The sequence below is a fragment of the Kitasatospora sp. NPDC005748 genome (assembly GCF_040630735.1).
Taxonomy (GTDB): domain Bacteria; phylum Actinomycetota; class Actinomycetes; order Streptomycetales; family Streptomycetaceae; genus Kitasatospora.
This window is the reverse complement of sequence record NZ_JBEXYD010000007.1, coordinates 1-113175: the sequence shown is the minus strand read 5'-3', so window position 1 is coordinate 113175 and position 113175 is coordinate 1. Positions and strand designations below refer to the sequence as shown.

The 113175-nt window shown below is 74.2% G+C and carries 104 protein-coding genes and 1 tRNA gene; 51 read left to right on the top strand and 54 right to left on the bottom strand.

Features of this window, described 5'->3' with window-relative positions:
* Positions 1-77: 77 nt before the first annotated feature.
* From ABZ495_RS08385 to ABZ495_RS08360, 6 genes are all read right to left on the bottom strand, one after another.
* Positions 78-1379 (bottom strand): HD domain-containing protein, encoded by a 1302-nt coding sequence (locus tag ABZ495_RS08385; RefSeq protein WP_352293086.1) that lies wholly within the window; start codon positions 1377-1379, stop codon positions 78-80.
* Positions 1376-2809 (bottom strand): HD-GYP domain-containing protein, encoded by a 1434-nt coding sequence (locus tag ABZ495_RS08380; protein ID WP_329489530.1) that lies wholly within the window; start codon positions 2807-2809, stop codon positions 1376-1378. Before ABZ495_RS08380 ends, ABZ495_RS08385 begins: the two co-directional genes overlap by 4 nt.
* A gap of 306 nt (positions 2810-3115) precedes the next feature.
* Complete coding sequence (rsrA, locus tag ABZ495_RS08375; protein WP_359834986.1) at positions 3116-3520, bottom strand: mycothiol system anti-sigma-R factor; 405 nt, start codon at positions 3518-3520, stop codon at positions 3116-3118.
* Complete coding sequence (locus tag ABZ495_RS08370; protein WP_329489528.1) at positions 3517-4416, bottom strand: sigma-70 family RNA polymerase sigma factor; 900 nt, start codon at positions 4414-4416, stop codon at positions 3517-3519. The genes rsrA and ABZ495_RS08370 overlap by 4 nt, the downstream gene beginning before the upstream one ends.
* Before the next feature lie 131 nt (positions 4417-4547).
* The gene (locus ABZ495_RS08365; protein ID WP_359803236.1) at positions 4548-5183 is read right to left on the bottom strand and encodes an alpha/beta family hydrolase; all 636 of its coding nucleotides are present in this window, start codon (positions 5181-5183) and stop codon (positions 4548-4550) included.
* Positions 5184-5250: 67 nt separating this feature from the next.
* A complete protein-coding gene (locus ABZ495_RS08360; protein ID WP_359834984.1) occupies positions 5251-6003 on the bottom strand; it encodes an SOS response-associated peptidase in 753 nt (250 codons plus the stop codon).
* 154 nt (positions 6004-6157) lie between these two features.
* On the opposite strand from ABZ495_RS08360, the gene ABZ495_RS08355 reads away from it, so the two are divergent.
* From ABZ495_RS08355 to hisN, 5 genes are all read left to right on the top strand, one after another.
* On the top strand, positions 6158-6874 hold the full coding sequence (locus ABZ495_RS08355) for a M50 family metallopeptidase (protein WP_352293079.1): 717 nt from the start codon (positions 6158-6160) through the stop codon (positions 6872-6874).
* Positions 6875-6964: 90 nt separating this feature from the next.
* The gene (aroA, locus tag ABZ495_RS08350) at positions 6965-8296 is read left to right on the top strand and encodes a 3-phosphoshikimate 1-carboxyvinyltransferase (RefSeq protein ID WP_352293076.1); all 1332 of its coding nucleotides are present in this window, start codon (positions 6965-6967) and stop codon (positions 8294-8296) included.
* A gap of 16 nt (positions 8297-8312) precedes the next feature.
* Entirely contained in the window at positions 8313-9368 is a 1056-nt protein-coding gene (gene rsgA / locus ABZ495_RS08345) for a ribosome small subunit-dependent GTPase A (protein ID WP_329489523.1), read from the top strand.
* Between the two features lie 118 nt (positions 9369-9486).
* Complete coding sequence (locus tag ABZ495_RS08340; RefSeq protein WP_329489522.1) at positions 9487-9810, top strand: multidrug efflux SMR transporter; 324 nt, start codon at positions 9487-9489, stop codon at positions 9808-9810.
* Positions 9811-10288: 478 nt separating this feature from the next.
* Entirely contained in the window at positions 10289-11086 is a 798-nt protein-coding gene (hisN, locus tag ABZ495_RS08335) for a histidinol-phosphatase (protein WP_329489521.1), read from the top strand.
* Between the two features lie 73 nt (positions 11087-11159).
* Here hisN and ABZ495_RS08330 read toward each other — a convergent pair whose 3' ends face one another.
* Positions 11160-12638 carry a catalase gene (locus ABZ495_RS08330; RefSeq protein ID WP_352293074.1) on the bottom strand — a complete coding sequence of 493 codons (1479 nt, stop codon included), beginning with the start codon at positions 12636-12638 and terminating at the stop codon, positions 11160-11162.
* Positions 12639-12745: 107 nt separating this feature from the next.
* Between ABZ495_RS08330 and ABZ495_RS08325 the strand changes: the two genes are divergently transcribed.
* The gene (locus ABZ495_RS08325; RefSeq protein ID WP_359834982.1) at positions 12746-13165 is read left to right on the top strand and encodes a Fur family transcriptional regulator; all 420 of its coding nucleotides are present in this window, start codon (positions 12746-12748) and stop codon (positions 13163-13165) included.
* A gap of 7 nt (positions 13166-13172) precedes the next feature.
* Here the strand turns inward: ABZ495_RS08325 and ABZ495_RS08320 are convergent, their stop codons facing one another.
* The 3 genes from ABZ495_RS08320 to ABZ495_RS08310 all read right to left on the bottom strand — a co-directional run bounded on the left by ABZ495_RS08320 (position 13173) and on the right by ABZ495_RS08310 (position 18659).
* Positions 13173-15155, bottom strand: a complete 1983-nt coding sequence (locus tag ABZ495_RS08320) for a tetratricopeptide repeat protein (RefSeq protein ID WP_359834980.1) — start codon at positions 15153-15155, stop codon at positions 13173-13175.
* A gap of 383 nt (positions 15156-15538) precedes the next feature.
* Positions 15539-15612, bottom strand: a tRNA-Met gene (locus ABZ495_RS08315).
* Between the two features lie 56 nt (positions 15613-15668).
* Positions 15669-18659, bottom strand: a complete 2991-nt coding sequence (locus tag ABZ495_RS08310) for a UPF0182 family protein (RefSeq protein ID WP_359803242.1) — start codon at positions 18657-18659, stop codon at positions 15669-15671.
* Positions 18660-18936: 277 nt separating this feature from the next.
* On the opposite strand from ABZ495_RS08310, the gene ABZ495_RS08305 reads away from it, so the two are divergent.
* The gene (locus tag ABZ495_RS08305; protein WP_329489516.1) at positions 18937-19500 is read left to right on the top strand and encodes a PPA1309 family protein; all 564 of its coding nucleotides are present in this window, start codon (positions 18937-18939) and stop codon (positions 19498-19500) included.
* Positions 19501-19562: 62 nt separating this feature from the next.
* Here ABZ495_RS08305 and ABZ495_RS08300 read toward each other — a convergent pair whose 3' ends face one another.
* The 4 genes from ABZ495_RS08300 to ABZ495_RS08285 form a co-directional block, all read right to left on the bottom strand.
* On the bottom strand, positions 19563-20648 hold the full coding sequence (locus ABZ495_RS08300; RefSeq protein WP_329489515.1) for a PDZ domain-containing protein: 1086 nt from the start codon (positions 20646-20648) through the stop codon (positions 19563-19565).
* A gap of 42 nt (positions 20649-20690) precedes the next feature.
* Positions 20691-20879 carry a hypothetical protein gene (locus ABZ495_RS08295; RefSeq protein ID WP_329489514.1) on the bottom strand — a complete coding sequence of 63 codons (189 nt, stop codon included), beginning with the start codon at positions 20877-20879 and terminating at the stop codon, positions 20691-20693.
* 182 nt (positions 20880-21061) lie between these two features.
* The gene (locus ABZ495_RS08290) at positions 21062-21502 is read right to left on the bottom strand and encodes a molybdenum cofactor biosynthesis protein MoaE (RefSeq protein WP_329489513.1); all 441 of its coding nucleotides are present in this window, start codon (positions 21500-21502) and stop codon (positions 21062-21064) included.
* Positions 21503-21646: 144 nt separating this feature from the next.
* Complete coding sequence (locus ABZ495_RS08285) at positions 21647-22735, bottom strand: NAD-dependent epimerase/dehydratase family protein (protein WP_329492240.1); 1089 nt, start codon at positions 22733-22735, stop codon at positions 21647-21649.
* A gap of 269 nt (positions 22736-23004) precedes the next feature.
* Between ABZ495_RS08285 and ABZ495_RS08280 the strand changes: the two genes are divergently transcribed.
* Together ABZ495_RS08280 and ABZ495_RS08275 are read left to right on the top strand one after the other, a co-directional pair.
* Positions 23005-24594: a zinc-dependent metalloprotease gene (locus ABZ495_RS08280; protein ID WP_359834978.1), complete on the top strand. Its 1590-nt coding sequence runs from the start codon at positions 23005-23007 to the stop codon at positions 24592-24594.
* Positions 24591-25178, top strand: a complete 588-nt coding sequence (locus ABZ495_RS08275; protein WP_359834976.1) for an NUDIX hydrolase — start codon at positions 24591-24593, stop codon at positions 25176-25178. Before ABZ495_RS08280 ends, ABZ495_RS08275 begins: the two co-directional genes overlap by 4 nt.
* Positions 25179-25312: 134 nt before the next feature.
* Here the strand turns inward: ABZ495_RS08275 and ABZ495_RS08270 are convergent, their stop codons facing one another.
* Positions 25313-25882 carry a M48 family metallopeptidase gene (locus ABZ495_RS08270; protein ID WP_329492238.1) on the bottom strand — a complete coding sequence of 190 codons (570 nt, stop codon included), beginning with the start codon at positions 25880-25882 and terminating at the stop codon, positions 25313-25315.
* A gap of 414 nt (positions 25883-26296) precedes the next feature.
* Here ABZ495_RS08270 and ABZ495_RS08265 point away from each other — a divergent pair, with 414 nt between their 5' ends.
* Positions 26297-27382 (top strand): ThiF family adenylyltransferase, encoded by a 1086-nt coding sequence (locus ABZ495_RS08265; protein WP_359803248.1) that lies wholly within the window; start codon positions 26297-26299, stop codon positions 27380-27382.
* A 140-nt stretch (positions 27383-27522) separates the two neighbouring features.
* Positions 27523-28914 (top strand): AarF/ABC1/UbiB kinase family protein, encoded by a 1392-nt coding sequence (locus tag ABZ495_RS08260; RefSeq protein WP_359803250.1) that lies wholly within the window; start codon positions 27523-27525, stop codon positions 28912-28914.
* Positions 28915-29004: 90 nt separating this feature from the next.
* On the opposite strand, the gene ABZ495_RS08255 is transcribed toward ABZ495_RS08260, so the two are convergent.
* The 4 genes from ABZ495_RS08255 to ABZ495_RS08240 all read right to left on the bottom strand — a co-directional run bounded on the left by ABZ495_RS08255 (position 29005) and on the right by ABZ495_RS08240 (position 32947).
* Positions 29005-29403 (bottom strand): hypothetical protein, encoded by a 399-nt coding sequence (locus ABZ495_RS08255; protein ID WP_359834974.1) that lies wholly within the window; start codon positions 29401-29403, stop codon positions 29005-29007.
* Positions 29400-29717 carry a WhiB family transcriptional regulator gene (locus ABZ495_RS08250; RefSeq protein ID WP_329492237.1) on the bottom strand — a complete coding sequence of 106 codons (318 nt, stop codon included), beginning with the start codon at positions 29715-29717 and terminating at the stop codon, positions 29400-29402. Before ABZ495_RS08250 ends, ABZ495_RS08255 begins: the two co-directional genes overlap by 4 nt.
* Before the next feature lie 219 nt (positions 29718-29936).
* On the bottom strand, positions 29937-30419 hold the full coding sequence (locus ABZ495_RS08245) for a hypothetical protein (RefSeq protein ID WP_359803252.1): 483 nt from the start codon (positions 30417-30419) through the stop codon (positions 29937-29939).
* Positions 30420-30715: 296 nt separating this feature from the next.
* Complete coding sequence (locus ABZ495_RS08240; RefSeq protein WP_329489506.1) at positions 30716-32947, bottom strand: ATP-dependent DNA helicase UvrD2; 2232 nt, start codon at positions 32945-32947, stop codon at positions 30716-30718.
* Positions 32948-33137: 190 nt separating this feature from the next.
* On the opposite strand from ABZ495_RS08240, the gene ABZ495_RS08235 reads away from it, so the two are divergent.
* On the top strand, positions 33138-33395 hold the full coding sequence (locus ABZ495_RS08235; protein WP_329489505.1) for a mycoredoxin: 258 nt from the start codon (positions 33138-33140) through the stop codon (positions 33393-33395).
* A 35-nt stretch (positions 33396-33430) separates the two neighbouring features.
* On the opposite strand, the gene ABZ495_RS08230 is transcribed toward ABZ495_RS08235, so the two are convergent.
* The 6 genes from ABZ495_RS08230 to ABZ495_RS08205 all read right to left on the bottom strand — a co-directional run bounded on the left by ABZ495_RS08230 (position 33431) and on the right by ABZ495_RS08205 (position 41516).
* Entirely contained in the window at positions 33431-34294 is an 864-nt protein-coding gene (locus tag ABZ495_RS08230; RefSeq protein ID WP_359803254.1) for a GntR family transcriptional regulator, read from the bottom strand.
* A gap of 277 nt (positions 34295-34571) precedes the next feature.
* Entirely contained in the window at positions 34572-35513 is a 942-nt protein-coding gene (gene nudC, locus ABZ495_RS08225; protein WP_329489503.1) for an NAD(+) diphosphatase, read from the bottom strand.
* An 81-nt stretch (positions 35514-35594) separates the two neighbouring features.
* Positions 35595-37007: a dipeptidase gene (locus tag ABZ495_RS08220; protein WP_329489502.1), complete on the bottom strand. Its 1413-nt coding sequence runs from the start codon at positions 37005-37007 to the stop codon at positions 35595-35597.
* A gap of 139 nt (positions 37008-37146) precedes the next feature.
* A complete protein-coding gene (locus ABZ495_RS08215; RefSeq protein WP_359834972.1) occupies positions 37147-40035 on the bottom strand; it encodes an ABC transporter permease in 2889 nt (962 codons plus the stop codon).
* Complete coding sequence (locus ABZ495_RS08210) at positions 40032-40805, bottom strand: ABC transporter ATP-binding protein (RefSeq protein ID WP_329489500.1); 774 nt, start codon at positions 40803-40805, stop codon at positions 40032-40034. The genes ABZ495_RS08215 and ABZ495_RS08210 overlap by 4 nt, the downstream gene beginning before the upstream one ends.
* A gap of 72 nt (positions 40806-40877) precedes the next feature.
* The gene (locus tag ABZ495_RS08205) at positions 40878-41516 is read right to left on the bottom strand and encodes a PadR family transcriptional regulator (protein WP_329489499.1); all 639 of its coding nucleotides are present in this window, start codon (positions 41514-41516) and stop codon (positions 40878-40880) included.
* A gap of 76 nt (positions 41517-41592) precedes the next feature.
* Between ABZ495_RS08205 and ABZ495_RS08200 the strand changes: the two genes are divergently transcribed.
* Positions 41593-42564 (top strand): endonuclease/exonuclease/phosphatase family protein, encoded by a 972-nt coding sequence (locus ABZ495_RS08200; protein ID WP_359803258.1) that lies wholly within the window; start codon positions 41593-41595, stop codon positions 42562-42564.
* 32 nt (positions 42565-42596) lie between these two features.
* On the opposite strand, the gene ABZ495_RS08195 is transcribed toward ABZ495_RS08200, so the two are convergent.
* From ABZ495_RS08195 to ABZ495_RS08180, 4 genes are all read right to left on the bottom strand, one after another.
* Positions 42597-43787: a PP2C family protein-serine/threonine phosphatase gene (locus ABZ495_RS08195; RefSeq protein WP_329489497.1), complete on the bottom strand. Its 1191-nt coding sequence runs from the start codon at positions 43785-43787 to the stop codon at positions 42597-42599.
* A 192-nt stretch (positions 43788-43979) separates the two neighbouring features.
* Positions 43980-47207: an ATP-dependent DNA helicase gene (locus tag ABZ495_RS08190; RefSeq protein WP_359834971.1), complete on the bottom strand. Its 3228-nt coding sequence runs from the start codon at positions 47205-47207 to the stop codon at positions 43980-43982.
* Positions 47208-47284: 77 nt separating this feature from the next.
* Entirely contained in the window at positions 47285-50581 is a 3297-nt protein-coding gene (locus tag ABZ495_RS08185) for an ATP-dependent DNA helicase (RefSeq protein ID WP_359834969.1), read from the bottom strand.
* Positions 50582-50715: 134 nt separating this feature from the next.
* The gene (locus ABZ495_RS08180) at positions 50716-51060 is read right to left on the bottom strand and encodes an MGMT family protein (protein ID WP_359803263.1); all 345 of its coding nucleotides are present in this window, start codon (positions 51058-51060) and stop codon (positions 50716-50718) included.
* A gap of 134 nt (positions 51061-51194) precedes the next feature.
* Here ABZ495_RS08180 and ABZ495_RS08175 point away from each other — a divergent pair, with 134 nt between their 5' ends.
* The gene (locus tag ABZ495_RS08175) at positions 51195-54026 is read left to right on the top strand and encodes a lysylphosphatidylglycerol synthase transmembrane domain-containing protein (protein WP_359834967.1); all 2832 of its coding nucleotides are present in this window, start codon (positions 51195-51197) and stop codon (positions 54024-54026) included.
* 59 nt (positions 54027-54085) lie between these two features.
* Here the strand turns inward: ABZ495_RS08175 and moeZ are convergent, their stop codons facing one another.
* The 5 genes from moeZ to ABZ495_RS08150 all read right to left on the bottom strand — a co-directional run bounded on the left by moeZ (position 54086) and on the right by ABZ495_RS08150 (position 60730).
* Positions 54086-55264 carry an adenylyltransferase/sulfurtransferase MoeZ gene (gene moeZ / locus ABZ495_RS08170; RefSeq protein WP_329489492.1) on the bottom strand — a complete coding sequence of 393 codons (1179 nt, stop codon included), beginning with the start codon at positions 55262-55264 and terminating at the stop codon, positions 54086-54088.
* Positions 55265-55528: 264 nt separating this feature from the next.
* A complete protein-coding gene (locus ABZ495_RS08165) occupies positions 55529-56542 on the bottom strand; it encodes an NAD-dependent epimerase/dehydratase family protein (RefSeq protein WP_359803266.1) in 1014 nt (337 codons plus the stop codon).
* 89 nt (positions 56543-56631) lie between these two features.
* On the bottom strand, positions 56632-57780 hold the full coding sequence (locus ABZ495_RS08160) for a hypothetical protein (protein ID WP_359834966.1): 1149 nt from the start codon (positions 57778-57780) through the stop codon (positions 56632-56634).
* Positions 57780-59408, bottom strand: a complete 1629-nt coding sequence (locus tag ABZ495_RS08155) for a DUF3492 domain-containing protein (protein ID WP_359834964.1) — start codon at positions 59406-59408, stop codon at positions 57780-57782. The genes ABZ495_RS08160 and ABZ495_RS08155 overlap by 1 nt, the downstream gene beginning before the upstream one ends.
* Before the next feature lie 398 nt (positions 59409-59806).
* Complete coding sequence (locus ABZ495_RS08150) at positions 59807-60730, bottom strand: alpha/beta hydrolase (RefSeq protein WP_359803271.1); 924 nt, start codon at positions 60728-60730, stop codon at positions 59807-59809.
* 207 nt (positions 60731-60937) lie between these two features.
* On the opposite strand from ABZ495_RS08150, the gene ABZ495_RS08145 reads away from it, so the two are divergent.
* The 3 genes from ABZ495_RS08145 (at position 60938) to ABZ495_RS08135 (ending at position 62402) form a co-directional block, all read left to right on the top strand.
* Entirely contained in the window at positions 60938-61600 is a 663-nt protein-coding gene (locus ABZ495_RS08145) for a TetR/AcrR family transcriptional regulator (RefSeq protein WP_329489487.1), read from the top strand.
* Between the two features lie 131 nt (positions 61601-61731).
* Positions 61732-61959 (top strand): DUF3107 domain-containing protein, encoded by a 228-nt coding sequence (locus ABZ495_RS08140; RefSeq protein WP_329489486.1) that lies wholly within the window; start codon positions 61732-61734, stop codon positions 61957-61959.
* Positions 61960-62084: 125 nt separating this feature from the next.
* A complete protein-coding gene (locus ABZ495_RS08135) occupies positions 62085-62402 on the top strand; it encodes a hypothetical protein (RefSeq protein ID WP_329489485.1) in 318 nt (105 codons plus the stop codon).
* Positions 62403-62425: 23 nt separating this feature from the next.
* Here ABZ495_RS08135 and ABZ495_RS08130 read toward each other — a convergent pair whose 3' ends face one another.
* Positions 62426-63154, bottom strand: coding sequence for a ferritin-like fold-containing protein (locus tag ABZ495_RS08130; protein ID WP_329489484.1), 729 nt, complete (start codon positions 63152-63154; stop codon positions 62426-62428).
* A 715-nt stretch (positions 63155-63869) separates the two neighbouring features.
* Here ABZ495_RS08130 and ABZ495_RS08125 point away from each other — a divergent pair.
* The 5 genes from ABZ495_RS08125 to ABZ495_RS08105 all read left to right on the top strand — a co-directional run bounded on the left by ABZ495_RS08125 (position 63870) and on the right by ABZ495_RS08105 (position 69019).
* Positions 63870-65627: a DEAD/DEAH box helicase gene (locus ABZ495_RS08125; RefSeq protein ID WP_359835037.1), complete on the top strand. Its 1758-nt coding sequence runs from the start codon at positions 63870-63872 to the stop codon at positions 65625-65627.
* Positions 65628-65771: 144 nt separating this feature from the next.
* A complete protein-coding gene (locus ABZ495_RS08120) occupies positions 65772-66659 on the top strand; it encodes an alpha/beta fold hydrolase (protein WP_359834962.1) in 888 nt (295 codons plus the stop codon).
* Between the two features lie 334 nt (positions 66660-66993).
* Positions 66994-67140, top strand: coding sequence for a hypothetical protein (locus ABZ495_RS08115; RefSeq protein ID WP_329489482.1), 147 nt, complete (start codon positions 66994-66996; stop codon positions 67138-67140).
* A gap of 316 nt (positions 67141-67456) precedes the next feature.
* Positions 67457-68095 (top strand): DUF6758 family protein, encoded by a 639-nt coding sequence (locus ABZ495_RS08110; protein ID WP_359803276.1) that lies wholly within the window; start codon positions 67457-67459, stop codon positions 68093-68095.
* A gap of 63 nt (positions 68096-68158) precedes the next feature.
* Positions 68159-69019 carry a PHP domain-containing protein gene (locus ABZ495_RS08105; RefSeq protein WP_359834960.1) on the top strand — a complete coding sequence of 287 codons (861 nt, stop codon included), beginning with the start codon at positions 68159-68161 and terminating at the stop codon, positions 69017-69019.
* A gap of 104 nt (positions 69020-69123) precedes the next feature.
* Here ABZ495_RS08105 and ABZ495_RS08100 read toward each other — a convergent pair whose 3' ends face one another.
* Entirely contained in the window at positions 69124-69771 is a 648-nt protein-coding gene (locus ABZ495_RS08100; protein WP_329489479.1) for a suppressor of fused domain protein, read from the bottom strand.
* Positions 69772-70225: 454 nt separating this feature from the next.
* Here ABZ495_RS08100 and corA point away from each other — a divergent pair, with 454 nt between their 5' ends.
* The gene (gene corA / locus ABZ495_RS08095; protein ID WP_329489478.1) at positions 70226-71350 is read left to right on the top strand and encodes a magnesium/cobalt transporter CorA; all 1125 of its coding nucleotides are present in this window, start codon (positions 70226-70228) and stop codon (positions 71348-71350) included.
* A 7-nt stretch (positions 71351-71357) separates the two neighbouring features.
* Here the strand turns inward: corA and ABZ495_RS08090 are convergent, their stop codons facing one another.
* The gene (locus ABZ495_RS08090; RefSeq protein ID WP_329492235.1) at positions 71358-72251 is read right to left on the bottom strand and encodes a DMT family transporter; all 894 of its coding nucleotides are present in this window, start codon (positions 72249-72251) and stop codon (positions 71358-71360) included.
* Positions 72252-72411: 160 nt separating this feature from the next.
* Between ABZ495_RS08090 and ABZ495_RS08085 the strand changes: the two genes are divergently transcribed.
* From ABZ495_RS08085 to ABZ495_RS08065, 5 genes are all read left to right on the top strand, one after another.
* Entirely contained in the window at positions 72412-72972 is a 561-nt protein-coding gene (locus ABZ495_RS08085; protein WP_359803281.1) for a hypothetical protein, read from the top strand.
* A 158-nt stretch (positions 72973-73130) separates the two neighbouring features.
* A complete protein-coding gene (locus tag ABZ495_RS08080) occupies positions 73131-74417 on the top strand; it encodes a CBS domain-containing protein (RefSeq protein WP_352295863.1) in 1287 nt (428 codons plus the stop codon).
* A gap of 76 nt (positions 74418-74493) precedes the next feature.
* Entirely contained in the window at positions 74494-75060 is a 567-nt protein-coding gene (locus ABZ495_RS08075) for a DUF1003 domain-containing protein (RefSeq protein ID WP_359803322.1), read from the top strand.
* A 56-nt stretch (positions 75061-75116) separates the two neighbouring features.
* Complete coding sequence (locus tag ABZ495_RS08070) at positions 75117-76277, top strand: Mrp/NBP35 family ATP-binding protein (RefSeq protein ID WP_329489475.1); 1161 nt, start codon at positions 75117-75119, stop codon at positions 76275-76277.
* Positions 76278-76526: 249 nt separating this feature from the next.
* Positions 76527-77546, top strand: a complete 1020-nt coding sequence (locus ABZ495_RS08065) for a ParA family protein (protein ID WP_359834959.1) — start codon at positions 76527-76529, stop codon at positions 77544-77546.
* Between the two features lie 505 nt (positions 77547-78051).
* Here ABZ495_RS08065 and ABZ495_RS08060 read toward each other — a convergent pair.
* A complete protein-coding gene (locus ABZ495_RS08060; RefSeq protein ID WP_359835035.1) occupies positions 78052-78531 on the bottom strand; it encodes an NUDIX domain-containing protein in 480 nt (159 codons plus the stop codon).
* 17 nt (positions 78532-78548) lie between these two features.
* On the opposite strand from ABZ495_RS08060, the gene ABZ495_RS08055 reads away from it, so the two are divergent.
* The 12 genes from ABZ495_RS08055 to ABZ495_RS08000 all read left to right on the top strand — a co-directional run bounded on the left by ABZ495_RS08055 (position 78549) and on the right by ABZ495_RS08000 (position 86707).
* The gene (locus ABZ495_RS08055; protein ID WP_359834957.1) at positions 78549-79328 is read left to right on the top strand and encodes a GntR family transcriptional regulator; all 780 of its coding nucleotides are present in this window, start codon (positions 78549-78551) and stop codon (positions 79326-79328) included.
* Positions 79329-79466: 138 nt separating this feature from the next.
* Complete coding sequence (locus ABZ495_RS08050) at positions 79467-79808, top strand: hypothetical protein (RefSeq protein WP_359834956.1); 342 nt, start codon at positions 79467-79469, stop codon at positions 79806-79808.
* Positions 79809-79813: 5 nt separating this feature from the next.
* Entirely contained in the window at positions 79814-81205 is a 1392-nt protein-coding gene (locus tag ABZ495_RS08045; protein WP_359834955.1) for an FtsK/SpoIIIE domain-containing protein, read from the top strand.
* A gap of 82 nt (positions 81206-81287) precedes the next feature.
* Positions 81288-81986 (top strand): DUF2637 domain-containing protein, encoded by a 699-nt coding sequence (locus ABZ495_RS08040; RefSeq protein ID WP_359834953.1) that lies wholly within the window; start codon positions 81288-81290, stop codon positions 81984-81986.
* A gap of 17 nt (positions 81987-82003) precedes the next feature.
* On the top strand, positions 82004-82195 hold the full coding sequence (locus ABZ495_RS08035) for a mobile element transfer protein (protein ID WP_359834951.1): 192 nt from the start codon (positions 82004-82006) through the stop codon (positions 82193-82195).
* 13 nt (positions 82196-82208) lie between these two features.
* Positions 82209-82412 carry a hypothetical protein gene (locus tag ABZ495_RS08030; protein ID WP_359834950.1) on the top strand — a complete coding sequence of 68 codons (204 nt, stop codon included), beginning with the start codon at positions 82209-82211 and terminating at the stop codon, positions 82410-82412.
* Positions 82409-82945 carry a hypothetical protein gene (locus tag ABZ495_RS08025; RefSeq protein ID WP_359834948.1) on the top strand — a complete coding sequence of 179 codons (537 nt, stop codon included), beginning with the start codon at positions 82409-82411 and terminating at the stop codon, positions 82943-82945. Before ABZ495_RS08030 ends, ABZ495_RS08025 begins: the two co-directional genes overlap by 4 nt.
* 77 nt (positions 82946-83022) lie before the next feature.
* Positions 83023-83565 carry a GGDEF domain-containing protein gene (locus tag ABZ495_RS08020; protein WP_359834946.1) on the top strand — a complete coding sequence of 181 codons (543 nt, stop codon included), beginning with the start codon at positions 83023-83025 and terminating at the stop codon, positions 83563-83565.
* 91 nt (positions 83566-83656) lie between these two features.
* Positions 83657-83848 (top strand): hypothetical protein, encoded by a 192-nt coding sequence (locus ABZ495_RS08015; RefSeq protein ID WP_359834944.1) that lies wholly within the window; start codon positions 83657-83659, stop codon positions 83846-83848.
* A 50-nt stretch (positions 83849-83898) separates the two neighbouring features.
* Entirely contained in the window at positions 83899-85278 is a 1380-nt protein-coding gene (gene repSA, locus ABZ495_RS08010) for a replication initiator protein RepSA (protein WP_359835033.1), read from the top strand.
* Positions 85269-85469, top strand: coding sequence for a helix-turn-helix domain-containing protein (locus ABZ495_RS08005; RefSeq protein WP_359834943.1), 201 nt, complete (start codon positions 85269-85271; stop codon positions 85467-85469). The genes repSA and ABZ495_RS08005 overlap by 10 nt, the downstream gene beginning before the upstream one ends.
* Positions 85469-86707, top strand: coding sequence for a site-specific integrase (locus tag ABZ495_RS08000; RefSeq protein ID WP_359834941.1), 1239 nt, complete (start codon positions 85469-85471; stop codon positions 86705-86707). The genes ABZ495_RS08005 and ABZ495_RS08000 overlap by 1 nt, the downstream gene beginning before the upstream one ends.
* Positions 86708-86819: 112 nt before the next feature.
* On the opposite strand, the gene ABZ495_RS07995 is transcribed toward ABZ495_RS08000, so the two are convergent.
* The 4 genes from ABZ495_RS07995 to sigE all read right to left on the bottom strand — a co-directional run bounded on the left by ABZ495_RS07995 (position 86820) and on the right by sigE (position 90165).
* On the bottom strand, positions 86820-87494 hold the full coding sequence (locus ABZ495_RS07995; protein ID WP_329489474.1) for a hypothetical protein: 675 nt from the start codon (positions 87492-87494) through the stop codon (positions 86820-86822).
* 208 nt (positions 87495-87702) lie between these two features.
* Positions 87703-88146 carry a sec-independent translocase gene (locus ABZ495_RS07990; RefSeq protein ID WP_359803284.1) on the bottom strand — a complete coding sequence of 148 codons (444 nt, stop codon included), beginning with the start codon at positions 88144-88146 and terminating at the stop codon, positions 87703-87705.
* 130 nt (positions 88147-88276) lie between these two features.
* Positions 88277-89314 (bottom strand): zf-HC2 domain-containing protein, encoded by a 1038-nt coding sequence (locus tag ABZ495_RS07985; protein ID WP_329489472.1) that lies wholly within the window; start codon positions 89312-89314, stop codon positions 88277-88279.
* Positions 89311-90165, bottom strand: coding sequence for an RNA polymerase sigma factor SigE (gene sigE, locus ABZ495_RS07980; RefSeq protein WP_359834940.1), 855 nt, complete (start codon positions 90163-90165; stop codon positions 89311-89313). Before sigE ends, ABZ495_RS07985 begins: the two co-directional genes overlap by 4 nt.
* Positions 90166-90377: 212 nt before the next feature.
* Between sigE and ABZ495_RS07975 the strand changes: the two genes are divergently transcribed.
* A complete protein-coding gene (locus tag ABZ495_RS07975) occupies positions 90378-90986 on the top strand; it encodes an O-methyltransferase (protein ID WP_329489471.1) in 609 nt (202 codons plus the stop codon).
* Positions 90987-91125: 139 nt separating this feature from the next.
* Here the strand turns inward: ABZ495_RS07975 and ABZ495_RS07970 are convergent, their stop codons facing one another.
* A complete protein-coding gene (locus tag ABZ495_RS07970) occupies positions 91126-91293 on the bottom strand; it encodes a DUF3117 domain-containing protein (protein WP_014137929.1) in 168 nt (55 codons plus the stop codon).
* 297 nt (positions 91294-91590) lie between these two features.
* Between ABZ495_RS07970 and ABZ495_RS07965 the strand changes: the two genes are divergently transcribed.
* Positions 91591-92391, top strand: coding sequence for an enoyl-CoA hydratase-related protein (locus tag ABZ495_RS07965; RefSeq protein WP_329489470.1), 801 nt, complete (start codon positions 91591-91593; stop codon positions 92389-92391).
* Positions 92392-92466: 75 nt separating this feature from the next.
* Here ABZ495_RS07965 and ABZ495_RS07960 read toward each other — a convergent pair whose 3' ends face one another.
* Positions 92467-93057 carry a DNA-3-methyladenine glycosylase I gene (locus ABZ495_RS07960; protein WP_359834938.1) on the bottom strand — a complete coding sequence of 197 codons (591 nt, stop codon included), beginning with the start codon at positions 93055-93057 and terminating at the stop codon, positions 92467-92469.
* Positions 93054-93473: a DivIVA domain-containing protein gene (locus tag ABZ495_RS07955; protein WP_352295877.1), complete on the bottom strand. Its 420-nt coding sequence runs from the start codon at positions 93471-93473 to the stop codon at positions 93054-93056. The genes ABZ495_RS07960 and ABZ495_RS07955 overlap by 4 nt, the downstream gene beginning before the upstream one ends.
* A 174-nt stretch (positions 93474-93647) precedes the next feature.
* On the opposite strand from ABZ495_RS07955, the gene folP reads away from it, so the two are divergent.
* Positions 93648-94460, top strand: a complete 813-nt coding sequence (folP, locus tag ABZ495_RS07950) for a dihydropteroate synthase (protein WP_329492232.1) — start codon at positions 93648-93650, stop codon at positions 94458-94460.
* 29 nt (positions 94461-94489) lie between these two features.
* Here folP and ABZ495_RS07945 read toward each other — a convergent pair whose 3' ends face one another.
* On the bottom strand, positions 94490-95299 hold the full coding sequence (locus ABZ495_RS07945; protein WP_329489467.1) for a TIGR00730 family Rossman fold protein: 810 nt from the start codon (positions 95297-95299) through the stop codon (positions 94490-94492).
* Positions 95300-95444: 145 nt separating this feature from the next.
* A complete protein-coding gene (gene dapE, locus ABZ495_RS07940; RefSeq protein WP_352295883.1) occupies positions 95445-96518 on the bottom strand; it encodes a succinyl-diaminopimelate desuccinylase in 1074 nt (357 codons plus the stop codon).
* 121 nt (positions 96519-96639) lie between these two features.
* Between dapE and ABZ495_RS07935 the strand changes: the two genes are divergently transcribed.
* Both ABZ495_RS07935 and ABZ495_RS07930 read left to right on the top strand, forming a co-directional pair.
* Complete coding sequence (locus tag ABZ495_RS07935) at positions 96640-97662, top strand: hypothetical protein (RefSeq protein WP_359834936.1); 1023 nt, start codon at positions 96640-96642, stop codon at positions 97660-97662.
* Between the two features lie 328 nt (positions 97663-97990).
* Positions 97991-98755, top strand: coding sequence for a hypothetical protein (locus tag ABZ495_RS07930; RefSeq protein WP_359803290.1), 765 nt, complete (start codon positions 97991-97993; stop codon positions 98753-98755).
* Positions 98756-98849: 94 nt separating this feature from the next.
* Here ABZ495_RS07930 and dapC read toward each other — a convergent pair whose 3' ends face one another.
* Together dapC and fdxA are read right to left on the bottom strand one after the other, a co-directional pair.
* Complete coding sequence (dapC, locus tag ABZ495_RS07925) at positions 98850-100010, bottom strand: succinyldiaminopimelate transaminase (protein WP_329489463.1); 1161 nt, start codon at positions 100008-100010, stop codon at positions 98850-98852.
* Positions 100011-100031: 21 nt separating this feature from the next.
* The gene (fdxA, locus tag ABZ495_RS07920; RefSeq protein WP_329489462.1) at positions 100032-100361 is read right to left on the bottom strand and encodes a ferredoxin; all 330 of its coding nucleotides are present in this window, start codon (positions 100359-100361) and stop codon (positions 100032-100034) included.
* Between the two features lie 262 nt (positions 100362-100623).
* On the opposite strand from fdxA, the gene ABZ495_RS07915 reads away from it, so the two are divergent.
* Together ABZ495_RS07915 and ABZ495_RS07910 are read left to right on the top strand one after the other, a co-directional pair.
* Positions 100624-101505: a GNAT family N-acetyltransferase gene (locus tag ABZ495_RS07915; protein ID WP_359803292.1), complete on the top strand. Its 882-nt coding sequence runs from the start codon at positions 100624-100626 to the stop codon at positions 101503-101505.
* Positions 101506-101600: 95 nt separating this feature from the next.
* Positions 101601-102494, top strand: a complete 894-nt coding sequence (locus tag ABZ495_RS07910; protein WP_352295895.1) for a transglutaminase-like domain-containing protein — start codon at positions 101601-101603, stop codon at positions 102492-102494.
* 42 nt (positions 102495-102536) lie between these two features.
* Here the strand turns inward: ABZ495_RS07910 and ABZ495_RS07905 are convergent, their stop codons facing one another.
* From ABZ495_RS07905 to ABZ495_RS07885, 5 genes are all read right to left on the bottom strand, one after another.
* Positions 102537-103172: a response regulator transcription factor gene (locus tag ABZ495_RS07905; RefSeq protein ID WP_329489459.1), complete on the bottom strand. Its 636-nt coding sequence runs from the start codon at positions 103170-103172 to the stop codon at positions 102537-102539.
* A gap of 24 nt (positions 103173-103196) precedes the next feature.
* Positions 103197-104423, bottom strand: coding sequence for a histidine kinase (locus tag ABZ495_RS07900; protein WP_359803294.1), 1227 nt, complete (start codon positions 104421-104423; stop codon positions 103197-103199).
* Between the two features lie 8 nt (positions 104424-104431).
* Entirely contained in the window at positions 104432-105154 is a 723-nt protein-coding gene (locus tag ABZ495_RS07895; RefSeq protein ID WP_359803296.1) for an ABC transporter permease, read from the bottom strand.
* Positions 105151-106107, bottom strand: coding sequence for an ABC transporter ATP-binding protein (locus ABZ495_RS07890; protein WP_359803298.1), 957 nt, complete (start codon positions 106105-106107; stop codon positions 105151-105153). The genes ABZ495_RS07895 and ABZ495_RS07890 overlap by 4 nt, the downstream gene beginning before the upstream one ends.
* A 324-nt stretch (positions 106108-106431) precedes the next feature.
* Positions 106432-108621: a prolyl oligopeptidase family serine peptidase gene (locus tag ABZ495_RS07885; protein ID WP_359834934.1), complete on the bottom strand. Its 2190-nt coding sequence runs from the start codon at positions 108619-108621 to the stop codon at positions 106432-106434.
* A gap of 316 nt (positions 108622-108937) precedes the next feature.
* On the opposite strand from ABZ495_RS07885, the gene ABZ495_RS07880 reads away from it, so the two are divergent.
* From ABZ495_RS07880 to ABZ495_RS07865, 4 genes are all read left to right on the top strand, one after another.
* The gene (locus tag ABZ495_RS07880) at positions 108938-109132 is read left to right on the top strand and encodes a DUF2304 family protein (protein WP_045939028.1); all 195 of its coding nucleotides are present in this window, start codon (positions 108938-108940) and stop codon (positions 109130-109132) included.
* Between the two features lie 31 nt (positions 109133-109163).
* The gene (gene mshB, locus ABZ495_RS07875; protein WP_359834932.1) at positions 109164-110063 is read left to right on the top strand and encodes an N-acetyl-1-D-myo-inositol-2-amino-2-deoxy-alpha-D-glucopyranoside deacetylase; all 900 of its coding nucleotides are present in this window, start codon (positions 109164-109166) and stop codon (positions 110061-110063) included.
* Positions 110060-110521 (top strand): DUF6113 family protein, encoded by a 462-nt coding sequence (locus tag ABZ495_RS07870; RefSeq protein ID WP_329489453.1) that lies wholly within the window; start codon positions 110060-110062, stop codon positions 110519-110521. Before mshB ends, ABZ495_RS07870 begins: the two co-directional genes overlap by 4 nt.
* A gap of 238 nt (positions 110522-110759) precedes the next feature.
* Positions 110760-113039 (top strand): peptidoglycan binding domain-containing protein, encoded by a 2280-nt coding sequence (locus ABZ495_RS07865; RefSeq protein WP_359834930.1) that lies wholly within the window; start codon positions 110760-110762, stop codon positions 113037-113039.
* The last annotated feature ends 136 nt before the right edge of the window (positions 113040-113175 follow it).

Here is a 113175-nt window from a genome sequence, read left to right as displayed (position 1 = left end):
CTGCCCGCCCCGACGCCCCGCCTCAACCCCAACCCCTGAACAGCGCCCGCCGCCCCCACCCGCCGCGCGCCCCTCCCCTACCCCCGCACCCTCACCAGCGCGTCCACGACCCGTCCGTCGTAGATCCGGCCCCGCCCCAGCCGCAGCACCTCCAGCACCTCCAGCCGCCCCACCACCTCCTCCACCCCGCGCCCGCGCGCCGCCGTCAGCAGGTCGTCGTGCGCGTTCGCCACCCGGATGATCCGGGCCGCCAGCGGCACCGCCCGCTCGTCCGGGTCGGGCCGCCCGGGCCAGGGATCGGCCAGCCGGGCGACCTGCTCGGCGACCTGCCGCGGCACCCCCGTCCGCCGGATCACCTCGCTGCCCAGCCGGGCGATCCGCTGCTGCTCCTCCTCCGGGAGCAGCGCCGTCGCCCCGTCCGGCACCGGCTCGACCAGCGACAGCTGCCCGATGTCGTGCATCAGCGCCGCGTACTCCAGCAGGGCGAGCTCGCGGGTGCTCAGCCCCAGCTCGCGGCCGACCGCGCACGCCGTGTCGGCGACCCGGCGGGCGTGGCCGTACGGGGTGTAGCCGGCCACCTCGGTGGCCTTGGCCAGGCTGGCGATGGTCTGCCCGGTGGTGGCCCGGACGGCGGCGGCCCGCCGGAACGACACCTGCGCCAGCAGCAGGGGCGCGCAGAACAGCGGGAGCGCCCAGAGCCCGACCTCGCCCGCCGCCAGGCTGACCAGCATCCCGGTGGCGGCGATCGCCGAGCCGATCCCGAACAGCGACCGCAGCTCGTCCTCCAGCGCCGCCGGGAACCGCAGCCCGCTCCGGGCCCGCCGCAGCACCGCCGCCAGGGTGGCGTCGCAGAGCGCGGCCAGCGCCGCCACCACCGTGAGGAACACCCCGTAGGCGGGGCCGTCCGCCGAGAACCGGTCGACCACTCCGCTGTTGTAGAGCGGCTGGAAGATCGCGGCCGCGAACCCGGCCCCGAGCAGCCGCCGGGCGGCGCCGTCGAGCCGGGCCCGGTCCCGCCACGGCGCTCGCCGCGGCCGCCGGGCCCCGCGGGGCAGCGCCACCGCAGGGAGCAGCGCCAGCAGCAGCCCCGCGCCGGTCACCGCGACCGCCTGGAGCACGCCGTGCGCGGTGGGCAGCCCGCGCAGCGGCCCCAGCAGGGCGTACGCCAGCGCACCGGCGGCACCGATCGGTGCCTGCTCGCGATCGCCCGGAAGAGTGATCCGGACGCACTCGCCGAGCGCGATCAGCACGGTGAACGCCAGCGCCACCCCGGGCTCGGCCATCCCGCGCACCGCCACCGCGCCGAACGAGAACGCCAGCAGCACGACGGCCGCGGCGTGCACCGCGGCCACCCCGCCGGCCGGCGGGCGGGCGCTCACGACGGTCCGGCCGTCGGCACGGTGCCGCCCTGGGCGGGCACCCGGCCCGGGCCCGGCCGCACCGGTTCGGGCACGCCCAGCGGGATGTCGGGCACCGCCCGGATGCAGTCGTCGTCGGGGGGCAGCACCGGCTGCCAGTCGTGCACGGCGAGCGCGTCGACCAGCGCCCGCACCATCACCGGGTCGAACTGGCTGCCCGAGCAACGCTCCAGCTCGGCCACCGCCTCGGTGACCGGCCGGCCGCGCCGGTAGGACCGGGTGGAGGTCATCGAGTCGAAGGCGTCGGCGACCGAGATGATCCGGGCGAACTCGGGGATCTGCTCGCCCGCCAGCCCGCTCGGGTAGCCCCGGCCGTCCATCCGCTCGTGGTGGTGCAGGATCCCGGCGTGCGCCTCGCCGAGGAAGACGATGCCGCGCACCAGCTCGTAGCCGTGCACCGGGTGCACCTCGACGGCCCGCCGCTCGGCCTCGTCGAGGGGACCGTTCCTGCGCAGCAGCTCGGTGGCCACGCCGAGCTTGCCGACGTCGTGCAGGATGCCCGCGAACCGGAGGGTACGCAGCCGCTCGGCCTCCATGCCCAGCTGACCGGCGATCAGCACCGCGGCCTTGCCGACGCGTTCGCTGTGCCCCCGGGTGTAGGAGTCCTTGATCTCCACGGCCTGCACCAGCGCCTGGACGGTGGCCTGGTGGGCGTCCCGCTCGCGGTGGCCCTGGGCGAACACCCAGGCCGAGATGGAGAGCGGCAGCAGGGCCAGCAGCGCCGCGAAGGCCCCGTACGGGCCCTGCCAGAGCACCGCGACCATCAGCCCGCCGGCCGCGTGCACCAGCACCGGCAGCCCGAACGCGGCGACCGGGCCGAGCAGCAGAACACTCGCCCGCCGGCCCTCGGCCAGCACCAGCATGCCGCCCACCAGCACCCCGTTGGCCAGGCAGAACGCGGCCAGCGCGGCGGCCCCGGGGAGCAGCGCGGCCGGGAAGCGGGAGCCGAGCAGTAGCTGCGGTCCGGCGAGCAGGTGGAAGACCGCCGAGGCGGCGAAGGCGGAGAGGGCGAGCTGGGCGCCGTTCCACACCTGGCGCCGACGGCAGTCCGGCTCGGTGTCGCCGAACAGTGCGATAGGCACCGCGACCAGGGCGGCGGCGGCCGGGGCGAGCATCAGCACCCCGGCGAACAGCACCGGGAAGAAGGCGTTGGCCAGGGGCCGGGCCGGTGGCCGGGAGGGCAGCGGCGGCCGGCCCAGCAGGGCCCGGAGCAGCCGTCGGCAGGGGGTGGGCTGGCCCTGCGCCAGCGATTCCCAGCAGCCGTGCAGAAAGGCCAGCAGGCCGACCTTGGGCCAGTCCACCGGAGCGCCGAGCCAGCGTGGCACGGCGGCCGGGACGGGCCCCGGCAGCAGGGGCAGCAGGCAGCAGAGCGCCGCCACCGGGACGGCCACGAGGTAGCACACCGCGCCCGTCGGCAGGTCCGTTCCTCCACTGTCGGTAGCGATCTCGACCTCCCCGCCGTCCTGGCCCGCTCCGCGCTCGGCGCACCGGGCTACCGGCGGTGAGCGTCCGTCAGGAGGATAGGCCGCCGTTCCGGCGTCGGGGCGCATGATCGCGGAATGCCGCAGTTGGCGCACCACCAACTCACTCGAACGAGTGAGGGCGCCCGCAAGCAGAGACGGAGCGACCCCCGGAGCGCACGCTCCGGGGGTCACCTGGTCCTCGGGTGGACGGCCCGCCGTGGGACGGCGGCGCACTCACTCCGCCGGAGCGCCCGCCTCGACCGGCGTACCGGGCCTGGCCGCCGCCTCGGCGGAGGCCTTCGCGGGCGGCCGGCCCTGCTCGTTGTCGCCGTGCGCCTCGGCCGCGGCGTCCACGGCGACCACCACCGCCTCGCCGGAGCGCTGCCCGGCCCGGATCGAGTCGATCCTGGCCAGCACCTTGCCCCGCAGGTCGGCCGGGGTGTCGTCGCAGCCGCAGCACCGCTTGATCAGCGCCTTGATGGCCTGCTCCAGGCCGTACTTCTCCAGGCAGGGCGAGCACTCCTCGAAGTGCACCCGCAACTTGTCGTAGTCGCCCTCGGCCATCTCGTTGTCGAGGAATTCGTAGAGGTGGTCGAGGACCTCGCCACACTCGGTGTCGTGCGGATCGCCGCAGCTCATGAGCCCGAGCCCTTCGCTTCCTGCCCTGCCCCGCTGCCGGCCGGGACCAGCCCGCGCTCACGGGCGTAGTCCTCCAGCATGCCGCGCAGCTGACGGCGGCCGCGGTGCAGCCGGGACATCACCGTACCGATGGGAGTACCCATGATGTCCGCGATCTCCTTGTACGCAAAGCCCTCGACGTCCGCGAGATAGACGGCGATGCGGAACTCCTCCGGGATGGCCTGGAGGGCGTCCTTCACATCGCTGTCCGGGAGGTGGTCGAGCGCCTGGGTCTCGGCCGAGCGCAGACCCGTCGACATGTGCGACTCGGCCCGGGCCAGCTGCCAGTCCTCGATCTCCTCGGCGGCGGTCCGCTGGGGCTCCCGCTGCTTCTTGCGGTACGAGTTGATGAACGTGTTGGTGAGGATGCGGTACAGCCAGGCCTTGAGGTTGGTGCCCTCGCGGAACTGGTGGAACGACGCGTACGCCTTCGCGAACGCCTCCTGGAGGAGGTCCTCCGCATCGGCCGGATTGCGGGTCATCCGCAGCGCGGCGGAGTACATCGGATCCAGGTAGCCCAGGGCGTCGCGCTCGAAGCGCTCCCGCCGGGCCGCCTCGCTCTCCGCCGCGGACACCCGGAAGGTGTCCTCACCGATCGCCTCGGCCAGCTCCTCACCGGTGAGCGCCTCGCCCGCGGGCAGGCTCTCCTCCGGGCCCCGGCCCGGCTCGGCCTCGTGCTCGGTCCCGACGACCGGACCCACCTCCTCGGCATGGCCGCCCACAGCGGGCCGCCCCGAAATGGAGGATATCGGGCTGACGGGCTTCTCGCCCGCGGCAATCCACTCCGACCAGGAAGGGGTGAAGGCCGCGGAGGCCTCGCGCTCCTCCGGCCGCTCGGGGCACGCGATCGAACCCATCTGTGCTGCCTTCCGTCCGGGACTCAAGCTGACGAGGGTGTCAACCATGCCGAGGGCGCCCGCATTCCCGGCCCCCGGCAGGTTTTCACCCGCACGGGTGAGCGGTTCGCGACCGTGCGTTCCCGGGCGGCTCAGAGCAGCCCGAGCACCCAGTCGCCGACCGCCCCGGTGATCAGCTCCAGCACCTCGTCCTGCCCGGTGGGCGCCCGCTTCGGCACCTCGAAGCCGTGGCTGCCGTAGGGCACCGGCACCATCCGGTGCCCGGCCGGCAGCGCCGGGAACTCGGCCGGCCCGCCGAACGGATCCGCCACGCTCTGCACCACCAGCGTCGGCAGCCCCGACTCCAGCAGCTCCGCGGCCCGGCTCTTCTCCGGCTTGCCCGGCGGGTGCAGCGGGAACGCCAGCGCCACCACCCCGGCCGCGCCGGTGGCGGCGCCCGTCCGGCAGGCCACCCGGGCCCCGGCGCTGCGCCCGCCGACGACCAGCGGCACCCCCTGCCCGGCGAGGCGCTCGGCGACCGGCGTCCACCCGGTGTCCAGCGTCCTGGGCGCCGGCCCCAGCCGCTTCCCGGCCACCCGCCAGGGCTGCTCGACCAGTGCCACCGTGATCCCGCGCGGCGGCAGCGCCGCGGCCAGCGCCACCAGGTCGCGCGCGCCGATCCCGCCGCCGGCGCCGTGGCCGAGCGCGAGCAGCGCCTTCGGCGCGGCCGCCGGGTGGTAACTGATCCGGGCGTCCCCGGCGGGGGTGGGGACGAGTTCCTGCGTCACGGCGTGGACTCCAGTGCTCGGAGAGCGGTGCCGACGAGGCGCGCCGGCGGGAAGCGGTGCTCAGAATTCAGAAGAGGGTGGTCTCGTGCTCGGCCTCGACCCACGGCCGGGTCAGCTCGGGACCGTTGTTGCGGATGCTGCCGACCGCCGGCGAGACCGGCGTGGCCAGCAGCGCGCCGGGCGACGGCGGGACCAGCAGCGGGCGTATCGCGTCCGGGTCCACCAGGCCCGGGTCCAGCCAGTCGTCGTAGGACTCCCGGTCCAGGAAGAGCGGCATCCGCTCGTGGATCGGGGCCAGCAGCTCCTCCGCCTCGGTGGTGACGACGGTGAAGGTCACCAGCCAGGCCTCCGGGTGGTCCGCGGGCACCGCCCGGTTGCGCCAGAACTCGTACAGCCCGGCCAGCGCCAGCGGGCCGCCGTCGGCCCGGGAGACGAAGAACGGCTTCTTCCGGGGCTTGCCGCGCTCGCCCGGCAGGGTCTGCCACTCGTAGTAGCCGTCGACCGGCAGGATGCACCGCCGGGAGGCGAGGGCCTGCCGGTACGAGGGCTTCTCGTGCACCGTGTCCGAGCGGGCGTTGATCATCTTCACCGCGGTCTCGGGCGACTTCGCCCACTGCGGCACCAGGCCCCAGCGCAGCACCCGCAACTGCCGGACCGGGGCCGGCTCACCCCTGCGCTGCCGTTCCAGCACCACGAAGGCGCGCTCGGTCGGCGCGACGTTCCAACTGGGTGCCAGCGTCTCGACCGGGTCCCACTGCTGGACGCCGAAGAGCTCGACGAGGTCCTCGGGCCGGAGGCTGGAGGCGAAGCGACCGCACATGCCGTCAGCTTGCCACGACCGCCGCTCTCAGCACTTCCTCATCCCGAAGTGCGAACCGCGGCCTCCCGCCCGGCCGTCCCCGCATGGGAGGCTGCCACCCGGGCCGGCCGACCGCGGCCGCCCCGGACCGGGCCGGACGAGAACGGGAGCGGGCATGGACGCACAGAGCATCGGCGAGGTGTGGGACCGCGTCACCGGCACCCAGCCCGCCCCGCCGGGCTGGCTCACCCTGGCCACCGGCGCCGCCGCCCTGCTCCTGGTGGCGGCCCGCCCGCTCTGGCGGTTCGCCCGCAACGCGATCACCATCGCCCACGAGGGCGGACACGGCCTGGCCGCCCTGGCCACCCGCCGCAAGCTCGCGGGCATCCGGCTGCACTCGGACACCTCCGGCCTCACCCTCTCCTACGGCCGCCCCACCGGGCCGGGCATGGTGCTCACCGCCGCCGCCGGCTACTGCGCCCCCGCCCTGCTCGGCCTCGGCTGCGCCGCACTGCTCGCGGCCGACCGGATCACCCTGCTGCTCTGGCTCGCGATAGCCCTGCTGCTGGCCCTGCTGGTCCGGATCCGCAACGCCTTCGGCTTCCTCACCGTGCTGCTCGCCGGCGCCGCCTTCTTCCTGGTCTCCTGGTTCGGCAGCACCGACGTCCAGGCCGGCTTCGCCTGCCTCGGCAGCTGGTTCCTGCTGCTCGGCGCCGTCCGCCCGGTCCTGGAGCTGCAGCACCAGCGCCGGCGCGGCCAGGGCGGGGACTCCGACGCCGACCAGCTCGCCCGGCTCACCGGCGTTCCCGGGCTCGCCTGGGTGTTCCTCTTCCTGGTCACCGCGCTGGCCTGCCTGGGTCTCGGCGCGAGCTGGCTGCTGTCCCCGCTGTGAGCCGCGGGGCCGACGGTGCCCCGCCGGCCGGCCCGTCCCGCCATCCGGCCGCGGAGCGGACAGTTCCCGTACGGCCCCTAAACTTGCCCCATGACCGAGACCCTGTGGCCCGCCCCCGTCGCGACCACCCCCGTTGACGCCACCGTCACCATCCCCGGCTCCAAGTCGGTCACCAACCGGGCTCTGGTGCTGGCCGCCCTCTCCACCGAACCCGGCTGGGTGCGGCGCCCGCTGCGCAGCCGCGACTCCCAGCTGATGGCCGACGGCCTGCGGGCGCTCGGGGTCGGCATCGAGGAGCAGGTCAACAACGACTCCGGCGGCCTCGGCGGCGGGGAGGCCTGGCGGGTCATCCCGGCCCCCGCACTGCGCGGCCCGGCCTCCGTGGACGTCGGCAACGCGGGCACGGTCATGCGCTTCCTCCCCCCGCTCGCCGTCCTCGCGGACGGCCCGGTGCACTTCGACGGCGACCCGCGCAGCTACGAGCGCCCCCAGCACGGCGTGATCAACGCCCTGCGCGCGCTCGGCGCCCGGATCGACGACGGCGGCCGCGGCGCCTTCCCGCTCACCGTGCACGGCACCGGCGCGCTGGACGGCGGCGTGGTGGAGCTGGACGCCTCCTCCTCCTCGCAGTTCGTCTCCGCCCTGCTGCTCTCCGGCGCCCGTTACAACCAGGGCGTCGAGGTCCGCCACGTCGGCGGGCCGGTCCCCTCGCTGCCGCACATCCGGATGACGGTCGAGATGCTGCGGCTGGCCGGCGCCCAGGTGGACGCCCCGGAGGACGGCGGCGAGAAGGACGTCTGGCGGGTCACCCCCGGCGCCCTGCTCGGCCGCGACATGGTGGTCGAGCCGGACCTCTCCAACGCGGCGCCGTTCTTCGCCGCCGCCCTGGTCACCGGCGGTCGGGTGACCGTCCGCGACTGGCCGAAGCACACCACCCAGCCCGGCGACCAGCTGCGCGACATCTACACCCGGATGGGCGGCGTCTGCGAGTTCACCGACGAGGGCCTGCAGTTCACCGGCACCGGCCGGATCCACGGCATCGAGGCGGACCTGCACGACGTCGGCGAGCTCACCCCGGTGATCGCCGCCGTCGCCGCGCTCGCCGACTCCGAGTCCCACCTGTACGGCATCGCGCACCTGCGGATGCACGAGACGGACCGGCTGGCCGCGCTGGCCAAGGAGATCAACGACCTCGGCGGCGACGTCACCGAGACCGAGGACGGCCTGCGGATCCGCCCGCGCGCGCTGCGCGGCGGCGTGTTCCACACCTACGAGGACCACCGCCTGGCCACCGCGGCCGCGGTGATCGGGCTGGCCGTCGAGGGGGTCCAGGTGGAGAACGTGGCCACCACCGCCAAGACCTTGCCGGACTTCCCGAGGATGTGGGACGAGTTGCTCGGCGGAGCAGTGGTGGGCGGCTGAGCGGGAGACTGGGCACATGCGCCGCTACGGCAAGGACGCCGACGAGGACGACATCCGCAACCGCCCCGCCCGCCGGGGCTCCCGGCCGCGGACCCGGATCCGGCCCAAGCACGACGACGCGGCCGAGGCGATGGTGCTCACCGTCGACCGCGGCCGGCTGACCTGCCTGCTGGACGTCGGAACGAAGCAGGAGCGCGAGATCGTCGCCATGAAGGCCCGTGAGCTGGGCCGCAAGGGCGTCGTCGTCGGCGACATCGTCAACATCGTCGGCGACCTCTCGGGGGACGCCGACACCCTGGCCCGGATCGTCCGGGTCGAGGAGCGCACCTCGGTGCTGCGCCGGACCGCGGACGACGACGACCCGTTCGAGCGGATCGTCGTCGCCAACGCCCAGCAGTTGGCCATCGTCACCGCGCTGGCCGACCCGGAGCCCCGGCCCCGGCTGATCGACCGCTGCCTGGTGGCCGCGTACGACGCCGGCATGGAGCCGCTGCTGGTGCTCACCAAGTCCGACCTGGCCCCGGCCGAGCCGCTGCTGGAGTCCTACGCCCCGCTCGGCATCAACTACGTGGTGACCCGGCGGGACGAGCTGGCCACCGAGGGCGCCGAGGCGGTCCGGGCGCACCTGCGCGGCCGCTCGACGGTGTTCATCGGCCACTCCGGCGTCGGCAAGACCACCCTGGTCAACGCCCTGGTGCCGCTCCACCAGCGGACCACCGGGGTGGTCAACGCGGTGACCGGTCGCGGCCGGCACACCACCGTGTCGGCGCTGGCGCTGCGGCTGCCGCCGCCCCCGGGCGCCAAGCCGGGCTCGAAGAAGGCGCTCGACCCGGGCTGGGTGATCGACACCCCGGGGTTCCGCTCCTTCGGCCTCTCGCACATCGACCCGTCCCGGGTCATCCACGCCTTCCCCGACCTGGAGCCCGGCACCGTCGACTGCCCGCGCGCGTGCAGCCACGACGAACCGGACTGCGCGCTGGACGCCTGGGTCGCGGACGGCCACGCGGAGCAGGCCCGGCTGTACTCGTTGCGCCGTCTGCTGGCGAGCAAGGAGACCCGCGAGGGCGACTGACGGCGCGGCCCCGGCCGTTTTCGCCGCGTTCGAGGTGTCGGAGCGGGCCAGCCTGGTGATCATAGGAAAGTCGGGCCGGATCACGGCCCGGCCCGTCGATCGACAGGGAGAGCACGCGATGGCATGGGCCCTGGTGATCCTGGCCGGCCTCCTGGAGACCGGCTTCGCGATCAACCTCAAGCTCAGCGAAGGCTTCACCAAGCTCTGGCCCACCATCAGCTTCTGCGTCTTCGCCCTCAGCAGCTTCGGCCTGCTCACCCTCTCCCTGAAGAGCCTGCCGGTCGGTCCGGCGTACGCGGTCTGGACCGGCATCGGCGCGGCCGGCACCGCGATCTACGGCATGCTCTTCCTGGACGAGACCACCTCGGTGCTCAAGCTGGTCTCGATCTCCCTGGTCATCGCCGGGGTGATCGGCCTCCAACTCAGCGGCACGGCGCACTGAGCTTTCGCCCGCTCGCCTCCGGGGCAGTATCTTCGCCCGCTCGCCTCCGGGGCGCTCGATCCGGTGCCGACGGTCGGCGCTCCAACGCCCTCGTACCTCGGTCGTCCTCGCTTCTCCCTTTCGGCACCGGCGCGCCCCTTCGGCTCGGGGCGGGTCGGGTGGGTGGCGGGGGCTACCGAAGGCCGGCGCCGGTGGGCCACCCGGCTCGGGCCGCGGGGCGGGATCGGTGGGTGGCGAGGGCCACGGGAGGGCGGCACCGGCGCGCCCCTTCGGCTCGGGGCGGGATCGGTGGGTGGCGAGGGCCACGGGAGGGCGGCACCGGCGCGCCCCTTCGGCTCGGGGCGGGACCGGTGGTAGCGGGGGCCACGGGAGGGCGGCACCGGTGGGCCACTCGGCTCGGGGCGGGACCGGTGGCTGCTGCCGTCCGCTCCGCGAGCCCGACTGGGCCGATCCGGGTGGGCTCGCTAGGGTTTCGACCATGGCCGATTACCACGACGATCTCCGACTCGCCCACGTCCTCGCCGACTCGGCCGACTCGGTCACCCTGGAGCGCTTCCGCGCCCTCGACCTGAAGGTCGAGACCAAGCCCGACCTCACTCCGGTCAGCGACGCCGACAAGGCCGCCGAGGAGCTGGTGCGCAGCGTGCTCCAGCGCGCCCGCCCGCGCGACGCGGTGCTCGGCGAGGAGTTCGGCCTGCAGGGCACCGGTCCCCGCCGCTGGGTGATCGACCCGATCGACGGCACCAAGAACTACATCCGCGGCGTGCCGGTCTGGGCCACCCTGATCGCGCTGCTGGAGGACGGCCCGGACGGCGTGGAGCGCCCGGTGGTCGGCATCGTCTCCGCCCCCGCGCTGAACCGCCGCTGGTGGGCGGCCAAGGACCTCGGTGCCTTCGCCGGCCGCAGCCTGACCAAGGCCGCCCGGATCCACGTCTCCGGCGTCTCCCGTCTGGAGGACGCCTCGTTCTCCTACTCCTCGCTCTCCGGCTGGGAGGAGCGCGGCCGGCTCGACCCCTTCCTGGACCTCACCCGGGCCTGCTGGCGCACCCGCGCCTACGGGGACTTCTGGTCCTACATGATGGTCGCCGAGGGCGCGGTCGACATCGCCGCCGAACCCGAGCTGTCGCTGTGGGACATGGCCGCGAACGCCGTCATCGTCGAGGAGGCCGGCGGCCGGTTCACCGGTCTGGACGGCGTGCCCGGCCCGGGCGGTGCCGACGCCGTGGCCAGCAACGGCCTGCTGCACGCGGAGGCCCTGCGCCGCCTGAGCGTCTGACCCGGAAGGCACATGGGTGCGGGCCCGGCGACCGGTCATCCGGTCGCCGGGCCCGCGGCTCATCGGGGTACCGCTACCGCTGCTTGCGCAGCTCCCGGACCGCCGTCTCCAGCCGGCGGCCGTAGTCGGCGTCGGCCTGGCGGAAGTTCTCGACCGCCCGCTCGACGATGTCCTCGCGGTCGGCCGAGACCTTGGCGATGAAGCCGGCCAGGTTGGCGATCAGCCGCTGCTTCTCCTCCTCGCCCATCAGCCGGTACAGGTTCCCCGCCTGCACGAAGTCGTCGTCCTCGGCGTGCGAGGGCGCCTCGTGGGTGCCGGTCGCGCCGGTGACCGCCGTCGCGGCCCAGAGCGGGCGGCCGGTCTGCACGGGGCCTCCGAAGCTGTTGGGCTCGTAGTTCTTGCGGCGGCCGTGGCGGCCGTCGTAGAGGTAGCCGTCCCGGCTGTTGGTGCGCGCCTCGGTGGCGTGCGGGCGGTTCACCGGCAGGTGGTCGGCGTTGATGCCGACGCGGTAGCGGTGGGCGTCCGCGTAGGCGAAGAGCCGGCCCTGGAGCATCTTGTCCGGGGACGGGCCGATGCCGGGTACGAAGTGCGACGGCGAGAAGATCGACTGCTCGACCTCGGCGAAGACGTTGTCGGGGTTGCGGTTGAGCTCCAGCTTGCCGAACTCGACCAGCGGGTAGTCGGCGTGCGGCCACACCTTGGTCAGGTCGAAGGGGTTGAAGCGGTAGTGGGCCGCGTCCGCCGCCGGCATGATCTGGACGCTGACCGTCCAGCTCGGGTACTCGCCGCGCTCGATGGACTCGCGCAGGTCGCGCTGGTGGCTGTCCGGGTCCTCGCCCGCGAGCCTGGCCGCCTCCTGCGCCGTCAGGTTCTTGATGCCCTGGTCGGTCTTGAAGTGGTACTTGACCCAGAAGTACTCGCCGGCCTCGTTCTGCCACTGGTAGGTGTGCGAGCCGAAGCCGTCGAGGTGGCGGTAGCTGGCCGGGATGCCGCGGTCGCCGAAGAGCCAGGTCACCTGGTGGGTCGCCTCGGGCGACAGCCCCCAGAAGTCCCAGACGTTGTCCGCCTCCTGCGAGCCGGTGTACGGGTCCCGCTTCTGGGTGTGGATGAAGTCCGGGAACTTGGTGGCGTCCTTGATGAAGAACACCGGGGTGTTGTTGCCGACGAGGTCGTAGTTGCCGTCCTCGGTGTAGAACTTCAGCGCGAAGCCGCGCGGGTCGCGGACGGCGTCGGCGGAGCCGAGGTTGCCGGCCACGGTGGAGAACCGCAGGAAGGTCTCGGTCTCCTTGCCCACCTCGGAGAGGAAGCGGGCCCGGGTGTACGCGGTGACGTCGGCGGTCACCGTGAAGGTGCCGTAGGCCGCCGCGCCGCGGGCGTGCACCACCCGCTCCGGGATCCGCTCCCGGTTGAAGTGCGCCAGCTTCTCGAAGAGTTGCTGGTCCTGGATGAGCGCCGGGCCGCCGACGCCGGCGGTCTCGGTGTTCTGGTTGTCGGCGACGGGGGCACCCGCCTCCGTGGTGAGGGTGGGGCGCAGCTCGTCCTGGGTGCTCATAAGGGGGTGCCTCCGCGTGGTCCGGTCGTGACAACAACTCGATCCTAACTTGGACTTTGTCCAAGTCAATACTGGAACCAAAGTGAGAGCTCACCTATCCTGTACGCATGAGCGACCTGCTGGAACGACTTCGCGGACGTGGGTGGCGGCTGACCTCGCAGCGCCGGGTCGTGGCCGAGGTCCTCGACGGGGACCACGTCCACCTCACGGCCGACGAGGTGCACTCGCGCGCCGTGGAGCGCCTGCCGGAGATCAGCCGCGCGACGGTCTACAACACGCTCGGCGAGCTGGTCTGCCTCGGCGAGGTGCTGGAGGTCGCCACCGACGGCCGGGCCAAGCGGTACGACCCCAACGCGCACCGGCCGCACCAGCACCTGGTCTGCTCGGGCTGCGGCGCCATCCGCGACGTCCACCCGCAGGGCGACCCGCTGGCCGGCCTCCCACAGGGCGAGCGGTTCGGCTTCGTCCTCTCCGGGGCCGAGATCACCTACCGGGGCCTCTGTCCGGACTGCGCGGACCGCGGCTGAGCGAGCGCTACGCGCTCAAATCCGCGTGCAGCGCGCCGAGCAGCCGGCCGGCCCGCTCGGCGACCTCGGCGGGGCCGTAGTCGGCCGCCCGCCGGCACCAGTTCTCCGCCTGCACCGGCTCGCCGCGGCGCAGCGCCAGCAGGGCCAGCCGCAGCGCCGCCCGGCCGTGCCCGGCGTCGGCGGCCCGGGTGTACCAGAGCATCGCCTCGGCCTCGCAGTCCTGCCGGGCCAGCAGCAGTCCCAGGTTGAAGGCCGCGCTGCGGCTGCCCGCCCCGGCCGCCCGCCGGTACCAGCTCTCGGCGATCTCCAGCGCCCCGCGCTCGGCGGCCCGCACGCCCATCCGGACCTGCGCCCGGCGGTGGCCGGCGTCGGCCGCGACCGCGTACCAGTGCTCGGCCTCGTCGTCCGCGTCGCCGCGCCGGTCCAGCACCGAGGCCAGCCGGAACGCGCCCTCGGCCGACCCGCCGGCCGCCGCCTGCCGGTAGCGCTCCAGCGCCCCCGCCAGGTTGCCGCGCTGCTCCTGGGCCACCGCCAGCTGGAGGGCCGCCTCGCCGTGGCCCTCGGCGGCGGCGCGCGCGTACCACTCCTGCGCCTGCCGGTGGTCCCCGCGCCCGGCGTGCAGCACGCCCAGGTTGAAGGCGCCGTCCACGCTGCCGGCCTCGGCGGCCTTGGAGAACCAGGGCTCGGCGCCCGACACGTCGCCGCGCTGGAGCAGCACCACGGCCAGCGCGTTGCACGCCTCGCGGTGCCCGGCGTACGCGGCGCGGCGGTACCACTGCTCGGCCTGCTGGTCGCGGCCGGCCCCGGCGCAGAGCAGTCCGAGGTTGAAGGCGCCGTTCTGGTCGCCGGCGTCCAGTGCGCTGCGGTACCAGCGCTCGGCCTCGGCCGCCTCGCCGCGCGAGGCGTGCAGCGCGCCCAGGGCGTTGGCGGCGTTGCCGTCGCCCGCCTCGGCCGCCTCCTGCCACCACTCGGCGGCGGCGGTGAGGTCCCCGGAGTCGCGCAGCAGGAAGCCCAGCGCGCAGGCCGCCCGCGGCTCGCCGTTCTGCGCCGACTGCCGGTACCAGCGGGCCGCCTCGTCCAGCAGGCCGTGGTCGACCCGGGAGCGCTCCTCCAGCAGCACCCCGAGCCGCAGCGCGGCGCGGGCGTGACTGCGGGCGGCGGCGGTGCGGTACCAGGTCTCGGCGGTCTCCTTGTCCCCCGCGGCCTCGCGCATCCGGGCCAGCCGGTAGGCGGCCTCGCGGTGCCCGGCGTCGGCGGAGACCTTGAACCAGCGCTCGGCGCGCACGTCGCGCCGGTGCTCCATCAGGTCGCCCAACGCGTAGGCGCCGAGCGGGTGCCCGTGGTCGGCGGCGAAGTGCAGCCAGTACTCGGCGGCCTCCTCCTCGCCCTGGTCCCGCAGTTGGAGCCCGAGCGCGTGCGCGGCGGGCGCGCTGCCGGCCACCGCGGCCTGACGCCACCACTGGGCCGCCTCCGAGCGGTGACCCTGCTGGTGCAGCAGCACGCCGAGGTTGTTGGCGGCCGAGCGCAGCCCGGCCGCGGCGGCGCCGCGCAGGTACGGCTCGGCGTCCTCCAGGTCCCCGCGGCGCAGCAGCAGGGTGCCGAGCCGGCCGGCGGCGTCCGCGTCCCCGTCGTCGGCGGCCTGGCGGTGCCGGGCCTCCAGGGCGGCCTGCTCCCGGGCGGCCAGTGCGGTCTCGAAGCTGGCGGAGTCGAATCCGGCCCGCTCGCGCCCCTCCTCGCCGACCTCCTCGTCCTCGGTGGCGGCGCCGTAGGGGCCGATGGCGGCGGTGAACTGGCTGGCGGAGACGTGCACCAGGCTGTCGGGGCCGTAGCCGTCGACCGGCCGGCGGTCCGTCAGTCCGCCGGTGCGCTGGGCGGGCAGGGCGCCGGGCCGGTCCTCGGAGTTCTCGGAGCTATCGGCCCAGCCCTCGGTGTCCGCCTCGGTGGTCGCCGCGGACTTGGCTCCTGGCCCGTTCTTGCCGATCAGCCTCATGCCGACTCCCGCTCCCCCAGAGTGTCGCGGCATCCTCCCCCGGCCCGCGGCCGGACGGACCCGCTGCCGGCCTCCGGCCGAAGGGGTCCCCATGGGGCGCGCTGGAGCCGACGGCCGGTCAACAGCCGCGCAACGTCCCCCATGTGTCCCATCGTCGCATCACCCGCAACCCGCGTACACCTGCCCCGGCCGAATTCGGCGGCGCGGAACCGAAGCCGACGAAATTGCTTCGGCGCTTTGTCGATTTCCCGACACTCGGGTCCCACAAACCCCGATGCCGGCGTCGTTGGCGACGATCGATCCTACCGGAGGGGCCCACACCACCCTCGGCGGGAAACGCGAGAGGCCCGGAGGATGATCCTCCGGGCCTCTCGGCTACTGAGTAGCGGGGACAGGATTTGAACCTGCGACCTCTGGGTTATGAGCCCAGCGAGCTACCGAGCTGCTCCACCCCGCGTCGGTAGTGAAACCATAGCACGGTCGCGGGGTGGAACAGGAATCGGTTCTCCCAGCTCAGGGGCTCGCGCCCGCCGAGGGGCTCGGCGAGGCCCCGGCCGGCGCGGTGGCCGAAGGCGTGGCGGCGGGGGTGCCGCCGGCCTTCTGCTGCGCCGCCTGGGCCGCCTTGATCGCGTCGCCGAGCGCCTTCTGGGCCTGGCCGTAGGCCGCCCAGTCACCGCTCTTGAACGCGTTCTGGCTGTCGTTGTACGCCTTCTCGACGTCCGCCCAGGCCTTCTGCAGCTCCGGGGTGGTGGCCCCGCCGGTGCCCGGGGTGGCCGGCGCCGTCGGGGTGGGCGTCGGGGTGCTCGGGGTCCCCGGGGTGGTCGGCGCGGTCGGCGTGGTCGCCGGGGCGGCACCCGCGAAGACCTTCTTCAGCGCCTCCTCCAGGGTGTTCTCGAACGCCACGTTGTCGTTGCCGTACACCGCGAGCACCTTCTGCAGCGTCGGGTACTTGGCACCGCGCCCGCGCACGTACACCGGCTCGACGTTGAGCAGGCCGCCGCCGACCGGCAGGGTCAGCAGGTTGCCGTACTCCAGCTCGGAGTCACCGCCGCTCTTCAGCAGGGTGATCTGCTGGGCCACTTCCTGGCGGGAGTTGAACTGCGACTGCACCAGGTTGGGCCCGAGGGTCTTGCTGTCCCCCGGCACCTTGAGCAGCCTGATCTTCCCGTAGTCCGGCCCCGGGTCGGCACTGACCGCCATGAAGGCCGCCAGGTTCTCCCGGCCGCTCGGCACGAAGGTGCTGGTCAGCGAGAAGCTGGCGGAGGTGACCGCCGGGTCCGGCATCCGCACCGTCAGGTAGTACGGCGGCTGCGGCTGCTTGGTGTCGCTGGTCGGGTCGACCGGGATCTGCCAGATGTCGCTGCCGTTGAAGAACGAGTTGGCGTCCGTCACGTGGTACTGGCCGAGCAGGTCGCGCTGCACCTTGAACATGTCCTGCGGGTAGCGCAGGTGCGGCATCAGCGTGCCCGGGATGTCGGCCTTGGCCTTGACGGTGTCCGGGAACGCCTTCATCCAGGTCTTGAGCACCGGGTCGTTCTCGTCCCACTGGTAGAGCGTCACCTCACCGGTGTACGCGTCCACGGTGGCCTTGACCGAGTTGCGGATGTAGTTGACCTGGTTGGCGGCGGTCAGCAGCTCGCCGCGCTGGTTGGTCAGCGAGTCCTTGGTGGCCGTGCCCAGCGTCGTCTTGGAGGAGAACGGGTAGCCGTCGGAGGTGGTGTAGCCGTCCAGCACCCAGACCACCCGCCCGGGCCGGCCGTCCGGGCCGGGCTGCACGACCGGGTACGGGTCGGCGTCGATCGACAGCCACGGCGCGACCTTCTCCACCCGCTCCTTGGGCGTCCGGTCGTAGATGACCTTCGCGCCGTCGGTGATCGCCCCCGCGTAGAGGATCTGCGGCTCGGCGAACTTCACCGCGTACGCGGCCCGGGTGATCGGGTTGTCCAGCGAGACACCGCTGCCGCCGGTGTACTGGTACTGCTTGTTCTCACCGGAGTCGGTGGTGTAGTCGATCTCCTGGTTGGCACCGCCGACGATCGAGTACGTGCCGGTCTTCTCGCCGTAGTAGACCCGCTGCTGGTAGTCGCCCAGCGAACCGGTGGCCGGCAGGCCCGACTCGGTGAAGACCGGCTGGCCCTTGTCGTTGACCTGGTTGCCCTTGGCCACCACCGCGCCGTAGCCGTGGGTGTACTTGAAGTGGTCGTTGATCCAGTTGCGCTGCACGCCGTTGAGGTCCAGCTCACGCAGGCCGATCACGGTGTCCTGGGCGGTCTCGCCCTTGCCGTAGCGGTCCACGTCCAGCGTGGACGGGAAGGCGTAGTACGAGCGCTGCTGCTCGATCGACTGGAAGGTCGGCGAGACCACGTTCGGGTCCAGCAGCCGGATGTCCGCGATGGTCTGCGCGTCGGGCTTGAGCGCCTCGGCCGTGGTCGAACCCTGCGGGGTGTACTGGGTGGTCTGGCTGTCCGCGATCCCGTACGCCTGCCGCGTCGCGTCGATGTTCTTCTGGATGTACGGCGTCTCCTTGGCCTGCTCGTTCGGCTTGACCTGGAACTGCTGCACGATCGCCGGGTACACCCCGCCGATCAGCACCGCCGAGAGCACCATCAGCCCGAGGCCGATCAGGGCCGGTGCCCAGGTGCGGCGGATCGGGGTCAGGAAGAACAGCACCGCGCAGATGATCGCGACGAAGAACAGGATGGTCTTGGCCGGCAGGAACGCGTTGGCGTCCACGTAGCGCAGGCCGGTCCAGCCGGTGACGCTCTTGTACGAGCCGGTCTTCACCGCCAGCGCGTACCGGTCCAGCCAGTACGCCACCGCCTTCAGCAGCACGAACACGCCGAGCAGCACCGCGAGGTGGCCCTGCGCGCCGGCACTGGCCCGGCGGCCCGGGCCCTGCAGCCGCAGGCCCCCGTACAGGTAGTGCACCAGCGCCGAGGTCAGCAGCGAGACGATCACCGCGCTGAACGCGAAGCCGAGCAGGAACTCGTAGAACGGCAGCTCGAAGGCGTAGAACGAGACGTCCATGCCGAACTGCTGGTCCTTGACGCCGAAAGACGTCCCGTTGGTCCACAGCAGCCAGGTCCGCCACTGGCCCGAGGCGGCGGCGCCGGCCACCAGGCCGATCACCAGCGAGATCCCGATCAGCGCCCAGCGCTTGAACGGCGCCAGGCCGGCCCGGTAGCGGTCCAGGCTCTGCTGCTCCACCGACATCGCCGACAGCGGCGGCCGGAGCCGGTGCGCCAGCCAGATGTTGGCGCCCACGACCAGCGCCATCAACAGGCCGAAGACGGCGAACAGGCCGACCTTCGTCCAGAGCTGGGTGGTGAACACCGAGGAGTAGTGGACCGACTTGAACCAGAGCCAGTCCGTCCAGAACCCGGCGAACATGACGAACAGCAGGAAGAGCACCGCGAGTACGCCCAGGGTCAGCAGGAGTACCCGCGCCCGCCGGGAGGGCGGGCCTACCCTGCGCCGGAATCCCGGCCCTGAGCGTTCCGGCATCTGGAATACCACGGGGCACCTCAGCTGTGTCGTCTGGAATCGAGCGGTCGTCAGTGCAACTTAACCAGGCTTTAGCCGAGTTCCCACCGTTAGCAGACGGTTACTCCGGCGTTCCCCGGCCGCAGCCGTCCGGCCGTCCGGCCACCGGACGCGCCACCGGGCTCCGCCGCGGTCCGGGCAACCCCCGGGCGGCCCGCGGCCCCGCCAGTAGGCGCCGCGCCCGCCCCCGCCGGACCTGTGGCACCGCCCGGACCGCCCGGCGTGTGAGGATTGAGGCATGTCCGATGTCTCCAATTCCCCCGACGACGTCTCCAAGCTCCCGGCCGCGACCCCGCTGACCCGGGCCGCGCTGGAGATCGACGAGTACGCCGCCACCCTCGGCTGGGACCTCCCGGCCCGGCTGTTCGCCCTGGTGGACAGCGCGGCCCTGCTCAAGGCCGATCCCGGGATCGCCAAGAAGCTCGGCCTCTCCGACAGCCCGGAGGCCGGCCTCACCCCGATCGAGCAGGACGAACTGCCCGAAGGCATGGAGCTGGACAAGTTCCTGGGCACCATCGCCTGGCCCGACGCGGTGGTCGGCTGCGCCCTGGTGGTCGAGCGGCTGATGCTGCCGCCGGGCGCCGAGCAGTCCCGCCCGCGCAACGCCAGCGACGCCCAGCTCGCCGACTGGGTGGCCAACCACCCCAACCGCGAGGAAGTGCGGATCACCGCCGCCGTGCTGCGCGACGGCAAGCGGGAGATCGCCCTGCGGCTGCGCTCCAAGGACGTCGCCCGCGAGGTGCTGACCGGCCCCGACCTCGTCCCCGGCCTGACCGCGGCGCTGCTCGCCACCTTCTCCTAGGCCACGACCGGTACGCCGCGGGCCCCGGACGGGATCGTCCGGGGCCCGCGGCGTCCGGCCGGTCAGCCGGTGGCGCAGGAGGGCAGCGCGGCGGTCTGCCCGCTGCGCACCTGCTCCAGCGACTTCAGCGCGCCGTCCAGCGTCTCGGTCCTGATCAGGGTCAGTCCGGACGGGGTGTTCTTGCCGGCCTCGGCGCAGTTGGCGGCCGGGGTGAAGAAGTACTGGGCGCCGGCGTCCCGGGCCGCGATCAGCTTCATCGATATCCCGCCGATCGGCCCGACGCCGCCGGCGTCGTCGATGGTGCCCGTCCCCGCGACGAACTTGCCGCCGGTGAGGTCCTCCGGCGTCAGCTTGTCGATGATGCCCAGCGAGAACATCAGGCCCGCGCTCGGCCCGCCGACGTCCTGGAGGCCGATGTCGATCTGGAACGGGTAGGTGTGCCGCACGCCGGGCCGGATGCCGACCATGGCGGCGCCGGTGTCGGGGGACTTCACGGTCGGGACGGCGATGTCGGTCCGGGCCGCCGCCGGGTCCGCCTTGCTCGCGTCCTTGACCATCGGCACCACGGTGAAGACGGCCGTCTCGCCGGGCTGGTGCTTGGTGACGGCCTTCGCCACGCTGTCCGCGTCGGTGACCGGGGCGCCGTCGACCGCGATGATCCGGTCTCCGGCGTGCAGCTTGCCCTCGGCCGGGGCCCCGGCCGTGACCGACTGGACGATCAGCTCGTTACCGACCGGGATGCCGAGCTGGGTCAGCGCCGCCGTCCGCGCGTGGTCCTCGGAGAGCGCGAACTCCTCGGCGTTCTGCCGCTTGGCGTCGGCGTCCGTCTGGCCCTTCGGGTAGACGTTGTCGTGCGGTACCACCAGCACGTCGTCCCGGAGCCACCCGACCACCGCGTTGACCAGGCTGGGCTCGTACTTGGCACCGGTGACCTGGACGGTGGTCATGTTGAGGTGGCCGCTCACCGGGTAGGACTCGTGGCCGGTGACGGTGATCACCGGCGTGCCCGTCTTCTCCTGCACCCCGAGCGTGTTGTACGTCGGCCCCGGGCTCATCTCCGTGTACGGCACCTTCATCATCACCGACGCGCAGAGCAGCGCTATGAGCAGCAGGGTGGCGGCGAGCATCGTCGCAGAGCGGCGTGGCATGCCTCGACAGTACGGGACGCGCCCGACGCCACGCCCGCCGGGCTACCGGCCGGGGTCCTCGCCCGGGCCGGGGGCGGCGGTGGTGCGTTCCATGGCGGCCATGAAGCGCCGGTGCTCGGCGAGGGAGGCGGGGTCACCGGTGGCTCTGGGGGACCGCTGGGCCCAGCCCGCCCACACGGCGGCGAACAGTGCGGCGATGACAGGAATGATCAACCAGGCGAGCGCAGCCATATCAGTACTCCCAGCTCGTCGTGTCTATGAGCAGACTAACCACCCCGCCGGAGAACGCGGGTGGCGCCGTCCGGGTTACGGCACGGCCGATCGGCTCACTGCCAGGGAGTATCCGGGGCGCCGGCCCGGACCCGTTCGGGTGAAGGCCCGGCGCGCCTGCGCGTCGGCGGTGTCCGGGTGGGTCAGCAGCCGCCGGCGCCGACCCACTCCTCCTCGCCGTCGGAGAACACCTGGTGCTTCCAGATCGGCACCTCGTGCTTGAGGTCGTCGATCAGCCGGCGGGCGGCGGCGAACGCCTCGCCCCGGTGGGCGCAGGAGACGGCGACGATCACGGCCTTGTCGGTGATCTCCAGCCGGCCGATCCGGTGCACCGCGGCGAGCGCCCGGACCGGGAACTCCGCGACGACCTTCTCGGCGATCCGGCGCATCTCCTGCTCGGCCGAGGGGTGGCAGCTGTACTCCAGCGCGGCGACCGACTTCCCGCCGTCGTGGTCCCGGACCGTCCCGACGAAGACGGTCGTACCGCCGGCGGCGTCGTCGCCGACCGCCTCGTAGACCTCGTCGAGCGAGAGGGGGGTGTCGCGGACGGCGAGCAGGCGGATGGGGTCGTGGTTGTCGGCCATACCCCCATGATTCCCCATCGCGGGCGGCTTCGGGCAAGGGGGTTCCGTATCACGATTGGGAAATTTCGCATCGTGAGAATCGAGGCACGCCGACCGCGGCGGGCACCGGTGCGGCGGGCCCCGCCCGCCGCGGCCGTCGAAGGGTCAGAAGCGGCGCCGCTTGCGCGCCCGCCGGACCAGCGCGGCCGTACCGACCAGCGCCACCGTCGCCCCGGCCGCGCCCAGGCTGGTGGCGGCCTCCTTGCCGCCGAGCCGCCGCCCGGCCACCGCGTGCTTCCCGGAGACCTGCGCCAGCAGCTCCGCCAGCACCTGCTCGTTGGTGTAGGTCGGACGCCAGCCCGCCTCGTGCAGCCGGCTGCCGGACACCACCCAGGGGTACATCGTGTACGCGAGGTCCCCGGCCGGGGCCGGGGTCAGCCCGAGCCGGTGCAACCGGGCCGCGGTGCCCAGCGCGAGCGAGGCCGGCAGCTCCATCCGCCGGATGCCCGACAGCCGCTCCACGTCCTCCTGCTCCAGCCAGCCGTCGCAGCCGACCGTGACCTCGCCCTCGACCAGCCCGAGCGCCGCGTACTCCAGCGCCGCCGCCAGGTCGTCCACGTGGCAGAACTGCCAGCACGGCCGGGAGCCCGCCACCACCAGCAGCCGGGGCGCCTCGAAGTGCCGGGTCAGCACGGTGTCGACGCCGGGCCCGACCACCACGGCCGGACGCAGCACGGTCACCTGCAGCCCCGGGTGGGCCCGCGGGGCCCGCCGGGCCAGCCGCTCGATCTCCAGCAGGTCGCCGACCAGCGAGGCCTCCTCGGTGGCCCGCAGCTCGGAGTCCTCGGCCAGCGGCACCTCGTTGTCGGCGAGCGCGCCGTAGACCATCGCGGAGGTGCACAGCACCACCCGGTGCACCCCGGCCGCCGCGGCGGCGGTCAGCACGGTCTGCGCGCCGCGCACGTTGTAGGCGCTGCGGGCGCGCGGATCGGACTCCATCCCGAGGTCCATCGCCAGGTGGACGACCACGTCCACACCGGCCAGCCGCTCGGCCACCGCCGGGTCGCGGACGTCCAGGACGCGCCACTGCACGCCCGGCACCTCGCCCCGCCGGTCGTCGACGGCGAGCACCTTCCTCACCCCCGGCGAGGCGACCAGGCGGGCGGCGACGCGCTCGCCGAGCACACCGGCGGCGCCGGTGACGGCCACGGTCAGTGGCCTTCCGCCGTAGGCTGGAGGCGGCGACGCCGTGATGTCCGGGGCGTCCTCTCCTCCGGTCAGCCCAGAGCGAACGTCCGAAGGCGGGGAACTCACCGGCCATCCTCCACGGTTAGCTTATGTGCGTACGTGCGTGTGTCACGTACGTCCATCCTGCCCGAGGCGAAGGCCCGGCGGTGCACCCGGCGCGGACCAGCCGTGCGGGAGCCGCCCACCGAACGCGAGTCCCCCACTCCGCGGACCGTCCCGGGCGGGCCGTAATTCCGCCACCACCCCGCATGACGGCCGACCGGATCGAGGACCCCGTGAGCGACCTTCCCTTCGGATTCGGCGTTCCGCCAGAGGAGCCCGAGGACGGCAAGCCCGAGGACGGCAAGGGCAAGCCCGGCGACGAGCAGAAGAAGAAGGACCAGGGCGGCGAGCAGGGCGGCCCCCAGCCGTTCGGCTTCGGCGGGAACCCCTTCGGCGCGCTCTTCGGCATGGGGATGCCCGGCGCTCCCGGCGCTCCCGGCACCCCGAGCGGGCCCGGCGGGGGCGACAACCCCTTCGCCGCGATGTTCGGCGGCCTCAACCCCAACGACCTCGGCGCCGCCTTCCAGCAGCTCGGCCAGATGCTCTCGTTCGAGGGCGGCCCGGTGAACTGGGACCTCGCCAAGGACATCGCCCGCCAGACCGTCGTCGCCGAGCCCGTCGAGGGCAAGTCCAAGGACCGGTCGGTCGGCGCCTCCGAGCGCTCCGCCGTCGCCGAGGCCGTCCGGCTCGCCGACCTCTGGCTGGACGGCGCCACCGAGTTCCCCTCCGGGGCCGGCACCGCCGTCGCCTGGAGCCGGGCCGAGTGGATCGAAGCCACCCTGCCGGTCTGGAAGGACCTCGTGGACCCGGTCGCCGAGCGGGTGGGCACGGCCATGGGCGGCGTCCTGCCCGAGGAGATGCAGGCCATGGCGGGCCCGCTGATGGGCATGATGCGCTCGATGGGCGGCGCCATGTTCGGCAGCCAGATCGGCCAGGCGCTCGGCGCGCTCGCCGCCGAGGTGGTCGGCTCGACCGACGTCGGCCTGCCGCTGGCCCCCGCCGGGAAGGCCGCGCTGCTGCCGCAGAACATCGCCGAGTTCGGCGAGGGCCTGAACGTGCCCGCCGACGAGGTCCGGCTCTACCTCGCCCTGCGCGAGGCCGCCCACCAGCGCCTCTTCGCCCACGTGCCGTGGCTGCGCGCCCACCTGTTCGGCGCCGTCGAGGCCTATGCGCGCGGCATCAAGGTCGACACCTCCCGGATGGAGGAGCTCGCCGGCCAGCTCGACCCGAGCAACCCCGAGGCGCTCCAGGAGGCCCTGGCCGGCGGACTGCTCCAGCCCGAGGACACCCCCGAGCAGAAGGCCGCGCTCGCCCGTCTGGAGACGGCGCTCGCGCTGGTCGAGGGCTGGGTCGACGCCGTGGTGCACACCGCCGCCGAACCGCACCTGCCGCAGGCCGGCGCGCTGCGCGAGACCGTCCGCCGCCGCCGTGCGGCCGGCGGACCCGCCGAGCAGACCTTCGCCACCCTGGTCGGCCTGGAGCTGCGCCCGCGCCGGCTGCGCGACGCCGCCCGGCTCTGGGCGCTGCTCGCCGACGCCCGGGGCATCGAGGGCCGCGACGACCTCTGGCAGCACCCCGACATGCTCCCCACCGCCGCCGACCTGGACGACCCGGACGCCTTCGTGCACCGGGACACCGCCGGCGACACCGAGGGCGGCCTGGACTTCGACGCGATCGACAAGCTGCTCGGCGAGGCCGCCGCGGGCGGGCCGTCGAAGTCCTCGGAGCCCTCGGAGCCCTCGAAGCCTTCGGAGTCCGCCAGGCCCGACCTGGAGAAGAAGAAGGACGACGGCGAGGACGGGAAGGGCGAGCCGACCGCATGACGCTCACCGAGACGGGCGCGTCCGCCCTGCACGCGGCCGCGGTCCGCACCCTGAGCGGCTGGCGTCCGGCCGACCCGGACCAGGAGCGGCTGCGCCTCGACTACCTGGACCACCTGGCCGAGCAGCCCGAGGGCCTGTTCCGCTCCTGCCTGCCCGCTCACATCACCGCCAGCGCGGCCGTGGTGGACCCGGCCGCCGGGCGGGTGCTGCTGACCCTGCACCCCAAGGTCGGCCTCTGGCTGCAGATGGGCGGCCACTGCGAGCCGGGCGACCGCGACCTGGCCTCCGCCGCGCTGCGCGAGGCCACCGAGGAGTCGGGCATCCCGGACCTCGTGCTGCTGGCCGCCGACGGCGTACCGGTACCGGCCAAGCTCGACCGGCACCAGGTCCGCTGCACCGGCAAGGACCGGCCGGAGAACACCCATCTGGACGTCCAGTACATCGCGGTGGCCCCGCCCGGCGCCGAGGCGCTGATCAGCGAGGAGTCGCTGGACCTGCGCTGGTTCGGCTTCGACGAGCTGCCCGAGCTGACCGACCACTCGGTGCGCGACCTGGTGGCGCGCGCCCGGCAGCTCACCGGCTGAGGCGCGACAGACCTGAGGGGCGCGGGCCACAGGGGCCCGCGCCCCTCTGTCGTGCGTCCGTCCGCCGCTGACCCGCGCCCGTCCGCCCCGCGTCGCCCGCCGCCCGCGCCCGCCACGGGGGTGCGGCGCTCCGGTCAGCCGCAGGATCCGGCCGGCTCGGCCTCCGGCGGACCCGCGTGCCGGGCGCCCGGGATGTGCGGCAGCCGGGCCGCCGAGGCGACGCCCTCCAGATAGCCGCGGGCCCGCTCCGTCCGCGGGTACGCCTCCAGCAGGGCCCAGAACGAGGCGCCGTGGTCCGGCACCAGCAGGTGGGCGAGCTCGTGCAGCAGCACGTAGTCGACGACGTACTCCGGCATGCCCTGCAGCCGGTGCGAGAGCCGGATGGTCCGCTCGCTGGGGGTGCAGGAACCCCAGCGGGAGTTCTGGTTGGTGACCCAGCGGACCTGGACCGGCTGGGCGCGGTTGCCCAGGTAGGCGGCGGACAGCTCGCGCGCCCGGACGGCCAGCGCGTCGTCGCCGAGCACCCGGCGGCTCTCCTGGGCGGCCAGCTTCTCCAGCATCTGCGCGACCCAGCGCTGTTCCTCGGCGTGCGACATCCGGGCCGGGATCAGCACGACCGTGCGGTCGCCCTCACGGTAGGCCGAGACGGTGCGGCTGCGCCGGGCACTGCGGCGGACCTCCACCCGGGAGCGGTCGAAGGGCAGCTCGACGTGTTTGTCCGACGGCGCGGGGGGCTGCGCGGGCGCCGATCCGGGCTGTTGGTCCGGGCGCCCGCGCGTGCTCGGCGTCGCGACCTGGGACCCGGAGGCTGCACGGGCACGCCGACGCGACGCCGGGGGATGGGAGTCCCGTTCGGCTGCCATGGCACACGACGTTACCCGGTACCACTGACAGAAGTCCGCTGCCATGGCCGAAATCTTTCGTGGAGTGATCGGGAACGAAAGGCCGACGGCGGGTGTCCGGAATGCGACCCCGTACCGGCCGGCAGGTTATCCACAGGGCATGCGAACGGATCATTCGATCATGTGCTCGTGCCTGTGGACAACGCCGGGCACGGATCCGCGCCGATCGGGCAGGCTGGCCCCGGCCGTCCGGAAACGATCGGAAGGAAATCCACCGTGCGCCTCCTGCTGAAGCCCGCCCTCTCCCGCAGCTGGCGGGACTCCGAGACCCTGCAGTTCGGCACCGTCCGCCGGTACGCCGGAGTGGTCGAACGCGCGGACCGGGCCCGCTGCGACTTCCTCGGCCTGCTCGACGGGACGCGGGACCGGCCCGCGCTGCTGGCCGCCGGTGAGCGGGCCGGCCTCGGGCGCGAGCCGACCGGCGCGCTGCTGGACGAGCTGGAGCGGACCGGGCTGCTCGACGACGCCGAGGCGGCGGGCCGTGCGCTGGCCCGCTTCCCGCAGCCGCACCGGGAGCTGCTCGGCCCGGACCTCGCTTCGCTCTCCCTGGTGCACTCCGCCCCCGGCGCCGCCCCCGCCGTCCTCGGCCGCCGGGCCGACCACCGGGTGGAGGTGCGCGGGGCCGGCCGGGTCGGCGCCGCGATCGCCGCCGTCCTGGCGGCCGCCGGTACGGGGGCGGTCACCGTCACCGACACCGGCCGGGTGCGGCCCGCGGACTGCTCCCCCGCCGGCCTGCCGCCCGGCGAGGTCGGGCGGCTGCGGTCCACCGCCGCCCGCGACGCCGTCCGGCGGGCCTCGGCCCGCCGCACGGCTCCGGGCACCCGCCGCCCGTCGGCGCGGGACCTCGACCTGGTGGTGCTGGCGCCGAGGGACGGCAGCGGTGCCTTCGCCGGCGGCGCGGCCGAGGCCAGGGAGCTGCTGCGGGCCGGGGTGCCGCACCTGTACGTCGGGGTGGTGGAGGAGTTCGGCGTGGTCGGCCCGCTCGTCGTGCCCGGTGTCTCGGCCTGCGGCCACTGCCTGGTACTGGCCCGCGAGGACGAGGATCCGGCCTGGCCCCGGATCCTGGCCCAGCTCGCCGACGAGGGCCCCGGCCGGGCCCGCACCCCCGCCTGCGACACCGGCCTGGCGACGGCCGTGGCGGGCCTCGCCGCCCTCCACGCCCAGGTCTACCTGGACGGCGGCCGGCCGCCGAGCCTCGACGGCTGGTGCGAACTCTCGGCCGTCGACGGCATGCCCCGGCGGCTGCGGCTGAAGGGCCACCCCGACTGCGGCTGCCTCTGGCAACCGCAGCCGCCGGGATGACCGCGGCGGGGCGCCGCGGCGACCGCCGCACGACAGGTCGGAAAAGGGGGCCGGGACCGGGGCGGCGAGCGGGCACAATGGCGTAGTGATGGTCGGCCCCCGGTCGTGGGGTGCCGGGGGCGTGTGGATTGGAGGCCCGGGTGAGCGATCTTCCGCGCAAGGCAATGACCCGCACGGCACGGCTCGCAGCCCTGCCGCTGGGAATCGCCGGGCGGGCCACCCTCGGGCTGGGGAAGCGGATCGGCGGGCGCTCCGCCGAGGTGGTGACGGCCGAGCTCCAGCAGGCCACCGCCGACCAGCTCTTCAAGGTCCTGGGCGAGCTCAAGGGCGGGGCGATGAAGTTCGGGCAGGTGTTGTCCGTCTTCGAGGCCGCGCTGCCCGAGGAGGTCGCCGGGCCCTACCGGGCGGCCCTGACCAAACTGCAGGACGCCGCCCCGCCGATGCCCGCCGCCAAGGTCCACACCGCGCTCGCGGAGCGCCTCGGCGAAGGCTGGCGGGAGCTGTTCCGGGAGTTCGACGACCGGCCGGCGGCCGCCGCCTCGATCGGGCAGGTGCACCGGGCCGTCTGGCACGACGGCCGCGAGGTGGCCGTCAAGGTCCAGTACCCGGGCGCGGGCGACGCCCTGCTGGCGGACCTCACGCAGCTGAGCCGGGTGGCCTGGCTGCTCGGCCCGCTCATCCCCGGCCTCGACATCAAGCCGCTGATCACCGAGTTGCGCGAGCGGGTCGCCGAGGAGCTGGACTACGAGCTGGAGGCGCAGGCCCAGCGCCGGCACGCCGAGGAGTTCGCGGGCGACCCGGACATCCAGGTGCCTGGTGTGGTCGCGCAGGCCGACCAGGTGCTGGTCACCGAGTGGATGGACGGCACCCCGCTGGCCGAGGTGATCACCGGCGGCACCCAGGAGGAGCGCGACCGGGCCGGGCACCTGCTGGCCCGGTTCCTGTTCGCCGGCCCGTCCCGGACCGGCCTGCTGCACGCCGACCCGCATCCGGGCAACTTCCGGCTGCTCAAGGACGACGGCCCGGTCGCCGGCTGGCGGCTCGGGGTGCTGGACTTCGGCACCGTCGACCGGCTGCCGGGCGGGCTGCCCGCCCCGATCGGCGCCTCCCTGCGGATGGCCCTGGCGGGCGACGCCGCGGGCGTGCTGGAGATGCTGCGCGAGGAGGGCTTCGTCAAGCCCTCGATCGAGCTGGACCCGGACGCGGTGCTGGACTACCTCGTCCCGATCATCGAGCCGGCCGCGGTGGACACCTTCCACTTCACCCGGGCCTGGATGCGGGCCCAGGCCGCGCGGATCGCCGATCCGCGGTCGCCCGCCTACAACCTGGGCAAGCAGCTCAACCTGCCCCCGGCGTACCTGCTGATCCACCGGGTCACGCTGAGCACCATCGGGGTGCTCTGCCAGCTGGGCGCCAACGCGCCGTTCCGGGCGGAGATGCGGCGGTGGCTCCCGGAGTTCGAGGAGCGCCCCGCCACCCCGCCGAAGGCGCGCACCGCCACCAGGGCCACCAAGGCTGTCAAGAAGCCCTGACCGGTCCGGGCAGCAACGGCCGCAGGCCGCCCCCCGGTTCGGGGGGCGGCCTGCGGCACGACGGGGGTGGAACTCTTACGGCCCGGCGCGCTACATCAGCGCGACGGCGAGGGCCTTGCGGGCCCGCAGCGAGGCCCGTTCGGCCCTCAGCTTGAGCCGGCGGGCCCGGGCGACCCGGGAGACGAGCCGTTCGTGCTCGGCCTCTTGCAAGCGCTCTTGCATATGGGCACGGGCCAGGGATTCGTGGAGGAGTTGCATCTCAAGGGTCCTGTTCTGGATCTGAAGTTCGGTGGTCTGCTCGGCGCGGACGGTCGGGTCAATGGCGGCGGGGGTCATGTCGTGGTCCTGCTCGTGGTGCGACGTAGGGAAGTGGACGGTGCGGGCCGCGTCGGCCTTGGCGGCGGCGATTCGCACGGAGCGGCGAAGGGCGCTGTCCAGCGGGGGCTGCTCTCCCCGGCGGACGGCCTTGGCTCCGAGCGCGGGGTTCACGCTGCGACCTCGGTCTTGCGCGGGCGGCCACGCGGCCGCTTGCGGGCCACGACGACACCCTGGACGAAGAGCTCGCCACCCCAGACGCCCCACGGCTCGCGCCGCTCCAGCGCACCGGTCAGACACGCGTCCTTGACCGGGCAGGTGCCACAGAGGGACTTCGCGTACTCGACGTCGGCGGGCGTCTCGGCGAAGAAGACCTCCGGGTCGAAGGCGCGGCACGGGATGGGGAGACCGAGCGCCTCGGCCTGCTCGATGGTGGTGATCTGCATCAGGGAAACCTCCGGAGGGTCGGCCTGGTCGGCCGGGGTGATCTGGCTTGTCTGCGGTACGGACGGGATGGGCGGCGTGATGACCGTGGACACTGTGGGCGTCTTCCTCGTCTTTTCAGTGGGTCCGGCTCAGCTGACTGGTGGGGCTGGGCCGGAGGCCCCGGAGGGCCTGGGTGGTCTTGCGTACCGGACAAAACAGAAGGGCCGCGGATCCCGGTGTGACGGGTTCCGCGGCCCTGGAGGTGCCGACCTGAGGCTTCCTCAGGTTCGTTCTCTCCAGGGTTCAGGCCCGCGGAAGGCCCGCATCCGGACGGCCGTGGCTCCCGTAAAGGCGGCCATGGCCTGCTCGTTGATCTGCTGCTCGTTCTGCTTCTGGGCGTTTCCGGCACCGATGACCCGCGCATAGCCGCCATGCATGGCGGCGGCTACGGCTGCCTTCGGTGCCTGGGTCGGTCGCTCGTCACGCAGGGAGCGCGACGTGCTCACGGCCGCCCAGCCACGGGACAGACCGGTCTCGACAGAGGTGCCGTCAATACCGCCCGTGATATCCGCGCCGCAGGGGCCAGTGTGTCCAAGACCACTGACAACGGAGGCGACGGAAGCGGGAATGACGGAGGCACCCACGGCTTCGAGACCCAGACCGGTTCCACCCAGCTCGGCGAGAGCCCGCAGGCGGGCGGCACGCAGAGAGGCAGCGGCGACGACGGTCTGGCCAGTCAGTTTGGTGATCATGATGGTTTCCACTGTCTTCGCCTCCTCTCGGCGTCTCGCGGGGCCTGGTTTCCCGGGCTCCGAACTGTTCGGATGTCTGTCTCGGTGGTGCAGGTGATGCAGGTGGTGCGTGGTGCGGAGAAGCTGTCGGGCCCAGGAGGACATGGCACAGGCGTCACCCCGTGCGTTCGCGTCCCCTTGACCGCTCCGGCAGGCTATTGCGCTCCCGGTACGGCGCGCAAACTATTTTTCCGGCGAGTTTCTCGACGGCTTCCGAAGGAGCCCGGGGCATCGGCTCCGCCCGCCCCGGGGACCTCCCCGGGACCGGCTCAGGCCGGTTCGTCCGGATCGCCGTCCTCGACGTCGACCGGATCCTCCGTGAGCTCTTCCCCCGCACACAACGAGAGCACGGCGGCCCCGTACTTGTCCAGCTTCATCGCACCGACCCCCGAGATCACCGCCAGTTCCTGGGTGGTCGCCGGGACGTCCTCGGCGATCGCCATCAGCGTCGCGTCGGTGAACACCACGTAGGCCGGGGCGCCCTGCTTCTTCGCCTGCCCGGCCCGCCACTCGCGCAGCCGCTCGTACAGCGCCTCGTCCATCGTGGAGGGGCAGCTCTCGCAGCGGCGCAGCTTGCGCTCGACCGCCTCGGTGAGCACCCGCTCGCAGACCCGGCAGCGGACCGGGCCGCGCACCCGGCGCCCGGCGGAGCGCTCGCCGGCCTCGACGCCACCGCGCCCGCCCCGGCCCCCGGCGCGCGCGCCCGGTGCGCCGGAGTTCGGCCGCAGCCCGTCCAGGAAGCGGGTCGGCTTGCGGTTGCCCCGGCCGCCGGGCGAGCGGGAGAGCGACCAGGAGAGCGAGAGGTGCTTGCGGGCCCGGGTGACGCCGACGTAGAGCAGCCGGCGCTCCTCCTCGACCTGCTCGTCCGTCTTGGCGTAGATGATCGGCATGGTGCCCTCGGTGAGGCCGACCAGGAAGACGGCGTCCCACTCCAGGCCCTTGGCGGCGTGCAGCGAGGCCAGCGTGACGCCCTCGACGGCGGGCGCGTGCTGGGCCGCGGCCCGGCCGTCCAGCTCGGCGACGTACGCGGCCAGGTCGGCCGGCTCCCCGGCCGCCGTGCGGGTGCGCTCGAAGTCCTCGGCGAGCCGGACCAGCGCGGCCAGCGACTCCCAGCGCTCGCGCACCGCGCCGGAGCCGGCCGGCGGCTCGGCGGTGAAGCCCCGGGTCGCGAGCACCGCCCGGACCTGCGCGGCGAGGCCGGGGGTGCCGTCGGTGAGCGGGTCGGAGGCGGCCCGGGCGGCGCCGCGCAGCAGCACGCCGGCGTCCCGCACCTCGGGGCGCTCGAAGAACCGCTCGGCGCCCTTGAGCTGGTAGGAGACGCCGAGGTCGGCGAGTGCCTGCTCGTAGACCTCGGACTGGCCGTTGGTGCGGAACAGCACGGCGACCTCGCTGGCCCGCACCCCGGACGCCAGCAGCTCCTTGATCCGGCGGGCGGTGGTCTCGGCCTCGGTCGGCTCGTCCTCGTACTCGGTGTAGACGGGCTCGGGACCGGCCTCGCGCTGCGAGACCAGCTCCAGCCGGTGCCGGGCCGCCTGACCGCGGGCCTGCGCGAGCAGCCCGTTGGCCAGGTGGACGACCTGCGGGGTGGAGCGGTAGTCCCGGACCAGCTTGACCACCGTCGCCTCGGGGTGGCGGGTGCGGAAGTTCAGCAGGTAGTCGGGGGTGGCGCCGGTGAACGAGTAGATGGTCTGGCTGGCGTCGCCGACCACGCAGAGGCTGCCCGCGGCGGGGCCGGTCCACTGGTCGAGCAGCCGCTGCTGGAGCGGCGAGACGTCCTGGTACTCGTCGACGGTGAAGTGCCGGTACTGGGCGCGGACCTGGTCGGCGATGTCCGGGCGGTCCTCCAGGATCGCGGCGGTCAGCAGCAGGACGTCCTCGAAGTCGATGACGCCGCGGCGGCTCTTGGTCTCCTCGTACACCCGGTACACCTGGGCGATCTCGGCCGGGTCGCGCGGGGCCTCGCGGGCCGACTTCTGCACCGCGGCCGGGTAGTCGTCCGGGCCGATCTGGGAGACCTTGGCCCACTCGATCTCGGCGGTGAGGTCGCGCAGTTCGGTGCGCTGGACGCGCAGCCCGCAGCGCGCGGCGGACTCCGCGACCAGCTGGACCTTGCGCTCCACCAGCTGCGGCACCGGGCCGCCCACGGCGCGCGGCCAGAAGTACTGGAGCTGGCGCAGCGCGGCGGCGTGGAAGGTGCGGGCCTGGACGCCCTCGGCGCCGAGCTGGCGCAGCCGCCCGCGCATCTCCCCCGCCGCGCGGGCGGTGAAGGTGACGGCGAGCACCTGGGCGGGCTGGTAGACCCCGCTGCGGACTCCGTAGGCGATCCGGTGGGTGATGGCGCGCGTCTTGCCGGTGCCGGCGCCGGCGAGCACGCAGACGGGCCCCTGCAGGGCGGTGGCGACGGCCCGCTGCTCGGGGTCGAGCCCGGCGAGCACCGCGTCGGGGCCGGACGCGGCGCGGTAGTCGTCGAACGGGCTGCCGCTCAAGAGGTCTTCCTGCATGCGTTCCATCCTCTCAGCCCGGTGCGACAACCGGGGCGGGCTTGTCCACAGGCCCGGTGCGATCGCAGGATGAACGGTGCGCGCTCGGGCGTGCGAGGTCGATCTCACGCCGGGCGCACGCGGAATGACCGTTGCGTGACGGACGTTCCTCCCAGAGACCGCACGCCCTCTTTCCCGAAGGAGCCCCTCGATGTCCGGCAGCGTGACGATGTACAGCACGACCTGGTGTGGGTACTGCAACCGACTCAAGAGCCAGCTGACCCGTGAAGGCATCGGCTACACCGAGATCAACATCGAGGAGGACCCGAACTCGGCGTCCTTCGTCGAGTCCGTGAACGGCGGCAACCAGATCGTGCCGACGGTTCTGGTGACGCCGGCGGGCGGCGGCGAGCAGGTCGTGATGACCAACCCGAGCCTGATGCAGGTCAAGAAGGCCCTGGCGGCCTGACCCGCGACGACCCGCGGGGCCCGGGCCGGCGCACCTCAGGGGGCGTCGGCCCGGGCCGGGTCCACCGGCGCCGCGGGTGCGGGCAGCTGGGTCCGGGCGGCGAGGTCGCCGACGCCGTAGACCAGCCGGCTGCGGTCGGCGGAGTAGCGGGTCTCGATGACCCGGACGGGGCCGCGCCGGTCGTAGGTCACCCGGGTCTGGACCATCAGCGGCACCCCGGGGCCGCCCTGGAACCACTGCGCCTCCTCGGGGCCGGGCATCCGGGCCACCAGGTGGTCCACCGCCCCGATCTCGGTTCGGCCGAGCAGGGCGAGCACCGCCTCGTCCCCGCCGTCGATCTGGTCGGGCTCCATCAGCGGGGTGCCCGCGGCGAGGCCGGCCCGGTAGTGGCTCTCCTCGATCGAGTAGGGCTCACGGTCCAGCAGCCGGAGCTGGCGGCGGACCACGATCGCCTCGCCGGGCCGGAGCCCGAGCCGCTCGGCGATGTCGACCCGGGCCCGGACGATCATCATCTCGAAGTCGACGGTGAGCTCCCGGCCGGCGTCGGCGGCCTCGCCGAGGTAGACGGCGGTGGGCACGGCCAGGCAGTCCCGCGGCCCGGCGAGCGGGTCGCGCGGCCCCGGCGGCACCGGGGCCGGTCCGTAGGCGCGGTGGTCCAGGACGGGGTGCTCCCGGAGGTAGGTGCCCTTGCCCTGGAGCCGGACCAGCCGGCCCTCGTTGACCAGGACGTCGACGGCCAGCCGGACGGTGTTGCGGGCGACCCCGTACTGGCGCTCCAGTTCGCTCTCGACCGGGAGGGCGGCCTGGGCGGTGAATTCGCCCTCGGCGATCCGGCGGCGCAGATCGGCGGCGAGGCGCTGGTATTTGGGGGATTGGGTGGTGCCTCGGGGGATTGTCACCCGAGTGAATGTAGCGAGGGCGGTGACCCGGTTTCAGCCGATTCCGACAATGTCGACCCGGATCGGCGACGGCGGGCCAGCGGTGGGCACCCTGGCCCGCCGGAACACGGCAGGAGGCGGCCCCTCCGGATACGAACGTCAGCGCGCCCGACCGGCGCGAAATCCGTCCGGACCACCCGTTCGGCCGTGCCGGGCCCCTGGATGACCGGCGCGACGGAGGGCACGAAACGAAATCGGGGGCGCGCGGCAATAAGCCGCACGCCCCCGATTGTCGGAATTACCAGCGCGCCGCCGAAGGCAGCCGCTCCCCGTACCAGAGTTCGACCAGGTGACGGGCGATCGAAATCCCGGACGGCGGCAGGATCTCGCCCGCCGCCATGCCGGCCCGCAGCTCCTCCCGGGAGAACCAGCGCGCCTCGGCCAGCTCCTCGCCGTCCACGGTGATGGCCGTCCCGTCCGGGTCGGCCTTGCCCATGAAGCCCAGCATCAGACTGGACGGGAACGGCCACGGCTGGCTGGCCACGTAGGCGACCTCGGCCACCCGCACCCCGGCCTCCTCGAAGACCTCGCGGACCACGGCCTGCTCGATCGACTCGCCCGGCTCGACGAACCCGGCCAGGGTCGACCAGCGGCCCTCCGGCCAGAGCGCCTGCCGGCCCAGCAGGCAGCGGTCCTGCTCGTCGGTGATCATCATGATCACCGCCGCGTCGGTGCGCGGGTAGTGCTCGGCCGCGCAGGAGGTGCAGCGCCGGACGTGGCCGGCGCCGGCCTTCTCGGTCGGGTGCCCGCAGCGCGAGCAGAAGCTGTGCAGCCGGTGCCAGTGCTCCAGCGCGACGGCGTGCACCAGCAGCCCGGCGTCCCGGTCGGAGAGCATCCCCCCGACCTCGCGCAGCCCGGCCGGGCGGGCGTCGCCGTCGAGGCGCCCCGGCAGGCTCTCGCCGGCCAGCGCGAAGTACGACACCCCGTCCTCGTCGGTGCCGAGGAAGTAGCGGTCCCCGGTCTGCGGCGCCTCGAACGAGGGCATCAGCACCAGTTCGGTGCCCTGCCCGGTGTCCACCACGAACGCCTCGCCGCCGGCGATCGGCAGCACCTTGGTGGTCGGGTGGCTCCAGGCGGCCGCCAGCCAGGGCTCGTCGAACCGGTGCTGGGCCGCCCGGTCGACCCCGGCCCGGGCCAGTGCCGGGGGCAGCGGGCGTTCGGTCTCAGGCACGGTGCTCACTTCGTTCCATCCCCACGTGATGAATCATCCGGATGAGTGGTCTGTTCGCCAGGACGGGCCGCGGAGGGCGCCCCGCGGCCTTCACGCCGCCTCGCCGCCCGGCCGCCAGTTCTCGGCCAGGTCGGCCCAGAGGTAGGCGGTCGTCTCCACGCCCTTGGCCAGCAGGTCGAGCTCGACCTTCTCGTCGACCGAGTGCCAGCCGTCCGAGGGCACCGAGATGCCGAGGAAGAGCACCGGCGCGCCGAGCACGTCCTGGAGTTCGGCGGCCGGGCCGGAACCACCCTCCCGGGTGAACAGGATCCGCTGCCCGAAGGCCCGCTCCATCGCCCGGACGGTGGACCGCAGGGCCGGGTGGTCCAGCGGGGTCAGGCAGGGCCGGGTGGCGCCCGGGAACTCCAGCGCGTACCGGATGCCCTCGGGCACCCGCTGCGCCACCCAGGACCGGACGGCCTCCTGGACCCGCTCCACCTCCTGGCCGGCCACCAGCCGGAAGGAGAGCTTGAGGTGCGCCGAGGACGGCACGATGGTCTTGCCGCCGGGGCCGGTGTAGCCGCCCCAGATGCCGTTCACCTCGGCGGTCGGCCGGGCCCAGACGCGCTCCAGGGTGGAGTAGCCGGCCTCGCCGAGGGTGCCGTGCGACTTGGCGACCTTCAGCCACTGCCCCTCGTCGAAGGGCAGCTCGGCGAAGAGTTCGCGCTCGCGCGCGGTCAGCTCGACCACGCCGTCGTAGAAGCCCGGGACGGCCACCCGGCGGTCCTCGTCGTGCAGCGCCGCGGCCAGTTCGGCCGCGACCGCCGCCGGGTTGGGGACGGCGCCGCCGAAGGAACCGGAGTGGATGTCGCTGTCCGGGCCGTAGAGGTCGATCTGGGCGTCGGCCAGGCCCCGCATGCCGGTGCAGACCGTCGGCGTGGTCTCGGACCACATCCCGGTGTCCGAGATGATCACCACATCGGCGGCCAGCCGCCCGGCCTCCCGGCGGACCAGCGCGGGGAAGTGCGGCGAGCCGGACTCCTCCTCGCCCTCGATCAGCAGCTTGAGGTTGACGGCCGGCGCGGTGCGCCCGGTGGCGGCCAGGTGGGCGCGGACCCCGAGCGTGTGGAAGAACACCTGCCCCTTGTCGTCGGCGGCCCCGCGCGCGAACAGCTGCCGGCCGACCACGGTCGGCTCGAAGGGCTCCGTCGCCCAGCCGTCCTCCTTGGCGGCGGGCTGCACGTCGTGGTGCCCGTAGACCAGGACGGTCGGCGCGGACGCGTCCCCCGACGGCCACTCGGCGAACACCGCCGGCAGGCCGTCCGTCTCCCAGACCTCGACCACCGGGAACCCGGTCCCGCCCAGCTTCGCGGCCAGCCACTCGGCGGAGCGGCGGACCTCACCGGCCCGCTCGGGCTCGGCCGAGACGGAGGGGATGCCCAGCCAGTCGGAGAGGTCGGCCAGGAACTCGGCCTGGTGCCGGTCGATGAAGGAGCGGACGACGCTGTCCGGGGTTCTCGTCATACGGACGACTTTAGTTCGCCCGTGCGGGTGCCCGCCCCGGCCGTCCGGCCACCGGGCGCCGGACGGCCTGTAACGTCCGTCACCCCCGGCCGCGCGGGGGCGGCGGCCGGGGGTGACGGGGGACACGGGGAACGCGCGGTCAGCCGGAGCGGCGCAGCAGCGAGATCCGCGAGCGGGTGAGCAGCGTGGCCAGCCCCACCGCGAGCAGCGGCAGGACGATCACGGTGGCGCCGATGTCGAGCCACGGGAAGACGATCACGCTGTGGTCGGCCGTCTCCTCGGGGGACATCCCCGGGTAGGAGACGGACACGCCCTCCACCTTGCGCAGGGCCACCGCCGGCACCACCCCGGCGACCACGCCGAGCAGGGTGCCCATCGCGGCGATCACCCCGCACTGGAAGCCGGAGAGGCTGCGGCGGATCCGCGGCGCGGCGCCGACCGCCGCGAGGGTGGTCAGGTCGCGCTGCGAGTCGGCGGCGGCGAGCCCGGTGGCGATGCCGGCGGCGCCGAGCGCGACCAGGGCGGCGAAGCCCGTCAGACCGAGGCTGACCAGGTCGTCGTTGGACCGGAAGCCGCGCTCGACCCCGAACTGGGTGCCGTCGGCGAGCTTGTCGATCGCCGCCGTCGCCTTCTGCTCGGCGCTGTCGGACGGCGCCTTGGCGGGCAGCCAGACCGAACCGGCGTCATGGGTGCCCAGCCCGAGCCGGCCGGCGGTCTCCGGGCTCACCAGCGCCTGGCCACCGGTCGGGACGACGGCGCGGAACAGCACCGCGTCGACGGCGATCTCGTGGCTGGGCGTGTCGTGCACGGGCGAGGCGTTCAGCTTGTTCGACTGCTCCTCGGCCGGCTCCGTCACGCTCACGACGAGCTTGCCGTCCTTGACGTAGTCGGCGTCGAACACGACGGCCTTGCCGGCGGCCAGCGCCTGGCCGGCGGCCGGGTCGTCCACACCGAACAGGTTGCGCAGCAGGGTGGCGTCCCCGGCGGCCACCATGCTGAACGGGTTGACCCGGTAGGAGTGGTTCGCCCTGCAGCGCGCGTCCTCCTTGCGGAGCCGCTCGGCCTCGGCCGGGGCGATGGCCTCGCTGCCCTTGTCGAACAGCGGGCAGCGCAGCTCCTTCGGCAGCTCGGTGGTGACGTAGCCGCAGTTGCCGTGCGTCCGGTCGCAGTCGCCCTTGAGGCCGACCTCCTGCACGTCGGCGCGCCGGCCGAGGTCGGGGATGTTGCTCTCGACGGCGCCGCGCAGCTGGGGCAGCAGCTTCCCGTCGGCGGCCGAGCCCCAGCCGCTGCTCACCGTGACCGCGCCGGCCGGCGCGGCGGCGACGTACTCCCGGCGGTGCTCCTCATGGCTGCTGGCGGTGTAGATGCCGACGGCGACCGAGCCGGCGACGGCGGCCATCACCGCCGCGACGGCGGGGGCGGTGCGTCCGCGGTGGCGGACCGAGTCGCGCAGCGCGAGCCGGGGGCCGAGCGGCAGCCAGCGGCCGATCCGCCCGAACAGGCCGACCAGGTAGGGCGTCAGGGCGACCATGCCGAGTTCGGCGATCATCGAGCCGCCGAGCACGGCCGTACTGCGGTTGCCGAAGCCGCTGGTCGCGCCGAGCAGGGCGAGCGCGGCGCCGCCGGCCACCATCAGCAGGCCGAGCAGCGCGAGCTTGCGGCTCGGCGGCTTGAGCGAGTCGCGGCCGGTCAGCGCGGCGACGACGTCCTGCCGGGAGGCCTGGACGGCCGGGACGACGGCCGCGAGCAGACCGGTGACCAGGCCGATGCCCAGGACGCCGAGCAGGTCGAGCGGCTGGAGGTCGAAGTGGCCGAACCGCTCGCCGGCGTAGTTCTCGGCCTGGGTGCGCAGCACCGCGACCAGGCCGACGCCGACGGCCAGACCGAGGGCGGCGCCGGTGACTCCGAGCACGACCCCGCCGCCGAGGACGACCGCGCGGACGTCGGCCCGGTTACCGCCGCCGGCGGCGAGCAGACCGAGCTGGCGGCGGGAGCGCCTGGCCCCGACGGCGAAGGCGGGGCCCGCGAGGAGCACGATCTCCAGCAGCGCCATGCCGACCACGGTGGCGAGGATGACGACGGAGGTCCGGTCGAGGTAGGGGGTACCGCCGCTGCTCTGGCCCTTCTGGGCGTAGAGCGGCACCTCGGAACGGGCCGGCGGGTCGAGCAGCACGCTGCGGGAGGCGACGGTGAAGCCGTACTTGTTGAACTCGGTCACCTTGGGCCAGTCGATCGCGGCCCCGGCCGGGAGCTTGACCAGCCAGCGGGCGCTCTCCCCCAGCGCGGAGCGGCCGAGGCCCTTGTCGGCGCCGGGCAGCTTCATCAGCGGGTCGACCAGCGCGCCGGGGCGGGCGATCAGCCCGGTGGCCCGCAGGTCGCCGGGGTACTCGGCGACGGCCGTGATGGTGAAGGGGGTGGCCTCCAGACCGCGCGGGGAGGTGCGGTCGCCGATCCTGAGGCCGGAGCGGTCGAGGAAGTCCCGGGTGACGGCGACCTCGTGGCCGGCGCTCGGGGCGCGGCCCTCGACCACGTCGATCCGGCCCTTCCAGACCGGGTCGTTCAGGTCGGCCTCGGCGGTCCGCACGCTGAGCAGGCCCTGCACGGTGCTGGTGGGGACGTACGGGCCCTCGCGCAGCGGGACGAGCGTGGTGCCGGCCGGGACCAGCTGCCTGACCAGTTCGGCCGGCTCGGTGTCGAGGCTGCGGCGCTGCTCGGGCGTGTACTGGGGCCGGCCGTTCTCCACCTTGGCCTCGTCGGCGCCGGTGAGGTCGAAGGGCTGGTCCGGGTCCGGTGCCTGCAGGATGATCGAGCCGCGGTCGACCATGTGGATCTCGGCGTCGGACTGGCCCATGGTGCGGACGATCCGCTCGACGGGGTCGAGTTCGGCGCTGCGGAAGAACACGTCGGCGCCGGTGACGCCGAGCACGGGCAGCGCGACCATGGCGACCACGAGCGCGCTGCGGCCCTTGGCGCGCAGGGCGTCCCGTCGGGCGATCCGCAGGGCGACCCGCCAGGCGCTGAACCTCACTGCGCCACCGGGCCCTTCGCGTTGGTGGCCGCGGAGACCAGCAGGGTGCCGGCGTCCTGGCTGATGCTCTCGTCGACCATGCGGCCGTCGCGGAGGAAGACCACGCGGTCGGCCCAGGCGGCGTGCCTGGCCTCGTGGGTGACCATCATCGCGGCGGCGCCGGCGTCGCAGCGGGCGCGCAGCACGGCGAGGACCGACTCACCGGTGGTGGAGTCGAGGGCGCCGGTGGGCTCGTCGGCGAGGACGAGCCGGCGGTCGCCGATCAGCGCGCGGGCGATGGCGACGCGCTGCTGCTGCCCGCCGGACATGTCGTCGGGGAAGCGGTCGGCGAGCTCGGGGATGCCGAGCTCCTCCAGCGCGGTCATCGCCTCGCGGCGGGCGGCGCGGCCGGAGAGACCGTCGAGCTCGCGCGGCAGCGAGACGTTCTCGGCCGCGGTGAGGGCCGGGATCAGGTTGTAGTCCTGGAACACGTAGCCGACCGAACGGCGCCGGACCTCGGCCAGCTTCTTGCGGTTGAGGCCGCCCAGGGCGGTGCCCTCGACCAGGACCCGACCGCTGCTCGGGGTGTCCAGCCCCCCGGCGAGCGTCAGCAAGGTCGACTTGCCGGAGCCGGAGGGCCCCATCACGGCGACGAACTCGCCGGGGTGCACCCGGAGGTCCACCCCGCGCAGCGCGTGCACCTCGGCCGCGCCCTGGCCGTGCACCCGGGTGACGTTGTCCAGGTGCAGCACCGGTTCGGTGCCGAGCCTGCTCGGATCGGTGTGGATCACACTTCCCCCTGCTGTTCTGGGCCCGGGGTCGCGGATGGCGGCCGGGCCGTGGTTCATGAAGTCCGTACGGGTTCAGGCCCGGGTGCGGCGCCGCCCGCGCCGGACGACCTCGGGCTCGGCGGCGCGGGCCTCGGCGGCCCGGGCCTGTTCGATCTCGGCGTGCTGGGCGAGGCGGGTCTCGCAGTGGTCGAGCCAGCGGATCTCGGCCTCGGTCTGGAAGATCAGCTGTTCGAGGACGAGCAGCCAGGCGAGGTCGGCGCCGGGGGCGGCCGACGGGCCGGCGCCGCCGGGGCGGGCCTCGCCGGTCAGCGCGCGGGCCTTGAGCCGGGTGTAGTCCTGGAGCGCCTTGATGCTGTGCCGGCGCTGGCCCTGGACGACGGCGGGCACGTCCACCCCGGGGACGGTGACCGCCATGGCCAGCTTGATCGCCAGCTCGTCGCGCGGTGGGCTGGTCCGCGGCACCGGGGTGTCGAACCAGGTGCGCAGCTCCGCGCGTCCTGCTTCGGTGACCGCGTAGAACTGGTGCCCCTCCTCGTCCTCCCCCGCGGGCTCGACCAGGCCGTCGCGCTCCAGGCGGGACAGGGTGGTGTAGACCTGGCCGACGTTGAGCGGCCAGGTGGCACCGGTGCGCGCCTCGAACTCGGTACGCAGCTGGTAGCCGTAGCGCGGGCCCTGGTCGAGCAGGGCGAGCAGACCGTGACGGATGGACATACCGAGTATGTATACCCGGTATGCCCGGCGGGCTCAAGCGGCGCCCCCTCCCGGCGAGCGGGTACCGTCGTGCGGTGTGAGCCAGTTGCGCATCGCCACCTTCAATCTGTTGCACGGTCAGCCGCTCGCCCCGGACGGTGCTCCGCGGCCCTACCCCGCCGACGCCGGTGGACCGTTGGCGCAGGCGGTGGCCGCGCTGGACGCCGACGTGCTCGCCCTCCAGGAGGTGGACCGCTACCAGGCCCGCTCCGGCGGCACCGACCAGGCCGCCGTCGCCGCCAAGGCGATGGGCGCCGCGGACTGGCGGTTCGCCGCCGCGCTGCACGGGCGCCCGGCGCCGGTCGCGGGCTGGGTGCCGGAGCCCGCCGTCCCCGCCGGACTCCAGGTGTACGGGCCGAACGAGGTCGGCGACGACGCGCCGCCGTCGTACGGCACCGCACTGCTGACCCGGCTGCCGGTGCGGCACTGGCGGGCCCGGCGGTTCGCCCCGGCCCCGTTCGGGCTGCCGCTGCGGGTGGCCGGCCGGCGCGGGCTCACGCCCGTCCCGGACGAGCCGCGGGCCGCGCTGGCGGCCGTACTGGAGGGCGAGCACGGGCCGTTCACCGTGGTGGCGGCGCACCTGTCGTTCGTGCCCGGCTGGAACATGGCGCAGCTGGCGGGGATCCGGCGCTGGATCGCCGACCTGCCGCAGCCCTACCTGGTCCTGGGGGACTTCAACCTGATCGGCGCGGTGCCCCGGACGGTGCTGGGCGGGGCCACCGCGCTGGACCGGACGGCGCCCCGGGCACGGGTGCGCGAACTGCGGGCGGCCCGGCGGGCCCGGCCGGCCCTGGTCGAGCCGCGCCGGCGGCGGGTGCGCGAGCCCCGGGCGCGGCTCCAGGGCTGGTACGACCTGGCCCGCACGCCCACCTACCCCTCGCACCGGCCGGCCGTGCAGTTCGACCACGTGCTCGCGGTGGGCGTGCCGCGCACCGCGGTCGGCCCGGCGGCCGCCCCGCGGACGGTGGTGTCGGACCACCGCCCGCTGGTGGTGGAGGTCGGCCTCTAGGCGGTCCGGCCGGGCCGCCCGGTGCCGGGCGGTCAGCTCCGGGGGTGCGTCAGCTGCCCGTTCTGGTGCGGCAGGTGCGGCTCCGGCCCGAGCGGGTCGTACTGGAGCAGCAGCATCGCCGCGTCGTCGCCGAGCTGGCGGCCGACGTGGCGGACCACGTCCTGGTGCAGGCGTCGCAGGACGTCCACCGGGTGGCCGTCCGCGCAGTGCGGCAGCCGCTCGGCGAGCGGGTAGAAGACGCCCGCCCGGTCCCGGGCCTCGATGACTCCGTCGGTGAACAGCAGGACACGGTCCCCCTGCCGCAGCGGGACCTCGTGCACCGGCGGCCGGACGTCGACCGGGTCGAGGACGCCGAGCGGGGGCACCGTCTCGGCGAGCTCCAGCGGCCGGACCGGCTCGGTGCCCCGCAGCAGCAGCGGCGACGGGTGGCCGCAGTTGACGATCTCGGCGGTGCCGTCGGGCCGGACCCCGATCAGCACCAGGGTGACGAACTCCTCCTCCACGCCGGGGTGCTCGTTCTCGTGCAGGGCCCGGTCGAGGCTCACCGCGAGCCAGCCCGCCACCCGGTCCAGCGCGGGCTCCTGGTGGGCGGCCTCCCGGAAGGCGCCGAGCACGGCGGCGGCGGTCTCCACCGCGCCGAGCCCCTTGCCCCGGACGTCGCCGACCACGGCCCGGACCCCGTGCCGGGTGTTGACCACCTCGTAGAGGTCGCCGCCGATCCTGGCGTGCGCGGCGGCGGCCTCGTAGTGGACGGCGGCCCGGACGGTGCCGACCCGCTCGGGAACCGGCCGCAGCAGCACCCGGCGGGCGATCGAGGCGACCAGCTGGGCGTCGGCCAGCGCCTTCTCCTGGCGCAGCCGCAGGGTGGCGCTGACCCAGCCGATCGCGGCGACCAGCACGACGGCGAAGACGGTGGCGCTGTGCACGGACTCGCCGAGCGAGTCGCTGCTGGCGGCCATCAGGAAGGCCACGGCCTCGGTGCAGAGGCCGATGGCGAGCGGGTACCAGGTACGCCGGCTGACCACGGCGGCCAGCGCGGGAACGGCGGTGAGGGCCGGCTCGACCGTCACCTCGGTGTTGCTGACGTAGTCGAGGGCCACGACCAGCGCCATGCCGATGAACGGCAGCGCGAGCGCCGTCCTCGGCCAGGTGCCGGTCGAGCCCGGAGCGGTCCCCGGGGCCGGCCCGGCGAACCGCTCTCTCATCCATCCGGTCGCGCTCAACTTCGGTCTCTCCAGCAGAAGACGCCGGTGCCCCGTGGGCACCCGCGGTGATGACTGAGGGTTGGGGAATGCGGGCCTCGCTGGCGGCCGGAGCACAGGGGTTGACCGGTTACCGACCCCACAATAGGCACGAAACGTGCACTACGCACAGGTTTCGCCCGCTGCCGTGATGACTTGAATGCTCTGCGTGACTCATTCTTCACTGTTCCCGATCAGGAGCCGTTCCAACTCTTTTCGGTCGGGAAGTCCTGCGGGTTGTTCGACCCGACCGCTGCGGACGTACAGGAAGGACGCCGTGACCTGCTCCGGCGGAACTCCCAACTGTTCGGCCCAGGCGACCCGGTAGACCGCGAGCTGGAGCGGATCGGCGGTCTCCTCGCGGTGCGTCTTCCAGTCCACCACTTCGTAGCGTGACGCGCCGCCGAATTCCGACCGGCCGTCATCTTCCCGGTAGACCGCATCGATCCGGCCGCGCACCACCCGGCCCGCCAGCACCAACTGGAACGGCGCCTCGACCCGGTAGGGCGTCCGGTTCGCGTAGGGCGTGCGCAGGAACGCCTCCTTGAGCCGCTCCAGGTCCTGCTCGTCCTCGATGCCGTCGTCGTCGGCGCCCGGCAGCGCGCCCGGCTCGATCAGCAGCAGCGGCTCGATCCGGGACTGCACCCAGGCGTGGAACCGGGTGCCCCGGCGGGCGGCCGGCTGCGGCGGCCGGGGCATCGGGCGGGCCAGGTCGTGCGCGAAGCCGTCCGGATCGGCGGCCAGCCGCTGGAGCTGGGTGGCGGACAGCGCGGCGGGCAGCGGCACCTCCCGGACGCTGCGCCGGGACCGCTCCAACTCGCCGACCAGCGCGATGAGGTCGCGGTCCCAGGACTCGACCTGGCGGCGGTCCTCGGCGGCCATCGGCTCCGGTTCGGGGGCGGGCAGGCCGGCGAGGCGGCGGTGCACCACCGCGGCGACCCGGCGGCGGGCGTGCTGGGCCGCCGGATCCAGCGGCAGCGGCCAGGGCCGCTCGACGGGCGCGGCCAGCGCCGGGTTCTCGGCGCCCTTGGGCGGCTGCTCGGCCCAGTGTTCGAGCTCGCCGGCGCCGGGCCGCTCGCAGTGCGTCCGCAGCCGCTCCAGGAAGGCGGACGGGCCGCGCACGGTCTTCTGGCTGGGGCCCCACCAGTGCCCGGAGGCCAGCAGGAGCGACCGCGGCCGGGTGAAGGCGACGTAGCCGAGGCGCAGTTCCTCGGTGCCCGAGTGCTCGGCGAGCGCCGCCTTGAAGGCGGCCATGGACTTGCTGTTCCACCCGCCGCGCACATCGGGCAGGGTGGCCGCGTCGCCGCGCAGGGCGTGCGGCAGCACCCGCTTGACGCTGGTCCAGCGCTCACGCGTGGTCGAGGACGGGAAGGTGCCCCTGACCAGCCCGGGAACGGCCACGACGTCCCACTCCAGGCCCTTGGACTTGTGCGCGGTGAGGACCTTCACGGTGTCCTCCCCGCCGGGCAGGCTGCTGTCCAGCCCGCGCTCGTACTCCTGGGCGGCGCGCAGGAAGCCGAGGAAGGCCGACAGGCCCGGGTCGCCGTCCAGGTCCGCGAAGCCGGCCGCGACGTCCAGGAAGGCGTGCAGGGTCTCCCGGCGGCGGGCGGCCAGTGCCTGGGGGGAGGCGGCGAGTTCGACCTCCAGGCCGGTGACCGCGAGCACCCGGTGCAGCACGTCCATCAGCGGCTCGGCGAGCGAGCGGCGCAGCTCGCGCAGCTCCCGGGCGAGCCGGGCGAAGCGCGGCCTGGCCTCCGCGGAGAACGGCAGCTCGTCGGACCGGTCGCCGTCCCCGCCGGACGCCGGGTCCAGGAAGGTCTCCAGCGCGTCGGCCAGCGAGACCACCTCGGTCGGATCGGCCTCGGCGACGGCCGCGGCCAGCGCCTCGACGCCCTCCGGCCGGGCGGTGCGCACCAGCTCGGCGGCGCGCCGGCCGAGCAGGGCGAGGTCGCGCGGGCCGATCCGCCAGCGCGGGCCGATCAGCAGCCGGACCAGCGCCGCGTTGGCGGTCGGGTCCTGCAGCACCTCGCAGGTCGCCACCAGGTCGGCCACCTCGGGCAGTTGCAGCAGGCCGCCGAGTCCGACCACCTCGACCGGCACCTCCCGGGCGACCAGCGCCGCGTGGATGTCGGGGAAGGCCGCGCCGCCCCGGCAGAGCACGGCGATCCGGCCCGGGGCGGTACCGGTGCGGACCAGGTGGGCGATCGAGTCGGCCAGCCAGTCGATCTCCTGCGCGTGGGTGGGCAGCAGTGCGGCCCGGACGTAGCCCTCCTGCTCGGCGCCGGGAGCCGGGCGCAGCGCCTCGACGCCCTCGTGCATCGCGCGCAGCGGTTCGGCCAACTCGTTGGCGAAGGCGAGCAGCCGCCCGCCGCTGCGGCGGTTCTCGCTGAGCGAGTACCGGGCCGCCCCGGAGCCGTCGGCCTTCGGGAAGTGCCGGGGGAAGTCGTCCAGGTTGGCGACCGAGGCGCCGCGCCAGCCGTAGATCGCCTGGCAGGGGTCGCCGACGGCGGTGACGGGGTGGCCGGTGCCCCGCCCCTCGGGGCCGGCGCCGTACAGGCCGGCCAGCATCAGCCGCTGCGCGACCGAGGTGTCCTGGTACTCGTCGAGCAGCACCACCCGGTACTGGGCCCGGAGCAGCTCGCCGACCTCGGGGCGCTGCTGCGCGAGCCGGGCGGCGGCGGCTATCTGGTCGCCGAAGTCCATCAGCCCGGCCGCGGCCTTGCGCCGCCGGTACTCCTCGACCAGGCGCAGCAGCTCCAGCCGGGCCCGGGCGGTGACCGGCACGGCCCGCAGGTCGTCGTTGCCGAGCCGGACGGTGGCGAGGGTGTCGAGCAGCTCCTCGTCGAAGGCGCGCAGCGCGTCCGGCTCGACCAGGTGCTCGGCGAGCTCGCCGTCCAGCGCGGTCAGGTCGGCGACCAGGTTGCTGAAGGTCCCGGTGAGCGCCGGGAAGGGACCGCGCGCGGTGCGCAGCACCTTGGCGGCGAGCTGGAAGCGGGTGGCGTCGGCGAGCAGCCGGACGTCCGGCTCGATGCCGATCCGCAGGCCGTGCTCCTTGAGCAGGCGGCCGGCGAAGGCGTGGTAGGTGGAGATCTCCGGCTCGCCGAGCGCCTCCTCGTCCGGTTCGGCCACGCCGCCGAGCCGCAAGGCCGCGCGGACGCGTTCGGCGAGCTCCCCGGCGGCCTTGTTGGTGAAGGTGAGGCCGAGCACCTCCTCCGGGCGGACGGCCCCGGACCCGACCAGCCAGACCACCCGGGCGGCCATCACCGTGGTCTTCCCGGAGCCCGCCCCGGCGACGATCACGGCCGGCTCCAGCGGAGCGCCGATGGCCGCCATCTGCTCCCGGTTGAACGGGATGCCCAGCAGCTCCTTGAGCTGGTCGGGGTGGCTGAGCGCGGCGGTCACCCCGCAACGTTAACGGGCACCGCCGACAGTCCGGGCCCCTCGCCCGGCCCGCTGTGGCCACCCCCACACCGCGGCGCTCACTCCACCACCTGGGCGCCGTCACGCTGGGCCGAGCAGCTGCGACGGAAGGTGCAGCGGTCGCAGCCGCCGCCGGTCCGCGGCACGAAGCGCTCGGCGAGGACCCGCCCGGCGGCGTCGGCCAGCAGGTTCTCGATCCACGGCTCGCCGTCCGGCGGGTCCTGGCGCTGCACCTTGGGCGCCTCCGGGGCGCCCTTGTCGGGCTTGCGCAGCTGCACCAGCTCGGCCCCGCCGGAGTCGGGGACCCGGCCCTCGAACCCGGGCAGCTCGTTGAGCGCCCCGGCCCGGACGGCGAGCTGGTAGACCGCGAGCTGCTTGTGCTCGGGCAGCGACTTGTCGGTCGGCGCCTCCTTGCCGGTCTTGAAGTCCACCACGTAGGCCCGCCCGGCGTCGTCCTTCTCCACCCGGTCCATCGAGCCGCGGATCCGCACCGAGACGCCGCCGACGTCCAGCGTGACGTCGAAGCCGTGCTCGGTGGCGACCACGTCGCGGCCGCGTTGCAGGACGTGCCAGTTCAGGAAGCGCTCCAGGGCGGCCCGGGCCTCGGTCTTCTCCTGCTGGGACTTCCAGGGCGCGTCGAAGGCCAGCGCGTCCCAGACCGTGTCCAGCCGCTCCATCAGCACGGCGAGGTCGGCGGGGGTGCGGCCGGAGCCGACCTCGTCGGCGAGGGCGTGCACCACGTTGCCGAAGCCCTGGGCGGCCGAACCGGCGCCGCGCGCCTTGACCTCCTTGTCCAGGAACCACTGCAGCGAGCAGTTCTCCAGCTGCTCCAGGCCGCTGCCGGAGAGCCGGACCGGCAGATCGGCGCTGCGCAGCGGCTCGGGGGCGGCGGTGGCGTCGTCCAGGCCCCACCAGCGGTCCGGGTGGGCGGCCGGCACCAGCGGCAGGCCGTCCTCGTCGGCGGCCAGCGCCAGGGTGGCGAGCCGCTCGGCGGCGGCGCGGCGCAGCTCGGGCGACCGGGCCGGGTCGACGGTGACCGCGCGCAGCTCGGCGACCAGCGCGGGGACGGACAGCGGGCGGCGCGGGCGGTGGGTGACGTCCTCGACGGTGACCGGCGGGGTCCGGCGCAGCACCTTGCCGGTCCGCGGGTCGACGTCCTCGCGGTAGAGCTCGCGCAGGAAGCGGGACGGCTCGTCGCCGTCGTCGGCGGGGGCCTTGACGGCAGTGACGATCAGCCGCTCCTTGGCGCGGGTGGCGGCGACGTAGAAGAGCCGGCGCTCCTCGCCGAGCAGGGCGGCCGGGGAGAGCGGCTCGGCCAGGCCGTCGCGGCCGATCCGGTCGGCCTCCAGCAGCGAGCCGCGGCGGCGCAGGTCGGGCCAGAGGCCGTCCTGGACGCCGGCCACCACGACCACCCGCCACTCCAGGCCCTTGGAGCGGTGCGCGGTCATCAGCCGGACGGCGTCCGGGCGGACGGCCCGCACGGTGAGGGTGTCGGCCGCGATGTCCTGGGCCTCCAGCTCGGCGAGCAGGTCGAGGGCGCTGCGGTGGCCGGTGACCTGCTCCTCGGCGCGGGCGGCGGTCTCGAACAGGGCGCAGAGCGCGTCGAGGTCCCGGTCGGCGTTGCGGCCGGCCGCGCCGCCGCGCAGCGCCGCCCGCTCCAGGCGCTCGCGCCAGCGCCGGCTGCCGTCCCAGAGCTCCCAGAGCGCGTCCTCCGCGGTGCAGCCGCCGGCCAGCCGCTCGCGGACCTTGCGCAGCAGGGTGCCGAGGTCGCGGGCGCGCCGGGCGTGCGAGGGGTCGAGGGCGATCAGCCGCTCGGGCTCGGCGAGGGCCTCGCGGATCAGCTCCTCGGCCGCGCGGGGCACGGCCGCCGCCCGGCCGTCGGCGCGCAGCGCGGCACGCTCCTCCTCGCGCAGGGCGCGTCCGAGGCGGCGCAGGTCGGAGCCGTCCAGGCCGCCGAGCGGGCCGGTGAGCAGGGTGTGCGCGAGCTCGGTGGTGAGCGGGTCGGGGCCGGCGGCGCGGTCGTGCTTGTCCCGGGCGGCCTGCTCGGCGCAGACCCGCAGGGCGACCAGCAGCTGGGCGACGGCGGGCTCCTCGCGCAGCGGCAGGTCGTCACCGTCGATCTCCAGCGGGACGCCGGCCGCGCTGAGCGCCCGCCGCACCCCGGGGATGGACCGGCCGCCGGCCCGGACCAGGACGGCCATCTCGCCCCACGGCACGCCGTCCTCCAGGTGGGCGCGGCGCAGCAGGTCGGCGATCGAGTCCAGTTCGGTGCCCGGGGTCGGGTAGGTGTACACCTCGACCCGGCCGCCCTCGCGGGACGGCAGCAGGGCCCGGTGCTGGGCGAGCTTGTCGGCCGGCAGCCGGCCCATCGGCATCCGCCGGGCCAGCTCGCGGGAGGCGGCGAGCAGTACGGCGCCGGAGCGGCGGGAGACCCGCAGCACCTTGACCTCGGCTGGGCCGCCGCCGGCCTGCCGGAAGGTCTGCGGGAACTCCAGGATGCCGTTGATGTCGGCGCCGCGGAACGCGTAGATCGACTGGTCCGGATCCCCGACGGCGACCAGCTCCCGCCCGCCGCCGGCGAGCTGGCGCAGCAGCCGGACCTGCGAGGGGTCGGTGTCCTGGTACTCGTCGACGAAGACCACCTCGTAGCGCTGCCGCAGCCGCTCGCCCACCTCGGGGCGCTCGGCCAGCAGCACCGCGCGGTGGACCAGCTCGGCGTAGTCGAGCACCCCGCGCAGGTCCAGGACGTCCAGGTAGTCGGCCAGGAAGTGGGCGGCGGCCGCCCAGTCGGGGCGCTGCACGCCCTCGGCGAACCGCCGCAGCTCGGCCTCGCCGAGGCCGAGCTCCCGGCTGCGGGCGAGCACGGCGCGGACCTCGTCGGCGAAGCCGCGGGTGGTCAGGCAGGCCCGGAGGTCGAGCGGCCAGTCGATCCGGCCCCGGCCCCCGCGGGCGTCCTCGGCGCCGCCGGCCAGCAGCTCGCGGACCATGACGTCCTGCTCGGGGCCGGAGAGCAGCCGCAGCGGCTCGGCGTAGTCCTGAGGGTCCTGGTGGGCCCGGAGCAGCGCGTAGCAGAAGGAGTGGAAGGTGGTGGCCTGCGGGGCGGGGGCGGAGGCCCCGAGCCGGCCGGACATCCGGTCGCGCAGTTCCATCGCGGCCTTGCGGCTGAAGGTCAGCACCAGGATCCGCTCGGGGTCGGTGCCGCGCTCGATCCGCCGGGCGACGGCCTCCACCAGCGTGGTGGTCTTGCCGGTCCCGGGCCCGGCGAGCACCAGCAGCGGGCCGCCCGCGTGCTCCACCACGGCGCGCTGGTAGTCGTCCAGCACGGGCGGGGCGGGGAGCGCGAGGGGGCTTCGCACCAGACGGTAGGGGGAGCTCACGGACGTCCTGGGGGTCGTGCTTCGGGCAACGGCGGACGGGCCCGCGGCGGGGCCCGTCCGTATCGAGCCTACGATCCTGCCCCGTCATTCCCGTCCTCGCACCCGGTTCGGCGCTACCGGCCGTCCCAGCGGGCCCGCTTCAGGTCGACCCGGGGCGGGTCGGCGAGTTCGCGCAGCGGGGTGCCCTCCTCGCCGTACCGGGCGAGGGCGCGGTGCTCGTGTCCGGGCAGGAACCGGCCGTCCGCGCGGACCACCCGCCACCAGGGCACCGAGCCGCCGTACAGGGCCATCACCCGGCCGACCTGGCGGGGGCCGCCCTGGCCGAGGTACTCGGCAACGTCTCCGTAGGTCATCACCCGGCCGGGTGGAATCCGCTCGGTCAGGTCGAGAACCAGTTCGGCGAAGGGCGGCAGGCCGCCCGGTCCGGCGTCGTCGGTAGCGTCCGTCACCTGCGGCATTCTTCCTCCCCGGCCCGGGCGCGCGGCACGGTAAGCATGATCCGCCGCGCCCGATCCGGCCCCTGTCCAGCACGGGGCGCCGCGGCATGCCACCATCTTCGGGGCGGTGAGTGGTGATACGAGGACAAGACCAGATGACCGGGACGGCTGACGTGGGCGAGGGCGAGGACTCCGACGAGTCTTCCGACACCATGCCCGCAGGCCCCGGTGAAGAGCCCGCCGCCACGCCGACACCCGAAGTCTCCCTGATCAAGGACCGGACGATCAAGACCCCGCAGCCGACCGAACCCGGGGCCGTCCCCGGGACCGGGGCGCCCGGACCGGCCCCGGCCGGCGTCCCGGCCCAGCAGCCCGAGCCGCCCGCCGTCCCCGAGCCGTCCCCGGCGGCCGAGGAGCCGCCCCCGGTACCCGAGGAGCCCTTCCTGGTACCCGAGGGACAGGAGCGGCCGCAGGAGCACGCCGGGTACGAGGGGTACGACCCGCTGGACGACACCCCCTACCTGGACGTCGACGAACCGCTGCTCGCCGCCCGCGCGCACCGCCCGTCGGACCTGATCCGCTTCCTGGCCGGCGTCCTCGGCATAGTCGCCGTGTTCGTCCTGGCCGGGGTGGCGACCTCGACCACCACCGGCATCGAGCTGGACATCGCCTCCAACGCGCCGCGCTTCTCCCCGGTGCTCGCCACCATCACCGGCCTGGTCTCCAGCGTCGCGGTGCTCGCCGTCCCGCTCGCCTTCGCGGTCGAGCGCCTGATCAAACGCGACGGCCTGCGGGTCGCCGACGGCGTCCTCGCCTCGGTGCTCTCCTACGGCGTCTCGCTGGGCATCGACTGGTGGGTGGCCGAAGGCGCCTCCGAGCACATCCGGGACGCCCTCACCCGGCTGCCGATGGACAGCAACGGCACCCTCACCGACCCGGTGCACGGCTATCTGGCGCCGGTGATCGCCTACATGACCGCGGTCGGCATGTCGAGCCGGCCGCGCTGGCGGGTCGCCCTCTGGGTGGTGGTGGTCTTCAGCGGGCTCACCGAGCTGCTCGGCGGCTACACCACCCCGCTGTCCCTGCTGCTCACCGTGCTGATCGGCTGGTCCGTCGCGTACGGCACGCTGTACGCGATCGGCTCGCCCAACATCCGGCCCACCGGCCAGCACCTGATGATCGGCCTGCGCAAGGTCGGCTTCACCCCGGCCAGCGCCCACCGCGCCCCCGACGCCCCCGGCGGCACCCGCCGCTACTACGTCGGCCAGCAGAGCGGCCCGCCGCTGGACGTCCACATCATCGACCGCGAGCAGCAGGCCTCCGGCTTCTTCTACCGCGCCTGGCGGCGGCTGCGGCTGCGCTCGGTGGCCGTCCGCCGCAGCCCGCAGTCGCTGCGCCAGGCGCTGGAGCAGGAGGCGTTGATCGCCTACGCGGCCGCCGCCTCGGGCGCCCGCTCGCCGCAGCTGGTGGCCACCTCCGAGCTGGGCCCGGACGCCGCGATCCTGGTCTACGAGAACGTCGAGGGCCGCATCCTGGACGACCTCTCGGACGAGGAGGTCACCGACCGGGTGATGGCCTCGCTCTGGGAGTCCGTCGCCGCCCTGCACGAGCGCCGGATCGCGCACCGCCGGCTGACCGGCGAGTCGCTGCTGGTGGTCGACGAGAAGGCGGCCTGCCTGGTCAACCTCTCCGGCGGCGACATCGCCGCCACCGATCTGACGTTGCGCATCGACGTCGCCCAGCTGCTCACCACCTTCGCCCTGCGGATCGGCCCGGAGCGGGCGGTCGCGACCGCCAACGCCGTCCTCGGCGCCGAGCGGGTCGCGCAGGCGCTGCCGCTGCTGCAGCCGGTCGGGTTGAGCCGCTCCACCAGGGTCGACCTGAAGAAGCTCACCAAGGAGCGCAAGACCGCCGCCCGGGCCCAGGCGCTGGAGCAGGTCGCCGCCGGCGAGCGCACCCAGCAGCAGGCCGAGGAGGACATCGCGGTCGCCGGGGAGGACCTGCTCAGCCGGATCCGCGGCCAGATCCTCCAGATCGCCCCCGAGGCGCCGACCGAGACGGCCAAGCTGGAGCGACTGAAGCCGAAGAGCCTGATCATGGTGATCGCGCTCACCTTCGCCGCCTACCTCGCGCTGACCACCATCAAGCCGGCCCAGCTCAAGCTCTCCCAGATGGACTGGGCCTGGGCGGCCGTGGCGCTCGCCGCCGCCGCGTTCAGCTACGTCGCCGCCTCGATGAGCCTGACCGGCTTCGTCCCGGAGAAGCTGCCGTTCCGCCGCACCGTGGCGGCCCAGCTGGCCGGCTCCTTCGTCAAGCTGGTGGCGCCGGCCGCGATCGGCGGCATCGCGCTGAACACCCGCTACCTGCAGAAGGCCGGGATCCGCTCCGGGCAGGCGGTCGCCTCGGTCGGCGCGTCCCAACTGGCCGGCCTGGCCGGGCACCTGCTGCTGCTGTTCAGCTTCGGCCTGATCACCGGCAGCCAGACCAACGGGGACCTCTCGGCCTCCCGCGCGGTGATCATCGGCGTGCTGACCGCCGCCGTGCTCGCCCTGGTGGTCGCGGCCGTCTCGCCGCTGCGGCGGTTCGTGCTGAACCGGCTGCGCTCGCTGTTCTTCGGCGTGGTGCCGCGGATGCTCGACCTGATGCAGACGCCCAGCAAGCTGGTCACCGGCTTCGGCGGGATCCTGCTGCTGACGCTCTCCTTCACCGCCTGCCTGGACGCCTCGGTGCAGGCCTTCGGCGGCAGCATCAGCTTCTCGGCGGTCGCGGTGGTCTTCCTGACCGCCAACGCGGCCGGCTCGGCCATCCCCACCCCCGGCGGCATCGGCCCGGTCGAGGTCGCCCTGATCGGTGCGCTCACCGTCGCCGACGTGCCCCCGACGATCGCCACCCCGGCGGTCTTCCTCTACCGGGCGCTCACCTTCTGGCTGCCCGTGCTACCCGGCTGGATCTCCTACAACATGCTCCAGCGCAAGGGCGCCCTGTAGGGCCCCCGGGACGCGGGAAGGGCCCGCCGGATCGCTCCGGCGGGCCCTTCCGGCGTCTGCTAGTAGACCGGCTTGTGCGGCTCGACCTGGTTCACCCAGCCGAGCACGCCGCCGCCGAGGTGGACGGCGTTGGAGAACCCGGCCGCCTTCACCACGGCCAGCACCTCGGCCGAGCGGACGCCCGACTTGCAGTGCAGGACGATCTTCCGGTCCTGCGGCAGCGACTCCAGCGCGTTGCCCATCAGGAACTCGTTCTTCGGGATCAGCACCGCGCCGGGGATGTTGACGATCTCGTACTCGCCGGGCTCGCGGACGTCGATCAGGAAGATGTCCTCCTTGTCGTCCTGCCACTGCTTGAGCTGCTTCGAGGTGATCGTCGAACCGGCGGCGGCGGCCTGGGCCTCCTCCGACACGACGCCGCAGAAGGCCTCGTAGTCGATCAGCTCGGTGACCGTCGGGTTCTCGCCGCACAGCGCGCAGTTCGGGTCCTTGCGGACCTTCACCTGGCGGTAGTTCATCTCCAGGGCGTCGTAGATCATCAGCCGGCCGACCAGCGGCTCGCCGACACCGGCCAGCAGCTTGATCGCCTCGGTGACCTGGATCGAGCCGATGGACGCGCAGAGCACGCCCAGCACGCCGCCCTCGGCGCAGGACGGGACCATGCCCGCCGGCGGGGCCTCGGGGTAGAGGCAGCGGTAGCACGGGCCGTGCTCGGCCCAGAACACGCTGGCCTGGCCGTCGAAGCGGTAGATCGAGCCCCACACGTAGGGCTTGCCGAGCAGCACCGCGGCGTCGTTCACCAGGTACCGGGTGGCGAAGTTGTCGGTGCCGTCGACGATCAGGTCGTAGCCGGAGAAGATCTCCATCACGTTGTCGTTGTCGAGGCGCTCCTCGTGGAGGATCACGTCCACGTAGGGGTTGATCTCCTTGACGGAGTCCCGCGCCGACTCGCCCTTGGAGCGGCCGATGTCCGACTGGCCGTGGATGATCTGCCGCTGCAGGTTGGACTCGTCCACCACGTCGAACTCGACGATGCCGAGCGTGCCCACGCCGGCGGCGGCGAGGTACATCAGCGCGGGCGAGCCCAGGCCGCCGGCGCCGACGCACAGCACCTTGGCGTTCTTCAGCCGCTTCTGCCCGGCCATGCCCACGTCGGGGATGATCAGGTGGCGGGAGTACCTGCGGACCTCGTCGACGGTGAGCTCGGCGGCCGGCTCGACCAGGGGTGGCAGCGACACGGGGACTCCGATGGTCGTCGGTTCAGGTGGCCAGGGGCCGACCTCTAGTGGCTTCACGCTCCGCCACCGCGGTGGCTCAGCTAGGCCAACAGTGTCATGCCGCCCCGGTATTCCGAGACAGCCCGTCCGACTGGCGAGACAGCCGGCCTCGGATACTGGGACCGCCCACCGGAGCCCCCGGGGGCGGCGGACGACGGGCGCCCGGGAGCGCCGCGGCCCGCCTCAGCGGGGCCGTCGCGCGCCCGGGCACCACGGGCCGGCGGGTCAGACCCGGCAGGCCGTCTCCAGCCAGACGTCGCCCAGCGACTCCTCCAGCGGCACCTGTGTCCGCCAGCCGAGACGATCCCGGGCGGTCCGCACGTCCGCCTGGCGCCACGGCACCGGCTCGCCCGCCGGGCCCCGCCCCTCGGCCGGCCGTGCCTCCGCGGGCCGGTGGTACGGGCCGCCGTGCTGGCCCGCGTGCCGGTCCGCGTGCCGGTCGACGTGCTCGACCGGCCCGCCGGCCTGCGCGGGGAGCAGCACCGGCCGGTTCTCCTCCACGATCGCCCCCTCGAAGCCCGAGGCCCGGACCAGCAGCTGGGCCGCCTCGCGGGCCCGGACGGCGTGCCCGCTGCCGATGTTGATGACCCCGGTGGCCGCCGACACCGCCGCCGCCTGGATCGCGCGGGCGACGTCCCGGACGTCGACGAAATCCCGGTATCCGGACAGGTCCGGCATCCGCACCTGCGACTCCTCGCGCTCCAGCGCCCGGCGCAGCCCCTCGGCGAGCCGCCCGAACAGCGAGGCCGTCGGCGCCCCCGGCCCCACCACGTCGAACACCCGGAGCACCGCCGCGTCCAGCCCGGAGGCCAGCACCAGCTCCGTCCCGGCGAGCTTGGAGACCCCGTACGGGCCGACCGGACGCGGCTCGGCGCCCTCCGAGACGGGGACCCCGCCCGGCACCGGCCCGTACTCGGCCGCCGAGCCGACGTGCACCAGCCGGGCCGGCTCCCGGCTGCGCCGGATCGCCTCGCAGACCGTGGCGACGGCCAGCGTGTTCGCCCGGATCAGCGTCCGCGAGCTGCCGTAGGTGGCGCCCGCGCAGTTGATCACCACCTGGGGCGCGACCGCGTCCAGGAACCGGGCGAGCGCGCCCGGACTCCCGGTGGTCAGGTCGAAGCGGATGTCGGCCGAGTCGCGCCGGCCGAGCACCGTCACCTGCAACTCCTGGTCCACGAGCAGACGATCGGTGACCCGGCGGCCGATAAAGCCGTCGGCGCCCAGCAGCAGCACCCTCATCGGGGGTGTCCTTCCACGAAGCGAGGTCGGGTACGACCTGGCGGACAGAGTGAACAACGGGGAGGTCGAACGGTTCGGTGGGGCCGGGCTCAGCGGTGCGTGTCGGCCCGGCCGAGCAGCGGCCAGGCGTACGCCAGCAGGGCGAGCGCGACCGCACCTCCGCCGAGCAGCCAGGCCGTCGGCGCGGAGCGGCCCAGGAGGAGCGGCGCCGCGACGGCGGTCGGCCCGGCGAGCGCGCCCAGCGCGGCGGCGACGGTCCGGCCGGACCGGGCCAGCAGCGCGGGCAGCACCAGCAGCAGCCCGAGCACACCCTGCGCCGCCCACTGGGCGGGGTCGGCCCGCTCGGCCACCAGGTGGGGCAGTCCGCCGCCGTGGCCCGGCCCGGGCCGGGGCGCCACGGCCGTCAGCACCGCGAGGGCGGCGAAGGTCAGGACCGCGAGGACGGCCAGGTGCAGGGCGACGGCCACCGGCAGCACCGGCCGCATCCGGGCCCGGAACTCGGCGAGGGTGCCCGCCACGCACAGGTGGCCGCGGGCGATGTGCCGGAACCAGCGCGCCGCCCACTCGGCCGACCCGGCCGACAGCGCCGCGGCCAGCACCAGCGCGGCCGTCACCCGGGTGTCCCCGGTGCCGGACGCCCCGAACCCGGCGCCGACCCCGGCCAGCGGGAGCAGCAGCAGGGCGGCCACCCCGCACCCGTGGCCCAGCCCGGCCGGCCGCAACCGCCGGGCCCGCGGGCCGGGGCCCCCGGCGGACGGTCCGAGCCCGGCGTCCGGCAGGTCGACGGCCGGGGCGCCGGTCGCGGCCCGGTCGGCCCGCCCGGAGGCGGACACCGCCGGCCCCAGCGCGAGCACGGCGGCGGCCGGCAGCAGCACCGGCCACCGACCGGCCGCCCCGACGGCCGCCCCGACCGGTGGCACGGCCAGCGCCGCCGCCCGGAGCGCCGCACCCCACCGGCGCGGCCGGTGCCCGTCCGGCACCGCCGCCGGGTCCGGCGGCGGACGGCGCGGCACCCGGGCGTACAGCTCGTCGGCGAGCGAGAACAGATCGGCGTGCCGGCAGCGCGCGGCCGTCTCCGGCCCGCAGCCCGCCTCCTCCAGCCCGGCGGCGATCTCCAGCGGATCGACGGCCCGCTCGCAGAGCTCCCGGTGCTCCGCCATCACCTCCCGGACCGGATCGCCGAAGACTCCGGGCCCCGTGGCCGGGCCGCTGCCGGCGACCGGCGCGCCGCCGGCCATCAGAGGGCCTCCGCGAGTGCGCCGGGCCGCTCGGACGCCTCGCCCGCGTCCTCGTCCACGCCCTCGCCCTGCCCCTCGCCGACCGGCTGCCCGGTGCCGGCGCCGTCCCGGCGGTCGGCCAGCCAGTACTCGGCGGGCCGGGCGAACGGACGGGGCCGCTCGGCGGCCGCACCACCGGACCGGGCCGCCGGGAAGGCCGGCCACTGCGAGACCAGCTCCAGGTAGATCTCCCGGAACGCGCCGATCACCGGTTCCACGGCGAAGCGTTCCTGCGCCCGCAACCGGCCCGCCAGCCCCAGCCGGGCCCGCCGCTCCGGGTCGCGCAGCAGGGCCAGACAGGCGCCCGCCAGTGCCCGCGGGTCGCGCGGCGGGACGAGCAGTCCGGTCGGGCCCACCACCTCCCGGGCCACCCCGACGTCCGTCGAGACCACCGCCCGGCCGCTCAGCATCGCGTCGGCCAGCAGCCGGGGGCCGCGCTGCGAGAGTGCCGAGAAGACCACCACCGTGCCGCTCTCCCAGGCCGCCGCCACCGAGTCGGGCCGCCCGGCGAACTCCACCGCCCCGGCCACCCCCAGCCGGTCGGCCACCGCCTCGCAGTGCGCCCGGTAGCCCGGGACGGCCTCCTCGCCGTGGACCACCAGCCGGGCCGCGGGCAGCTCGGCGCGGACCCGCGCGAAGGCGTGCAGCATCAGCTCGGTGTCCCGGCCCGGCTCGAGCGCGCCCGCCCAGGCCAGCGTCGGCGCGGCCGGCTCCGGGCCGGCCGCGGCCCGGGCCACCGCCGGAGTGCCCTCGTGGACCACCCTGGTCCGCGCCGGGTCGGCGCCGCAGCGGCGCTGCCACCGCTGGTCGTGGGCGCTGCCGGGGGTCAGTATCGCGGCCTGCCGGTACGCCTCCTCGGTGAGCGAGCGGAAGAAGGAGAGCAGCAGGGCCCGGACCGGCCAGCGGTAGGGCGCCTCGCGGTAGCCGAGGTACTGCTCGCGCAGGTGCAGCCCGTGCTCGGTGACCACGAACGGCACCCCGTGCAGCCGCTTGGCCACCAGCGCCGGCAGCGCCGCCGGACCGCCGCCGACCACGTGGCAGAGGTCGGCCGAGCCGAGGCCGCCCGGCCCGGCGCCGTACCAGGGGGCCGAGAGCGGGCGCAGGCACTGCTCCAGCAGGTCCGCCGCGACCAGCACGTCACGGACCAGCGGCTGCCCGGCCGTGGTGTCGGCGCCGGGCGAGCGCCAGACCCGCTCCAGGGTGCGCCGGGCGGCGGCGGAGGCCAGGAACGCGGACAGGCCGCCGTCCTCCCGGGCGAGCGCCGCCAGCCGGTACAGCCCCGCCCCGAACGAGGCCCGCTCGCCCGGCATCACCAGGGCCCGGACCAGTTCCTCGTACGCCCGGGCGTACTGGCGTCCGCGCAGCGCGCCGGGCAGCCGGCCGGCCGGGCGGCGCCCCCACAGCGCCAGCTCGTGCACCGCCGGCCAGCGCCCCCGCGGGCACTCGGCGATGCCCGAACCGGCCGCGCCGGCCAGGACGAACAGCTCGAAGTCGTGCTCGGCGAGACCCTCCACCAGCCGGGCGCACCAGCCGCCGACGCCGTGTCCGGGGTGCGGACGGGCACCCTCGGTGAGCAGTGCAACGCGCACGGGAGACCTCCAGAACAGAACGGGACGACGGATGGCTGGAGCGGCTCGATCGGCACCCGGGCGCCCCGTGCGGGCACGGGTGCGGCCCGGGCGGAGGAGTCCGGTCGGCCGGAAGCACCGCGGCCCGGGCCGGCGGTCGCACCACCGGCTCCCTGCGTGCGGCCGCCCTCCGGCTCCTCCGGCGGCCGCCACTCCCCCACACCTGTTCGGTCCGCCAGCAGAAAGGTAGGACCGGGCCCCGGCCCTCCATCGGTCACATGCCTGGTTGCCACCTGAACGAGTGAACCGGCGTGACCTCGCCCCGGAGCGGGGCGTTACCGCCCGTCCGTCCCCCCGCCCCCGCCGGGGCCGCTCCGCACCGCCGCTCAGCCCCGCGCCGGCCGCTCCCGCGCCCCCGCTCAGCCCCGCGCCAGCAGCTCCCGCACCGCCCGGGCCACCCGCTCCGGGTGCTCCATCATCGCCACGTGCCCGGAGTCCGGCAGCACCAGCAGCCGGGCGTCCCCGAACGCCGCGCAGGCCCGCCGCGCCGAGCGGTACGAGACCAGCTTGTCGCGCAGCCCGTACACCAGCAGCGTGGGCGCCGTGACCCGCTCCGCCTGCCGCCAGAGCGCCTGCTCGCCCCGCTCGGTGTACGCCGAGACGATCCCGCGGGCCGAGCCGGTCAGCGCCCGCATCGCGTGCGGCACCGCGGTCCGCCGCCGGTACTCGGCCACCGCCTCGGCCCGGGCCGCCGGCGAGAGGCTCCGCGGATCCCCGTAGACCAGCCGCAGCAGCCCCTCGGTGGCGTCCTCCGGGCTGCGGCCGTTCGACGGCAGCCGGCCCAGCAGGGCGGGCAGGCCGGGCACCGCGAGCAGCCCAGTCGGCCAGGCGGTTCGCTGCGGTGGCAGCTCGGGCAGCGCGGGCGAGATCAGCGTCAGGCTGCGCACCAGATCGGGCCGGAGCGCGGCGAGCCGGACGGCGACGGCGCCGCCGAGCGAGTTCCCGAAGAGGTGCACCGGGCCGCGGCCGGTCTTCTCCAGGTAGCCGGTCACCGCGCGCACGTGCCCGGACACGGAGAGGTCGCCGTCGGCGGGCGGCGCCGAGTACCCGAAGCCGGGCAGGTCCACCGCCTCGCCGTCGACGAGGCCGGCCAGCCGGTCCATCAGCGCCGTCCAGTTGGCCGCCGAGCCGCCGAGTCCGTGCACGAAGAGTGCCTGCTCCCGGCCGTCGGCGGCCCCGCCGCCGGGCCGGTGCACCGCCAGTTCCGCACCGGCGGCGCCGACCGTCCGGACCCCCGCGGGATCCCCAGCCTCCGTACGTACCCGCTGCTCGGCGCCGCTCATGGTGGACGATGGTAGTGAGCCGCGGGTGCACCGGGGCCGTCCCAGCTCTTGTCGCACCACTGCCGTCGCCGGTGGTCAGCGCCGTATTGTGGGCTCCTGACAAGGGGGCTCGGTGCTTTTCTCACGCTCGCCAAGCGCGAACGCGGTTACCGAAAAGTAGAATCGGTCATCTTGCCAGCCCCGAAAACCCGTGAAGTGAGGAGCGCCGTGACGGCCATCCAGGAGGCGCAGGAGCGCCCGCGCGGTGCCCGCCTGCCGCGAAGCGCCCGCCGTGAACAACTGCTCGGTGCCGCCCAGGAGGTGTTTGTCGCGCAGGGCTACCACGCGGCCGCCATGGACGACATCGCCGACCGCGCCGGGGTCAGCAAGCCGGTGCTGTACCAGCACTTCCCCGGGAAGCTGGAGCTCTACCTGGCGCTGCTGGACAAGCACTGCGACGCCCTGGTCGACTCGACCCGCGAGGCGCTCGCGGCGACCACCGACAACAAGCACCGGGTGGCCGCGACGATGGAGGCGTACTTCAACTACGTCTCCAGCGAGTCCGGTGCCTTCCGGCTGGTCTTCGAGTCGGACCTGACCAACGAACCGGCCGTCCGCGAGCGGGTGGAGCGGGCCTCGGACGCCAGCGCGACCCTGGTCAGCAAGGTCATCCAGGAGGACACCGACCTCCCCGAGGCCGAGTCCAAGCTGCTCGCCGCCGGCGTCTGCGGCCTGGCCCAGATCACCGCCCGCTACTGGCTCTCCCAGGGCCTGGAGATCCCCCGCGACGAAGCCGTCCGGCTGGTCGCCAGCCTGGCCTGGCGCGGTCTGAAGGGCTTCCCGATGCACCCCGCCGCCGAGGCCGCCGAGGCGCAGGCCGCCGACCAGTGATCCGCCGACCTTCGCCAGGGCACTGATCCGGTGCTCTATGGTGAAGCCGTACGGCGCGATCACCACGAACGCTTGTCCCAGGCGGTCCGGTGACCGCGCGTGGCTGGCTGCAACCCGGAGGGACGGAAGTCGTGGAGGTCAAGATCGGCGTGCAGAACGCGCCGCGCGAGATCGTGATCGAGAGCTCGCAGACCGCCGATGAGGTCGAGAGCGCGATCGCCAAGGCGCTGGAGGGCCCCTCGAAGCTCTTCGCGCTGACCGACGAGCACGGCCGCCGCGTCATCGTCCCGGCCGAGCGCCTGGCGTACGTGGAGATCGGCGAGCAGGCCGCCCGCAAGGTCGGGTTCGGCACGCTCTGAGCTGCTTCGTGGTGCCCCGTTCCCCGCCCGGGGAACGGGGCACCACTGCGTGTACGGCCGGGTGGACCGGGGTACGGCGACAAGTGCGGCCGTCCGGAGCCGCCCACCGCACCGGGGAGGCACCCTTGCTGGTCGAGTCGATCGCCTTCGCCCTCGTCGGCCTGATCGTCGGGGCCACCGCGCTGCTGGCCCTGCCGGCGTACTTCCCGGCCGGCCGGGGGCTGACGCTCGGGACGGCGCTGGTGTCGGCCCTGCTCAGCGGGGTGATCACGCACTTCACGCTGGACGGCCGGGTCCCGGCGGCCAGCATCGGCATCGCGGCGGTCGCCTCGGCACTGCTCACCTCGGTGCTGGCCCGGCCCGACCTCGCGGCCGGGCGCCAGCCCGCCCACCGGCACCGCCCGCACCGGGCGGGCGCGCACCGCCGGCAGCGGCACGCCTGAGCCCGCCGGCCCGGCCGGGCAGCTCAGGAGGCGAGCCCCAGCGCGGCCATCCGCTTGGTGTGCGCCTCGGTGATCCGGTTGAACATCTTGCCGACCTCGACCAGGTCGAAGCCCTGCACCTGGACGCCGCCGACCAGCAGGTTGGAGAGCGCGTCGCGCTCGGCGACCACCCGCTGGGCCTGGCTCAGCGCCTCCCCCATCAGCCGCCGGCCCCAGAGCGCCAGCCGGCCGCCCGAGCGCGGGTCGGCCTCGATGGCCTGCCGCACCTTGTCGACCGCGAACTGGGCGTGCCCGGTGTCCGACATCACGCCGAGGACCAGGTCCCGGGTGTCGTCGTCGAGCCGCACGGCCACCTCGCGGTAGAAGTCCGTCGCGATCGCGTCGCCGACGTAGGCCTTGACCAGGCCCTCCAGCCAGTCCGAGGGCGCCGTCATCCGGTGGAACAGCTCCAGCGGCTCGACGAACGGCCGCATCGCCTCCTGCGGGTCCGCGCCGACCTCCGCGAGCCGGTCGTGCAGCCGCTGGTAGTGCTGGAACTCGGCGGAGGCCATCCGGGCCAGCTCGGCCTTGTCGGCGAGGCCCGGCGCGAGCTTGGCGTCCTCGGCGAGCCGCTCGAAGGCGCTCAGCTCGCCGTACGCGAGGGCGCCGAGCAGGTCCAGCACGGCCGCCCGGTAGCCCGGATCGGCCGAGCAGCTCGCCCAGTCCCCGATCGAGCCGGCCGTGTCGTCCTGCGTCTCACCATGGGTCTCCATGACCTGCCACCTTAGTCCGGCGCGGCCCCCCGCACACGCGCGGCGGCCCCCGGCACCCGCTCCGTGACCGGTGCGCGGGGAGCCCGGCGCGGAGCCGGCGCGACGGTCCGGTGCGGACGATGTCAGACGCGTCACGTGTTCGAGTCGTCGCGTGACTGTATGGTGGTAGCGAGGTCCGTAGTGCTCGCACGGTGTCACCGCCGTCTCGGTGCGCCGGGCAAGCCCGCTTCGTAGCGGCACCGTCCGGCAGGACGTGCCCGCACCGGAAGCCGGGCACTCACGTACGCGGATGCCCGGTCGGAGAGCCGATCGGCTCCGACCATGGCTTGGACTTCAAGCCTTGGCACCGCATCAGTGGCCGAGCGAGGGCCGCCGAGACCGCGCCGCACGGCGCAAGGTCCCGCGCAGGTCCCTCAAGGGAATCCTCCCCGACGCCGCCGTGACCGCGCCCCTCACCGGGCCCCGCGGACCGGCCGGCCGCAGGGACCGGCGCGGTTGTGCGTCCACGCAGCTGTACCAGGGCCGTCCAGGCCCGTACGCAGCAGCGCGGCTGCCCGCCCGCCGCTCGTTCTCGGCCCCTCCACACGGAAGAGGCAGCACCCTGTCCACCAACGCTGAACCCATCAAGACCACTTTCCGGGACCTGGGGATCCTCCCGGAGACCGCCGAGGCCCTGGAGGCCGTCGGCATCATCCACCCCTTCCCCATCCAGGAGATGACCCTCCCGGTCGCGCTGACCGGCCACGACGTCATCGGCCAGGCCAAGACCGGCACCGGCAAGACCCTCGGTTTCGGCCTTCCGCTGATCGAGCGGGTCGTCGTCCGGGCCGACGTCGACGCCGGCCGGGGCACCGAGGAGCAGCTCCACGAGGCACCGCAGGCGCTGATCGTCGTCCCGACCCGCGAGCTCTGCACCCAGGTCACCAACGACCTGCAGACCGCCGGCAAGGTCCGCAACGTGCGCGTGCTCGCCGTCTACGGCGGCCGGGCCTACGAGCCGCAGGTCGAGGCGCTCAAGAAGGGCGTCGACATCGTGGTCGGCACCCCGGGCCGCCTGCTGGACCTGGCCGGGCAGAAGAAGCTGGACCTCTCGCGGGTCCGCTCGCTCGTCCTGGACGAGGCCGACGAGATGCTCGACCTGGGCTTCCTGCCCGACGTCGAGAAGATCCTGACCATGCTGCCGGCCAAGCGGCAGACGCTGCTGTTCTCGGCCACCATGCCGGGCCAGGTCATCAGCCTCGCCCGCCGGTACATGAACCAGCCGACCCACATCCGCGCCGCCGCGCCGGACGACACGGGCACCACCGTGGCCAACACCGAGCAGCACATCTTCCGTGCGCACTCGCTGGACAAGGTCGAGCTCGTCTCGCGCATCCTGCAGGCCGACGGCCGCGGGCTGGCGATGATCTTCTGCCGCACCAAGCGCACCGCGGCCGACGTCGCGGACCAGCTGACCCAGCGCGGCTTCGCGGCCGGCGCCGTCCACGGCGACCTCGGCCAGGGCGCCCGCGAGCAGGCCCTGCGGGCCTTCCGCAACGGCAAGGTCGACGTCCTGGTCTGCACCGACGTCGCGGCCCGCGGCATCGACGTCGAGGGCGTGACGCACGTCGTCAACTACCAGTGCCCCGAGGACGAGAAGACCTACCTGCACCGGATCGGCCGGACCGGCCGCGCCGGCGCTTCCGGCACCGCCGTCACCCTGGTCGACTGGGACGACATCCCGCGCTGGCAGCTGATCAACAAGGCACTGGACCTGTCGTTCAACGCGCCGGAGGAGACCTACTCCACCTCGCCGCACCTGTTCGAGCTGCTGAAGATCGCCAAGGGCACCACCGGTGTGCTGCCGCGTTCCGAGCGGACCCGGGCCGGGCTGGGCGCTGAGGAGGTCGAGGACCTCGGCGAGACCGGCGGTCGCGGGGCCCGCTCGGCGCCCGGTCGCGCCTCCAAGGGCGGCCGGACCGGTGGCGGCCGGGGCGCCGCCCCCGTCGCCGAGGCGGCCGAGGAGAAGCCCGCCCGCCGGGCCCGCGAGCGCCGTCGCACCCGCGGCGGTTCCACGGTCGAGGGTGACGCCGTGCTCGACGCGACCACCGAGGCCGTCGCCGCGGTCGACGCCCCGGCGGCTCCGGCCGTCGAGGGCGCCGAGGGCGAGGGCGCGGCCCCGCGCCGCCGCCGTCGCCGTCCCCGCGCCGCCGCTGGCGAGACCGCCGTCGACGCGGTGACCGAGGCGCCCGCCGCGGTCGCCGAGGCCGCCGCTCCGGCCGCCGCCGTGCAGACCGCGGAGAAGTCCGAGGGGAAGCCGGCCGTGAAGCGGACCCGTTCGCGGGCCAAGGCGACGACGGCCGAGCCGGTCGCCGAGGCCGCCGCGGCCCCAGAGGCCGGCGCGGACGCCCCGGCCGAGGCCGCGGCCCCGCGTCGTCGGGCCCGTACCCGCCGCCCGGCGGCTGCCGCCCCCGAGGCGGCCCCGGAGAGCTGATCCGGTCACGCACCACGCGCAGGGGGCGACCCCGTCCGGCCACCGGGCGGCGTCGCCCCCTGCGGCGTTTCCACCCGGCTACGCTCGGCGTCACCGGCGCCAGTCGCCCCGCCGCACCGCACCCGCGCACGCAGGAGATCGCCCATGAGCACGCCGCCGTTCCTCACCCTCCCCCGCTGCGCGCGCGCCCTGCGGGTGCCGACGGCGCGCGGGGAGTTCGCCGCGCTGCGGGCGGAGCCGGCCGGCGCGGTCCGCGGGACGGCCCTGCTCGTGCCCGGGTTCACCGGCAGCAAGGAGGACTTCATCGCGCTCCTGGAGCCGCTCGCCGCGGCCGGCTACCGGGTGACCGCGGTCGACCAGCGCGGCCAGTACGAGAGCGGCGGCCCCGACGATCCGGCCGCCTACGCGGTCGACGCCCTGGGGGCGGACGTCCGGGCGCTCTCCGAGGTGCTCGCCGAGGGCGACGCGCCGCTCCACCTGCTCGGCCACTCCTTCGGCGGCCAGGTGGCTCGGGAGGCCGTCCTGGCGGCGGCCGCCGACGGTCCGCTGCCGTGGAGCTCGCTGACCCTGATGTCCACCGGACCCGCCTCGATCGAGCCCGCCGAGGCGGAGCGGACCAAGCTGCTGATCGGCGTGCTGCCGTCGATGAGCCTGGAGGAGATCTGGCAGGTGCTCCAGCAGATGGAGCAGCAGGCGGAGCAGACCGGCGGCGACCGGGCCCGCCGCCCCGCCCCCGAGGTCGCGCAGTTCCTGCACCGCCGCTGGGTGGCCAACGTGCCGCAGGCGCTCGCCACCACCGGCGCCCATCTGATCGCCGCGCCCGACCGGGTGGACGAGCTGGCCGCGACCGCGGCCGCGCTGCCCGTCCTGGTGCTCTCCGGGGTCCGGGACTACGCCTGGCCGGTGCCGGAGCAGACCCGGATGGCCGAGCGGCTGGGCGCCCGCCGCGTGGTGATCGAGGACGCCGGCCACTCCCCCAACGCCGAACGGCCGGAGGCCACGGCCGAGGCCCTGCTGGCCTTCTGGGGCTGAGCCCGGACCACCCCGGGGCGGGGCGCCGGCGCCCCGCCCCGGGAAGTCCCACGACAAAAGTCGTTAGTTGCGGTAATATTTGATTCTGTCCGGGAATCATCGTCGGGGTCGACGCTGGCGACAATCCGCCGAAACCTGGGCTTTACGGACGGGCAACGGCCCGGTAGCAGCACCACGAGACAGTGGTTCACGAGGTACCAGACGTACTTGGCAAGCAGGGGGAGCCCCTTTGCCTCAGCAGACCGTCGACCGTTCGATCCGACAGACCGCGAAAGGGCTGATACCCACTCAGCCACGACCGCCCCGCCCGCCGGGGCAAGAGAAGGAGAGGCCCATGCGCTTCGAGATCGTCCGGCTGGACGACGCCCACGGCACCGCCACCGACCGCGTGATCGCCGACGCCGAGACCGTCCGCGAACTCGTCCAGGCCGCCGCCCGCACCGGCGAGCGCCTGCTCATCCGTCCGTGCCCGACCGTCTGACCCAGCGCGGCGCCTCCGACCGGGAGCCCTCACCCGCCGCCGAAGAGCCGGGAGCGTCCGATCCCGACGTTCCGATACCCGACTGACGCCCCGTCACCGCGATCGCCGTTGACGGGGCGTCAGTGCGTCCGGCCCGGCCCACCCGGAGCGGCACCGACGTTTGCCACCGGCCGCCGCTGGACATTCCCTAGCGGGAACCGCCCGCAGCGCGCCCGCCCGGCGCCGAACGGGTGTCCGCACCGACAGGTACCGCCGCGCCCTCCGTACGGGTGATCGTCCTTGACGCGGCGGTCCGGAGGGAGGAGCGTTGTCGGCTATGAGGGGCGAGCCTAGCTGCCCGAGGTGCGCCGGTCGGGTCCGCGCCCCCGGTCTGTTCTCAGACACCTGGCAGTGCGACCGGCACGGAGCGGTGCACCCGATGCAGCCCGTGCTGCCCCCGAGCGTGGAGGCGCTCGGCGTGGCCGTCGCCCGTTCCCAGGTCCCCGTCTGGCTGCCCTGGCCGCTCCCGGTCGGCTGGCTCTACACCGGCATCGCGCACGTCGGCGACGACGTCTCGGGCGCCCGGGCCACCGCGGTCGCCTGCTCCGGACCGGCGCCGCTGGGCGGCTTCGGAGAGCTGGTGCTGGTCGCCGAGGAGCTGGGCGTGGGGCTCGGCGCCCGGTACGCGGGCCTGTCCGGGCCGGACCCGGGCGAGTCCGTCTCGCTCTACAAGCCCGCCGACGCCAAGCTGATGGCAGCCGGGCGGCCCACCCCGATGTTCCACGTCCCGGACGCGCCCGCCGATCGCGCGGTGTTCGTCGGCGAGGCCCGCGGCCTCTGGCTCTGGGCGGTCGCCTGGCCCGAGCAGTCCGCCCTGGTGATGTACGACGAGCTCGTCCTCACGGATCTGCGCGAGGCCGGCGCCGAGCTGGGCCTGCTGCCCTGCGGCGCGCTCTCCCCCCAGCTGCTGGCCTGACGGCCCGCCGGGCGCCCGCACTATCCTGGGCGGCACCCGCCGCCCACCCCAGGAGCCGACCCCGTGCGCATCGACCTGCACGCCCACAGCAACGCGTCCGACGGCACCGACAGCCCGGCCGAGCTGGTCGCGGCGGCCGCCGCCGCGGGCCTGGACGTGGTGGCGCTCACCGACCACGACACGGTGGCCGGTCACGCCGAGGCCGCCGAGGCGGTCCGCGCGCTGCCCTCCGGCACCCGGCTGAGCCTCGTCCCGGGCGCCGAGCTGTCCTGCGCGGTGGACGGCATCAGCCTGCACCTGCTGGCCTACCTCTTCGACCCGGCCGAGCCGTCCTTCGCCGACGAGCGCGAGCTGGTGCGCACCGACCGGTTCCGCCGCGGGCGGGCCGTCGTCGAGCGCTGCCGCGCGCTGGGCGCCGACATCAGCTGGGAGCAGGTCCAGCGGATCGCCGGCACCGGCTCGGTCGGCCGGCCGCACATCGCCAGCGCGCTGGTCGAGGCGGGGGTGGTGGCCACCGTCTCCGACGCCTTCACCCCGCAATGGCTGGCCAACGGCGGCCGGGCGGACGTCCGCAAGCACGAGACCGACCCGGCCGAGGCCGTCCGGCTGGTCCGCGCGGCAGGCGGGGTGCCGGTCTTCGCCCACCCGGGCGCGGTCAAGCGCGGGCGGACCGTCTCCGACCAGGTGATCGCGGACCTCGCGGCGGCCGGGCTCGCCGCGCTGGAGGTCGACCACATCGACCACGACGAACCCACCAGGGCCCGGCTGCGCGGACTGGCCGCCGACCTCGGCCTGCTGACCACCGGTTCCAGCGACTACCACGGCACCCGCAAGAGCGTCCGGCTCGGCGAGCACACCACCGACCCCGGCGTCTACGAGGCGCTGCTGGCCCAGGCCACCGGCGCGAAGCCGATCGAGGGCTGAGCCCACCCGGGCCGGACGCGCGGGCGTGCGGGAGCACACGGCCGGGCCCGTCGGGGGCGCGCGCCCCCGCTGCGGCGGGCGCTGCGGACCCCGGTGACCGGGCGTCAGTCCAGCGGCACCCCGCGGCGGTCGGCGTCGCGCAGATCGGTGCCGTGCTTCAGCCAGCGCTCCTCCAGCGCGGCCGCGCCGTGCACCCGCTTCCAGCCGGCCTCGTTGGGCGTCATCGGCAGCAGCGGGAGGAAGCGCACCGGGTCGGCCGGCTCGTCGAGCTCCAGGTCGGGCACCAGACCGCCCGGTTCGGCGGCCAGCACCGAGGTGAACGGCGCGCCGTCCCAGAGCGGGGAGCCGAGGTCCAGCGAGCCGCCGGGGGCCAGCACCAGGCCCTCCACCTGCGGCGTCGCGGCGAAGGTGGCCAGGGTGCGGAGCACGGTGTCACGGGCCCCACGGATCGTCAGCAGCAGTTCGGCGCGGGGGCCGCGGACCTGGTCGGCGACCGGCGCGGTCGGGTCCGCCATCGGCGCGGCGGCCATCCCGAGCGTGGCGTAGCGGACCAGCCCCTCGGCGTCCGGACCGAAGCGCAGCACCTCGATCCGGTCCGCGCCGAGGAAGGTGACCGCGGCGCGGCCGCTCGGCTCGCCGAAGGTGGTCAGCAGCCGGGCCTCGACGGCGGCCAGCACGGCCTCCCGGGAGAGGCCGGCCGGGTCGTGGGAGCCGCCGGAGGGGTCACCGAAGAGCGGGAAGTCGTGCGCCATGCCGGTGAGCGTAACCGGTGCGGCCGCGGAGCCGGCAGGACCACCGGGAGAACGTCGCAGCGACGATGCCCGGTCAGATGTTAGTGTGAGCGACTGGCCACCGGGGATCCTCTCTCCGGGGCAGCGGCGTGAAGGAGGTGGTTGCGGTGGATACCAGCCGACCATGCAGTACCGGCAGCTCTACCCGGCCCGGACGCCTTCCCCGTACCCCTCGCCTCGCAGGCTGAAACAGCGGCACCAGTAGCCGATCGGCAGCCGCGTTCTTCGAGACGGACCCAGGCGAAGTCGGCCCCGGCCGGGAGAGCACCCTCACCGGCGTCCGGTCGTTCCAGCGCGAGCCCCAGCAAGGCCGAGGACCGACCGCAGGCGTCATTCCACCGGTGTTCCATGCCGTCGCACCACGGCCATCCGCCACCGTGCCGCCGTGCGGCGGCTCCTGCCCAGGGAGCCTGCCATGTCGATGATCAACAGCCTGCGCGCAGCCGTCCGCACCAACCGCCGCCGTTCCGCGAGCGGCCTGTTCGACTCGATCCACCCGGGCCAGTCCGCCTCCGCGGTGGTGGACTGCGCGGTGTACCAGTCCGGCAAGCGGCACGGCGAGAGCTGCAGCCCGCGCGAGGCAGCCCGCCGGGTGAAGGCCTCGCAGCAACTGCCGGACGGCGCGGCATCGTTCAGCTGGATCGGACTGCACGAGCCGACCGAGGCCGAGTTCGAGGGCATCGCACAGCGCTTCGGCCTGCACCCGCTGGCGGTCGAGGACGCCGTCCACGCGCACCAGCGGCCCAAGGTCGAGCGGTACGACGACGTGCTGTTCGCCGTCTTCAAGACGATCCGCTACGTCGAGCACGACCAGCTCACCCCGACCAGCGAGGTGGTCGAGACCGGCGAGCTGATGGTCTTCGCAGGGCGGGACTTCGTCATCACCGTCCGGCACGGCGGGCACAGTTCGCTGCAGGAGCTGCGGCACCGGCTGGAGGCCGACGCGGACGGTTCCGGGCTGCTGGCCAAGGGCCCCTCCGCGGTGCTGCACGCCATCGCCGACCACGTGGTGGACAACTACCTGCTGGTCGCCGACCGGCTCCAGACGGACGTCGACGAGATCGAGTTCGACGTCTTCTCCAACAAGGGCGGCCGGGGCACCGACGTCGGCCGGGTCTACCAGCTCAAGCGCGAGGTCCTGGAGTTCAAGCGCGCGGTGACACCGCTGCTGCGGCCCATGCAGCAGCTCTCCGAGCCGCTCCAGCGGCTGGTCGACCCGGACATCCAGAAGTACTTCCGGGATGTCGCCGACCACCTCGCCCGGGTCACCGAGCAGGTGCACGGCTTCGACGAGCTGCTGAACTCGCTGCTCCAGGCCAACCTGGCCCAGGTGTCGGTCGCGCAGAACGAGGACATGCGCAAGATCACCGCCTGGGCGGCGATCTTCGCCGTGCCCACCATGATCACCGGCGTCTACGGCATGAACTTCGACTACATGCCGGAGCTGCACCACGAGTACGGCTACCCGATGGTGCTCGGCAGCGTCGTCCTGATCTGCATCGGGATGTACCGCGGCTTCCGCCGCAACGGCTGGCTGTAGCCGGCCGTCACCGCCGGCCGCCCCGGGCGACCAGGACCAGGCCCAGCAGGATCAGCACCACCGCCGGGTAGGCGGCCACCGGGGGCCACTGCCCGAGCCAGAGCGCCGCGATCAGCGCGGCGCCCGGGGTCTCCAGCAGGATGGCGGTGGAGGTGACGGACGGGCCGAGGGTGCGCACCACCCGGTTGCTGAGCGAGTGGCCGAGCAGCTGGGCGGTGACCATCAGCAGCACGATCTGCCACCAGACGCCGGCCGGCCAGCCGGCCATCGGCGTCCCGGCCACCAGGCAGACCACCAGCAGGACGGCCGCCGTGGTGGCGTAGCAGACCAGGGTGTAGGCGGTGGTGCTGACGGTCCGGCGGACCTCGGCCCCCAGCAGCATGTAGCCGGCCGCGGCGAGGCCCGCGCCCAGCGCCAGCGCGTCGCCCAGCAGGGCCCGCGGCGAGAGCGTGAGGTCGACCCCGGTGAGCACCAGCACACCGGCGAACGCCACCGTCATGCCGATCCACACCGCGCGGGGCGCCCGCACCCCGCCGAGGCGCATCAGCAGGATGGTCCAGAGCGGCGTGGTGGTCACCAGCGCGGTCGCCGAGGCCACCGAGGTCATCCGCAGGCTCGGCATCCAGAGCGCGAAGTGCACGGCGAGCAGCGCGCCGGCCGCCGCCGCCAGCAGCAGTGCCCGGCGGCCGATCCCGCGCAGCTCGGCCCGGTGCCGCAGCAGCGCGTACGGACCCAGCACACCGACCGACATGACGTTGCGCCAGAACGCGATCGCCAGGGCGGGCGCGGCGGTGGCGCTGATCAGCGGCGCGGAGAGCGAGATGCCGGAGACCGAGACGGCGAGCAGCAGCAGGTCCAGCCTGGGGAGCGGGTGCGGCGGCGGCGCGGCGGGGCCGGACACGGTGGCGGGGGCTGCGGTCTCGGGCCGGGTCGGCACGGTGCTCCTCGGGCTCGGGGTGGGAGTCGGGCGGCTCCTAAGGTAAGGCCCGTGCGGCCGTCTTGGAACTGTCGCCCGACCGGTGAGACACCCCGTGGACAGCCCAGGCCGTACGCTGTCCGCCATGGACCGTACGCCCGCCGCAGCCGCCACCGCCGACGACTTCCTCGACCAGGCCCTCCTGGAGGAGGCCGCGAAGAAGTCCGGCCTGCTCTGGGTGCGCGCGGACGGCCAGGAGCACAGCCGCCCGCTCTGGCACGCCTGGCACGACGGCGCGGTGGTCGTGGTCGGCGACGGCGCCGAGCAGCCGCTGCACGGCCTGACCGCCGGGGCCGGCGCGGTGGTGACCGTCCGCAGCAAGGACAAGGGCGGCCGTCTCACCGGCTGGACGGCCCGCGTGGTCGAGCCGGAGCCGCACGGCGAGGCCTGGCTGGGCGCCGTCGAGGAGCTCAAGGGCAAGCGGCTGAACGCGCCCGACACCGACACCATCGCCGACCGCTGGGCCCGCGAGTGCCGGGTGCTCCGGCTGGAGCCGGTCGGCACCGGGCGGGACCTGCTCGCCGAACACCCGGGCGCCATGCCCGACGAGTCCCACGCCACCGCGCCGCTGCCCACCTCGGCCACCACCCGCGAGCCCGTACCGGCCGGCCTCCCGAAGCTGCTGTTCAAGCGCCGCAAGCGCTGAGCCCGCGCCGCGCCGCCGCTCAGCCCTCCCCGGACGGCCGGATCGGCGCCGTGGCTCGTCGGGCCGGGTGCGGGACGCGCGGGTAGCCTGGGGCTGGTCCGACAAGCCGCGGGCCGCGCCCGCGCGCTCCTGGGGGCGCCGAGCGAGCGAGGGAGTCCATGGCAGGGGCAGGCAGCCGGGTCTTCATCTCGCACCTCTCCGGCGTCGCCGTCTTCGACCCGAACGGCGACCAGGTCGGCCGGGTGCGCGACGTGGTGGTCACGCTCCGCCTCGGCGGCCGGCCGCCCCGGGTGCTCGGTCTGGTGGTCGAGGTGATCGGCCGGCGCCGGATCTTCCTGCCGATGACCAGGGTGACCAGCCTGGAGTCCGGCCAGGTGCTCACCACCGGCGTGATCAACATGCGCCGCTTCGAACAGCGCCCGTCCGAGACCCTCGTGCTCGGCGAGCTGCTGGACCGCACCGTCAGCTGGACCAAGACCGGTCAGGACGTCACCGTCCTGGACGTCGCGATGGTGCAGACCCGGCTGCGCGAGTGGGAGATCAGCAAGGTCTTCGTCCAGGTCGGCCGGGTCGGCCGGCTGCGCAAGGCCAAGGGCGAGTCGCTCACCCTGGACTGGCAGGACGTCACCGGCTTCAGCCTCACCGAGGAGGGCCAGGGCGCCGCCAACCTGCTCGCCACCTTCGACCAGCTGCGCCCCGCCGACCTCGCCAACGTCATGCACCACCTCTCCGCCAAGCGCCGCGCCGAGGTGGCCGCCGCGCTCGACGACGAGCGGCTCGCGGACGTCCTGGAGGAGCTGCCCGAGGACGACCAGGTCGAGATCATCGGCAAGCTGAAGGACGAGCGCGCCGCCGACGTGCTGGAGGCGATGGACCCGGACGACGCCGCCGACCTGCTCTCCGAGCTGCCCGGCGACGAGGCCGAGCGCCTGCTCCAGCTGATGGAACCGGACGAGGCCGAGCCGGTCCGCCGGCTGCTGCGGTACGAGGAGAACACCGCCGGCGGTCTGATGACCACCGAGCCCATCGTGCTGGAGCCGGACGCCACGGTGGCCGAGGCGCTGGCCCGCGTCCGGGTCGCGGACAACAAGCCGGCGCTGGCCGCGCAGATCTTCGTCTGCCGCCCGCCGAACGAGACGCCGACCGGCAAGTACCTGGGCACCGTGCACTTCCAGCGGCTGCTGCGCGAGCCCCCGTACACCCTGGTCGGCTCGCTGGTGGACGACGACCTCGACCCGCTGCCGCCGGACACCCCGCTGTCCCTGATCACCAGCTACCTGGCGACGTACAACATGGTCGCCGCGCCGGTGGTCGACGAGGCGGACCACCTGGTCGGCGCGGTGACCGTCGACGACGTGCTCGACCACCTGCTGCCGGAGGACTGGCGCGAGGCCGCCCTGCACGGACCGGACGACGAGCGAGAGGTGCTGACCGGTGGACGCTGACCGCAAGGGCCGACGGGAGGACACCCCCCGCCAGCGCCTCCAGGGCGAGCTGCGCCAACTGCGCCAGCTGCGCGAACTGCGCGCCCGGGAGGGCGCCCGCGAGCGCCGCGCCGAGCCCTCCACCGGCGTCGCCTCCCGCTCCCGGCTGGACCAGCCGCGGACCACCAGGCCCGGCCTGATCACCCTGCCGACGTACGACCCGGAGGCCTTCGGCAAGCTCTCCGAGCGGATCGCGCGCTTCCTGGGCACCGGGCGGTTCATCGTCTGGATGACCGTCGTCGTGGTCGTCTGGGTGGGCTGGAACACGGTGCTGCCGGACGCCGTCCACTTCGACGACTACCCGTTCATCTTCCTCACCCTGATGCTCTCGCTGCAGGCCTCGTACGCGGCGCCGCTGATCCTGCTGGCGCAGAACCGCCAGGACGACCGGGACCGCGTCAACATGGAGCAGGACCGCGCCCGCAGCGATCGGAACATCGCCGACACCGAGTACCTGACCCGGGAGGTGGCGGCCCTGCGCCAGGGCCTCGGCGAGGTCGCCACCCGGGCTTTCATCGCCTCGGAGCTGGGCGCGGTCCGCTCCGAACTGCAGTCCCTGCTCAAGGAGATCGACGAACGCCGGGAGGGTTCCGGGATGCTGTGACCGGCAGCACGCTACCGACCGGTTAAGCGGTACGCCCGGCGCCGTACCATCAAGGCATGGCCAACGAGACAGAGGTCGCGGCCGGCGTCACGGAGGAGTCCGTACGCCAGGCGCTGGCGACCGTGAACGACCCGGAGATCAACCGTCCGATCACCGAGATCGGCATGGTGAAATCGGTCGAGATCGCCGAGAGCGGCGAGGTCCGCGTCGCGGTCTACCTCACCGTCTCCGGCTGCCCGATGCGTGACACCATCGTCACCCGGGTGCGTGACGCGGTCGGCGCGGTCCCCGGCGTCACCGGCGTCGAGGTCGAGCTCGACGTGATGAGCGACGAGCAGCGCAAGGAGCTCTCCCAGCTGCTGCGCGGCGGCGCCCCGGAGCGCGAGATCCCGTTCGCCAAGCCGGGCACGCTGACCCGGGTCTACGCAGTCGCCTCCGGCAAGGGCGGCGTCGGCAAGTCCTCCGTGACGGTGAACCTCGCGGCCGCGATGGCCGCGGACGGCCTGAAGGTCGCCGTGGTGGACGCCGACATCTACGGCCACAGCGTGCCGCGCATGCTGGGCGTCGAGGGCCGGCCCACCCAGGTCCAGGACATGATCATGCCGCCGCAGGCGAACGGCGTGAAGGTCATCTCGATCGGCATGTTCACCCCCGGCAACGCCCCGGTGGTCTGGCGCGGCCCGATGCTGCACCGCGCGCTCCAGCAGTTCCTGGCCGACGTCTACTGGGGCGACCTCGACGTCCTGCTGCTGGACCTGCCGCCCGGCACCGGCGACATCGCGATCTCGGTCGCGCAGCTGGTCCCGAACGCGGAGATCCTGATCGTCACCACCCCGCAGATGGCCGCCGCCGAGGTGGCCGAGCGGGCCGGCACCATCGCGGTGCAGACGCACCAGAAGATCGTCGGCGTGATCGAGAACATGTCCGGCATGCCCTGCCCGCACTGCGACGAGATGATCGACGTGTTCGGCACCGGCGGCGGCCAGATCGTCGCGGACGCGCTCACCCGGACCGTCGGCGCCAACGTGCCGGTGCTCGGCTCGATCCCGATCGACGTCCGGCTGCGCGAGGGCGGCGACGACGGCCGCCCGGTCGTGCTCGCCGCGCCCGACTCCCCCGCCGGCGCCGCCCTGCGCGCCGTCGCGGGCAAGCTCGGCGGCCGCCAGCGCGGCCTCTCCGGCCTCTCCCTCGGCCTCACCCCGAAGAACAAGTTCTGATCAACCACCGGGCTGGTCAGCGAACGGGCACTCGCCCGCCTCGCTGACCAGCCCGTTTGCTGTCGCTGGTTGTCAACGCTGGTTGGCGCTGGTCGACCTCATACGGCCCAGAGACGGCCCCGGGAGCATCGCAGCCGGGACCGTCTCGCGCGCACTCCTCCGCCAGACTCGACTGTCCAGCGTCCAAAAGTGACGTGCCAACGTCTTACTGGGACGCTATAGTGTCATCAAGAGACATCGGAGGAAGCGTTGACCACGTACGCGTTCTGGAACAACAAGGGCGGCACGGGAAAGACCAGCCTGTGCTTCCAGTCCATCTGCTTCTATGCGCACCAGCACCCCGAGGAGCGAATCCTCGCAATCGACGTTTGCCCCCAAGCAAACCTGTCCGAACTCTTCCTTGGTGGCCTGTCCAACGACGGAAGCGGAAGGCTCCTTGCCCGACAGGGGGAACTGCCTCGGGCTACGCTGGGCGGCTACTTTCAGCAGCGACTCCCCTCCCCGTATGCACCGCCGTCAATCTCGCCTTCCGACTTCATCACCCGCCCGCATCAGTACAATCCGTCAGTACCCGGGAACATCGACCTCGTGTGCGGCGATCCCCTGCTCGAACTCCAGGCAAATGCGATTTCAACCCTCGCCAACAACCAGATCCCTGGCACCAACGCCTGGCTCGCAGTTGTCGACTGGATTCGCGACCTCCTTGACCCCATCAAGGACCAATACGACACGATCTTCGTCGACTGCAACCCCAGCTTTTCGATCTACACCCAGATCGCTCTCTCTGCGGTTGACCGCCTGATCCTCCCCGTTATGGCGGATGATTCGTCACGCCGAGCCATCCAGAACGCGTTCTCCCTGGTCTACGGGCTGAAACTCCCGTCTGATATCTACGCTACCTATGCATTCGCCACGCGCCTTCGCGAGGCAGGCCGCTCGCTCCCTCAGGTTCATGCGATCGCGAAGAACCGCCTGACGCAGTACATGGGACCGGCATCGGCCTATGCCGCAGTGCTGCGCTCAATCGAGGAGGACGTCGCCAAGCTCTTGGAGAGCAACCCCGACATCTTCACCTTCGACGCCACCGAGGACGGCTTGGTCGATATTCGCGACTTCCAGACCACTGGTGTCGTGGCATTCGCCCGAGGCTGCCCACTTTATGGCCTGCAGTCCGGTCGCCTCGACGTAATGGGACATCGAGTTACGGTCCATGAGGACTATCGGGCCAACTGCGTGGAAGCCATGGAGAGCCTTACGGCACTTCTCTAGTCGAGAAATTGGCCGCCCCCAGCACAAAACGGGCTGGGGGCGGCTTTTCGTTGGGATATTCAGGCGGGCATCGCTACCGCAGCGGGCGTTGGCGCGATCTTTGGCCGGTGTCCTGTCTGGTTTGGGGTCGAGCATGATCGGGGGGCCGTAAGCTGTTGCGACTCGGTCAGGGCTCTTTGGGCCTGACCGCAATTTGGCCGAGTGGCCCCCCGTTCTTGCTCGACGCGGGTCCCGGGCCAGGGAGGTGGGTAAAGATCGCGTCGGCGCCCGCCCCCAGCCCCGGCGGGTTTGTCCTTACGTCGTCCGTCCGCCCTGGCGCGGCCGGCCGCCGCCGTCGCGGGGCGCAGACAGGAGCGGAGGCGAGCGGCGGGCCAGCGCCGCGAGCGCAGCGAGCCTTGATGAAGTAGCGAAAGTCGTAACAACCCCCTCCACCCACCCCGACTGATCCACTGAACCCGCTGGCTGGGAGACCGTCACATAAGTGACGCCCTGGGCTACTCGCCGATCAGCGAGCCACCTGCTCGTCCAGGAGGTGCCGGCCATCGTGGGTCCGGATGCTCGGGGCTGCGTCGCCCCGGAGCGCGTCCAGCATGCGCACGGCGTAGACCTCGCCCATGCGGTCCTCCACCTCGGCCGGGGTGAGCCAGTCGACCGCCGTGGACTCATCGGACAGCTGCTCGGCGCCGCCTTCGGGGTGGCAGCGGAAGACCAGGGCGACGACTCCGCGGGTGACGTTCTTGTAGACGCCGGTGAGCCGTTCGACGCTCACCTTGATGCCGGTCTCCTCGAAGATCTCGCGGCGCACGCCGTCCTCGACGGCCTCTGTCAGCTCTAGCACTCCGCCCGGGGGCTCCCAGGTACCGTTGTCGGCTCGCCGGATGGCCAGGACCCGTCCGTCCTCGCGTACGACAGCACCGGCCACCGACACCGAGTGGAGAGGCGTTGTAACTTGCAATGCGGGGCTGGTACTCATGTACAGGAGAATAGGAGCCCCAAAGGACTATGGCGAGTGACGACGTGGCCTCTTCGGCCAAGGCGAAGTACCTGCAGATCGCGGATGACCTCGCCGCCCAGATCAAATCGGGGACGCTCGCTCCCGGCGCGGCCGTGCCCAGTGAAGCCGAGCTGATGCAGCGGTACGGCGTCGCCTCCGGAACGGTCCGCAAGGCCATCGCGGAGCTTCGCACTTCCCAGCTGATCGAGACGCACCACGGCCGCGGCTCTTTCGTCCGCGCCCGGCCGCCAGTGCAGCGCAAGTCCTCGGACCGCTTCCGCCGGGCCCACCGGAACGCCGGCAAGGCGGCCTACCTCGCCGAAGCTGAGGTGTCCGGCGGCGTCCCGTCCGTGACCGTGCTGTTCGTCGGTCCCACTGAGGCTCCCCCGGAGATCGCCGAGCGCCTGGACGTGCCTGCCGGCGCCCAGGTGCTCGCCCGCAAACGTCGCTACTTCCGTGACGGGGTCCCGACCGAGGAAGCGACTTCGTACCTTCCGTGGGACGTGGTCAAGGACATTCCCGAGGTGTTCGCCGAGAACCCCGGGGGCGGTGGCATCTATGCCCGACTGGAGGAGCACGGGCACGTCCTGGCGGAGTTCGTCGAGACGGTGCGGGCCCGGCTGGCAACCAAGCCCGAGACGGCCGCGCTGGCACTGAGCCCCGGCTCGCCGGTGATCCATCTCGTCCGCGACGCCATCACGACGGCCGGCCGCGTCGTCGAGGTCTGCGACACCGTCATGGCCGCTGACCAGTTCGTTCTCGACTACCGGTTCGCCGCGCGCGACTGACGCCCGCTCAACTTCCGCAACCCGTCGCAAGATTCTTTCTCGCGGCAGGTTGACTCATATACAGGAGTCCTGCACTCTTCTACTCATCACTCCTGTACATGAGTGCAGGAGGTCACCTCATTTAGAGGAGAAGCAGCCATGGCTGTGTTCAAGGTCGACACCTCCACCGCGTTCGTGTTCGTCGCGGTCCCGCCGGCGCCGAAGGTGGTGAACCGGCAGACCGGGGAGATCGCGGTCGACAAGGAGACGGGTGCCCGGATGATGACCGTCGGGCTCACGATCGCGGACGAGGGTGAGGCCAACCTCTACACCGTGTCGGTGCCGGAGACCGGGATCTCGGAGGGGCTGAGCGTCGGTATGCCGGTCGCGCTGACCGGGCTGAAGGCGCGCGACTGGGAGAACGAGTTCAACGGCCAGAAGCGTCACGGGATCTCGTTCCGCGCTGCGGCGGTCACCTCGCTCGTTCCGGTTCAGGGCTGACGGCCATGTCGTCGGGAGTTCAGGTCCTCGCCGAGGCGGGCGTCCCGGTTGCCGCCGCCGCTGGTGGTGCCGCGTTCGCGCGGGCGAAGGCTCCGGCCCTGTACTGGTCGGCGATCGGCCTGCCGGTCACGGCGGTTCGGGTCTCGGCGACGTACGGCAGCACCATGGACGCCTGCGGGCTGACCGTACCGCCGTCCCGGCTGCGGGTGCTGGTCACCCGGGCGACCTCGCGCCGGGAGATCCGGCCGGTGCCGCCGCGTATCCGCCGGGTCCGGCCGACCATGACCGGGCTGCGGCTTCGCATCCGGCTCGCGCCGGGCCAGGAGCCGGCGGATGTCGCCGCCTCGGCGGAACGTCTCCGCCACGCCTGGGGTGTCCACGGCGTACATGTGAGCGTGATCGGGCCCGGGGTGGTGGAGCTGCGGATGACCGGGTTCGACGTGCTGCGACGGGTGCGGATGCCGCGTCGTCGGCCGGTCGGGGACCTGGTCGTGCCGGTGGCGATGCGAGAGGACGGCACGGCGTTCGTCCGCGACTACCGCGCCATCCCGCACGCGCTCACCCTGGGCGCCACGCTGTCCGGCAAGTCCGTCTACATCCGCAACCTGGTCAGCGAACTCGCCAAGCTGGACGTGGCGTTGGTCGGGATCGACTGCAAGCGGGGCGTCGAACAGGTGCCGTTCGCCCCGCGGCTGTCGGCCCTGGCCACCGACCCGCAGTCCGCCGGCGATCTGCTCGATGCGCTGGTGGAGATGATGGAGGAGCGCTACGACCTGCTCCGCCACCACCAGGGCCTGGTCGGGTCGGTGGCCTCGCATGAGATCACCTCGGACATCTGGGGACTGCCGGCGAAGCTGCGGCCGGTGCCGGTGATCCTCCTCGTCGACGAGGTGGCGGAGCTGTTCCTGGTCGCCACCCGCAAGGACGAGGAACGGCGGGACCACATGGTCACCCAGTTGATCCGTTTGGCCCAACTCGGCCGGGGCGCGGGGATGTTCGTAGAGGCGTGCGGTCAGCGCTTCGGCTCGGAGCTGGGCAAGGGCGCGACCATGCTCCGCGCCCAGTTGTCGGGTCGCGTGGTCCACCGGGTCAACGACCGTCCCACGGCGGAGATGGGCCTCGGGGACGTCTCCCCGGAGGCAGTGTTGGCTGCCACCCAGATCGCACCGGACATGCCGGGTGTCGCGGTCGCCGGGGACTCCTCCGGTGGCTGGTCCCGCATCCGTACGCCGCACCTCTCTCTCGCCCGCGCCGCCGATATCTGCCGCAGCACCGCCCACCTCACGCCCGCGCTGCCGGGCCTGGAGCGCTTCCGGCCCGTGGTCGCGCCGCTCCCGGCCGTCCCGCCGATGCCCGCGTCGCCGCCGCGCTTCGCCCCGGCCCCGGCCGCCGAGTAGCCACCCCCTCCCCCGGTCGGCGCGACCGTCTCCCGCGCCACGTCCCTACCCCTCCCTGCCCAACTCCCGGAAGGGACCGACGATGCGTCCGCCCCGCCCCGACGCCGTACTGATCCAAGCCGCCATCGCCGGCGCCCTGTCCTTCGCCCACCTGCACGACCTGGCCGCAGCGGCCGGCCAGTACGGGTGGAAGGCGTGGGCCTACCCGGTCTCCGTCGACCTGCTACTGGTCGCCGCCTGGCGCCGCATGCGGATGCTCCGCGCCGTCGGCGAATCCGCCCGGGCCGCCTGGACGTGGTTCGCCATCGCCCTGGCCGCCTCGCTCGGAGCGAACGTGGCCACCGCCGGACTGCTCGACCTGGGCCACGTCCCGACCTGGCTGCGGATCCTCGTCGCCGGGTGGCCTGCCCTGGCGTTCTTCGGCGGCACCCTGCTCGCCCACAGCAGCCGCGAGACCGCCACCGCCCCGCCCGTCCTCGATGACGAACCGCCCGTCTACGGGCAGCCGGCCGCCGTGTCGGAGCCCGAACCGGCGCCCGCCCCGGAGCCGCTGCCGGTCGCCGAGGAGCTGCCCAGTCTCCTGCCCGCACCTGCCCCGGAACCCGCGCCCGCCGCTGCCCCGCCCTCCCCCGCCCTGCCCGCCGCGCTGGTCGAGCACGCCCGCAAGGTCGCCGACGACCACCGCGCACGTACCGGCGAGCCGATCGACACGGACACCCTTCGCGCCCGGCTCGGTGTCCCGCCCCAGTTCGCCGCCGCCATCGCCGCCCAGCTCACCTGACCCGACAGGAGGCCCATATGCCCCGCCCGATCCGCCCCCGCAACGTGATCCGCATCGGCCCGGTCCACGTCGCCACCTTCTACGACGGCCGGGGCCGCGAGAAGCACTCCGCTGTCTGCACCGCCCCGCGCTGCGGATTCTCCGCAGAGTTCGACTCGCGCGCCGCCGCCGAGATCGCCGCCCGCACCCACCGCTGCACCGTCCGCTGACAGGAGCACCGCCATGACTCTCACCCTGCCCCTGGTCCTCGTCCTCGGCGTCGCCGCCTGGGCCGCCATCCGCTTCCTCGGCGTCCGGCTCTGGGTCGCCGTCGTGATCGGCCTCTTCGGCTTCTACCTCGCCGACACCTTCGTCGCCCCGCTCATCGACGGCACCACCCGCACCGGCGTCCAGGTCGTCAACGACACCCAGCAGAGCCGGCCGTGACCGCCGCCCTCCTGCTGCCCCGCTCCCTCGCCCTGACCCCCGAGGGCGCCGCCCTGGTCGCCGAGATCGAGCGCTATCTGGCCGGCCTTCCCGCCACCGCACGCCCGGCCGTCCCGTACGTGTGCCCGCTGGGCTCCGCCGTCCAGGCCTGGAACGCCGGCTACCCGGTGCCCCGGCCGACGCTGCTGGACCGCCTGGTCCACCGCCCTGCCCGGCCCGTCCCGGTGACCGTTGCCGACCACTTGCGGCTCACCTCCCGCTACATCGGCGCCTTCGGCTGGCTCCAGGGCGCCCTGTGGGACTCGGCCGGCCGGGTCTGCATCTTGGGCGCCCAAGCCGGCGTCCTCGTCCACGGCTACGGCACCCCGGACACCGTCGCCTGGGCCCGTACCCAGGTCATGGAAGTGCTCCACGCCACCGGACGTCCCGTCAGCTCGCCCGACCAGTACAACGACCGCCCCACGACCCGCCAGGCGGACGTCCACCACCTGCTCGACCGGGCCGCCGCCCGCGCACAGTCCCTCGGCCTCTGACCGGCCCCCGGGGCGGCCAAAGCCGCCAAGCATCCCACCGCCCCGGGGCCCGCAGCCCGTACCGAAAGGACCCGCACATGGACCTCGCCCCGATTCTCGCCCTCGCCGGCGTCCCGCTCGTCGGCTGGAGCGCCCACGGCACCTGGCTCCACCGCCGGCTCGCCCACGCCCGTCGCGACCCGCTGACCGGCCTGCTCACCCGCGACGGCTTCACCGCCCGCGCCGAACGCCTAATCCGCTCGCGCCCGGAGCGCGTGACCGTCCTCCTGGTCGACCTGGACGACTTCAAGGCCGTCAACGACACCCACGGCCACGCGGCCGGTGACGCCGTTCTCGCCGCCACCGCCGACCGGCTCATTCACTGGTGCAGCTCGCACGGCCTGGCCGCCCGCCTCGGCGGGGACGAGTTCGCCGCCGTCGTCCTCGACTCCGCGCACCGCCTGGACGACCTGCGCGCCGCGCTGCACGAACCGGTCCCGTTCGCCGGCGTCCTGCTCCCGGTCGGGGCCTCCGTCGGCGCCTCGCACCCGGCCGCGCTCCTGCTCACCGAAGCGCTGTCCGCCGCCGACCGCGACATGTACGCCCGCAAGCCCGACGGCCGCACCGCGCGCCGCCGCTGACCGGCCCCGGGGCGGCAAAAGCCGCCAAGCATCCCACCGCCCCGGAGCCGCAACCCCTCCCGAACCGAAGCCCACGAAGGAGACCGCCATCATGCCCCAGCACCCCGCCCCCGCGGCCCGGATCTGCCCCGACTGCGACGGCTTCGCCCGCGCCGCCATCGCCACCGGCACCCGCCTCCCGGACGGCACCCGCGCCACCCTCCACGCCGCCTGCCGCACCTGTCAGGGCACCGGCACCGTCACCCGCCGTGCCGCGCCCGCCGCCGCTCCGGCCCAGCTCTGAAGGTGACCCGCTTGCCCATCACCACCCAGGTCGTCCCGGCCCGGCTTGCCCTGGCGGATCTCGCCAGGCTCGCCGCCCGGGGCGACCTGCCCCAGCTGACCGAGCAAATCCGCCGCACCGGCGGCTGCGCCAATCCCATCCACCTCAAGGGCTTCCGCACCCTCACCCACGGCCCGACCGGCGCCGTCTGGCACCGCTACACCACCGACCACGAACCCGGCCATCGGCTCAAGGTCGCCTGCGGCAACCGCCGCGCCTCCCGCTGCCCCTCCTGCGCCCGCACCTACGCCGCCGACACCTACCACCTCATCCGCGCCGGACTCGCCGGAGACCAGACCAAGGGCGTCCCGGACACCGTCCGCGCCCACCCCCGCGTCTTCGCCACCCTCACCGCCCCGTCCTTCGGCCCGGTCCACAACCGCCCCGACACCGGCACCTGCCGCTGCGGCACCGCTCACCCCGCCGGCGCCGCAGTCCTCGGCACCCCGCTCGACCCCGACCGCTACGACTACGCCCACGCCGTGCTCTGGAACAACCACGCCCCCGACCTGTGGCGACGCTTCACCATCTACCTGTTCCGCACCATGGCCAAGCTCGCCGGCCTCACCCAACGCGACTTCAAGGAACGCGCGAAGATCTCCTTCGGCAAGGTCGCCGAGTACCAGCGCCGCGGCGCCGTCCACTTCCACGCCGTCATCCGCATCGACGGCCCCGACGGACCCGACACCCCGCCGCCGGACTGGGCCACCCTCGCCCTCCTCAACGCCTCCATCCGCGCCGCCGCCCGCCGGGCCGGCATCCCCCTCGCCTCCGCCCCCGGCCAGCCCGCCCGCGTCCTCCAGTGGGGCACCCAGGTCGACGTCCGCCCGATCGGCGCCTTCGCCGCCGGCGAGATCAGCGAACAGGCCGTGGCCTCCTACGTCGCCAAGTACGCCACCAAGTCCGCCGAGACCACCGAATCCGTGGACCGCCGCATCCTGGAGCGCCACGAACTCAACCGCCACGACCTGCCGAACCACACCCGCCGTCTGATCGAAGCCTGCTGGGACCTCGACCCGCACTACCCGGACCGGCTCCTCGCCCACTGGTCCCACATGCTCGGCTTCCGCGGCCACTTCTCCTCCAAGTCGCCCACGTACTCGACCACCCTCGGCGCCCTGCGCCAGGTCCGCGCCGACCACCGCGCCGAACAGGCCCGCCAGGAGCTGCGCGAGCGTCTGCTCGCCGCCGGCCTCCCGGACCTCGACGACCTGGCCGACGCCGAAACCCTCGTCCTCGCCCACTGGACCTTCGCCGGCTCCGGTAACACCCCCGGCGAGTCCATGCTCGCCGCCGCCATCGCCCGCGAACTGCACGACCGCCACACCACCGACCGCGAGGAGCTGCGCGCCCAACTCGCGCGCGAAGAGGGGGAGATCACATGGCCGTGAAGAGTGCACTACCCGACCGTTACCTGACCCCGGTCGACCTGGCCGCGCTGCTCGACATCCCGGTCGAGACCGTCTACCAGTGGCGCCGCAAGCGCACCGGCCCGCCGGGCTTCCGCGTAGGCCGGCACCTGCGTTTCGACCCCGCGAAGGTGCACAGCTGGATCGAGACCCTGAGTGAGGAGGCTGCCTGATGGCCGGCCACATCCAGGACCGCTGGTACAAGACCGAACCCGGCCCCGACGGCAAGCCCCGCAAGGTCAAGACCGACCGCCACGGCACCGGCATGCGCTACCGCGCCCGCTACGTCGGCCCCGACGGCACCGAGAAGTCCAAATCCTTCCCCGACCGCCAGAAGCGCAAGGCCGAACAGTGGCTCCTCCAGATCGAGGCCGACATGGCGCGCGGCCAGTACATCGACCCGAATGCCGGCCGGGTGACCGTCAAGCAGCACGCGGACAAGTGGCTCGCCTCGCTCAGCATGGACCCGCAGTCGTACGTCAGCACCGAGCAGCGCATCCGGCTGCACGTTGTGCCGCACCTCGGGACGCGCCCGCTCAGCTCGCTCCGGCCGTCCGACATCCGCGAGTGGTTGGTGAAGCTCTCCGACCAAGGGCTCTCCCCCGCGTCACAGCGGGTCGTCTTCGCGAACCTCGGGACCATGCTCACTGCGGCGGTGGAAGACCGGCTGATCCCGAACAACCCCTGCCGGTCGACCTCGGTCCGGGCCCCGAAGCTGGCCGCGCGCCGCATCGTCCCGTGGCTGACGGCCCGGGTGCTGGCTGTCCGTGCGACGTTCCCCGACGGCTACCGGCCGATGGTGGACTTGGCCGGTGGCTGCGGTCTGCGTCAGGGGGAGATCTTCGGCCTCGCCGTGGAAGATCTGGACTTCGCCGAGAGCGTGCTCCACGTAAACCGACAGGTTCGGCTGATCAGGAACCGCCCGGTGTTCTCCCTGCCCAAGGGCAACAAGACCCGTAAGGTCCCGCTGCCAGGCTCGGTGGCCCAGACTCTTCGAGCCCATCTGATGGCTCACCCGCCGGTCGCCGTCACCCTCCCCTGGCGGGGTGTGGACGGGCCGCCGACCACTGCAAACCTGCTGTTCGTGGACGCCAAGGGGTTCAGCCTGAACCGCAACAGGTTCAACCGGGAGATCTGGCGTCCGGCCCTCACCGCCGCCGGCGCGCCGCTCGGCCGTGAGAACGGCATGCATGCCCTGCGACACTTCTACGCCTCGGTGCTCCTGGACGCGGGCGAGAGCATCAAGGCACTGAGCGAGTACCTGGGCCACCACGATCCGGGCTTCACGCTCCGGACCTACACGCACCTCATGCCGAGCAGCGAGAAGCGGACCAAGGAAGCCGTCGATCTGGCCTTCGGGAACGGCCCCGATCCGGCCGACGGCCCGGACACGGCCCAGCGGCCTGGCTGAGCATGCATCTAAGCAGGTCAGAGACCTGCCAGCATCAGTTGAACAAGTTCTGATCCTCGCGAAGGGCCGGGCGGTTCGCCCGGCCCTTCGCGCTGTCCCGGGGCGGGGCGGGCTACGGGCGGGTGTAGGCGGTCAGGTCGGGGACGGTGGAGAAGCCGGTGCCGTAGGCGCTGACGCCGCGGCCGTAGGCGCCGAGGAGGACGCCGGGGGCCTCGCCCGCGAGGACCCAGCCGTACTCGGACTCGCGGTAGCGGAAGGGCTGCGGCAGGCCGTTCACCGGGAGGCTGAGGGTGGACCACCCGGGGCCGGCCAGGTCGTCGGCGAGGTCCCAGGCGAGGGTGCTCTGCTGGTCCAGCCAGTCCTGGCGCAGCGTGCGGTCCAGCTGGCCCGGCCAGGTGGAGGCGAGCAGGCCGGAGCCGGCCAGCCAGGCGGCGGAGGAGGCCGAGGTCGCCTCCAGCGTGCCGGTGTTGTCGGCGCTGCGGCGGCTGCCCCGGCGGGCCACCGTGACGACCACGGCGAACTTGCGCATGTCCCGCGGCTCGTACTGCCGGGCCGGCTCCTCACCGTGGCCGAGGGTGCCGTAGTCGACGCTGCCGGGCGCGCCACCGCGCGGGCCGCCGGCGCCGGCCTGGATCAGGTAGCGGCGGCCGGTCCAGCCGTCGTCCAGGCCGTACCAGGGGAAGTCCGCCGACAGGTAGGGGACCAGTGGGTCGGCCGGGCCGGCCTGTCCGCCGACCGTCGGGCCGTCGGCCGTCGCCGTCCCCACCGCATGACTCGTCGCGTCCATCCCGGGCCTCCTCAACGCAGATCTCCTGCCGTGGTGCGCTCCCATGGTGGCGTACCGCGGCGTTCCCGCCGGGTGCCTTCGGGCCGGAACCGACCGGAAGTGACCGATGGCACAGCGGGAACATTCAGCACAATAGCGGCGCACACGCCGCCGCCCCGCTCAGCCGTGCGGCCGGGCGGGGCGGTGGCGTCGTCGGAGCGACGCGGGATCAGGTGGCGTCGGGGTCGAACGGAGGGCGCTCGCCGGGCTGGAGCGCGGCGCCGGCGGAGGCCGGGGCCACCGCGGCGGACTTGTCCATGCTGACCGTGCCGGCGCGCCCGTGGCCGTTCACGGCGGCGGCGGGCTTGTCGTCCAGCACCGAGCGGATGTCCAGGCTGTCCCGCATCTCCTTGAGGCCCAGCGGGTCGTCCTGGCCGCCCATGAGCTGCTTGCGGACGAAGGTCTTGGGGTGGAGGTCCTCGAACTCGAAGTCCTTGAACTCCGGGCCCAGCTCGCTGCGGATGTCCTCCTTGGCCGAGTCGGCGAAGGAGCGGACCTTCTTGATGAAGCCCATGGTGTCCTGGATCAGCTTCGGCAGCTTGTCCGGACCGAAGATCACGATGGCCATGATGACCAGAGTCAGGATCTCCAGTCCGCCTACGTCGCTGAACACCTAAGCTCCCTCAGCTCGTCGGACAACGGGTTCCTACAGCGTAATGGCCACCGTCGGATCCGGACCCCACAGTGTGATGAAGCCGTGGTGAAGAGCCGTCGATGACCATGGCCGCGGTGGCCGGTCCGCGCTACCGGTTCTCCTGGTGCAGCCCGGCGAGGCCCGAGCTCGGGGTCCGGTCCGGCACGATCTGCTGCGGGGTCGCGCTGCGGGTGGCCGCCACCGGGCGGACCGGGAAGTCCACCGGGACCTGGGCCTTCATCGGGGCGTACCCGCCGCCGCGGCCGGGGTTGCCGGCCGGGCTCACCGAGGTGCCGTGCTGATCGTCGCTCTGCGCGGCGAAGCCGCCGACCCCGCCCAGCGTCACCGCGGCGACCGAGAAAGCCCCGGCGGCGGCGAAGACGAAGCGGCGCCCGCGCGGCGGAGCCTGCCGGGTCACCACCGGGCCGGTGGCGGCCGCGGCCGGGCGCGGCACCGCGGAGGCCTCGGGACGGCCGGAGCGCCGGCCCATCAGCGGGCGCAGCACCGAGCTCCCGCGCCCGAACGCGCGGGGGTCGACACCGGGGACCGGTGCGTCGGCGCCGAGCGCGCCCGCACCGAAGGCGCCCGCGCCACGGCCGAAGGAGCCGCCGTTCAGCCGGCTGCCGCCGAGCGTGCCGCCGGTCTCCGGCCGGGGGGACCCCCAGGCCGCGGGCAGCCCGCCGCCGGGCAGGTCGTCGTCGTCCCGGCGCGGCCGCTCGGCGGGAGCGTCCTCGTCCTGGAGCGTGCCGACGGCCATCAGCCGGGACATCAGCGCCGAGGACGGGCCGGGGGTGCCGGTCCGGGTCAGCAGGTGCTTCACGGCGCGGCCCTCGTCGGCCTCGGCGAGGCACTGCGGGCAGGTCGCCAGATGGGCCTGGACGCGGTCGCGGGAGTCGTGGCCGAGTTCGCCGTCGACGAAGGCGGAGAGCCGCTCCCCGAGGTGGTGCTCCTCGGCGGCGGGTTCGGCGGGCCGGAGGGCGACCGCGCGCAGCGACGCCTCACCCGGCAGGGCCGGAACGGGCGGCAGCGGGTCCTCGGCGCCGTCCTCGTGGCCGCGCCGGCCCAGCTGGGGCCAGCCGCCGCGCCAGGCGGCGGCCTTGCCGGGAGCGTCCGGCCGACCCGGTCCCGACCGGCCGGTTCCGCTCACGATCGCCTCCGTCCGCGCCCGCCCGGCGCGACCGTGGCCTCACCCGCGACGGCGCCGACCGGCACCGGTACCGGCTCCTCGGAGCCGCCCCGGCGCTCGCGGCCCGGGGCCGCGCCGGGGGCGCGGTGCTTCAGCGCGGCGCGCAGGTGCGAGCGGCCGCGGTGGATCCGGCTGCGGACGGTGCCGAGCTTGACGCCCAGCGTCGCCGCGATCTCCTCGTAGGAGAGGCCCTCGATGTCGCAGAGCACCACGGCGGCGCGGAACTCCGGGGCGAGGGTGTCCAGCGCCTGCTGGACGTCGGCGTCGAAGTGGGTGTCGCTGAAGTGCTGGGCCGGGCTGGGCTCGCGGCTGGCCAGGCGCTCGGCCGCGTCGTCGCCGAGCGCGTCGAAGCGGATCCGCTGGCGCCGGCGGACCATGTCCAGGAACAGGTTGGTGGTGATCCGGTGCAACCAGCCCTCGAACGTGCCGGGGGTGTAGGTCGACAACGAACGGAACACCCGGACGAAGACCTCCTGGGTGAGGTCCTCGGCGTCGTGCTGATTCCCCGTCAGGCGGTAGGCGAGTCGGTAGACGCGGGCGCTGTGCGCCTCGACGATCTCCTCCCAGGAGGGCGGAGTCCAGGTCTGCGCGTCGGGACCCTCGGCGAAGCTCGCGAGGGCGGCGGGTGCCTCGGTGGTACCGGCGGCCGGCGTCGCGGCGACCGGCTGGTCCAGGGTGGAGTGCGCAGACTGGTTCATCACGGGCTTCGGCGTACGGGCTGACGCGGTGCCGCGGGAGTGCCGCCGCACAGGGACGTCGCCCTCGGCCACACCTCCTCGGTTGGCTCTTCTGCCCAGCAGGGCCACCACCATATCCACCTCGCCCGTCAAGCCCGGATAAAAGTGCCCGGGGGGTATCGCGGGGGTATCCGTCGACCGGTCCCTTCCTCAGCAACGGCCCGCCGCCGTACGCGGTTCCCGGTCGGCCAGTAATCTGTGCCAGGAAATATCGACTTCCGCTCGGCACCGGGCCATCGCCCGGGGCTCCGAAAGAGGCAGCCATCAGCGAGTTCGGGCCCGCGCGCGTGGCCCTCTCCGACACCTTCGTCGGCGAGGACGCGGTGCTCACCTACGCCCGGGCACAGTCCGCGCGCACCGGTATCAGGGCGATCGGACCGGGAGGCGGGGCCTGTCTGCGGCTGCTGGCGGCCGCCCTGGACGCCAAGGCGGTGGCCGAGATCGGCACCGGGACGGGCGTCTCCGGCGTCTACCTGCTGCGCGGGATGCGCCCGGACGGGGTGCTCACCACCGTCGACACCGAACCGGTGCGCCAGCAGCTGGCCCGCGAGGCGTACCACGCGGCCGGGTTCGCGGCGAACCGGTCCCGCTTCATACCGGGCCGGGCCCTGGACGTGCTGCCGCGGCTCGCGGACGGCCAGTACGACCTGGTCTTCTGCGACGGGGACCCGGCGGAGTCCCGGGAGTACCTGGCGGAGTCGCTGCGGCTGCTGCGGCCGGGCGGGATGGTCTGCTTCGAGGGCGTCTTCCAGGAGGGCCGACTGGCCGAGCCGGACCAGCAGGACCCGCAGACGCACGCGGTGCGCGACCTGGTCCGGGACGTCCGGGAGAGCGAGGCCCTGCTACCGGCGCTGCTGCCGGTGTCGGACGGGCTGCTCTGCGCCGTGAAGCGCTGACCGGGCCGAGGCCCCGACGGCGGCCCGACGGCGGCCGCCCGGGAAACACGCCGCCCGGAAACCACAGAGCCCGGGCCGACGTAGTGTCGTACCCGGGCCCGGCGGCACATCTCCAGGAGATGGGGAGCACCCGCTGCGGTCAGCCGCAGGCCTTCTTCAGAGCCTCGCCCAGGGCGTCGGCCTCGTCAGGCGTGAGCTCCACCACAAGGCGTCCGCCGCCTTCGAGCGGAACGCGCATGATGATGCCCCGCCCCTCTTTGGTGACTTCGAGCGGGCCGTCACCCGTCCGCGGCTTCATGGCCGCCATGCTCGTTCCCCTTCCTGCAACCGCTCAGCTACGCACCGGCAGTCCGTCCACCGCCGGTATCGAACGCATTGATCGGAAGCCATTATCCCGCATGCCACGGCCTGATGACCAACATCACTCTCGGCGCAACCACGGCCGGACCGGCTCCAAGCGCCACATTTCCTGCCATAAGCCCCGGCGCGGCGGCGGTCGGCGCGCCGCCGAAAGGTGCGATACCTCACACTCCCCACCCGGCCGCACGCTCCGGCATCCTGACACACGACCGAGCTGTGCCGATCGCAAGGGAGCCCCTCGCCCATGTCCGATTCCGTGCTGTACGAGCTGGACGGCGGCCTCGCCGTCATCACCATCAACCGCCCCGGGGCGATGAACGCGCTGGACACCGCCACCAAGGTGGCCCTGCGCGACACCATGACCGCCGCCGCCGAGGACCGGGCGGTGCGGGCGGTGCTGCTCACCGGCGCCGGTGAGCGGGCGTTCTGCGTCGGGCAGGACCTCAAGGAGCACCTGGGCCTGCTCAAGCGGGCCGAGGAGACCGGTGAGGGCGCGCTGAAGACCGTCTCCGAGCACTACAACCCGCTGGTGCGGGCGCTGGCGGGGATGCGCAAGCCGACGGTGGCGGCGGTCGGCGGCGTCGCGGCGGGCGCGGGCGCCTCGCTGGCCTTCGCCTGCGACTTCCGGATCGTCGCGGACACGGCCGGCTTCAACACGGCCTTCGCCGGGATCGCCCTGACCGCCGACTCGGGTGCCTCCTGGACGCTGCCCCGGCTGGTCGGGCACGCCAAGGCCACCGAGCTGCTGATGCTGCCGCGCACGGTGAAGGCCACCGAGGCGATGGAGCTGGGCCTGGCCACCAAGGTCGTCCCGGCCGCCGAGCTGGCCGCCACCGCCCGGGTCTTCGCCAAGGAGCTGGCCGAGGGCCCGACGGTCGCGTACGGCGCCATCAAGGAGTCGCTCGCGTACGGCGCCTCGCACTCCCTGGACGAGCTGCTCGACAAGGAGGACGAGCTGCAGACCCTGGCCGGCGACAGCGAGGACCACCGGATCGCGGTCCGCGCGTTCATCGCCAAGGAGAAGCCGACGTACCTGGGCCGCTGAGGCCCGGCGGGGCACCGCCCGGGCCGTGCGGGCCCGGGCGGGGTCCGGCGAGGTCGTCCCGGGGCCCGGGAGGGCCTAGACGGCCCGCAGGGCGCTCCGGACGTGGCAGTCCGCCAGGTGGTCGTCGACCAGGCCGCAGGCCTGCATCAGCGCGTACGCGGTGGTCGGGCCGACGAAGCGGAAGCCCGCCTTCTTGAGCGCCTTCGCCAGCGCCGTCGACTCGGGCGTGACGGCCGGGACCTCCGCCAGGGTGCGGGGGGCCGGCCGGTCCGGCGCACCGGCGTACTGCCAGATCAGCGCGTCCAGGCCGCCGTCGAGGTCGCGGGCGACCTTCGCGTTGGCGATCGACGCCTCGATCTTGGCCCGGTTGCGGATGATGCCCGTGTCGCCGAGCAGCCGCTCGACGTCCGCGGGGCCGAACTCGGCGACCTTGTCGATCGCGAAGCCCTCGAACGCGGCCCGGAAGCCCTCGCGGCGGCGCAGGATGGTGATCCAGGACAGGCCGGACTGGAAGGCCTCCAGGCAGACCCGCTCGAACAGCGCGTCGTCGCCGTGGACCGGGCGGCCCCACTCGGTGTCGTGGTAGAGCCGGTAGTCGTCCGCCGAGTCGCCCCAGCCGCAGCGGCGCAGGCCGTCCGCACCGAGCGCCGCACCGGCCTCGGTCACTGGTCCGCCGCCGGCTTCGCACCCTCCGGGCCCTTGGTCAGCGTGCTGACGGGCTCCACCACCTGCGCGAACTCCTCCAGCCCGGGCAGCGGTTCGGCCCCGGCGTCCGGGCCGGTGGCCTCGACGGCGCCGCGGACCGCGCCGGCGGCCTCCAGCTCGGCGATCCGCGAGTCCCGGTAGGCGAGTTCGGCACCGAGACGGTCCAGGACGTCGTCCACCTCGTCCATCCGGTAGCCGCGCACGGCCATCGGCAGCCGGATGCCGTCCACGTCGTCCCGGCTCAGCGGACGGTCCTGCGGCAGCCGGGCGGCGATCCGGTCCTGCACCGCCTCCGGCAGTGAGCCGCCCCCGCCGAGCGCCACCAACGCGGCGCCTCCGACCACGACGGCCATCGCCACCACGATCACCCAGAACACGAGCGGTCCTCCCGACTTCCCTGCCGGCGCTGACAACAGTGCCCGGCTCACGATCATGACAGCATGGTTCCCGATAGGCCGGGGGCCATCATCGCACCCGGAGCAGCTGTGGAGGAGACATCGGTGGCACTGCGCCTGGGACCACGGGAATTCGGTGACGACGAGCTGGTGATCATGGCCATCGTCAACCGCACTCCGGACTCGTTCTTCGACAAGGGCGCCACCTTCGCGGACGAGGCCGCGTTCGCCGCCGCCGACCGCGCGATGGCCGAGGGCGCCGCGATCCTGGACATCGGCGGGGTGAAGGCCGGACCGGGCGACGAGGTGACCGTCGAGGAGGAACTGCGGCGCACCGTGCCGTTCGTGGCGGAGCTGCGCAAGCGCCACCCGGAGGCCGTGATCAGCGTGGACACCTGGCGCCACGAGGTCGGCGAGGCGGTCTGCGAGGTGGGTGCGGACCTGCTCAACGACGCCTGGGGCGGGGTCGATCCGAAGCTGGCCGAGGTGGCCGCCCGGTACGACGCCGGCCTGGTCTGCACCCACGCGGGCGGCGCCGAACCGCGGACCCGGCCGCACCGCACCGGCTACCCGGACGTGATGGCGGACATCCTGCGGGTGACGGTCGGCCTGGCCGAGCGGGCGGTGGAGCTGGGCGTGCGGCGGGACGCGGTGGTCATCGACCCGGGGCACGACTTCGGGAAGAACACCCGGCACTCGCTGGAGGCGACCCGCCGGCTGCCGGAGATGACCGCGACCGGCTTCCCGGTGCTGGTCTCGCTCTCCAACAAGGACTTCGTCGGCGAGACCCTGGACCGGCCGGTGAACGAGCGGCTGCTCGGCACGCTGGCGACCACGGCGGTCTCGGCCTGGCTGGGCGCCCGGATCTACCGGGCGCACCAGGTGGCCGAGACCCGGCAGGTGCTGGACATGGTCGCCTCGATCCGGGGCACCCGCCCCCCGGCGGTCGCCCGCCGGGGGCTGGCGTAGGGCGCCCCCTCCTTCGGCTCCCCCGGCCCTCAGATCTCGTTCGCCGGGCGGCGGGCGTCGGCGAGGATCTTCATGACCTCGTCGATGTCGTCGGTGATGTGGAACAGCTCCAGGTCGTGCGGGGCCGCCTTGCCCTGCGCGACCAGGGTGTTCTTCAGCCACTCGTAGAGGCCGCCCCAGTACTCGCTGCCGAAGAGGATCACCGGGAACCGGGTGACCTTCTTCGTCTGCACCAGGGTCAGCGCCTCGAACATCTCGTCCAGCGTGCCGAGGCCGCCGGGCAGCACCACGAAGCCCTGCGCGTACTTCACGAACATCGTCTTGCGGACGAAGAAGTAGCGGAAGTTCAGCCCGAGGTCGACGAACTCGTTGAGCCCCTGCTCGAAGGGCAGCTCGATGCCGAGGCCCACGCTCAGGCCGCCGGCGTCCGAGGCGCCGCGGTTGGCCGCCTCCATCGCGCCCGGGCCGCCGCCGGTGATCACCGCGTAGCCGGCCTCCGCCAGCGCCCGGCCGATCGCCACGCCCGCCGCGTACTCGGGGGAGTCGACCGGCGTCCGGGCGGATCCGAAGACGCTGATCGCGGCCGGGAGTTCGGCCAGCGCGCCGAAGCCCTCGACGAACTCCGAGGTGATCCGCAGCACCCGCCAGGGGTCGGTGTGCAGCCAGTCCGTCGGGCCGGTGGTGTCCAGCAGGCGCTGGTCCGTCGTGCTGGTGCCGACCTGGTCCCGGCGCACCAGCACCGGGCCCTTCTGCTTCTCGGGCCACGCCTTCTTCGGGCGCGGCTCGCCCACCTGCTCGGGCCCGTGTCCGTAGTGCTTCTCGTCTCCAGTGCCTGTCATGACGAAACCCTACGCCCGACGATCCCGGTTTTCAGGCAACGGTGAGAGGTCGGTTGGGCGACCGGAAGATGGCGTTCGACGACGGACCTGCTGGTCCGGGCGGCCGCGCCGGCCGGCGGCGGACCGTCCGGCCGGCCGCGGCGGCTCAGTCGGTCAGCCAGGCGCGCAGTCGCTCCTCGGTCTCGGCGATCGCGGCGAGCGAGCAGTACTCGTCCCGCTTGTGCGCCATGTTCGGGTCGCCCGGGCCGTAGTTGACCGCCGGGATGCCGAAGGCGCTGAACCGGGCGACGTCGGTCCAGCCGAACTTGGCCCGGGCGACGCCGCCGGTGGCGGCCAGGAAGGCCCGGGCGGCCGGCTGGTCGAGCCCGGGGAGGGCGCCGGGGGCGGAGTCGGTGACGGTCACCTCGAAGCCGTCGAAGACCTCGCGCAGGTGCTTCTCGGCCTCCGCCTCGCTACGGTCCGGCGCGAAGCGGAAGTTGACCGTCACCACGCACTCGTCGGGGATGACGTTGCCGGCCACGCCGCCGTCGATCCGGACGGCGTTCAGGCCCTCGCGGTACTCCAGGCCGTCGATCTCCACCCGGCGCGGCTCGTACCCGGCGAGCCGGCCGAGCACCTCGGCGGCGTGGTGGATCGCGTTGTCGCCGAGCCAGCCGCGGGCCGCGTGGGCGCGCACCCCGGTCAGCCGGACCTGGATCCGCATGGTGCCCTGGCAACCGCCCTCGACGGCGGCCCCGCTGGGCTCCATCAGCACGGCGAAGTCGGCGGCCAGCCAGTCCGGGTGCCGGGCGGCGAGGTGGCCGAGGCCGTTGCGGTGGGCCTCCACCTCCTCGCAGTCGTAGAAGACGAAGGTGAGGTCCCGGTTGGGCTCGGCCAGGGTGGCGGCCAGCCGGAGCTGGACGGCCACCCCGGACTTCATGTCGGAGGTGCCGCACCCGTAGAGCAGGTCGCCCTCGACGTAGGAGGGCACGTTGTCGGCGATCGGCACGGTGTCCAGGTGGCCGGCGAGCAGCACGCGCTCGGCGCGGCCCAGGCCGGTACGGGCCACCACGTTGTTGCCGTACCGGTCCACGGTCAGGTGCGGGTAGGCCCGCAGCGCCGCCTCGACGGCGTCGGCGAGCGCCTGCTCGTCGCCGCTGACCGAGGGGAAGTCGACGAGCCGGGCGGTCAGCGCACCGCCGTCGAGGGTGAGGTCCAGGGGCGTCTCAGAGCTGCTCATGGTCCTTCAGCCTAGTCGTGGGCGACCGGCCGCCCCGTGCGACTGATCGCAACCGGTGGCGCCGCACATCCGTCCGAGTGGGTACGGTGTGCGATCAGGAACAGCGTGGAGAGGGGCGGCGGTGGCCAGGAAGAGGCGCGGCGAGCAGGGCGGCGACACGGCGCCCCGACGGCGGCGCAGGCCGTTGCGCGCGGTGCTGGTCGTCCTGCTGGCGCTCGTGGTGGTCGCGGTCGGCCTGTACTGGCTGCGCGACACCAAGCTGACGCCCGAGGGCTGCACGGTCAAGACGGCCTCGGGCGAGGGCACCCTGGAGATCCCGCAGGCGGCCAACGCCGCGACGATCGCCGCCGTGGCGCACTCGCGCGGACTGCCGGACCGCGCGGTGACCATCTCGCTGGCCACCGCGATGCAGGAGTCCAAGATCCGCAACCTGGCGGGCGGCGACCGGGACTCGGTCGGCCTCTTCCAGCAGCGTCCCTCGCAGGGCTGGGGCACCGTGGAGCAGATCATGGACCCGGTCTACGCGACCAACAAGTTCCTGGACGGCCTGGTCAAGGTCCCCGGCTACACCCGGCTGCCGCTGACCGACGCGGCCCAGCAGGTGCAGAAGAGCGGCTACCCGCAGGCCTACGCCAAGCACGAGACCAAGGCGACGCTGCTCGCCTCGGCGCTGACCGGCCGCGAGGCGGGCGCGCTGAACTGCGTGGTGCACGACTTCGCCGCGCCCGAGCCGGAGCCGGACGACACCGCGCCGACCGCCACCGGCTCCCCCGCGGCCCCGGCCGCCGCGGCCCCGCTGCCCGACCGGGTGCAGGTGCTGAGCGACCGGGTGCGCCGCGAGTTCGGCCGGACGGTGACGCCGGCGGCCGGCTACACCTCGACCGTCAAGGGCGCCGAGCAGGCCGTCTCGCTGACCCCGGACCCGGCGGCGAGCACCGACGCCGGCCCGGACGCCGAGCGGCAGAACGGCTGGGAGGTGGCGCACTGGGCGGTGACGCAGGCCCAGCAGCTGGGCATCGAGACGATCGCCTACGACGGGAAGGTCTGGCGCAAGTCCAAGTCCGAGGGCGGCTGGAAGCCCCAGCCGACGGGCACCTCGACCAAGCTGGTGCTGGTCTCGCTCGCCCCGGTCGGGAAGTCCTGAGCGGAAGGCCGCCGGAGCGGCTCCGAACGGCCGCTCCGGCGGGCTGACGCACTGGTGTCCGGGTTGCCGCCGAAGGAGTGATTCCGGTCAACCCAGGTGGACGGGCGGCCGGCGCCGGAGCCCGACCCGAAGAACCGTCACTCCCCTTGGCCTGCCCCGCCCGCACGCCCGCGGCCGGGCCGTTCGCCGCCCCCCAGCACCGGTCCTACGATCCGATCGTCGGTAAGGCCGTTTCCTTGCACCGGCCGAAACCTTCTGGCTTCTGAAGCGGTAAGAACGTCGTCCGCCCGGCGGACAGGACGGACCCAAGACCCTTTCGAGGAGCCCCATGTCTCACTCCCTCACGCGCCGGATCGCCCAGGCCGCACTGCTCGTGGCGGCCGGCGCGACCCCGCTCGTCGCGGCCGGCACCGCGTCCGCCGCCGACGCGCTGCTGCCCAAGTCCGACCTGGCGGCGCCGCTCGGCCAGCTGACCAACACCGACGCGGGATCCACCCTGCAGCACACCACCCACGAGCTGGGCCAGGCCGCCGGGGACACCGGCGCCGCCACCGTCGCCGCGGGCGTCCCGGCGACCGCCGACGCCACCGGCAACATCGTCGCCCACCAGCTGCCCGAGGCGAACGAGAAGGCCAGCTCGCTGACCGCCCCGGTGGACAAGACCGCCGCCACCACCGGCCAGCTCTCCGGCATCACCCCGAAGGTCGCCGCCGCACTGGCCGGCAAGCTCGGCGAGGCCGTCAACGGCGGCCCGGGCGCGACCGGCCGCAGCGCGGCCGCCGGCGCCAACCCGGTCGGCGGGCTCTCGCAGACCGCCGCCCTGACCCAGGGCCTGCCGGGCGCCGGTGCGCTCGCCGGCGCCGTCCCCGGGACCAACGCCGTGACCGACGCGCTCCCGCTCGGCGCCCTGGGCCGCGCGCTGCCGGCCGAGGTCCCCGGCACGGACGTGCTCGGCCTGGCCGAGCACGGCTCGGCCAACCGCCTCGGCGGCGCCGACCTCGGCCCGAACTCCCCGCTGGCCGGTCTCAGCCCGATCACCGGCCTGCTCGGCGGGATCGGCGGCGGTGGCCTCGGCGGCCTGCCGATCGGCTGATCCGGCGCCACCCGGCGCGCCCCGCACAGCACCGAAGGGGGCCGGTGTCCCGTCCTGGACACCGGCCCCCTTCGCCGCGCTCGGGCTCCGCGGGTCAGCCGCGCAGCCGCTCCACGGCCGCCGCGACCCGCTCGTCGGTCGCGGTGAACGCGACCCGGACGAACCGCTCGCCGGCCGGCCCGTAGAAGTCGCCGGGCGCCACCAGGATGCCCAGCCCGGCCAGTTCGGCCACCGTCTCCCAGCACGGCCGGTCCTGGGTCGCCCACAGGTACAGGCTCGCCTCCGAGTGCTCCACCCGGAAGCCGTACGCCTCCAGCGCCGCGCGCAGGGCCGCCCGGCGGGCGGCGTAGCGCCCGCGCTGCTCGGCCACGTGCGCGTCGTCGGCGAGCGCCGCGACGACCGCCGCCTGGACCGGGGCCGGGACGATCATCCCGCCGTGCTTGCGCACCCCCAGCAGCTCCTTGACCACCACCGGGTCGCCCGCCACGAAGGAGGCGCGGTACCCCGCCAGGTTGGAGCGCTTGGACAGCGAGTGGACGGCCAGCAGGCCCTCGTGCTGCGTCCCGTCGTCGGCGGCGCCGCAGACGTCCGGGTGCAGCACGGAGGCCGGGTCGGCCTCCCAGCCCAGCTCCAGATAGCACTCGTCGCTGACCAGCAGCGCCCGGTGCTCCCGGGCCCACTCGACCGCGCGGCGCAGCTCGTCCGCGCCGAGCACCCGGCCGGTCGGGTTGGAGGGCGAGTTGACCCAGAGCAGGCGGACCCGCGAACCGTCCAGCTCGTCCACCGAGTCGTACTCGACCGGCTCCGCGCCGCAGAGCCGCGCGCCGACCTCGTAGGTCGGGTAGGCCAGCCGCGGGTAGGCCACCTGGTCACCGGGGCCGAGGCCGAGCTGGGTCGGCAGCCAGGCCACCAGCTCCTTGGAGCCGACCGTGGGCAGGACGGCCTGCGGGCCGATCTCGGCGCCGACCCGGCGGCGCAGCCATCCGGCGATCGCCTCGCGCAGCTCCAGCGGGCCCCAGACGGTCGGGTAGCCGGGCGTGTCGGTGGCCGCGGCCAGCGCCTTCTGGATCACCTCGGGAACCGGGTCGACCGGGGTGCCCACCGAGAAGTCGCAGAGCCCGCCGGGGTGGGCCAGCGCCGTCTTCTTGTACGGCTCCAGCTTGTCCCAGGGGAAGACCGGCAGGAGATCGGAAACGCGGCGCGCCGCCCCCGGGTGGCCCGGGAACGGCGCGTGCGTGCTGTTCTTGGTACTCACAGCTCAGTTGCCACCGATCGTTCAGTGCTCGTCGGTGTTCTGCGGCGGCAGAGCGGCGATGAAGGGGTGGTCGCGCTCGATCAGGCCGAGCTTAGAGGCGCCACCGGGCGAACCGAGGTCGTCGAAGAACTCGACGTTCGCCTTGTAGTAGTCCTTCCACTCCTCCGGAGTGTCGTCCTCGTAGAAGATCGCCTCGACCGGGCAGACCGGCTCGCAAGCGCCGCAGTCGACACACTCATCCGGGTGGATGTAGAGCGATCGCTCGCCCTCGTAGATGCAGTCAACCGGGCACTCTTCGATGCAGGCCTTGTCCTTGACGTCGACACAAGGCTGCGCGATGACGTAGGTCACGCTGTCGTTCCTCCTCGGAAGGGCTCGGCGGCCCATTCTGTTTGCTCGCGTGCGCGGGTGAGCGCGGCGTCGTCGATGCCCGCCCCTAGTATCGCGGGTCGGAGACCGCAAATGCACAGGAGGTGCCCAGATGGCGGCTGGCGGGCCGGTCCAGGACCGTCCGGAGGTCCGGATAGATCGCTCTGACGTGGGACTACGGGTGTCAGTTCGGCGTGTCGCGGAGTTCGTGGACGACAGGCCGGTATTCCGCGATGTGATCGGTGTGCTCACATCCTGGGACGATCATGAGCTTACCGTCGCCCCGCGGCGCGGCGCTCCGGTCACCTTCGCGGAGAAGCTGCTGGTCGCCGGCAAGGTGGTGCCGCTCTTCCCGGCCCGGCGGGCCGCGCTGCCCGTCGCCCCGCCGGAGGAGCTCCAGCGGATCGCCGCGCGCGGCTGGCCCGCCGTCGAGCAGGAGCCGCTCGGCGGGTGGACGCTGCGGGCGTCCGCCGGCTTCACCCGGCGGGCCAACTCGGTCCAGACCCTCGGCGACCCCGGCCTGCCCCTGGACGAGGCGCTCGCGACCGTCCGGCGGTGGTACGCGGCGCGCGGCCTGCCGGCCTGGGTGGAGGTCAGCACGCCCGGCTCGCCCGAGGACCTGCGCGGCGAGCTGGACCGGCTGGGCGCGGCATACTCGCCGACGCTGGTACGGATCGCCCCGCTGGCCCCGCTGGCCCGGCTCGGCTCCGGCCACCGGCGCGTGCGGCTCGCCCGGACGGCCGGCGCCGAGTGGATGTCGCTGTACCGGCGGGTCACCGGCGACCCGGCGGTGGAGGAGGCGGCGCGGCAGGTGATCCACGGCGGCCCGTCGGTCTGGTTCGCCACCGCGCCGGGCGCGCCCGGGCAGCCGCCGCTGGCCATCGGACGCTGCGTCATCGACGGCCCGTGGGCCTGCTTCGGCGCGATCGAGGTCGCCCCGTACGCCCGGCGTGCGGGCCTGGCCACCACGCTGATGGCGGTGCTCGCCGCCCGGGCCGCCGAGGAGGGCGCGACCGGTGCCCACCTCCAGGTCGAGGCAGAGAACGATGGTGCGATCGCGCTCTATGACGGACTTGGCTTCACGACCAGTCACACTTACCACTACGCCCGCCTGCCCCAGGGGTAGCGCGGTCGTGGCGCCACGTCCGTCCGCCCCACCCGCCCGTCGGCCCGGCCGCCGGTGCCACCCGTCAGTTCCGTTCCGCCTGTCCGTCCGCCCGCATGAAAGCCGTCGCAGCCACCGTGACCGAGCAGAGCCGAGCACGCTTCCGGACCGAGGCCCGGGCCGAGCACCCCGATCCGGTGCTGCTCTGCCTGCTCGCGGCCGCCGAACACAGCCCCGTCCCGGACCCGGACGACCCCCGGGACCCGCCCACCCTGGAGGCCCTGTTGGCCGCCTGCGAGGCGGCCCTGGAGCGGCACGCCGCCGCCGTCCGGCTCGCCGTCGCCGAGCGGGCCCCGGCCGGGCCGGAGGAGACGGCCGCGCTGCTGGCCGCCGTGCTCGGCGGGCGGGAGCGGTTCCACGGGCGGCAGTCCGACTACCGGCGGCTGGAGTCCTCGCTGCTGCCCGACGTGCTGCGGCGCCGGCGCGGCCTGCCGATCATGCTCGCGCTGGTCTGGACGGCGGTCGGCCGGCGGGCCGGCGTGCCGGTGCACGGGATCGCGCTGCCGGGCCACTTCATCGTCGCGGTCGGCGGCCCGGACGGCGGGGACGACTACGTCCTGGCCGACCCGTTCCACGGCGGGCGGCTGCTCGACCTGGAGGACGCGGCCGGCCTGGTCCGGGCCGCCGGCCACCCGTTCTCGCCCGAACTGCTCACCCCGGCCCAGCCGCTGGACACCGTGCTGCGGGTGCTCGGCAACATCCGCGCCTGGGCCGCCGAGCGCCCCGAGCACGCCCGCACCCAGCTCTGGGCCACCGAACTCTCCCTACTGCTGCCCCGGCACCCGGCCCAGCTCCGGCTGGAGCGGGCGGAACTGCTGGTGCGGACCGGCGACTTCCTCGGCGGCTCGGCCGAGATGGACGCCTACGCCGAGATCCTGGACGCCTTCGACCCGGACACCGCGGCGAAGGTCCGCCTGGAGGCCCGGGCGGCCCGGCACCGGCTCAACTGACCGCCGCCGGGCCGCGCCCCGTCCGTCCGGCCCGCGCCGGGCCTACAGCCAGCCCTTCTCGCGGGCGATCCGGACCGCCTCGGTGCGGTTGCGGGCCTCGGTCTTCTGGATCGCCATCGAGAGGTAGTTGCGCACCGTCCCCTCGGAGAGGTGCAGCCGGCGGGCGATCTCGGCGTTCACGGCGCCGTCCGCGGCGGCCGCGAGCACGTCCCGCTCGCGCGCCGTCAGCGGGTTCGCCCCCTCGGCGAGCGCGGCGGCGGCCAGCACCGGGTCGATCACCCGCTCGCCGCGCAGCACCCGGCGGATCGCCTCCGCCAGCTCGGCCGCCGGGGCGTCCTTGACCAGGAAGGCGTCCGCCCCCGACTCCATCGCCCGCCGCAGGTAGCCGGGGCGGCCGAAGGTGGTCGCGATCACGACCCTGGTCTGCGGCCGCAGCCGGCGCAGCTCCGCCGCGGCCTCGATCCCGGTCATGCCGGGCATCTCGATGTCCAGCACCGCGACCTGCACGTCGTGGGCGACCGCCGCGTCCACCACCTCGTCGCCACGCCCCACCTGGGCCACCACGTCGATGTCCCCCTCCAGCCCGAGCAGCGCGGCCAGCGCCTCCCGGACCATCCCCTGATCCTCCGCCAGCAGCACGCGGACGGACGGGGCACCGTCGTTTCGCATCTCACTCATGCCGACGACCTTAGGCCCGCGCCCCTACACGACGGAGACCGAGCGCAGCGGGACCAGCGCGCGCAGCCGGAACCCCCGGCCGCGGTCGCCCGGGCCGGTCTCCAGCCGGCCGCCGACCAGCGCCAGCCGCTCCTCCAGCCCGGAGAGCCCGTTGCCCGGCCCGGACTTGCCCGGCCCGGCCCCGTTGTCGCAGACCTCCAGGACGGCGTACCGCTCGCCGCCGCCCTCCCACGTCTCGTCCGCCCGCACCGTGCAGACCGTGGCCCCCTCGCCGTGCCGGACGATGTTGGTGACCGCCTCGCGCAGCGCCCAGGCCAGCGCGCCGGCCTCCTCGTTGGCCAGCCCGGGCCAGGCGTCCACCAGCTCCGGCGCCGCCTCCAGGCTGACCTGCGCGGCCGCCAGCGCCGTCCGGGCGGCGGCGAGTTCGACCGGCAGGGTGGGCCGGCGGAAGCCGGTCACCGCCTCCCGGACGTCGATCAGCGACTGCCGGGCCACCTTCTCGATGTCGGCGACCTGCGCCCGCGCGGCCTCCTCCTTGCCACCGTCCATGAAGCGCCCGGCCAGCTCGCTCTTCAGCGTGATCAGCGACAGCGAGTGCCCGAGCAGGTCGTGCAGGTCCCGGGCCATCCGCAGCCGCTCCTCCGAGGCGGCGAGGTGGGCGACGGCGGCCCGTGCCTCGCGCAGCTCCCGCATGGTCGCGACCAGGCGCTGCAGCCCGGTCATGGCGGCCCCGGAGAGGAAGGCGGTGAGCGCGATGGTGGGGATGTCCCCGTGGTCGGCACGGCTGAGCAGCCCGACCACGACGGTCAGCCCGGCCATCGCGGCGACCCCGGCGAGCGCGAAGCGCACCGGCGCGATGATCGCCACGGCGACCGAGGCGTAGGTGAAGAGCGTGAGCCACGCGGTGCCGAGGCCGAAGGAGGTGACGACCGCCGTCACGATCATCGCCGCGACCACCACCCGGCAGGCCAGCGGCCGCATGCCGGCCATCGAACGGAACACCACCAGGCTGACGTAGCAGCCGACGAACGCCACCAGGGCGATCCAGCCGGCCACCGTCGCCGCGGGCGAGTGCCCGTCCTTGAGCAGGTCGCCCACCGGGTAGAGCAGGTAGACCATCCAGAGCAGCATCCAGCTGACCTTGACCAGCAGCTGCCGCCGGTTCTCCACGGTGGCGCCGGGGACGTTCATGAAGGACACCGGCCCCGCCTCCGGCTCGTCGGTGCGGTGGGTGCGGGGCGTGTCGGACATGGTGGCCATCATGCCCGCCGGGTGTCCCGGCGGTACAGCACGGCCGCGGCCGCGGTGAAGACCACCAGGAAGCCGGCCAGACCGCCGACCGCGACCAGGTCCAGCGACTGTCCGGGCCGGGTGAAGCCGGCCAGCCGGTTGTACAGGTAGACCGGGTTGACCTGGGCGATCGTCCGCAGCGTGCCGGTCACCGGGAACCACGTCCCGCCGAACAGCGCCATCACCATGTAGGTGATCATCACGACGGTCTGCACCGAGTCCGCCCCCGCCGCGTAGCCGAGCGCCACCCCGAGCGCCGCGAAGACGAAGCTGCCCAGCCAGAGCGCCACGGCCAGGCCGGCCCACTCGGCGGCCCCCATCCGCACGCCCTGGGCGGCCCCGACCCCGAAGACCACCAGGATCGCGGGCAGCGTCGTGACCGCGCCGGCGGCGATCTTGGCGACGGTGTACGCCCGGCCGGGCAGCGCCGTCAGCCGCAGCTGGCGCACCCAGCCGCTCCTGCGCTCCAGCGAGATCCGCTGCGCGCTGCCGGTGAGCACCGCGCCGACCGCGCCGAAGGTGGCCATCGAGACCATGAAGTAGGTCTTCACCGGCAGGCCGCCGGCCACCTGGTCGGTGCCGTAGGCGTGGATGAAGAAGAAGTACATCAGCGCCGGGTAGAGCACCGTGAAGAGCACGTACCGCTTGTTGCGCAGGGTGCGCGTGATCTCCAGCCGGATCAGCGTGGTCATCGGGCGGCCTCCGTCGCGAACTCGGTGGTGTCGGCGGTGTCCTGCTCGCCGGTGATGGTCAGGAAGGCCTGCTCCAGGCCCAGGCCGGTCACCTCCAGCCCGCGCGGGTACAGACCCGCCCGGTAGAGCCCGGCGACGCCCGCGTCGGCGTCCGCCGTCCGGATCCGGACGGTCCGCACCCCCGGGACCCGGCCGCTGACGTCCAGGGCCAGCACCCCCGGCAGGCGACGCAGCGCCGCCTCCTCGAACGGGCCGTCCACGTCGTGCAGCTCGAAGGTGATCCGGCGGGCCCCGGCCTTCGCCTTGATCTCGGCGGACGTACCGTCCGCGATCAGCCGGCCCCGGTGCAGCACGAGGACGCGGTCGGCGATCGAGTCCGCCTCCTCCAGGTAGTGGGTGGCGAACAGCACCGTGCGCCCGGCGTCGGCCTGTGCCCGCATGCTCGCCCAGAACGACCGGCGGACCGAGACGTCCATGCCGGTGGTGGGCTCGTCCAGCACGATCAGGTCATTGGCCCCGGCGATCGCCAGCGCGAAGCGCACCCGCTGCTCCTGGCCGCCGGAGAGCCTGTCGACCCGCCGCTCGGCCAGCTCGGTGATCCCGGCGTCGACGAGCACCTCCCGGACGGCCCGGCCGCGCGGGTGGACGTCGCAGGCCAGCCCGACCAGCTCGCGGACCTTGACGTCCGCCATCAGCCCGCCGCTCTGCAGCATCGCGCCGACCCGGCCGGCCGCGATCGCGGCGCGCGGGGCGCCCCCGAACAGCGTGACGCTGCCGCGGTCCGGCTCGCGCAGGCCGAGCAGCAGGTCGAGGCTGCTGGACTTGCCGGCGCCGTTCGGGCCGAGCAGCGCGACGGTCTCGCCCGGCCGCAGCACGAGGTCGAGCCCGTCCACCGCCCGCACCCGTCCGTAGCTCTTGCCCACGCCCCGGAAGGCGGCCACCTCGGTACCCATCGACCCGGTCCTCTCCCCTGCTGGTGTCGTTCGCACCAGCTCAGAGTCCCGCGCGGCCCCGGCCCGGCGGCAGTGGCCGCCGTCGTGCCTTCGGCATGACGGATGTCATGCCGGTGGCCGGTACCCGTGTCACGGGTACCGGCCACCGAAGCCGCAGGTCGCGCGCCGTCTGTCAGTGCCGGGGCCGGCGTCCCCACCGGGGCCGGGCCCGTCGACCCCGTGCGGGCACCCGCGACCGGGGGGAGCGGAGGGCGCCCCGGCACCGCTCGTCCGCGGGCCCTGGCCCTGACGGCCCCCCTCCGCTGAACCTCGCAGCCGCCCGCCTCAGAGGCCGAGCGACTTCTTCACGAAGTCGACCTGGAGCAGCAGCAGGTTCTCCGCGACCTCCTCCTGCGGGGTCATGTGCGTCACCCCCGAGAGCGGCAGCACGGTGTGCGGCCGGCCGGCCGCGAGCAGGGCCGAGGAGAGCCGCAGGGTGTGCGCGGCCACCACGTTGTCGTCCGCCAGACCGTGGATGATCATCAGCGGGCGCTCCAGCCCGGCCGCGTGGCCGGTCAGCGAGTTGGCCGCGTAGACCTCGGGCCGCTCGGCGGGGTGGCCCAGGTAGCGCTCGGTGTAGTGGGTGTCGTACAGCTCCCACTCGGTCACCGGGGCGCCGGCCACGGCCACGTGGAAGACGTCCGGGCGGCGCAGCACGGCGAGCGCCGCGAGGTAGCCGCCGTACGACCAGCCGCGGATGGCGACCCGGCCGAGGTCCAGCGGGAACTCCTCGGCGAGCGCCCGCACCGCGTCCACCTGGTCGTCCAGGGTCGCGCCGGCGAAGTCGAAGGCGATCGACTTCTCCCAGGCCGGCCCGCGCCCGGGGGTGCCGCGCCCGTCGGCGACGACCACCGCGAAGCCCTGGTCGGCGAACCACTGCGAGTTGAGGTGCGGGTTGTGCGCCTGGACGACGCGCTGCCCGTGCGGGCCGCCGTACGGGTCCATCAGGACGGGCAGCAGGCCGTCCCGCTCGCGGTCGTAGCCGGTGGGCAGGAAGACCGCGGCGGGGATGCGGCGCTCGCCCGCGAAGCGGAACACCGGGCGCGCGGTGAGCACCGGCGTCTCGGCGTAGGACGCGACGGTGGCGACCACGTCGACCACCACGCCCTCCGGGAGGTCCCGGGCGACCTGCACCAGCGTGCCCGGCAGGTCGGGCTCGGCGGTGGCCCGCACGGTGATGCCGGCCGCGTGCACCGCCGACGTGACCGAGGTGAACGGCCGGTCGTTGGCGGCCTCCCAGGAGAGCCGCTTGCCGTCGTGGCTGATCCGGCCGACCGCGATCCAGCCCGGCTCGGGGTCGGTCTCGCCGGCGCCGCCGGAGGCGGTGAAGAAGACCTCCTCGGCCGTCACCGCCACCACCGAGCGCACCAGCAGGTCGGCGCCGGTGACGGTCTGGTCGCCGATCACCAGCGCCCGCACGCCGTCCTCGCCCGCGCCGTCGGAGATCCGGACCAGCTTGCCGTCCGGCGTCCAGGCGGGCACGCCCTGGAAGAGCTCCAGCCAGGCGTCGTCGTGTTCCTCGAACAGCACCTCGGTGGCGCCGGTCTCGACGTCCACCCCGAGGATGCGCTGGCTGCGCTGGTCGCGGGCCTGGACGAGCAGCAGTGGCACGCCGCCCGCCGACCAGTGCACCCGGGCCAGGTACGGGAAGGCCGCGTCGTCCCAGCGGACCTCCGTCCGGTCGCCGTCCAGGCCGATCAGCCAGAGCCCGACGCCGGCGTTGGCGGTGCCGGCCGCGGGGTAGGCGATCTCGGCGGGCTCGGTGCCCGGGTTGGCCGGGTCGGCGATCCACCAGCGGCGCACCGGGGTGTCGTCGGCCCGCTCGACCAGCAGCCGGTCGCTCTGCGGCGACCACCAGAAGCCGCGGTCGCGGCTCATCTCCTCCTGGGCGATGAACTCGGCCTGGCCCCATGTCACGCCCGGGCCGTCGGGCTGCGCGAGGGCCCGGTCGGCCGTCCCGTCGGCGCGGGTGAGCCGCAGCTCGCCGGCGGTGTTGGCGTAGGCGACGTGGACGCCGTCCGGGGCGAGGCGGGGGTCGACCACCGGGCCCTCGGCGGGCAGTTCGACGGTGCCGCCGGCGACCAGGTCGGCCGTGAAGAGGCGGCCGGAGAGGGCGAAGGCGGCCAGCGCGCCGGCGCCGTCGAGGGAGTAGCCGACGATGCCGGCCGAGCCCTCGCGGCTGCGCTCGCGGCGGGCCTTCTCGGCCGGGGAGAGGTCCTCCTCGCCGCCGCCGAGCAGGGCGACCGGATCGGCCGCGATCCGCTCCTCGCCGGTGGCGGTGTCGAGGGTCCAGAGGCGGTTGGCCCGGTCGCCGGCGCGGGGGGTCTCCCCGGCCGAGGGGCGGGGCAGGGAGCGCAGGAAGACGACCCGGGAGCCGTCGGATGCGACGGAGAAGGACCGGGGGGCGCCGACGGTGTAGCGCAGGGTGCGCGCGTACTGCCGCGGGAAGGTGTCCGCAGGGGTGTGGGAGGTCATGGCACCAGACCCTATGACGTTCCCCCGCCCCCACCCGGAGGATTTTGATCACTCGTTCGGAGCATCGTCGACCGGGACCCCCGAACGGGGTCCACACCCCTTCCGACCGGCCCATGCGCCCCATTTGTGCCACCATGCCCCGGCGCGTGCAGCCTCACTGAACGTAATGCGCCCCTCACACATCGGGTATGACTGGTTCAACGAGTGATCGTCAGGCCCCGTCCCGGGCCCCGGTCGCCCGACCGCAAGTCCCGCACGGTCCCGACCGCCGCCCTCCCCGAGGGGGTGGCGCACCCGAGAAGGGGTGTGAGCCGACATGGCTTTGTCCATCTCCGCAGCCATGCTGATGCTGGTCATCGTGGTGGTGCTGATCCGCCGCTCCGGCCTGAAGCTCGGGCACGCGATCGTCTGCGCGCTGCTCGGCTTCTACCTGGCGTCCAGCTCCATCGCGCCGTCGATCAGCCAGGTCACCAGCAACCTCGCCGGAATGATCAACGGCCTGAAGCTCTGACCCCCCGCACGCGGTCGTTAGGCTTCCTCCCATGACCGCGACTACCGGCCGCCGCCTGCTCCTGGTGCACGCCCACCCCGACGACGAGTCGATCGGCAACGGCGCCACGATGGCCAGGTACGCCGCCGAGGGCGCCCTGGTCACCCTGGTGACCTGCACCCTCGGCGAGGGCGGCGAGGTGATCCCGCCGGAGCTGGCCCACCTGACGGCGGATCGGGACGACACCCTCGGCCCCCACCGGATCGGCGAGCTGACCGACGCCATGCGCGCCGTCGGCGTCGCCGATTTCCGCTTCCTCGGCGGCCCCGGCCGCTACCGCGACTCGGGGATGATGGGCGTCCCCGACAACGACGTGCCCGGCTGCTTCTGGCGGGCGGACGTGGACGAGGCGGCCGGCCACCTGGTCGCGGTGGTCCGCGAGGTGCGGCCGCAGGTCCTGGTCACCTACGACGAGGACGGCGGCTACGGGCACCCGGACCACATCCAGGCGCACCGGGTGGCGATGCGCGCGTACGAACTGGCCGCCGACCCGGCGTACCGGCCCGACCTGGGCCCGGCCTGGCGGATCGCCAAGGTGTACTGGAACCGGATGCCCCGGTCGGTGATCGAACGGGGGCTGGCCGAGACGGCCGCCAAGGCGCCGTCGCCCGGCGTCGCGAGCCCCTCCGACGTACCCGGCGTGGTGGACGACGCCGTGGTCACCACCGTGCTGGACGGCGCCGCGTACGCCGACCGCAAGGCGGCCGCGATGGCCGCCCACGCCACCCAGATCACCGTGCACGGCGACTGGTTCACGCTCTCCAACGACCTCGGCCAGCCGCTGGTCGCCACCGAGTACTACCAGCTGGTCCGCGGCCGGGCCGGACGGCCGCTGCCGGAGGACGACCTCTTCGCCGGCCTGGACAGCACCTTCGAGGAGAGTGCCCGATGACCGAGCCCGCCACCCCGCAGGCCCGTCGCCGCTCGATCCCGGCGGCCGTCCTCGGCACCCGCGCCGAGCGGCTGGCCGAGCCGCAGCCCCCGCGGATCGGGCGGATCGCGGCCTATGTCCTGTTCTTCCTGCTGGGCGTCGCGGTCTCGGTCTGCGGAGCATTTGTGCAGGCCTTGTGGCCGCCCGTGGGAGTCCTGCTGGCGCTCGCCGCCACCGGCGCCACGTTCTACGCGGGCCTGCGGGTGACCGGCACCCGGCTCGGCGCCGCGCTGCCGGCGGCCGGCTGGTTCCTGGCGCTGCTGCTGGTGATGGTCCCCCGGCCCGAGGGCGACAACGTGCTCTGGACCAACGCCACGTCGCTCGCCTGGCTGTTCGCGGGCTCGATCCTGGGCGTGATCTGCGCCACCCTGCCGACCCGGACGAGCTGGTTCCCCGGAGTGCCCGGCCCGCCGCGCTGACCGCCCCGGCGGCCCGCGTACGGTACCGCGTACGACGCGCAGTCAGGACCACACAGCCGTACTCTCATACCGGAGGAACCGGACGTATCAGGTTCTATCCGAACCGGTTCACCGGTCAGTTCTTCCCAGTATGGTGGTGCCGCAGAACGCCCGTACCCCACCGCCGCCCGCCAGGCCCGGCGACCACGAACCGCGGTCGCGCCGCACGGCCCGCCCGCGAACCCGGAGCAGAGCAGCATTGAGCAGCCGCGAATCTGACAACGCCCACCCGACGCCTCGGCGGACGGGCCCGGACGCCTACCCGTCGGGCACCCCGCCCTACGGCACACCGGGTTTCCCCGGCGGCGACCGCGCGGGTGCCGGTGCCGCCCCGGGCTCCGCGTCGGCCGGGGAGGACGAAGCCCCCAAGACGGAGACCACGCTGACCACGCGGGTCCGGATCAACATCCCGGGCTCGCGCCCGATCCCGCCCGTGGTGGTCCGCAGCACCGTCAAGAACGAGGACGGCCAGGGCGAGGAGGCCCCGCCGACCGCCGCCGAGCCGGCCGGACCCCGGCACCGCTCCGCCGCGTCCGCCTCCCCCGTCCTCGGGGTGATGGACGGCGGCGCGCGGACGGCCACCCCGCCGAACCTGCCGCCGGAGTGGGAGATCCCGCCCGCGACCTCCGAATCGGAGTCCACCGGCGCGTGGTTCCGGCCGCGCCAGAAGAAGGGCCCGGCGGAGCCCGCCGCCGTCCCGGCCGGCGCCGCGGACGCCCCGGCCGACCCCTTCGCGCCGGGCCCCGCGCCCGCCCCCGGCACCGAGGCCCGCCCGAACGGCGCCCGGCCCAAGGCCGCCCGCCCCGCCCGGACCGCGGGCCCGGACACGGCCCGCCCGAACGGCCGGGCGGTACCGGCGCAGGCCGCCGCCCCGCGCCCGACCGGCGCACCCGCCTCGCCGTTCGGCACCGGTGCTGGCCCGGACGCCCCGGCGGACGAGGCCGGCGTCTACGAGGACGCCCCGGCGGACCCGTTCGCCACCGGCCCCGGCGCCGACCCCTTCGGCCCGGGCCCCGGCGCGGACCCGTTCGCGGCCCGCCGCGCTCCGCAGGGCCAGGGCCACCCGATGGCCGGCCCGGCCGACGCGGCGAACCCGGAGGACACCTCGGTGGACGGCTTCGCGCCGATCCGCGAGGAGACCCTCCCGCCCGCCGCCATATCCGGCCTGCCCGGCGGCACGGCCCAGCACGGCCTCCCGCCGAACGGCTCCCCGCAGAACGGCCTGTTCGCCTCGGCCCCGGCCGGCGCCGATCCGTTCGCCGCCCAGCGCCCCCAGGCCGGCGCGGAGCCGTACGGCACCGCCGCCCCCGGCGGCCTCTTCCCCGGCGTTCCCGGCGTCTCCGGCGCCCAGCCGACGGCCCCGGCCGACCCGCAGGCCGGTCGGCCGGGCGGCCCCGGCAGCGCCGCCCCCGGCCGGCCCTACCCCGGCGGCCCGGAGGCCGAGGCCGGTACCGCTCCCGCCCGGAAGCAGCCGGCGCCCGCCGCGCCGCAGGCCCCCAAGGCGGCCACCGGCAAGGCCCGGCCGAGCCGCGGCAAGAAGCTCGTCAAGCTCGGCGTCTACGGCGTCGCGGGCGTGCTCTTCCTCGGCGCCGCCGCGTACGGCACCGGCCTGATGCTGAACCAGTCCGACATCCCCAAGGGCACCGTGGTGCTCGGCACGGACATCGGCGGCAGCAACCGCGACCAGGCGATCCACCAGCTCGACGAGACGGTCGGCAAGGCCGGCCAGCAGCCGGTCAAGCTGAGGATCGGCGACCAGGCGATGGACCTCGACCCGACCGTCGCCGGGTTGAGCTTCGACACCACGGCCACCGTGGACCGGCTCACCCAGCACTCCTACAGCCCGGTCGACGTGATCACCTCGCTGAAGGGCGACGAGAAGGCCGTGCCGCCGGAGGTCAAGGTGGACCGGGCCAAGCTCAAGGCCGCCCTGGAGGGGCTGGCCGCCGGGTCCGGGCAGGGCCTCCAGGAGGGCTACGTCAGGTTCGGCGACGCCGGCGAGCCGGTCGTGGTGCCCGGCAGGGCCGGCCAGGCGGTCGACGCCGCGTCCGCCGTGGACCAGGTCGAGCAGGCCTACCGCGACCGCGCCACCGGCAAGGCCGAGCAGCCGGTCGCCCTCACCGTGACGGCCGCCCAGCCCAAGGTCTCCCCGCAGGCCCTGCAGGCCGCCGCGGACAGCCTCGGCAAGTCCGCGGTCAACGGGAAGATCCACATCACGGCCGGCACCAAGACCTGGGACTTCGGCCCGAAGACCGCCCCCAAGACGCTCACCCTGGTGCCCGACGCCGCCGGCAAGATCGTGCCCAAGTGGGACCTGGACGCGCTCGCCGGCCAGTTGGGCACGGTGTTCGACAAGCTGAAGATCAAGAAGAACGGCCAGACCGCCGCGATCACCCCGCAGGACGTCGCCGACGCCATCACCTCGGTGCTGGACAAGACCGGCGACAAGGAGCGCACGGTCAAGTTCACCGTCGCCTGAGCGGAGCCTCCCACCGCCCGGGCCGGCCCACCGGCACCGGGCGCACGGCGAGTGGACGAACGACCGAGGGGCGGGGGCGGGGGCCGGGGCCCCCCCCCCCCCCCCACCCCCCCCCCCCCCCCCCAGGGGACCCGGG

Bases quoted from the DNA above. Each gene is read 5' to 3' on its own strand.
- rsrA (WP_359834986.1), bottom strand. From the start codon at position 3,520: ATGAGCTGCGGCGATCCGCACGACACCGAGTGTGGCGAGGTCCTCGAC.
- ABZ495_RS08370 (WP_329489528.1), bottom strand. From the start codon at position 4,416: ATGGGTTCGATCGCGTGCCCCGAGCGGCCGGAGGAGCGCGAGGCCTCC.
- ABZ495_RS08360 (WP_359834984.1), bottom strand. From the start codon at position 6,003: ATGTGCGGTCGCTTCGCCTCCAGCCTCCGGCCCGAGGACCTCGTCGAG.
- ABZ495_RS08355 (WP_352293079.1), top strand. From the start codon at position 6,158: ATGGACGCACAGAGCATCGGCGAGGTGTGGGACCGCGTCACCGGCACC.
- aroA (WP_352293076.1), top strand. From the start codon at position 6,965: ATGACCGAGACCCTGTGGCCCGCCCCCGTCGCGACCACCCCCGTTGAC.
- rsgA (WP_329489523.1), top strand. From the start codon at position 8,313: ATGCGCCGCTACGGCAAGGACGCCGACGAGGACGACATCCGCAACCGC.
- ABZ495_RS08340 (WP_329489522.1), top strand. From the start codon at position 9,487: ATGGCATGGGCCCTGGTGATCCTGGCCGGCCTCCTGGAGACCGGCTTC.
- hisN (WP_329489521.1), top strand. From the start codon at position 10,289: ATGGCCGATTACCACGACGATCTCCGACTCGCCCACGTCCTCGCCGAC.
- ABZ495_RS08330 (WP_352293074.1), bottom strand. From the start codon at position 12,638: ATGAGCACCCAGGACGAGCTGCGCCCCACCCTCACCACGGAGGCGGGT.
- ABZ495_RS08325 (WP_359834982.1), top strand. From the start codon at position 12,746: ATGAGCGACCTGCTGGAACGACTTCGCGGACGTGGGTGGCGGCTGACC.
- ABZ495_RS08320 (WP_359834980.1), bottom strand. From the start codon at position 15,155: ATGAGGCTGATCGGCAAGAACGGGCCAGGAGCCAAGTCCGCGGCGACC.
- ABZ495_RS08310 (WP_359803242.1), bottom strand. From the start codon at position 18,659: ATGCCGGAACGCTCAGGGCCGGGATTCCGGCGCAGGGTAGGCCCGCCC.
- ABZ495_RS08305 (WP_329489516.1), top strand. From the start codon at position 18,937: ATGTCCGATGTCTCCAATTCCCCCGACGACGTCTCCAAGCTCCCGGCC.
- ABZ495_RS08300 (WP_329489515.1), bottom strand. From the start codon at position 20,648: ATGCCACGCCGCTCTGCGACGATGCTCGCCGCCACCCTGCTGCTCATA.
- ABZ495_RS08295 (WP_329489514.1), bottom strand. From the start codon at position 20,879: ATGGCTGCGCTCGCCTGGTTGATCATTCCTGTCATCGCCGCACTGTTC.
- ABZ495_RS08290 (WP_329489513.1), bottom strand. From the start codon at position 21,502: ATGGCCGACAACCACGACCCCATCCGCCTGCTCGCCGTCCGCGACACC.
- ABZ495_RS08275 (WP_359834976.1), top strand. From the start codon at position 24,591: ATGACGCTCACCGAGACGGGCGCGTCCGCCCTGCACGCGGCCGCGGTC.
- ABZ495_RS08240 (WP_329489506.1), bottom strand. From the start codon at position 32,947: ATGCAGGAAGACCTCTTGAGCGGCAGCCCGTTCGACGACTACCGCGCC.
- ABZ495_RS08235 (WP_329489505.1), top strand. From the start codon at position 33,138: ATGTCCGGCAGCGTGACGATGTACAGCACGACCTGGTGTGGGTACTGC.
- ABZ495_RS08220 (WP_329489502.1), bottom strand. From the start codon at position 37,007: ATGACGAGAACCCCGGACAGCGTCGTCCGCTCCTTCATCGACCGGCAC.
- ABZ495_RS08205 (WP_329489499.1), bottom strand. From the start codon at position 41,516: ATGTCCATCCGTCACGGTCTGCTCGCCCTGCTCGACCAGGGCCCGCGC.
- ABZ495_RS08180 (WP_359803263.1), bottom strand. From the start codon at position 51,060: ATGCCGCAGGTGACGGACGCTACCGACGACGCCGGACCGGGCGGCCTG.
- ABZ495_RS08175 (WP_359834967.1), top strand. From the start codon at position 51,195: ATGACCGGGACGGCTGACGTGGGCGAGGGCGAGGACTCCGACGAGTCT.
- ABZ495_RS08165 (WP_359803266.1), bottom strand. From the start codon at position 56,542: ATGAGGGTGCTGCTGCTGGGCGCCGACGGCTTTATCGGCCGCCGGGTC.
- ABZ495_RS08160 (WP_359834966.1), bottom strand. From the start codon at position 57,780: ATGGCCGGCGGCGCGCCGGTCGCCGGCAGCGGCCCGGCCACGGGGCCC.
- ABZ495_RS08150 (WP_359803271.1), bottom strand. From the start codon at position 60,730: ATGAGCGGCGCCGAGCAGCGGGTACGTACGGAGGCTGGGGATCCCGCG.
- ABZ495_RS08130 (WP_329489484.1), bottom strand. From the start codon at position 63,154: ATGGAGACCCATGGTGAGACGCAGGACGACACGGCCGGCTCGATCGGG.
- ABZ495_RS08125 (WP_359835037.1), top strand. From the start codon at position 63,870: ATGACCCTCCCGGTCGCGCTGACCGGCCACGACGTCATCGGCCAGGCC.
- ABZ495_RS08120 (WP_359834962.1), top strand. From the start codon at position 65,772: ATGAGCACGCCGCCGTTCCTCACCCTCCCCCGCTGCGCGCGCGCCCTG.
- ABZ495_RS08115 (WP_329489482.1), top strand. From the start codon at position 66,994: ATGCGCTTCGAGATCGTCCGGCTGGACGACGCCCACGGCACCGCCACC.
- ABZ495_RS08110 (WP_359803276.1), top strand. From the start codon at position 67,457: ATGAGGGGCGAGCCTAGCTGCCCGAGGTGCGCCGGTCGGGTCCGCGCC.
- ABZ495_RS08100 (WP_329489479.1), bottom strand. From the start codon at position 69,771: ATGGCGCACGACTTCCCGCTCTTCGGTGACCCCTCCGGCGGCTCCCAC.
- corA (WP_329489478.1), top strand. From the start codon at position 70,226: ATGTCGATGATCAACAGCCTGCGCGCAGCCGTCCGCACCAACCGCCGC.
- ABZ495_RS08085 (WP_359803281.1), top strand. From the start codon at position 72,412: ATGGACCGTACGCCCGCCGCAGCCGCCACCGCCGACGACTTCCTCGAC.
- ABZ495_RS08080 (WP_352295863.1), top strand. From the start codon at position 73,131: ATGGCAGGGGCAGGCAGCCGGGTCTTCATCTCGCACCTCTCCGGCGTC.
- ABZ495_RS08070 (WP_329489475.1), top strand. From the start codon at position 75,117: ATGGCCAACGAGACAGAGGTCGCGGCCGGCGTCACGGAGGAGTCCGTA.
- ABZ495_RS08055 (WP_359834957.1), top strand. From the start codon at position 78,549: ATGGCGAGTGACGACGTGGCCTCTTCGGCCAAGGCGAAGTACCTGCAG.
- ABZ495_RS08050 (WP_359834956.1), top strand. From the start codon at position 79,467: ATGGCTGTGTTCAAGGTCGACACCTCCACCGCGTTCGTGTTCGTCGCG.
- ABZ495_RS08045 (WP_359834955.1), top strand. From the start codon at position 79,814: ATGTCGTCGGGAGTTCAGGTCCTCGCCGAGGCGGGCGTCCCGGTTGCC.
- ABZ495_RS08040 (WP_359834953.1), top strand. From the start codon at position 81,288: ATGCGTCCGCCCCGCCCCGACGCCGTACTGATCCAAGCCGCCATCGCC.
- ABZ495_RS08035 (WP_359834951.1), top strand. From the start codon at position 82,004: ATGCCCCGCCCGATCCGCCCCCGCAACGTGATCCGCATCGGCCCGGTC.
- ABZ495_RS08030 (WP_359834950.1), top strand. From the start codon at position 82,209: ATGACTCTCACCCTGCCCCTGGTCCTCGTCCTCGGCGTCGCCGCCTGG.
- ABZ495_RS08020 (WP_359834946.1), top strand. From the start codon at position 83,023: ATGGACCTCGCCCCGATTCTCGCCCTCGCCGGCGTCCCGCTCGTCGGC.
- ABZ495_RS08015 (WP_359834944.1), top strand. From the start codon at position 83,657: ATGCCCCAGCACCCCGCCCCCGCGGCCCGGATCTGCCCCGACTGCGAC.
- ABZ495_RS08005 (WP_359834943.1), top strand. From the start codon at position 85,269: ATGGCCGTGAAGAGTGCACTACCCGACCGTTACCTGACCCCGGTCGAC.
- ABZ495_RS08000 (WP_359834941.1), top strand. From the start codon at position 85,469: ATGGCCGGCCACATCCAGGACCGCTGGTACAAGACCGAACCCGGCCCC.
- ABZ495_RS07995 (WP_329489474.1), bottom strand. From the start codon at position 87,494: ATGGACGCGACGAGTCATGCGGTGGGGACGGCGACGGCCGACGGCCCG.
- sigE (WP_359834940.1), bottom strand. From the start codon at position 90,165: ATGGTGGTGGCCCTGCTGGGCAGAAGAGCCAACCGAGGAGGTGTGGCC.
- ABZ495_RS07970 (WP_014137929.1), bottom strand. From the start codon at position 91,293: ATGGCGGCCATGAAGCCGCGGACGGGTGACGGCCCGCTCGAAGTCACC.
- ABZ495_RS07965 (WP_329489470.1), top strand. From the start codon at position 91,591: ATGTCCGATTCCGTGCTGTACGAGCTGGACGGCGGCCTCGCCGTCATC.
- folP (WP_329492232.1), top strand. From the start codon at position 93,648: ATGGCCATCGTCAACCGCACTCCGGACTCGTTCTTCGACAAGGGCGCC.
- ABZ495_RS07945 (WP_329489467.1), bottom strand. From the start codon at position 95,299: ATGACAGGCACTGGAGACGAGAAGCACTACGGACACGGGCCCGAGCAG.
- dapE (WP_352295883.1), bottom strand. From the start codon at position 96,518: ATGAGCAGCTCTGAGACGCCCCTGGACCTCACCCTCGACGGCGGTGCG.
- ABZ495_RS07930 (WP_359803290.1), top strand. From the start codon at position 97,991: ATGTCTCACTCCCTCACGCGCCGGATCGCCCAGGCCGCACTGCTCGTG.
- ABZ495_RS07910 (WP_352295895.1), top strand. From the start codon at position 101,601: ATGAAAGCCGTCGCAGCCACCGTGACCGAGCAGAGCCGAGCACGCTTC.
- ABZ495_RS07905 (WP_329489459.1), bottom strand. From the start codon at position 103,172: ATGAGTGAGATGCGAAACGACGGTGCCCCGTCCGTCCGCGTGCTGCTG.
- ABZ495_RS07900 (WP_359803294.1), bottom strand. From the start codon at position 104,423: ATGTCCGACACGCCCCGCACCCACCGCACCGACGAGCCGGAGGCGGGG.
- ABZ495_RS07895 (WP_359803296.1), bottom strand. From the start codon at position 105,154: ATGACCACGCTGATCCGGCTGGAGATCACGCGCACCCTGCGCAACAAG.
- ABZ495_RS07890 (WP_359803298.1), bottom strand. From the start codon at position 106,107: ATGGGTACCGAGGTGGCCGCCTTCCGGGGCGTGGGCAAGAGCTACGGA.
- ABZ495_RS07885 (WP_359834934.1), bottom strand. From the start codon at position 108,621: ATGACCTCCCACACCCCTGCGGACACCTTCCCGCGGCAGTACGCGCGC.
- ABZ495_RS07880 (WP_045939028.1), top strand. From the start codon at position 108,938: ATGGCTTTGTCCATCTCCGCAGCCATGCTGATGCTGGTCATCGTGGTG.
- mshB (WP_359834932.1), top strand. From the start codon at position 109,164: ATGACCGCGACTACCGGCCGCCGCCTGCTCCTGGTGCACGCCCACCCC.
- ABZ495_RS07870 (WP_329489453.1), top strand. From the start codon at position 110,060: ATGACCGAGCCCGCCACCCCGCAGGCCCGTCGCCGCTCGATCCCGGCG.